Source organism: Pseudarthrobacter enclensis, assembly GCF_030811655.1.
In the GTDB taxonomy this organism is placed as follows: domain Bacteria; phylum Actinomycetota; class Actinomycetes; order Actinomycetales; family Micrococcaceae; genus Arthrobacter; species Arthrobacter enclensis_A.
In genome coordinates this window covers 1-108159 of sequence record NZ_JAUSRE010000019.1, presented here as the reverse complement: position 1 = coordinate 108159, position 108159 = coordinate 1, and the positions used below count along the sequence as shown (strand labels likewise).

The following is a 108159-nucleotide window of genomic DNA, read 5'->3' as shown; positions in this document are numbered from 1 at the left end:
GCCGGTTCCACCCCGCCAACGCCTGGGCAGCGGGCAGGTACGCGGACAGCCAGGCCATCCCGTCCCGATCCGCCCGGAACTCCACCCGCCGGTCCACAACGGACTTGGCATGGCGTTCTTCGATGCTTTCGGCGTGGTGGCGTTCGCGCCAGGTGCGGGCCTTGGCCCTGAACCGGTGGGCGGGCATCTGCCCGGCCGGGCAGCCCCGCGCCGGGTCAGGTGCGTCCGGGTCCAGGAAATGCGCTTCCAACGCCGACGCCCCCGCAGCATCAAGACACGCGCCCTCGTCCGCCATGGCCACCGCGTGGCCCCAGGACAGGGTCCCGGCCTGCAGCGCCGACAGGGTCAGCGGCAACTCCTTGACCACAGCGTGCGAGGTGGCCAGGAACGACGACGCCGCCCGCGGCCCAAGCGCCAGCACACACCCGATCTCCGCCGCGACCGCCATCTCCTGCGCCTGCACCGGCACCTCCGGCCCCGCAACAGCACACGCAGCATCCGCGTACACCACCGCCGACCTGGCCTTCAACGCGGCAATCCCTGCCTCCACCTCACGGGCACCAGCCAGAATCTCCAGGCAGCCGTCAGCCAAACCAGCCAATGGATCAGCCACCGAAAACGGCTCCGAACCAGAGCCCTCCACCTCCGCAACCAGCACGGCAAGGGCAGCACGCATCTCCGCCAACGCCCTCACCACCGCCGCTTTCCCCATAAACCCATCATGACAAGGGGGTACGACATTCTGGCCTACAGGGCGTATCTCCATCATCGCCCTGAAGGTCTGTACAACGAATGCCGGCCCACGGGAGACTGGCGCCATGCGCAAACTGACCTTCGGCATGAACCTGAGCGTGGACGGCTATATCGCCGCGCCCGGTGACGACCTCGGCTGGAGCGTACCAAGCGACGAGCTGTTCCAATGGTGGTCCGACCGTGTGGGGACGACGGAGCTGGCGCTGTACGGGCGCAAGCTGTGGGAGACGATGAGCTCGCACTGGCCCGCCGCCGACCAGCAGCCGGGCGTCACACCGGCGCAGAGTGAGTTCGCCCGCCGCTGGCGGGACATGCCCAAGGTGGTGTTCTCCTCGACGACCAGCACGGTCGACTGGAACACCCGCCTGGTCGCCGGCGACGCGGTCACCGAGATCACCCGGCTCAAGGCGGACGACGGCGGCCCCATGGACATCGGGGGCGCCGCCCTCGCCGCAGCGGCCATGCGGGCCGGGCTCATCGACGACTACGTGATGGTCACTCATCCGGTCCTGGTGGGCGGCGGCACGCCGTTCTTCACAGCCCTGGACAGCTGGGTGAACCTGCGCCTGGTGGAAACGCGGACGTTTCCCGACGGCGTACTCCTTACCAGATACGAGACCAGGAGCTGAGTGCCAGTCGTCGAATCAGCGCGGTATCGGGCTGCCCAAGTCCTGCCCGTCAGCCTAGGCTCCGCGCGGTTCGGCGGGACCGCCCGGCTCGCCGGGGCCACCGGAACCGTGCCAAAGGCAGACATCCACCTCGAACGGCAGCAACTGGTCCTGCTGTGCCATCAGGGAGGCGCCGTGCGCCGTCACCCGCCGCATGAAGTGGCGCCGGCACAGCGTCTCGTACCCCACGACCGGAGCGTGCTCCGCTTCGGTCGGGGCCGCGGCCTCAACCACCATGTCAACGTCGCCCACCACAACCTGGGCGCCCTCGGTGACCATGACGCCATCGACCGTCCTGGCATTGTGCGTGGCCCGGCGGCCACACCAGCACAGCGCTTCCACCTGCAGGACCTGCACCCGGTCCGCAAGCTCAATCAGGCGTTGGGAACCGGGGAAGAGCCGGGTGCGGAAATCGGCGGTGATGCCGAAGGCAAAGACGTCGACGTCGATTTCGTCCACCACTTTGGCCAGCTGCTCCACCTGCCCGGGAGTGTAGAACTGGGCTTCGTCGCAGATGAGGTAATCGATGCGCTGGCCCCGGGTACGGCGGATCATGACTTCCTCCCAGAAGTCGGTGGTGTCCTGCACCTCCACTGCGTCCGTCTCCAGGCCAAGGCGGCTCGAGATGCGGGACTCGCCCGCCCGGTCGTTCCGGCTGAAGCGAACTCCCCCGCGGCCACGCGCCCGATGGTTGTAGTCCATCTGCAGGGCAAGGGTGGACTTGCCGCAGTCCATGGTGCCTGAGAAAAAGATGAGCTCAGCCACGGCGGCGGGTCCTTCCTTCAGCGGTAAAGCACAGCAGCGGGACCTCCCGCTCGGCCTTGGTCAGGGAGCCGTGCTGGCCCACCACCTCCATGGCGGTGGGCCGCATCCGCCGTCCGTCGTAAAGCGCGACGGCGTCCCGCGCCGCGATCATCACGTCACCGATCCTGCCCGCGACAGCGGGCCGCACGTCACCGAAGAGTCCACCGGCCACGGCTTCATCCCGGGTGAAGGCCCACACCCGGTCACCGAACCGGCCTTTCCAGGCGGCGAGCAGACGCTCCGCGGCCCCGTCCGCTGCGGCTGCTTCCTCCAGGTACAGGTGGACCATCCGCGGCTCGCCGGCCGTGTGCCGGACGCCGTCCACCAGCCCGGGGTCCTGCGAAAAGTCGATGCGCTGGGATTCCGGGACGTCCAGCATGCCGTGGTCGGCAGTGAGCAGGATCGTGGTGCCGGCGGGGAGGGAGGAGTTGAGCCGCTTGACGGTGGAATCGAGTTCTTCCAGCTGGTGTTCCCACTGCTCGGAACGGCAGCCGTAACGGTGGCCGGCCTTGTCGAGTTCATTGACATAGAAATACATCAGGGAGGGGCCGGCGGCGGCCATGGCCTCGGCGGCAGCGGCGGTGCGCGCGTGTGCGGTCATCCCGGAGATAAACCGGCCCCCGCGCAGCGCAGCGCGGGTCATGGGCGACCCGTCAAACTGGGAAAGGCTGACGGTACTCACGTCCACGTGCGCGTCGATCCGTTCAAACACGGTGGGGAACGGCTGCCAGTCAGAGGGGTCCACACCGGGGTCCCAGTTCCCCAGCAGGTTGACCACTTTGTCCTGGTCAGGGTCCAGGACGTCGTAGCCCACCATGCCGTGCTGTCCGGCGGGGAGCCCGGTCCCGAAGCTGGATAACGCCGCTGCAGTGGTGGAGGGAAAGGCGGAGTCCAGCCACACCGGCACGTCGCCCTGCCCGGACTGCATCACCGCACGCAGGAAGGGCGTATGGGCGGCCTTTTGCTTCAGGAGGTTCCTGCCCAGGCCGTCCGCGAGCACAACGCAGACCCTGGACGCGTCGGGCAGCCCCAACGTGTTGGTGAAACCCTCCACGCCAAGGCTGGCTGCCGCACTGGTGAGGACCTCGGCGATCGAGCGGTGGCCATAGGCAGGAGCCGGCGGAAGGTCGGAAGTACGTGCGGAGGCTTGTACGGCGTGGTGGTCGTCCGGCATCTCAGCGCTGCTGGTGTCCGCGGCTGAGCCTGTTGCCGAACACTCCGGAACGCGGCCTGGGCGCCATGGACTGTGCGTGGGATACGGGGGCAGCGGAACCGGTGTTGACCGCGCGGAGCGCCCTGGCGAAGAGCTTGGCGTCCTGCACGGCCTGGAGTCCGTCTGCCTCCGCACTGATCCGCAGCACGATGTCTTCCTGGGCGATGGTCCCCGTGTAGCCGTGGTCGGCCTCGCACTGCGGGTCCCCGCAGCTGGCCGGCCCCATGTCCAGCCGCTGGCCCCCGGACCAGGCGATGGACAGGGTGAGTTCGCGGACGGGGTCGGAGGGCTTGTAGTCCTGCGGCTGGGCGTACATGTAGCTCAGGACCACCGAGCGGATCTGCGCCACGGGGACGGACTCTGTGGAGATCTGGGCGACGATCTGCTCCCCGGCTTCGTCCAGTTGCTGGTCATCCACGTGCGTGATGACCAGCATGTCAGCGGTCAGGACCAGCACCGTGATATGGCGGCGGACCTCGGCCCGGTCGAAGTGGGTTTCCAGGTGCACCAGGTGTGCCACGCAGTCCCGGCCGTCCAGTGCGTCGTCGACGACGTCCGACACGAGGCGCGGGTAGAATCCTGCCCTCTGCAGCGCGTCTTCCAGGCTCTGGCCCTGGATGCCGTGGTTGTGTGAGCTGTGCTGGCGGACTGCCTGGTTTTCATTTCCGGGCGTTTCGGGCGCCGAAGCGGGAGGCTGGAAGCTCATGCCCCCATTTTCACAGATCGTCCGGTCACTTGCTAACCGCGTCAGCCCAGCATGGCCCTCCGGGCGCTGTCCGTTCGCTGTGCGGCGTTGCCGATCCGGACATCGGCGGCGAGGATGGTCGCCCCTGAAGTACCGCACAGGACAGGGTTGAATTCCACAAGCGCGATCTCCGGATGGTTGTCCTTCATCCACGCCAGCCGCGCGGCCAGGTCCTCCAGCGCCTGGACGTCAACGGCCGGCAGCCCCTGGTAGCCGAAAAGCTTCCGTGAGGCCCGGGGTGCACGGATGAAGTCGTGGACGTCTGCGGCGGACAGCGGCGGAACCCGGTGGGCCCAGTCGTCGAGGAGGTTGACGGCGTCACCGGCGAGGCCGAACGAAATCACCGGGCCAAGCAACGGGTCTTCGATGGCCCGGAAGGTGCAGGCCTGGCCCACCGCTGCCATGGACTGGACCTCAAGGGCCGGGTCTCCGTAGGCGGCGAGCGCCCGCCGCATCTGCACCACGTTCTGGCGCAGCGATTCGGCGTCCTCGATCCCCAGGCGCACCCCGCCAAGGTCCAGCCGGTGCCGGAGGGCGGGGTCCGTGGTCTTCAGCACCACGGGCCAGCCGAGAGCTTCCGCCGCCTGCACGGCCTCGTCGGGCGTGGTGAAGGCCGCCGACGGCAGAACGGTGATGCCGTAATGCCCCAAAAGGGAAGCCGCTGCCGCCGGTTCCAGTTGCTTGAGCTGTTCACCCGTGACGTCCCGGAGCAGCTCATCGAGTTCGGCCTCGGCCTTGCGTGGATCGCAGCCTGCCGGTTCCACGAACTGTCCCTGGTCGCGGGCAGCCCATTCCGCGTACCGCACCACGGCGGCGAGCGCTGCGACGGCGGCACCGGGGTTGGAGAAGCAAGGGACGGTGCACGCGTCGGCACCCACCAGGCCCTCAACGTTGATGGCCGGATCCAGGATGCCGCTGAACGCCGCCACCACGGGTTTCCCCGCCGCGGCCGCACACTCCGCCAGGACCCGGGCCACGGCGTCAACGGTCAGGCCCCGGGCAGGCAGGAGGGCTGCGACGGCGGCGTGCACGGTATCCGGGGCCAGGGCGTCACTGAGGGCCTTCCGCAGCGCGGGGAGCGCCACCGACTGACCGGCGTCCAGGTCGAGGCCGGAGACCACCTGGGCCACGCCCAGCCCGTGCGCCACGGCGCTGTCCGCCACCACGTTGCCCAAGGCCTGGGAGTTGCTGAAGATGGCGACGTCGGGGCCGGCCGGAAGCGCCTGGCCGGACACCACCTGGGCGACGTCCACCAGCTCTTCCACGGTCTCCACGCGGATTACGCCCGACTGGCGCAGCATGGCGTCCAGGGCGCCGGCCGGCGCCTGGGTGGTCCGGACGGCGTGCCCGGGCGGCAGCCGCAATCCCATGGTGTCCGACTTGGCAACGATCACCGGCTTGGTGCGGGCCAGGCGCCTGGCGATCCTGGAGAACTTGCGCGGGTTGCCAATCGACTCCAGGTACAGGCCCACGGCGGTAGTGTCGGCGTCGTCCTCCCAGTACTGCATCATGTCGTTGCCGGACACGTCGGCCCTGTTGCCGGCCGAGAGCAGGCTTGAGAGCCCGAGGCGGCGCCGGCTGGACGCTGCGTACAGCGAGACACCGATCGCCGCCGACTGGCTGAACAGGCCCAGGCCCCCACGCAGTGGCATAGTGGGCGCCATCGACGCATTCAGCGACACGTCCGGGTGTGTGTTGGCGATGCCCAGCGACGCCGGCCCGATCACCCGCATCCCGTTGGCCCTGGCCTGGCGCACCAGGGCGCGCTGCCGCAACAGGCCACGTTCGCCGTCGTCCGCGAAGCCTGCCGTGGCAATCACCACGCCCTTGACGCCGGCAGCCGCGCAGTCTTCCACGACGCCGGCCACCTGCTCATAGGGCACGGCGATGATGGCCAGCTGGACGGGTTCGGGAACCTCGGACAGCTTGCCGTAGGGGATCATCCCGGCCAGTTCCAGCGCCTCCGGGTTGATGGCGTAGACGGATCCATGGAAGCCGCCTTCGATGATGTGCTCCAGCAGCTGGTACCCCACGGTGCCCCATTTGCGGCTGGCTCCGATGACGGCAACCGACGACGGCGTCAACAGGTCCCGGACGCTCTTCGCCTCCGCGCGGTGCTCGCGGGATTCCATGACGGCGCGCGATTTCTCGGTGGGCTCCACGTTGAACTCAAGGCTGACGACGCCGTCGTCGAAGTGCCGCTTGACGTCGTAGCCGGCGTCGGAGAACACCATCAGCATCTTGCGGTTCTCCGGCAACACTTCGGCGGTGAACTTGCGGATCCCGTTCTCGTGCGCGGCGGCTGCCAGGTGCTCCAGCAGGATGGAGCCGATGCCCCTGCCCTGGTGGGCGTCGGCGATGTTGAACGCCACCTCAGCTTCGGTGGGGTCGGTGAGGCGGTCGTAGCGGCCGATGCCGACGATCTCGCCGTGGATGGTGATGACGAACGCCACCCGGTCCTTGTAGTCCACTTCGGTGAAGCGTTTGAGTTCCTTGGCCGACAGCCTGGCCTTGAACGCGAAGAAGCGCATGTAGATTGAATTTTGCGACTGCCCGGTGTGGAAGGCCTGGACGGCGTCGGCATCCGACGGGTGGATGGGCCGCAGGTGCGCGGTTCCGCCGTCACGCAGGACGACATCGGCCTCCCAATGTTCCGGATATTCGCCGTCCCCGGGCTGATCCACCATAGGCTTAGCCTAGCCAAGAACTCCCGCAGCATGCCCGAAAAGCTGCCAGCACCCCCAGAAGGATCCACCAAACCCCATGGCCCGCCGCCAAAGTCCAGCCCCCATCGCAGACGACAACTACACGGAGAACATCGTCGATATCGATGTCACGTCCGAGATGCAGGGCTCCTTCCTGGAGTACGCGTACTCGGTGATCTACTCCAGGGCGCTTCCGGACGCCCGCGACGGGCTCAAGCCGGTGCAGCGCCGCATCCTGTACATGATGAGCGACATGGGCCTTCGCCCGGACCGCGGCCACGTCAAGAGCGCCCGCGTGGTGGGCGAGGTCATGGGCAAGCTGCACCCGCACGGTGACGCCGCCATCTACGACGCCATGGTGCGCATGGCCCAGGACTTCTCCCTGCGCCTGCCGCTGATCGACGGGCACGGCAACTTCGGCTCGCTCGACGACGGCCCGGCGGCACCGCGGTACACCGAGGCCCGGCTGGCGGCGGCCGCCCTCACCCTCACCAACCACCTCGACGAAGACGTGGTGGACTTCGTCCCCAACTACGACAACCAGCTCACCCAGCCGGACGTGCTTCCGGCCGCGTTCCCCAACCTGCTGGTCAACGGCGCCACAGGCATCGCCGTCGGCATGGCCACCAACATGGCCCCGCACAACCTGGTGGAAGTGATCTCGGCTGCCCGGCACCTGATCGCCCACCCGGACGCCACGCTGGAAGACCTCATGCGGTTCGTGCCCGGCCCTGACCTGCCCAGCGGCGGCAGGATCGTGGGCCTGGACGGCATCCGGGACGCCTACGCCACCGGCCGCGGCTCCTTCAAGACCCGGGCCAAGGTGGAAATCGAGCAGCTCTCGGCACGCCGCACCGGCCTGGTGGTCACCGAACTGCCGTACATGGTGGGCCCGGAAAAGGTCATCGAGAAGATCAAGGACGCGGTCAACGCCAAGAAGCTGACGGGCATCAGCGACATCGTGGACCTGACCGACCGCAAGCACGGGCTGCGGCTGGTCATCGAGCTCAAGAACGGTTTCAACCCGAACGCCGTCCTGCAGCAGCTCTACCGGTACACGCCGATGGAGGACTCCTTCGGCATCAACAACGTCACCCTGGTGGATGGCCAGCCGCAGACGCTGGGCCTGGTGGACCTGCTGTCCGTCTACGTCAACCACCGGATCAACGTGGTCCGCCGCCGGACCGTCTTCCGCCTGGGCAAGAAGAAGGACCGCCTCCACCTGGTGGAAGGCCTCCTCATCGCCATCGTGGACATCGACGAAGTCATCCAGATCATCAGGTCCTCGGACGAGGCCGCGGCGGCCCGCGAGCGGCTGATGTCCATCTACGACCTCACCGAGGTCCAGGCCAACTACATCCTGGAACTGCGTCTCCGCCAGCTCACCAAGTACTCCCGGATCGAACTGGAAAAGGAACAGGACGAGCTCCGCCGCGAGATCGCGGAACTGCAGGCCATCCTGGACTCGGAGGAACTGCTCCGCACCGTGGTGTCCGACGAACTCGGCGCCATTGCCGAGGAACACGGCACCCCCCGCCGGACCGTCCTGCTGGAGTCGGAAGCTGTCTCCCCCACCGTGGCCGCCGAGATCGCAGGGGCCAACGGAAAAAAGGGCAAGGCGGCGCCGCTGTCCCTGGAGATCGCCGACGACCCCTGCTGGGCCATCCTCACAGCCTCCGGACAAGTCGCGCGCACCGCCAACCAGGATCCCCTGGCCGAGGCCGGTCCCCGCAGCAAGCATGACGTGTACACCTCAGTGGTCAAGACGTCGGCCCGCGGCGAAATCGCGGCCGTCACCTCGCTGGGCCGCATGCTCCGGCTGCAGGTCATGGACATGCCCGTGCTTGCACCAGTGGGCGGGCTGCCCAACCTCGCCGGCGGCGTCCCGGCCAAGGAGTTCCTCACCCTGGTGAAGGGCGAATCCCTGGTGGCGTTCGTGCGCCTTGACGAGGTCCTGGCCATCGGCACCGCCCAGGGCGTGGTGAAGCGCGTCCAGCCTGACTACCCCCTGAACCGCGAAGACTGGGAAGTCATCACCCTCAAAGACAAAGACGCGGTGGTGGGAGTGGCTCCCGCGGGCGCGGATGACGCAGAACTGGTCTTCATCACCAGGGAGGCGCAGCTCCTGAAGTTCCCCGCCTCCGCGGTGCGGCCGCAGGGGCGCACCGCCGGCGGCATGGCGGGAATCAAACTTGCCGCGGGCGACCATGTGGTCTTCTTTGGGGCGGTGCAGCCCAAGGATGAGGCCGCCGTCGTGGTCACCATCGCCGGCACCAACGGCGCCCTCCCCGGCACCGCCCCGGGCACTGCCAAGGTGACCGCCTTCTCCGAGTACCCGGCCAAGGGACGCGCCACCGCCGGCGTCCGGGCACACCGGTTCCTCAAGGGCGAGGACATGCTCCTGCTGGGCTGGGCAGGACACGGACCGGCGAAGGCCTCGTCCGCCGTCGGCGTTGCCAGGTCGCTGCCGCAGGAACATGGCCGCCGCGACGGCTCAGGTGTCCCGCTCTCGCAGGCCGTGGATGCAGTGGGCCCCGCCATGGCATGGGCGGACGGCGCGTCGGCGGAGGCCTAGCAGCGGCCGGGGCTTCTCCTCGGAGGACAGGCCCGGGATACGGACAAGCTGGAGCTCAGCCGGCCACGTCCCGCCGCCGGAAGCCGGGGACGGCGAGCGCCACCAGCACGGCGATGGTGAGGGCGGACACCAGCACGCTGTCCCACGCAACCCCCTTCCGCAGCGGGTCCTGGCCGATGTACTGGAAGAACGGGGAGGCTTCCTGGATCCTGTCAAAGGCGTCCACGAGCGGCGCAAGCGCGTTGATGATGTACGCCAGTACCGCCAGGACGGCCGGGATGCCGCGGCTCAGTCCCGTCCGTCCCGTGGCCGCCGACAGCGCCAGTGCCAGGGAGCCGAAAACAACGCCCAACAACGCCAGGTGCAGCATGGCGGCCGCCACCTTGTCCGGGGGAAGGACCATGTCTGCCAGGTTGCCCTCCAGCACCAGTGACAACCCCATGACCGCGGCCAGCAGGAACGTGCCCAGCACCATGGCCAGGAACTTGTCCACCACCACCCGGCCCCGTCCCACCGGGTTGGACAGCAGCAGGTCCATCGTGTGCCGGTCTTCTTCCCCGCCGATGGCCCCCGCGCCCGCGTTGATGGCGTAGATCAGCACGGCAATGGGTCCCATGAAGGACAGGAGTTCCACCTGGATGTACCCCGTGGGAGTGGACATGTCGGCGCTGGAGGTGGCGAACAACGACCGGAACGCCTCCGGCATTTGGTCGATGAAATCGCTCATCGACGGCTGCGACTTCACCGACGGCCAGATTGCTGCATACGTGGCCACAATGAGCGCCAGGGAGAGGGCCCAGGCAAGCAGCAGCCGGCCCTGGTCCCGGAGTGTCTTCGTGAGGACGCTAGTGAGCATGGCCTGCCGCCGTTCGGGCAACGGTTCCGGCGGCCGCCGGTGGCGTCTGTCCTGGTTGACCGTCCATTCCGTAGTAGCTCAGGAATGTCTCCTCCAAGGGGGCTTCGGAACATTCGAAGTCCTCCACCTCCCGTGCACTGACCAACTTCAACAGAGCGTCGAGGGCGGACTGCGGGGCGTTGCAGCTTAGTGTGTGGCCGTCCACCAGCAGGTCCCGCACGCCGGGCACACCGCCGAACTCCGCGGCGGACACCTCCACGGCAAAGCGGGCCCGCACCCGGTGGAGGGAGCGGGCGGCAAGGTCCTGCAGCCGCTCCACCGCCACCAGTTGCCCCGCGCGCACCACCCCGATCCGGTCCGCCACGCGCTCCACCTCACCCAGGACATGGGAGGAGAAGAGCGCCGAACCGCCGCCGGCAGTGTGCTCGCGGAGGATGGAGTGGAAAGTCTGCTGTACCAGCGGGTCGATGCCGCTGGTGGGCTCGTCCAGGACCAGCAGCCGCGGCTGCGACATCACGGCCAGGACGACGGCGAGCTTCTGCCGGTTCCCGCGCGACAACGTCCGGGCCGGACGGTCCAGGTCCAGTTCAAGCCGGTCTGCCACCCCGGCTGCCCGGCGGCGGTCGTCCCGGTGGCGCAGATGGGAACAGTAGGCCACGTGCTGGTTCCCGGTGAGCCGGTCGTAGAGGGCCGGCTCGCCGGGCACGTAGCCCACCAGGCGGTGGACTTCCCTGGACTGCCGCCACGCATCGAACCCCAGCACGGACGCCGTGCCCGACGTGGGCCGCAGCATCCCCATGAGGAGCCGGATGGTGGTGGTCTTGCCCGCCCCATTCGGGCCGAGGTAGCCGAACACCTCGCCGGGTCCGATGGTGAGGCTCACGCCGTCGAGCGCCGTGTTGCGGCCGAACCTCTTGGTCAGGCCGGCCAGCTGCACCATGCTTTCGTTGTCTTCCCTGCCCCTGCGCGTTTCCGGGCTCATGCCGCAACGGTAGGCGCGCGGAAGGCGGCATCCCAGAGTCTTTCGGCCCGCAGCGCCTAGACTGCTCCCATGCCTATCGTTCCTGATGAGAAGGACTGGACCTGGGTCCTGTCCCGTCCCTGCCCGGAGTGCTCCTTCAATGCCTCGAGCGCCACGCCGGCAACGGTTCCGGGAAGCATCGAAAGCATGATTCCCCGCTGGCTGGCCGTCCTCCGCCGCCCGGACGCCTCCCAGCGTCCGGACGACGACACCTGGTCCCCCGCGGAGTACGCCTGCCACGTGCGGGACGTGTTCACTCTCTTCGCCCAACGCCTGAACCTCATGCTGGCCGAGGACGGTGCCCGCTTCGCGGACTGGGACCAGGACCGGACGGCCATCGAGAAGGACTACGCCAACGCCGACCCGTCCGAGGTGGGGCCCGAACTGGCAGCGGAAGGGCACGAAGCCGCCGAATCCTTCGCCCAGGTTCCCGAAGAGGACTGGGGACGGAAAGGCCTGCGCAGCAACGGCTCGGAATTCACCGTCCTAACGCTCTCGCAATACTTCCTGCACGACGTCGTCCACCACCTGCACGACGTCAACGGCTAGGACAGCGGGCCGCGCAGCCCCTTCCGGACCTCAGCGCGAACGGGCCAGCGACTCCCACGGCCGCTCCGCGCATACGGAGAGGTCCAACCGGGCGTCGCCGGCATGGATGTCCGCGGGGTTGTGGGTCACCAGCACCACGGTGCGGTGGCGCAAGCCGGCGCGGAGGTCTGCCAGCATGGCGGCGGCGGACTCTGCGTCGAGGTGGGCGGTGGGCTCATCCAGCAGGATCACTTCCGCGCCCGTCAGCAGGGTCCGTGCCACCGCCAGGCGCTGGCGCTCTCCGCCGCTCAGGAAGGCACCCCCGGGTCCGATCCGGGTGTCCAGTCCCGCCGGCAGCCGGCCTACCAGCCCGTCAAGTCCGACGGCGGCCAGGACGGCTTCCAGCTCATGATCCCCTGCGCGGGATCCAGCGTTGCCCGCGTCAGCGCTGCCCGGCGCCCTGCCCAGCAGCAGGTTCCCGCGGATGGTGGAGTCGAACAGGTGGGCCTCCTGCGGGCACCACGCGGCGCGGCCGGTGACCTTCACATATCCGGCCGCCGGCGGCAGGAAACCCAGCAGGACAGAGAGCAGGGTGGATTTTCCCGAGCCGGAGGGGCCGGTGACCGCCAGCCAGTGCCCCGGCGCGGCCACTGCGTCCACGCCCGAGAAGACCGGTGCGCCTCCCGGCCACGCCGCGGCCAGGTCCACCAGCTCAACACCTGGCTCGGCGCTGGTCCTGCCGGGAACAGACTGCAGACCATCGGGGGTGTCAGTGCCGTCCTCGAGTGCGCCGGACTCCCCCACCCTGCGCAGGACGGCACGGAGCGCCGGGAACTGGCGCACCGCCGTCGTCATCGCCGCGTAGGGCTCCACGAGTGCCAGGAGCAGGAGGACAATGACGGCTGCCGTGGCCGGGGCAACCTGCGCCGCGAGGACATTCGGGGCGGCCGGCCAGGCAGCAGCCAGTGCCGCCGTGCCGCATGCGGCGGTGGCAACGGCGTGTCCCAGCCCGTCAGCCCAGGCAGAGCGCTGTGAGGCGCGGGTTGCTTCCCGGTCCTCGGCCAGCAGCGCCTCAAGCACGCGGGGAGCTACGCCGTTGGCGTGCAGTTCGGCGCGAGCGTCCAGGGCTGCCGTCACGCGGCGCAGGACGCCCGATCGCAGGGACTGCTCGCCGGCCGCCGACCTGCGGTCGCCCCACAGCGCAGCGGCGGGCGCCAGGAGCAGGCCGCAGGCAGCTGCGGCAACCACGGCGGGAAGGGCTGCCGGCACCAGCATTCCGGTGGCTGCCACCGCCAGGGCGGATACCGCGAGCGCCGTGACGGGCGGCAACACCACGCGGGGCAGGAGGTCGCGGACGGTGTCGACGTCGTCGATCACCGTGCCCAGCACGTTGCCGCCCTGCAGCAACCGGCGCAGCGACAGGGCCCTGCGGCTCAGGGCTTCCCAAAGCCGGCCGCGCAGGCGGGTCAGGGCGGCGAACACGGCGTCGTGCAGCAGCAGCCGCTCCCAGTATCGGAAAACGGCCCGGCCGATGCCGAAGAACCGCACCCCCACGATGGCGGTCAGGAGGTAAAGAATGGGCGGCTGCTCGCTGGCGCGGATGATCAGCCAGCCGGACAGGCCGGACAGCGCGACGGCGAAAATGGCCGCGAGGGTGCCGACGAGGGCCGCGGCGGCGAATTTGCCCCGGACGGGGGCAAGCAGCGCTGCCAGGAGGCGCGCAGTGCCGGTTGCGGACGGTCCAGTTGCGGACTGGGCGGGGGCCCGGGTGTCCGCCGGTGGCGTGCTGCCGGTGTCCCCGCCGCCCGGGGAGTTGCTTTCCGGAAAGTCGGGGGGCGCGGCGGCTGCGGACAGGAGGACGCCGTCCGCGTGCTGCCCTGCCGCAACCTTGCCCGCAGGCTTTACCGGCACCAGCACGTCCGCAAGCTGCCGGGTGCGCTGGTTGTGGGCCACCAGGACCACGGTGACCTTGCCGCGCAGCCGCCGGATGGCTTCTTCCACGATGGCTGCGGACGCGTCATCCAGGTGTGCGGTGGGCTCGTCAAGCAGCAGGAGCGTCGCTCCGGCCTCGATCCGGGCCAGCCCGCGGGCCAGTGCCACGCGCCGCAGCTCTCCCGGGCTGAGCTCCGCCTGGTGTTTTGCTGCAAGGTGTCCGGCTCCCGCACGTTCCAGGCATTGCCGTGCCGCGTCCTCGGCGGTGAACCGGTCCGGGCCGTAGGCAGTATCCGGCGACAGGTAAAGCAGCACCTCGTCCAGGACCGTTCCGGCCACCATCACAGGATGCTGCGGCACCCAGGCCACCAGCCGGCGGTCCAGGCCGCTGATGGATCCGGTGATGCGGGTACCCGTGCTGCCGGTCCCGCCATCGGTGCCGACGGTGCCTGCCAGCACGCCCAGGACGGTGCTCTTGCCCGCGCCGCTGGGCCCGTCCAGCGCCGTAATCCTGTCCTGGGGCGCGGTGAAGGTAAGGGGCCCGACGGCGGCCGCGGACCGTCCGCCATACGTCACGGTGAGTGCGGTGACCTCGAGCGGGGCGCCGGGCCTGCCGGCCCTGGCAGCGGGCAGGGGGGCTGGTTCGGGCGCACCGGTCACCGCGGCGGTTTCCGCGAGGGCCACCCGGCCGTCGTCGCTGGCATGGTGTGCGGTGCCCAGTTCCCGCAGGGGGAGGTAGCAGTCCGGCGCCAGGAGGAGGGCCAGCAGGCCGGCTTCCAGGGGCATGTCACCGTGGACCAGCCGGACGCCGATGAACACAGCAACCACGGCCACCGAGATGGTGGCGATGAGTTCCAGTGCCAACGCGGACAGGAACGCGGTCCGCAGCGTCCCCATGGTGCGGGACCGGTACTCCTCCGAGATCTCCTCCAGGGCCTTGCGCTGCGCTGTGGCCCTGCCCAGGCCCACCAGGACCGGCAGGCCCTTGGCGAGTTCAAGCATGTGGGCGGACAGCCGGGCCAGCGACGCCTGGGCCCGGCGCACGCTGTCCTGCGTGTACCGGCCGATCAGCACCATGAACAAAGGGATCAGCGGCACGGTGAGCACGATGACCAGCGCGCTGACCCAGTCCGCGAAGAGGATCCGGGCGCCCAGCAGCAGCGGAATGGCGGCACAGTTGACCAGCGCGGGAAGGAACTGGGTGTAGTAGCTGTCCAGGGCGTCCAGGCCGCGCGTTGCGAGCACCGCCAGGCCGCCGTCGCCGGGCCCTGAAGCGCGAACGCCGGTACGCAGGGCGCGCTCCAGAAGCTCCCCGCGAAGCTCTTCCTTGACCCCGAGTGCCGCCCGTCGGGCGGCGACGGCCTGTCCCCATACCGTCAGGGAGCGGAGCACGACGCCGGCAAGTCCGGCGGTCAGCTGGCTCCCCCAGGCAGGGTTCCCGGCGGCGAGCCCCGCCAGGACGGAGGCCACGGCCTGGCCGATGAGGACCAGGGACAGGGCTTTGAGCGCCGCCAGGAGTCCCAGCCAGTAGATGGCTGATCGGGTTGCCGGGCCTGCCGGGAAGGTGGGCCGCACGTCAGCCCTTGGTGGTGAAGGCCTTGGCCGCAATGGCCGGGAGGAAGCTGTGGGCCTCCGGGATGTGCGCGGCGCTGACGCGGCGGCGGAACACCCAGTAGGTCCAGGCTTGGTAGGCAATGACCAGGGGAAGCCCGAAGGCCGCCACAATGCTCATCAGTCCCAGGGTGTAGTTCGAGGACGAGGCGTTGGAAATGGTGAGGTCAAAGGCGCTGTCCAGTGTGGAAGGGAGCACCACCGGGAACACGGCACCGAAGATGGAGGCGGTGCCCAGCACCAGGAAGGCGCCCAGGAACAGGAACGCCCTGCCTTCGGAGCCTCTGCGGGCCAGCAGCCACGCGGTGGCGGCCGCGCCAACGGCCAGGACGACGGCGGCCCATGTCCAGGGCTTCCCGTCCAGGAACTGGATGGCAAGGGCCCACGCCGCAATGGGCAGGAGCAGGACCGGCAGGAGCCGCACGAACCACTGGCGCGCCCGGTGCCGGACGTCGCCGTCGGTCTTGAGTGCCAGGAAGGCCAGGGCGTGGAGCAGTGAGAAACCCACCACTGCGAGCCCGCCCAGCAGGGCGTAACCGCTGAACCAGGCCATGGGACCGCCTTCGCGGTCACCGTTGGCGTTCAGCGGCAGGCCCGTGGTGGTGAGGGCCAGCGCGGCGCCGACGCCGAAAGCCGCAAGGAAGGACCCCAGCGCGATGGCCCAGTCCCAGCGGTTGCGCCAGCTGTCGGTGTCCACCTTCCCGCGGTATTCGAACGCCACCGCGCGGAAGATCAGGGCGAGCAGGACCACCAGCAGCGGGAGGTAGAGCGCGGAGAACAACGAGGCGTACCAGAGCGGGAAGGCGGCGAAGGTGGCACCGCCTGCGGTGAGCAGCCACACCTCGTTGCCGTCCCAGACGGGTCCGATGGTGTTTAGGAGCACGCGGCGTTCGGTGTTGTTGCGGGCGAAGAGCTTCATCAGCATCCCTACGCCCAGGTCGAAGCCTTCGAGGAAAAGGTAGCCGGTCCACAGCACCGCAATGGCGATGAACCAGATGGTGGGCAGCAGTTCCATTGTGTGTTTCCTCTGCTAGTAGGCGAAGGCCAGGACGTCGTCAGCGGGTTTGGAGCCGCCGTCGGGGCCCGGGGTTTCATCCTCGTTCTCGTCCGTCGGGGCGTGGCCGAGTTCCGGCATCGCGGAGACCACGCCGCCGCGGATGTATGTGACCAGCAGCTTCACTTCCACCACCAGCAGGACGGCGTACACCGCGGTCAGGGCAACCAGCGAGGCGATCAGCTCGCCCGCGGACACCCCGGGTGACACGGCGGCGGCGGTGAACATGAACACCTGGTCGATGCCGCTCGGGTCGGGGTTGGGCGCCACGACGAAGGGCTGGCGGCCCATCTCGGTGAAGATCCAGCCGGCGGCGTTGGCACCGAAGGGTGCAAGGATGCCGAACACTGCCAATCGCATCAGCCAGCGGGATTCCGGCACCGTCCCCTTGCGGGTGATCCAGAGTGCCACCAGCGCAGCCAGCGCGGCGAGGCCGCCAAAGCCAATCATCATCCGGAAGCCCCAGTAGGTGACTTCCATGACGGGCACGTACTGGATCTCCTGGCCGGCGCGGTCACCGTAGATCGGGTTGTCCGGGACGGTGCTTCCGTATTTTTCCTTGTACTCGGGAAGCAGGCTGTTGACGCCCTTCACCTCGGTGGTGAAGTCGCCCTTGGCCAGGAAGGAGAGGATGCCGGGGACCTCGATCACTGCCACGACGTCATCGCAGTTCTTCGAGCCCACGTTGCCCACGCTCAGTACGGAGAAGCCTGTGCCGTCATGGCAGGCGGCCTCGGCGGCGGCCATCTTCATGGGCTGCTGCTGGAACATGAGCTTGCCCTGGAGGTCACCGGTGACGGCCGTGCCCGCGAACGAGATCATGGCCACCACGGCACCAATGCGCAGGGACCGGATCCACACGCTGTAGTCGGCGCGGTCCCGGCCGGGAATGCGCGTGTCCTCACCGGGGATGACCCGCCCGTCGGCACCCACGGTGTCGACGCCGTCGTGCCGCCTGCGCCACAGGTGGTACCAGGCGATGCCAAGGAGGAAGCCGCCGGCTACGGCAAGGGCGCCGAACAGGGTGTGCGGGACGGCCACCAGGGCGGTGTTGTTGGTAAAGACCGCCCAGGCGTCGGTCATGACGGGCCGGCCGTTCACCATTTGCACGCCCACCGGGTGCTGCATCCAGCTGTTGGCCACGATGATGAAGTAGGCGGAGAGGGCTGAACCGATGACGGCCACCCAGAGGCATGCGAGGTGGATGGCCGGCTTGAGCTGCTTCCAGCCGAAAATCCACAGTCCCAGGAAGGTGGATTCGACGAAGAAGGCCAAGAGCGCCTCGAGGGCCAGCGGGGCACCGAAGACGTCGCCCACGAAGCGGCTGTATTCGCTCCATGCCATGCCGAACTGGAACTCCTGCACAATGCCGGTGGCGACGCCCATGATGAAGTTGATGAGGAACAGCTTTCCCCAGAACTTGGTCATGCGCAGGTACTCGGGTTTGCCCGTGCGGAACCAGGCGGTCTGGATGACGGCCACCACCAGGCCGAGGCCGATGGTCAGCGGCACCATCATGAAGTGGTAAACGGTGGTGATGCCGAATTGCCAGCGTGCGATTTCCAAGGCGTCCATGGCGGTCCCTACTGTTAGCCGATGCAGTTTTCTACGCTACGTAGAACTCCAACTTCTACAAAGTGTAGAACATCCTCGATGGCGGTACGAAAACGAATCGCCCTCCCCCTAGGATCCCCCGCCGGGGTGCGGCGCGCCAGATGTTCTACCCGATGTAGAAGGTTCCCGGGTTTCGGGGTAAATTTAAGTCTGTAGTTGAACAACCGCGTGACGTCACCGTGCTCCCCAAAGCGCCCGGTGCGGGGAAATAAAGGAAAAGTGAAATGGCTAGTCTTGGTGAACTGGAACGGGCGGTCATGGACCTGCTCTGGGCGGGCCAGGAAGCGGCTACGGCCAACACCCTGAGGGATCAACTGGCGCGCACGTCCGCCGCGCAGGGCGGACCGGGCCATGAAGGCAAGGAACTGGCCGTCACAACGGTGCTCACCGTCCTCTCCCGCCTGGAGAAGAAAGGCCTGGTGGAGCGCGAACGCGGAACCCGGCCCCACCGCTACCAGGCGGTGTCCAGCCGTGCGGACCACACCGCGGAACTGATGCACGAGGTCCTCGGATCGGCGCCGGACCGCGAAGCCGTCCTGGCCCGGTTCATCGGGTCCGTGTCCGAAGGTGAAGCCGAGACGCTGCGCAAACTGCTGGGCCACGTCTAGCACACCATGTTCTGGGCCTCATACCTGCTGGCGGTCCTTGCGATAATCCTGGCGTGGCCGGTGCCGATCCTCCTGTGGCGGGCACAGTGGCCGGCCAGGTCTCCGTTCACGGCAATGCTGCTGTGGCAGGCAATCGCGCTCGCAGGTGGGCTTTCGATGATCGGTGCCATGCTGGTCTACGGGCTGGAGCCCATCGGGGACAACCTCATTGCGGGGCTCCGGGCGCTTGCCGGAATGGTTTTGTTCAACGCTCCCACCACCGCACTGGGCTTCTGGCATATCTTTGCGCTGTCCGCCGCCGCGCTGCTCACTGCCCACCTGGTCTTCACACTGTTGCTGACCTACTACAAGATCCAGCGGCAGCGGCGCCGGCACCGTGAACTGCTCGCCCTTTTGGCCTCGCCATCCGGCCAGGACGCCGGAACCCTGGTCATCAGCCACGATTCCCCCGTGGCCTATTGCCTTCCGGGTGGCGCACGCTCCGTGACGGTCCTGTCGGATGGCCTGATGGCTGCCCTCGAACCGGCGGAACTGCGTGCCGTCCTGATCCACGAGAATGCCCACCTGAGCCAGCGGCACCACCTCCTGCTGTGGGCATTCGCGGCGTGGCGGCAGGCACTCCCGTGGCTGCCCACCACCCGGCTCGCCCAGGAGTCGGTGAACTCGCTCATTGAAATGCTGGCCGACGACGTTGCCCTCCGCACCGAAAGCAAGGCAACGCTCATCAAGGCCATCGCCATTGTGGCCAGCGGCTCGGCAGGTAATGGAGGCACCGGTGATATCCGCCCGGCGTCGCCCACCGTTGCACTGTCCGGCCTCGAGGCGGCCTCCGGCGGTCCCGGCTCGGATTCAGTCCGTACGGCAGCGTCGCGGGTCAGCCGCCTGCTGACGCCCCAGCCCCAGCTTCCCGCCGCCGTCCGCACCGCCGTCATGGCCGGCAGCGTCCTCCTGCTGGCGCTGCCCACGGCACTGCTGGTGGTTCCGGGACTGCTCGGCTGAAGCGTCGCCGTCGTTGTTCACGCCGGTGGTTGTGGCTGCCTGGTGCCAGCGGTTGAGCCTGTAGAAAGCGGTGCGCCCGTCAGGCGTCGATGCGCTCCCGGTCCAGGCTGGATGCGCCGGCGATGATGAAGTCCTTGCGCGGCGACACGTCCGAGCCCATCAGCAGGTCGAAGATCTCCTCCGCCTGCTGGGCGTTTTCAATCCCCACCTTGCGCAAGGTGCGGTGCCGGGGGTCCATGGTGGTTTCGGCCAACTGCTCCGCATCCATCTCCCCCAGGCCCTTGTAGCGCTGGATCGGTTCCTTGTACCGCTTCCCCTCCTTCGCCAGGCGGGCCAGCAGCACGTGCAGTTCGGCCTCGGAGTAGGTGTAGATCATCTCGTTGGCCTTCTGGCCGGCGTTGATGACTTCCACCCGGTGCAGCGGCGGAACGGCGGCGAAGACCCGGCCCTCGAGGATCATGGGCCGCATGTACCGGAAGAAAAGGGTCAGCAGCAGGGTACGGATGTGGGCACCGTCCACGTCGGCGTCCGTCATGAGGATGACCTTGCCGTAGCGGGCGGCGCTGATGTCGAAGCTGCGGCCGGATCCTGCCCCCACCACCTGGATGAGGGCTGCGCACTCCGCGTTGGAGAGCATGTCCCCCACCGAGGCCTTCTGGACGTTCAGGATCTTGCCGCGGATGGGCAGCAGGGCCTGGAAGTCGGAGGAGCGGGCCAGTTTGGCAGTGCCCAGCGCCGAGTCGCCTTCCACGATGAACAGTTCCGAACGTTCAACGTCGTCCGTCCGGCAGTCAGCGAGCTTGGTGGGCATCGAGGACGTTTCCAGCGCGTTCTTCCGCCGTTGCGTCTCCTTGTGCACGCGGGCCGAGATGCGGGACTTCATCTCGTTGACGATCTTTTCGAGCAGCAGCGAGGACTGGGCCTTGTCGTTCTTGTTGCTGGAGGCCAGCTTGGCGGAAATCTCCCGCTCCACCACCCGGGCCACGATGGCGCGGACGGCACTGGTGCCGAGGATTTCCTTGGTCTGTCCCTCGAACTGGGGTTCGGCCAGCCGCACCGTCAGCACCGCGGTGAGGCCGGCGAAGATGTCGTCCTTTTCGATCTTGTCATTGCCGGCCTTAAGCTTGCGGGCATTGGTCTCCACCGCTTTGCGGAAGGTTTTGACCAACGCCTGCTCAAAGCCTGACTGGTGGGTGCCGCCCTTGGGGGTGGCGATGATGTTCACGAAGCTGCGCACGGTGCTGTCGTAGCCGATGCCCCAGCGCAGCGCCACATCCACCTCGCAATCGCGCTCCACCTCGGCCAGCTGGCTGTGGCCCCGCTCGTCCAGGACCGGGACGGTCTCCTTGAACTTCCCTGCTCCGTGCAGCCGCCAGACATCAGTGACTGCCGGATCAACGGCCAGGAACTCAGCGAATTCCGAAATGCCGCCGTCGTGGTGGAAGACCTCCTCGTGCGGGCCTGCTTCGCCGGGCGTCCCGGCAAGCCTGCGTTCGTCCCGGACGGTGAGCTTGAGGCCGGGCACCAGGAAGGAGGTCTGGCGGGCACGCGCAACCAGGTCCTCGTAGGAGAACTTGGCGTCGGGGGTGAATATCTGCCGGTCGGCCCAGTAGCGGATCCGCGTTCCGGTGACCCCGCGTTTGGCCTTGCCCACGATGTCCAGCACGGAGTCGTCGACGAACGGCGTGAAGGGTGCCGCCGGGTCGAGGCGGGATCCGGTGTCCTTGAACCGGCCCGGTTCACCGCGGCGGAAGGACATCCGGTAGGTCTTGCCGCCCCTGTCCACCTCGACGTCGAGTCGCGAGGACAGGGCGTTGACCACCGAGGCGCCCACGCCGTGGAGGCCGCCGGAGGCGGTGTAGGAGCCGCCGCCGAATTTGCCGCCCGCGTGCAGCTTGGTGAAGACCACTTCGACGCCGGTGAGTCCCGTCTTGGGCTCCTTGTCGATGGGGATGCCGCGGCCGTCGTCGTGGATCTCCACGGAATTGTCCGCGTGGAGGATGATGCGGATGTCGTGGCCGAAGCCGGCCAAGGCCTCATCCACGGAGTTGTCGATGATTTCCCAGAGGCAGTGCATGAGGCCGCGTGAGTCGGTTGAGCCGATGTACATGCCCGGGCGTTTGCGGACGGCCTCGAGGCCTTCCAGTACGGAGAGGTGCCGGGCGGTGTACTCAGAGCTTGGTGCCACTGGTGATGAACTCCTTCAGGGACGTGGAAGCGGCGCTGGGACCGCACCTTCTAGGGTAGTCGCCGGCGGCGCCGACAGGCGCCTGCCACACCCTCCGGCCGCTGTGCGGCACGCCACGGGCCTGCGTGACCGGTGGAACTCGGCATTTCTTGACTGAACCTTGCGGATACGCGCACAGCGAACTTGCCCCATCCTTGCGATGGATTGGATACGAATGCTGGTTATATAGATGTACTGATCTACTAAGGAGGCCGACATGACAACAGCAGTGGCAGACCGCACACTAAATGCACTGGACCGGTGCGACCGTTGCGGAGCTCAGGCATATGTCCGGGTTGTACTCGAGTCCTCCGGCGGTGAGCTGTTGTTCTGCGGCCACCACGCCCGTGCAGTCGAGGCGACGCTCAAGCCGTTGAGCTCCGACTGGCACGACGAGACGGGAAAGCTTCACGAGAAAGCTCCCGTGGAAATCGACTAGATGAGGCATCGGTAACAACTAACCCTGCGGGACCCTTCCACCACGGAAGGGTCCCGCAGGCGTTTAAGGACCTCCGCCGTCTCTCCTGAAAGAAAGGGCCGTTCCGGAACCACCCGATGGTGGTTCCGGAACGGCCCCTTCTATACCGTCCGGCTGTTCCTGCGGACAGGCTTAGTCCAGGTAGTCCCGAAGCACCTGCGACCGGGAGGGGTGGCGGAGCTTGGACATGGTCTTGGACTCGATCTGGCGGATGCGTTCGCGGGTGACGCCGTAGACCTTTCCGATTTCGTCTAAAGTCTTCGGCTGTCCGTCGGTCAGGCCGAACCTCATGGCAACCACGCCGGCCTCGCGTTCGGAGAGGGTATCCAGTACCGAGTGCAGCTGCTCCTGCAGGAGGGTGAAGCTCACGGCGTCAGCCGGAACAACGGCTTCCGAGTCCTCGATCAGGTCACCGAACTCGGAGTCGCCGTCCTCGCCCAGGGGCGTGTGCAGCGAAATCGGTTCACGGCCGTACTTCTGGACTTCGACAACCTTTTCGGGGGTCATGTCCAGTTCAAGCGCCAGCTCTTCAGGCGTGGGTTCGCGGCCCAGGTCCTGCAGCATCTGGCGCTGGACGCGTGCCAGCTTGTTGATGACCTCAACCATGTGCACGGGGATACGGATGGTGCGGGCCTGGTCGGCCATGGCGCGGGTGATGGCCTGGCGGATCCACCACGTGGCGTAGGTGGAGAACTTGAAGCCCTTGGTGTAGTCGAACTTCTCCACGGCGCGGATCAGGCCCAGGTTACCTTCCTGGATCAGGTCCAGGAACAGCATGCCACGGCCGGTGTAGCGCTTGGCCAGCGAGACCACCAGGCGGAGGTTTGCCTCCAGCAGGTGGTTCTTGGCGCGCTTGCCGTCGTGGATGATGAACTCGAGTTCGCGCTTGTACTTCGGGTCCATGGATCCGTCGTCGGCGGCGATCTTCTCTTCAGCGAACAGCCCGGCTTCGATCCGGAGCGCAAGGTCCACTTCCTGCTCGGCATTGAGCAGCGCGACCTTGCCAATTTGCTTCAGGTAGTCCTTGACCGGGTCCGCTGTGGCACCGGCAGACATGACCTGCTGCACCGGGGCGTCGTCGTCGTCCGCGTCGGAGTAGACAAAGCCCTTGCCGCTGCCCGCGGCAGCCTTGGCAGGATCGGCGTCTGCCTCGGCATCGGCGTCCTCTGCTGGGTCCGGTCCTTCAAGGACGATGTCGTCAAGGTCTTCCTCGACTTCCTCGACCTCATCCGGGTCAACGTCTCCGGCGGCTTTTCCTGCAGCCTCTGCTGCAGCCTTGGCGCCGGGCTTGGGCCCACGCTTTTTGGGCTCGCGCTTGCCGTCCGCTGCAGCCGTACCGGCCGAAGCCTTGTTGGCTGCCCGCGTAGCTGCCCGCTTGGCATTGGTCGCGGCCTGCTTCTCCTCAGGGGACAAGACATCCTGGGCGGCGGAATCCTTCTTCGTGGAAGACGGGGTCACAGAAAACCTTTCTAGCGGTGGTCTGTGGAATCACCATACGGGCAACACCACTATGACCCTGTCAAGTCCGTGGTGGAAACCAAGCGCCACCACGGCCGGCAGAGTCACTTAAGACAACTCCCGGAGCGGCTGTAATGTTCCCTTGCGGGGACTGTCACAAGCACTCGATACACGGACCCAACCGGGTCTCGGCATCCATTGTCTCATGATTTGCCCGTTTCCGGCCTCCCGGCCTGCCATCGGATCCAACAGCCCTGCAGCGCCGCCGGTTCCGGCCCGAGCGGCACCCGGAACTGCCGCCGCCGTTAGGGCGTCTCCTGTCCCCCGGCGGAACCGTCATGAAACTTTTGCCACGCCGCTTCCTTCCGGGCCGCCCAGCCGCAGAGCGTCCCCGTTCCCACCAGATTCAGCAACAGCTCCGCGAGCCGGTATCCGGGCTCGAGCTCAAGGGCCTGGCCCAGGTAGGCAGCGGAGTAGGAGCCGCGCCCACGGGACCACGCCACCCAGCCCCGGACCGTCAGTGCCGCGGCCGCCGCCGGCCCTCCGGGCACTGCGAGTTCCCGGAGAACACCATCCAGCGCGTCCAGGCCCGCCCAGTCAGGCACGCTTGGGGCAACACCCATCAGGACGTCACCGTAACCGGCGGGAGCGGAGGCAGACACGGGGGCGGCCGGGTCCAGCCCTGCCCGCGGGACCTGGCCCGCCTTGCGGCCGGTTCCGCCCACCGCTTTCAGTCGCGTCCGCGACTGCCGGGAAGCAACCGCCGGCGGCAGCAGCGGCAGCATGGAGACGTCTGTGCCGCCGCTCTCTTCCCCGTCGGTAAAGAGACCGAACTGTTCTGCGCCCGCAGCCGCTGCGCTCCTGCCCGCCGCGGCCATCACCATCACCGCGTCGCGCCAGGCGGGGACGAGCAGCGTCGCGCGGAGGAACCCATCCCGTTCAACGTCCGGTATCCAGGTGGCCCCATCAACCCGGCCCAGGAGCATCTCCCAGAAGCCGAGAACGGCGTGGAACTGCGCCCGGCTTCGGGCCCTCCCGCCCAGCTCCTCCTCCCAGCCGGCCTGTGCCTCAAGGACGGCGGCAGCGTGCAGTGCGGAACCTGCTGATGCCTCCACGGCACCGGCCCCCGGAGCCGGCCCCACGCTGCTCCCCCGGTACACCATCTCGGCGTTCAGCATGCTGTCCTGGATCTCCTGCACAGGACGCCCCGGCAGCGGACAGCACGAACCATCGTTGCACCAGGCGTCCCGCCAATACTCCCGGCCCACCAGCCAGGCATCGCGGACGGGCATGCCGGCGCGTTCCAGATGCGACTGCACCACGGAAATAAGGCGGTGGCAGTCGGACGGCGGAACGATTCCGGCGTCGCTGGTAAAAACGGCGAGCAGAGCCCCGTCGGCACCCCGGTCAGATTCGAGGTACCGGCGGACGGTGCGGGCGAACGCGGCGGAGCCGGCCTGCGTTTGCAGCCCTGGCAGGTCCAGCCGCAGCGTGGCCCCCAGCCTTGTGCCGTGCAGCGTCATGGCCACAAGGCTGGAGGCGGGCCAGTACCCGAGGGAATGCGGAATAAATCCAAGGATGTCTTCCGGCCCACGGACTATCAGTCGTTGTGAAGCTGTCATGGCTTCAGCATCCGCTGCATGATGCTCCCCGGACAGGCGCGGGCTCAGCTATGTGCGCAAACGGCCTGTGTGGAGGAACAGTGCGGGACGAAGGGCGCCACGTCAGTCGTCGCTTGGTGCCGGCTGCCGGCGGCGGGCCAGGCTTTCGCGCCGCTGCCGGGCCAGGGCGCTGCGCAACGGGGGCACCACGATCCCCTGCTCGGCCATTTGCCGGCGCACCTTCCGGCGGGAGGCCAGGATGGCTGCCGCGCCGAACGCCAGGAGCACGAACTGAACGCTCAGGGCAAGCCTGAAGGGATCAAGGCCGTACAGGATGCCTTGCGAAAATCCCGTCGCGTAAAGGAGGTCCAGGACCAGGCCAATCAGGAAGATGGACACCAGGGCAGCAATGAAGCCGCCGACGTTGACGATCCCGGTGGCCGTGCCTATCCGGTGCGCGGGGTTGAAGGTGCGGGCGAAGTCGAAGCCGATCATGGAGCCGGGGCCGCCGATGGCGAGCACCACCACCAGTCCGGCCAGGAGCCACAGCGGGGCCCGCCCGGGCAGCAGGAGCACCGCGGCCCAGGCGGCGGCAGTGGCAGCGGCGATCAGCAGCACCATAGTGGACCGGCGCAGTGGATGCCGCGAGACGAACCGGCCGATGAACGGCCCCACGGCCATCGCGGCGGCGACGTACAGCGCCATCAGCCCGGCAACAGTGCCGGCGTCCAGGCCCTGCCCGGAGATCAGGAACGGGTAGCCCCAGGTCATTGCGAACACCGTGCCGCTGAACTGGATGGTGAAGTGGCTCCACATGCCCAGCCGTGTGCCGGGCTGGCGCCACGCGCGGGCAAGGGAGGCGCCGGTGGCCTTGAGCCCCTGGCGCGCGTGCGGGCGCTCCGTGCCCGGCGGGGCATCCTGCAGGAGTACCAGTACCAGCACGACGGCGAGCGCGGACATCCCCGCGAGCATCAGGAAAGCGGGCGTCCAGCCGGACATGTGCAGGACCAGCGCGAAGGGCAGGACACTGAACAATTGCCCCAGTTGCCCGGACATGCCGGTCAGCTGGGTGACAAGGGGGACGCGGGCGGGAGCGAACCACAGCGGGATGAGGCGGATGACCGAGATGAAGGTCATCGCATCGCCGGCCCCCACCAGGACGCGGCCGAGGACTCCTGCGGGAATGCTTTCGGCAAAGGCCAGCTGGAGCTGCCCCAGTCCCATCAGGACTGCGCCGCCCGCGATCATGGCACGTGAACCGAACCTGTCCACCAGCAGGCCAACGGGAATCTGGAGTCCGGCGTAGACCAGCAGCTGCAGGACCGTGAAGAAGGAAATGGCGGATGCAGTGGCGTGGAAGCGCTCCGTGGCCTCGAGTCCCACCACGCCGAACGACGTCCGCTGCGCCACGGCCACCAGGTATCCGAAAATTCCAATGGTCCAGATAAGCCAGGCGCGGGGTGCAGTCACTTCTTCATTATGCCCGGCGGGTGGCCGCTTTCCCGGAAGCTGTGACGCAGGACTACTGCCCCGGGTTCTCCCTTGCCAGGTAGGCCTCCACTGCTGCGCCGAGGTCATCGGCGTCGGGAAGCTCATCATTTTCGTTGGCCAGAAGCGATCGGCGCACCATGCCGTCCGCCTTCTCGTCATACCGGGTTTCCAGCCGGGAAACCACCTGCTGGACTTCCTCGGATGCCTCGATCTGCTCGGCGATCTGGCGGCTGACCTCGCGCCCTGATTCCCGGAGCCGGTCGGTGGGCAGCATCAGGGACGTCGCAGCCCCCAGGTATTCCAGCCCCGCGACGGCGGCAGTGGGATACTCGGCTTCGGCCAGGTAGTGCGGGACGTGGATGACGTAGCCGGCAACGTTGCGTCCGGCCTCAACGAGGCGCAACTCCAGGATGTGGCCGACGGCGGCGGGAACCTCGACGGTGGGCTTCCACACGGAGATGCCCTCGATCAGTTCAGGCCGGTTGCCGTGCACGGTCACCCCCACGGGCCGGGTGTGCGGCACGGGCATGGGAATGGAGTGGATCCAGGTGACCAGGTTGACGTCCAGCTTCTCCACGATGTTCACCACGGCACGGGCGAACCGTTCCCACTGCAGATCGGGTTCGAAGCCGGCCAGGAGGAGGAACGGCTTGCCGAGCCCATCCACCAGCCGGTACAGCGCCAGCCGGGGCTCCTGGTAGTCCTGAATGTGGTCTTCCACGAAACTAAGGTGCGGGCGCCGGGAGCGGTAGTCGATCAGCTGGTCCGCGTCGAAGACCGCTACCGGCTGCGCATCGAGGGAGTCCAGCAGCTCAGTGTTGATCTGCTTGACCACGTGGCCGGCGTCGGCGAACCCGGTGAAACCCATGACCATGTTCAGCCCCTGGAGTTCGGGGCTGTGGAACAGCTCGATGTTGCTGGCGTAGAGCGCGTCGGGGTCCAGCAGCGAGCCGGAAATCCGTTCAAGCACGGCATGTTCCTTTCAGGGTTGGGGTGGACATCATTCATAACGCCGCAGGAGCAGCCGGCATTCCGCCGGCCTGTGTGGCGCACCTCTCAGGAAATTCTTTCGCCGCCCGAGGTAAGGGCTACGATCGGAACTGGCCTGCCAGGCTGGCTTGCACGCACCCTGGGACCGTCCGGAACGGCCGGATCCGGGCCACCATGGCAGAGCGCCCAACATGCATCCCTGCCCGAACGTTTTCGAGAATTGAGGACTCATCCCTGTGGTCAAGAATACTGAAGTAAACCTTAGTACCGTCTCGCGGGACCTTAAGAGGAACCCCAGCGACGCAGTTGTCATCGGGGTGGGGCAGGGCACCGACGGACCCGTACTGCTGGACAACCCGTTGAGCGCGAAGTCCGCGGAAGCTGTGGCAGACTCACTCAAGGCCCTTGGCGTCACCGGCGCCGCTGACCAGCTGGTCCGCCTGCCGGGGCTGCCCGAAACCGGTGCCGGCACCCTTGTCCTCGCCGGCGTGGGCAAGGTTTCGGCCACCGCCCCCCTGACGGGTGAGGCACTGCGCCGCGCCGCCGGATCAGCCATCCGGCAGCTGGCCGGCCTGCCCACGGTCACCCTGGCGTTTCCGACGGCGACAGTGGAGGACGTCGCGGCCGTCGCCGAGGGCGCCGCACTTGGCGCCTACTCCTTCACCGAGTTCCGGTCCTCCACGGACGGCCTCAAGGACCCCGTCCGCAACGCTGTGATCTTCACCGAACTGGCCGGCAACGGCGGGGTGGACTCCGCGCTGAAGCGGGCCGGCCTGCTGGCCAAGGCCGTGAATGCGACCCGGTCCCTGGTCAACACCCCGCCCAGCCATCTCTACCCCGAATCCTTCGCGGAGGCTGCCAGGGATCTCGCCAAAGGGCTGCCCGTCAAGGTCACCGTTTGGGACGAGAAGCGCCTTGAGAAGGAAGGCTTTGGCGGCATCATGGGCGTGGGCAAGGGCTCCACAAGGCAGCCGCGCCTGGTCAAGGTGGAATACTCTCCCGCCAAGGCCACCGCAAAGATCGCACTCGTCGGCAAGGGGATCACCTTCGACACCGGCGGAATCTCCCTCAAGCCGGCCCTGAACATGGGCGACATGAAGAGCGACATGGCGGGCGCCGCCGTCGTCCTTAACACTGTCCTGGCCCTGGCCGGACTGGGCCTGCCGGTCAAGGCGACCGCCTGGCTCTGCATCGCCGAAAACATGCCCGGCGGCGGCGCCTCCCGCCCCGCCGACGTCCTGACCATGTTCGGCGGCAAGACCGTGGAAGTGCTCAACACCGACGCCGAAGGCCGGCTGGTGATGGCGGACGGCATCGTCGCTGCGAGCCGTGAATACCCTGACGCGATCATCGACGTCGCCACCCTTACCGGCGCCCAGCTGATCGCACTCGGCAACCGCACCGCCGGCGTCATGGGATCGGACAGCGTCACCGGCGCCCTCAAGGCAGCGGCGGACCGTGCCGGCGAACTGGTCTGGCCCATGCCCCTGCCGGAGGAGCTCCGCCCCACCCTCGACTCCCAGGTCGCAGACATCGCCAACATCGGCGAACGCCACGGCGGAATGATGACCGCCGCGGTGTTCCTGCGCGAGTTCGTGGGCAAGGACAAGGCAGGCGAACAGATTCCCTGGGCGCACATCGACATCGCAGGACCGTCCTTTAACAACGGCAGCCCCTACGGCTACACGCACAAGCAGGGCACAGGCTGCACGGTGCGTACCCTCGTCGCCTACGTGGAGGACATCCTGGCGGACGCCGCCCCGGCGGCCTAGCCACACCGCGGCAACCGGTGCCACGCGGCTCTTGGGCGCAGGTGATTCCTGTGCCACAGAGCCGCGTGACACTGGACACAAGCGCTCCACAAACGCAGCGCCAAGGTGGAGCATGGATAGGTGGTTCGCTAAGGTGAACCACGGTAGTCACAAATGCAAGAGAGTTGCCCTGCTGACATAATCACGGCAGTGCAAGTTCCAAGACCAGATGATGCGCGCTGATCGCGTCATCGTTCACGCGAGGGAGCGTTTTAGTGGCCGATCAGGCAACTGCGCAAGAATTCGACATCCTGGTACTCGGTGGCGGCAGCGGCGGATACGCTGCGGCCCTGCGTGCGGTACAGCTCGGCCTCACCGTCGGCCTCGTGGAGAAGGGCAAGCTGGGCGGCACCTGCCTCCACAACGGCTGCATCCCCACCAAGGCCCTGCTGCACTCAGCAGAGCTGGCCGACCACGCCCGTGACTCCGCCAAGTACGGCGTGAACGTCACCCTCGACGGCATCGACATCAACGCCGTCAACGCGTACAAGGACGGCATTATCGCCGGCAAGTACAAGGGCCTGCAGGGCCTCATCAAGTCCAAGGGCATCACTGTCATCGAGGGTGAAGGCAAGCTGCAGGGCACCGACACCGTCGTGGTGAACGGGACCGCGTACAAGGGCAAGAACATCGTCCTGGCCACCGGCTCCTACTCGCGCACCCTCCCGGGCCTGGAAATCGGCGGCAAGGTCATCACCTCCGACCAGGCCCTGACCATGGACTTCATCCCCAAGAGCGCCATCATCCTCGGCGGCGGCGTCATCGGTGTCGAATTCGCCTCGGTCTGGAAGTCGTTCGGCGTGGACGTCACCATCGTCGAAGGCCTGCCCTCCCTCGTTCCCAACGAGGACGCCACGATCGTGAAGAACTTCGAGCGTGCCTTCAAGAAGCGGGGCATCAAGTTCTCCACCGGCGTGTTCTTCCAGGGCGTGGAGCAGAATGACGACGGCGTCAAGGTCACCCTGGTGGACGGCAAGACCTTCGAAGCCGACCTGCTGCTGGTCGCCGTGGGCCGTGGCCCCGTCACCGCAAACCTCGGCTACGAGGAAGCGGGCATCACTATCGACCGCGGCTTCGTCATCACCAACGAGCGCCTGCACACCGGCGTGGGCAACATCTACGCTGTGGGCGACATTGTCCCCGGCGTTCAGCTGGCGCACCGCGGCTACCAGCAGGGCATCTTCGTGGCCGAGGAAATCGCCGGCCTGAAGCCGGTGGTCGTCGAGGACATCAACATCCCCAAGGTCACCTACTCCGAGCCTGAAATCGCCACCGTTGGCTACACCGAGAAGGCCGCCAAGGAAAAGTTCGGCGAAGACCAGGTGCAGACCCAGGAGTACAACCTGGCCGGCAACGGCAAGAGCTCCATCCTGGGCACGTCCGGCCTGGTCAAGCTGGTCCGCCAGAAGGACGGCCCCGTGGTGGGCGTCCACATGATCGGCGCCCGCATGGGCGAGCAGGTGGGCGAGGCCCAGCTGATCGTGAACTGGGAAGCCTACCCGGAGGACGTGGCGCAGCTGCTGCACGCCCACCCCACCCAGAACGAAGCCCTCGGCGAAGCCCACCTGGCGCTGGCCGGCAAGCCGCTGCACGGCTAGTTCCCCCCAGCATTACCAGGCCCGGTGCACCCGGTCGCGCAGACCGGGTGCACTAGGCTTCCAACAAGGCAGCAATCATTCGCACTAAAGATCAATAAGGAGAACGGGGACGACATGTCTGAATCCGTTAACTTGCCCGCCCTCGGTGAGAGTGTCACCGAAGGAACCGTCACCCGCTGGCTCAAGCAGGTAGGTGACCGGGTAGAGGTGGACGAGCCGCTGCTCGAAGTCTCCACCGACAAAGTAGACACTGAAATCCCCTCTCCTGTAGCTGGCGTGATTGAAGAAATCCTGGTGGCTGAAGACGAGACCGCCGAGGTAGGCGCACCGCTGGTGCGCATCGGCGACGGCTCCGGCGGCGGTTCCGCGCCGGCCGAAGAAGCACCCGCGGCCGCACCGGCCCAGGAAGCGCCGGCCCAGGAAGCGCCGGCTGAAGCAGCTCCCGCCCAGCAGGCACCCGCAGCAACTCCGGCTGCAGAGGCTCCGGCCGCAGGCGGCGGCGAAGGCCACGAGGTCACCCTCCCCGCACTGGGCGAGAGCGTCACCGAAGGCACCGTCACCCGTTGGCTGAAGGCCGTTGGCGACTCCGTCGAGGTGGATGAGCCGCTGCTGGAAGTTTCCACCGACAAGGTGGACACCGAGATTCCCTCCCCCGTTGCCGGCACCCTGCAGGAAATCCGGGTCAACGAGGACGAGACCGCAGAAGTCGGTTCCGTGCTCGCCGTCATCGGTTCCGGCGCCCCGGCTGCCGCAGCACCCCAGGCCGCGCCGGCCGCTCCGCAGCAGGAGGCTCCCAAGCAGGAAGCCCCCAGGCCGGCACCGGCAGAGTCAGCCCCTGCGCAGACCGCTCCCGCCCAGGCAGTTCCGGCCCAGCAGGCTCCGGAGCAGGCTGCCCCGGCTCCCCAGGCCGCGCCCGCCCAGCAGGCTGCCCCCGCAGCCCAGGAAGCCGCCCCGGCCGGTGGTTCCGAGTCCGGCTACGTCACCCCCCTGGTCCGCAAGCTGGCCAACCAGCACGGCGTGGACATCTCTTCGCTCTCCGGCACCGGTGTTGGCGGCCGCATCCGCAAGCAGGATGTCATTGCCGCCGCTGAAGCCAAGGCCGCTCCCGCTGCGGCGCCGGCAGCAGCCCCGGCCGCGTCGGCTCCTGCTGCATCCGGTGCAGCTGCCTCCTCGCTGCGCGGCACCACGCAGAAGGCTCCCCGCATCCGCCAGGTCATCGCCCGGCGCATGCGCGAGTCGCTGGAAATATCCACCCAGCTCACGCAGGTCCACGAGGTGGACATGACCAAGGTCGCCAAGCTGCGCGCCCGTGCCAAGAACTCCTTCCAGGCCCAGAACGGCACCAAGCTGACCTTCCTGCCCTTCATCGCCAAGGCCGTGGCCGAGGCCCTCAAGCAGCACCCCAAGCTCAACGCTGCATACGACGAGGAAAAGCAGGAGATCACCTACCACAACGCCGAACACCTGGCGATCGCCGTCGACACCGACAAGGGCCTGCTGGTCCCGGTCATCGCCGACGCCGGCAACCTGAACCTGGCCGGGCTGGCCGGCAAGATCGCCGACGTAGCGTCCCGCACCCGCGACGGCAAGATCGGCCCGGACGAGCTGTCCGGCGGCACGTTCAGCATCACCAACATCGGTTCGGTGGGCGCCCTGTTCGACACCCCGATCATCAACCAGCCGCAGGTGGGCATCCTGGGCACCGGTGCCATCGTCAAGCGCCCCGTGGTGGTGTCTGACGAGAACGGTGACGACTCGATCGCCATCCGCTCCATGATGTACCTGTCCCTGACGTACGACCACCGCCTGGTGGACGGCGCCGACGCAGGCCGGTTCCTCCAGACCCTGAAGGCACGCCTCGAAGAGGGCGCGTTCGAAGCGGACCTGGGACTCTAACCTCCGCAGGACCAACGACGGCGGGCCCCGGCACGGGTGGGAAACCACACCAGGCCGGGGGCCGCCGTTGTCGTTTAGCCACGTCGGCCCCGTGCGCTCACCGCGTGGCTTTGCTACGCGCTGTAGAACAGACTGGCTAAGCTGGAGCCATGACTATTCTCCTCAACATCCTGGTGTTCCTCCATGTCGTCGGCGCCGCCATGATCGTGGGCTACTGGATCGCCACAATGCGGACGCCCACCGTGCACCCCCGCCAGCGGGACGGCGCTTTCCTGCAGCTCCTCACGGGCATTGCCATGATGGGGATCCTGCCGGTCCTGCACAATCAGGATCCCGCGCACTTCGAAGAACTCAACTACGTCAAGCTGGGCATCAAGTTCGTCATCGCCGTGGTGGTCGCCGCCCTGGCCATTATTGGCACCCGCAAGGTCAAGAACGGGCAGCCCGTCTCCACCGGGCTCGCGCACAGCGTCGGCGGCCTGGCGCTGGTGAACATCGCCATCGCCACCATCTGGCAGTAACCACCCCGTCAGTGGGCGGTCATAATCCTCTGAGAGCGGACAACCGGTGCGCCGGGAGAAGCTGGTCCCTAGGATGGACAACGGTGGGCCCGGCAGCGGATGCCGGGCCCGGATCGAATCGACGTTGAGGAGAGACATGGCTACAACACGCAACGCCCACACCGTATGGACCGGCAGCCTGACCGAGGGCTCGGGCAACACCACTCTGGACAGCTCCGGCCTTGGTACCTTCGATGTGACCTGGAAGGCCCGCACGGAAGCCGCCGGCGGAAAAACCAGCCCCGAAGAACTGATCGCCGCGGCCCACTCCGCCTGCTTCTCCATGGCCTTCAGCCATGAACTCAGCCAGGCCGGCTTCACGCCTGAAGAGATCAACACCAAGTCCGAGGTCGGCTTCCAACCCGGCACCGGCATCACCGGCAGCCACCTGACCCTCAACGCCCGGATCCCCGGCATCTCGCAGGAGGATTTCCAGAGCATCGCCGAGGCCGCCAAGAAGGGCTGCCCCGTGTCGCAGGCCCTTGCCGGCATTGAGATCACCCTCGACGCAACCCTGCAGTCCTAGGCCGCAGCGCCGCATCCAACAACAAAGGCCCTGCCATCCCGGATCATTCCGGAAAGGCAGGGCCTTTGTTGTTGCCTAGCTTCCCTGCGGCCGCGCCGGCAGGGGTTCGGGCAACAGCTTCCGGTAGCCGGAGCGGGCCGGCGGACGGTCGGTGGGCAGTTCCTGGATCATTTCCTTCAGCGCGCCGATGCCATACTCCAGCTGCGGATCGCGGCCCGCGGCGTAGGCGTGCGGCGGGTAGGTGACCTCGATGTCAGGATCGACGCCGTAGTTCTCCACGCTCCAGCCCACACCGCCGCCGAACCAGTTCGCATAGCGCGGTTGGGTGACGCCGGTGCCATCGGCCAGCGAGAACCGGTTGTCGATGCCCACCACGCCGCCCCAGGTGCGCGTTCCGATCACCGGGCCGATGCCCCGCAGCTTTGACACCTGCGTGATGATGTCGCCGTCCGAGCCGGCGAACTCGTCCGCGAGGATGATCACCGGTCCCCTCGGCGCGTGGTGCGGGTAGGTGCGCGGCTTTTCCCCGCGCGGCATGCTCCAGCCGGTGACCTTGCGGCCAATCAGTTCGGCGACCAGCTGGGACGTGTGTCCCCCGCGGTTCCGGCGCACGTCCACGATGAGGCCGTCCAGCGCCGTCTCCGTATCGAGGTCGCGGTGCAGCTGCGCCCAGCCGTTGGCCATCATGTCCGGGATGTGCAGGTAGCCGAAGGTTCCGTTGGAGGCCTCGCGGACCGTCCGGCGGTTGCCGGCAACCCATTCCTGGTACCGCAGGCGCTCTTCATCCTTGACAGGCACGACGGCGACGCGCCGCTGGGTGCCTTCGGCAGCAGCGTGCCCGGGACCATTGAGGAGGGTGAGTTCCACTGCCCGGCCCGCCGCGCCCACCAGCTGCATGGCCGGGGTGACGGTTTCCGACAGCGGGACGCCGTCGATGGCCAGCAGGACGTCCCCGGCTTTAGCACCGACGCCGGGCCTGGTGAGGGGTGAGGTGGCCAGCGGATCGGAGGACTCACCGGCCAGGATCCGGGTGATTTCCCAGCCGCGGGCGGTGTGTGCAAGGTCGGCGCCCAGCCTGCCCTGTCCCCGGCTGCCACGTTCGGTAACCGCGGCGGGCCGTACGTACGCGTGTGACGTCCCCAGTTCGCCGTGCAGTTCCCACAGCAGGTCCACCAGATCATCATGCGACCCGAGCCGTTCCACAATGGGGCGGTAGCGGGCGTGGATGGAGTCCCAGTCCTGCCCGGCCATGTCCTCGGTCCAGAAGAAGTCGCGCTGCAGCCGCCAGGCTTCGTCGAACGCCTGGCCCCAGACGCTGAGCGGGTCCAGCAGGACGCGGACCCGGCCCAGGTCCACCTTGACCACTTTGCCGGATTCCTCGTCTGCCTTGGCGTCCGTGGGGATAACCGTCACCTGCTTGTCGGACACCAGCACGGCGTTGCTGCGGTCGCCGGAGAGCCGGTAGCTGTCCACGGCGTCTGCCAGCGTGGCCTGTTTGCGCCGTGCGATGTCGTAGCGGACCAGGGCGGGCCGGGCGTCCTTGTCCTCCTGGCTGGCTTTGCCGTCGCCGGTCACGCCGGCCAGGACCGAGTCCAGCCAGAGAAGGGCGCCGTCAACGGCCTTCAGCGAACTGTAGTTGCCTTGCGGGACAGGAACACCGATCACGCGGTGCGCCAGGCCCTCCGCGTCAACGTGAACGGCGGGCACCCCGTTTTCGGATTGCTCGGCCGACTCCGGCCGTTCGCCGTCGGTATCAGCGACCGGCTCCCCTCCTGCAGGATCCACCGAGGGACCAAAGGGCGACGGCGTATCGGCCGCGAGTGCCACCAGGTACGGCTTGATGGGGCTGGGAAAGGAAAGGTCGAACGAGTGCCCGTCGTACACGGGGTCGAAACTGCGGTTGGACAGGAAGGCGAGGAACTTGCCGTCCGGAGTGAAGGCCGGGGAGGCATCGCGGAAGCGGCCATCGGTGACATCGACGGGCGCGGCGTCCAGCTGCTCCACCGTGGCGAGGCGAAGCCGGCTGCGCGAGCCAAAGGACGTGACCGGCTCCGACCACGCCAGCCACCGGGAGTCGGCCGACCAGGCCAGCTCGGAGATGCTGCCTTCACCGATGCTGGCCACCTGGCTGAGGTCACCTGTGCGGGTGTCCACCACGTACACGTCGCCAAAGGAAGTGCCCAGGGCAAGCCATTTGCCGTCCGGGCTTGCTTCCAGTGAGCTCGGCCGCGACGGTGTCGCCACACTGACCGCCGTCCGGTCCCCCGCGCCAGGTGACAGGTCCAGCGGTGCCTGTCCTGTCAGTGCCTGGGCTTCGGCCGCCGGAGCGGTGGCCTGCGGAGCAACATCTGCCTGCTGGTCGTCGTCTGCCGGAACGTGGGTGGTGGTCCCTGCGAGGACCGCGGCCCCGGATGCGGGAACCGGCTGCGGCAGGCTGACCGTTTCGGTTCCTTCGGCCTGCTCCGCGTCCCCGGAAGAAGGAGCTGCCGAAACGGCGGTCCCGGAAGGGGAGCCGGCGTTGCCGGCTTCTGTCTCGACCCGTGCGGCGGCGTGCTGGACGGGAGCAGCAATGTCCTTGATGTGCAGGGCCTCGACACCGTCGTGGTCCGCGATGTAGGCAATCCGCCCATCGCCCAACGGCCGGGGCAGCCGCCCACGAACGCCGGGGGTTGCCTCGATGATCCGGGACGGTCCGTCCTTGTGCCGCAGCCAGTGGATGGTCCCGTGCGATTCCACGGCGCTGGCCGCGCCAGCGGCATCCGGTGCTACTGCGCCGAGGTGTTTGGCAGCGTCGAGGGGGGCGGGACGCCTGGTCTGTGAGGCGGAGCCCAGGGTGATGTCCGGCTTCACGGCGTCTGAGGCGAGATCCCGGAGCACCCAGAGTTCGCCGGCGGATTCGAAGATGACCCGTTTGCCGTCTGTGGCGGCATGGCGGACGTAGAAGTCCTGGTGGTCGGTGTGCCGGCGAAGGTCATTTCCGTCGGGGAGCACTGAGTACAGGTTGCCGTAGCCCTCGTGGTCGGACAGGAAGGCAATTCGGCCGTCCACCCACAGGGGGTCGGTGAGGTTGCCGTCAAGGTCCGGCAGCAGGCGCTCGAACTCACCGTTGCCGTCGCGGTCGATCCACAGCTTCCCGGCCGTTCCGCCGCGGTACCGCTTCCACCATGCCGGTTCCCGGGACAACACGCTCGCCAGGACCACCGGGCGTTCGTCGCCCACCTCGGGCCCATAGGCCACGGATTCGACCGGGCCATACGGGAGTTCCTGGGCCCAGCCGCCCTCGAGGGGCACGCTGTAGGCATGCGTGTGCCGGCTTTCGGCCTGGCGGAACGCACTGGTGACCACCACGGAACCACCGGCGGTGAAACCCTTGACCTTCGTTGTGCTGTGGCCGAAGTAAGTGAGCTGCCGGTAACCGCCGCCGTCCACCTGTGCCGACACCACCTCCGGCGCCGTTCCCTGGACAACTGTCCATACCAGCCGCTTGCCGTCCGGGGAAAAACGGGGGTTGCGGGCAGGAAGCTGGAGCGACGAGACACGCCAGGCCCGGCCGCCGTCCAGGGGTGCGATCCACACATCGTCCTCGGCCACGAAAGTGACCAGGTCACCGTGCAAATGCGGGAAACGGAAGTAGCTCGAAGAGGTCATCGTTCGATCATAGTCAACCCCTCCCCTGCCCCGCGGGACGTACAGAACGGGCGCCGCCGTGGTGTGATGGACCATGCACATCGTCATGGCCGGCGCCTCCGGGCTCATCGGCACCTCCATGTCCGCAGCCTTCCGCGACGCCGGCAACTCCGTGGTGACCCTGGTCCGGAGGCCCCCTGCCGGTTCAAACGAAGTCCGTTGGGACCCGGCGGCCGGCGTTCTGGACCCCTCTGTGCTTGCCGGCGCTGATGCCGTGGTGAACCTTTCCGGTGCCGGTATCGGTGACAGGCCCTGGACCCGGAAGCGCGTGGAGGAGCTGTTCAGCTCCCGGCTGGAACCCACCAGGACGCTGGTGCAGGCCATGTCGAAGCTGGACAGCCCCCCCGCGACCTTCATCAGCCAATCGGCGTCCGGCTATTACGGGGACGCCGGCAGCACCGTCCTGCGGGAGGACGCTCCTCCGGGCACGGGAACGCTGGCGCAGATTTGTGTTGAATGGGAGCAGGCGGCCTTGGGGGCGCCGGCCGGGGTGCGGGTGGTCATGCCCCGGACAGGGGTGGTGTTCAGCCGTTCCGGCGGCGCGCTGGGAAAGCTGCTTCCCTTGATGCGCCTGGGAGTTGGCGGTCCTTTCGGCAATGGCCGCCAGTTCTGGCCCTGGGTCACACTGCCGGATGTTTCCGCCGCCTTCCTGTTCCTCCTCGGCTCGGCGGTTTCCGGCCCGGTCAACGTGAGCGCCCCGGAACAGGCGGACGTCAATACCATCGTCGGGGCACTCGCGCACGCCCTGCACCGGCCAGCGGTGCTGCGTGTTCCTGCACCGGTGCTGCGCACGGTAATGCCCGGACTTGGCGACGAGCTTCTGCTGCACAGCCAGCGCATGGAGCCCGCGGTCCTGTGCTCGGCCGGATTCCGCTGGCAGCACGGCAGCCTGGACGAGGCTGCACGCTGGGTGACCGCCAAGGAAAGCACGATGTAGAAGGAAGGCACCCTGTAGCAGGACGCCGTCGGCTGCCAAGTACTGCTTGACGGCCAAGGACCAGGACCGCACGGGCCATCCGACGGGCGGCGGCAATATGGCGCCGGCTCAACCGTTGCCTTCAACGTCACAGCCCTGCACACGTCACAGGCCCGGCAGGATGTCGCTGACCCGCCACTCGCCGTCCAGGCGGACCAGCACCAGGCGCAGCGGCTGCGGCCCGGTAGCCGCACCCGTGGCCACGACGTTGCCCCCGCCGCCGGTCGTGCTGTAGCCGGAGGTGGCGGCCACCACCCTGACCACCGCCCGGCTGCCGGTTTCCCCCTCATCCGCGGCCACGCCGGAGAGGGTGCTGGTGAATCCGGCGAGGCGGTGCCCGGAAGGGCGCAAAGCCGCGGCGATCCGTTCATCTGCCGCAGCCGCCGCGGACCCGGGCACGTTCACGTCTGCCAGCAGCTCCAGCCTGCCGCTGCTGAAGGCGTAGTCCCGCAGTGCCGCAAGCCCGCGGACGGCCAGGGCAGGGTCGTCAGCATGGGCCTGGCGCCTTGCATCGCCAAGCGGAGAACCGGGCCCGGTTTCCCCGCCCGGAACAGCACCGCTGGGCGTGGCGGGTACCGGCGGCGGACCGGCATCCCCGCTGCCCGTCCACATCCGCTCCCCGGTGGCTCCGGACAGCAGCAGGAGCCCCGCCACAGCTGCGGCAACGGAGGGCAGGACTGACCGCAGCAACATCCGCCTTCTTCGCCCGGCAACCTGTTCGCCGGCATGTTTGCCCCGGCCTGCCGCCGCTTTTGCCGCCGCAGGCCCGGCGATCCCGGGGACTGCGGCCGCCGGTTTGGGGTGCTTGTTCCATCTGGCCGTCGCCGCCCGGCGGCGCAGGGCCCGGAGTTTCACCGGGAATTCCCTGCGCTTTGATTCATCGTGAATATGCCGCCGGGTCAGCAGTTCAGGCAGGACGGTTGGATGGACGGAGCCGGAGAGGTCCACCGGCTGCGCCTCGGCGCTGCGGTAGACGGCCGTCGCAAGCGCCAGCGCGCCCGGGCGAACCCGCCGGTCCTCGCTTAGCCCTGCTTCCAGGGCCGCGGCGAACTCCTTCGGCACGCCGGGAACCAGAAGGGACAGCGGGGGACGGTCGGCAGTGCGGCCGGGTGCTGCACCGGTCAGGCAGAACCACCCCAGCGCTGCAGCCGAGTAGATGTCGCGTTCCGGCTGGAGTCCGGCCCGGACAGCGTCAACGGGTGAAGGATCCAGGAAGCCGGCCGTACCCCCGCGTCCGCTGCCGCCCGGGTCGCCGAGCATCCGGGCAATTCCGACGTCGGACAGCAGGGGTTTGCCTTGCCCTGTAAACAGAACATTTCCCGGCGACACGTCAGAGTGCGTGAAGCCTTTGCCGTGAAGGTAGTCCAGGGCCTGGGCAATGGGCGTGAGGACCGTGACCGTCTCCCCCACGCTGAGCTTGCCGCGGGCGCAGACCAACTGCGCCAGCGACCCGCCGGCCGCGTAGTCCATAACAAGCGCGGTGCCCTTGGCACCCTCTCCCGTGCGCACCGCATCGTGCACCTTGACCAGGTGCGGATGGTCCAGGGCCGAAAGGATCCGGATCTCCCGCCGGATGCCCTCCTCCGCCATGCCGGTACTGCCCCATGTACCTGGCCCTTCCACCCGGAAGCATTTCAGCGCGTAATCCCTTCCGTTGCCTTGTTCCCTGGCCAGCCACACGTCCGAACTGCCGCCCCTGCCCAACAGCCGGCCGACGTCGTAACCGGGGACTTCCGGCGCCTGTGCATCGTCCATGGTCCATGTCTAGCCGAGTTTCGAGGATGCTGCAGAAGTTATCCACAGGCCCGGCTGCCGCAGTCATAAAGGGGGCAGGCGGTGAGCTTGGACACTAAACCGGGCTGGCGCGCCTGCGGGGTCTAAGCTGGATGCCATGACTCTTGAGTTTTCACAGCTGGGTCTTGCCCCTGACTTCGTTGATTACATGGAAGGCTGGGACGCCCAGCGCGGGCTCCATGACAAAGTTGTTGCCGGAACTGCCCCCAGCACCGTCCTGATTTTGGAGCACGCGGCCGTCTACACGGCAGGCAAGCTCACCGAGGACCATGAGCGCCCGTTCGACGGAACGCCGGTCGTGCCCGTGGACCGCGGCGGCAAGCTCACCTGGCACGGCCCCGGCCAGCTGGTGGCCTACCCCATCCTGAAGCTGAAGAACCGTTCCGGCATCCGGGATTACGTGGAGCGCCTTGAAGAGATCATGATCACCGTCATGGCGGACTACGGCATCAAGGCTGAGCGCATCAAGGGGCGAGCCGGCGTATGGATCAAGGCCGACGCCAAGGGCCCGGACCGCAAGATCGCAGCGATCGGCATCCGGGTCCTGAATGGCGTCACCATGCACGGCGTCGCCATCAACTGCAGCAACGACCTCGCGCCCTACGGACAGATCATTGCCTGCGGCATCACCGACGCCGGGGTTACCACGATGTCACTGGAAACGGGCCACGACATCCGGCCTGCGGACATCGTGGACAGGTTTGTGGCGGAATTCCGCAAACATGAAGAAGCATTGGTTTCGAGCCCTGAAGGAGCTCTACTGTGACATTGGCACCTGAAGGCCGGAAGATGCTGCGGATCGAGCAGCGCAACGCTGCGGTTCCGGTGGAGCGCAAGCCGGAGTGGATCAAGGCCAAGGTCCAGATGGGCCCGGAGTTCGTCGGCCTGAAGAACCTGGTCAAGAAAGAGGGCCTGCACACCGTCTGCGAAGAGGCCGGCTGCCCCAACATCTTCGAATGCTGGGAAGACAAGGAAGCCACCTTCCTGATCGGCGGCTCCGAATGCACCCGCCGCTGCGACTTCTGCCAGATCGACACCGGCAAACCCTCACCCCTGGACCGGTTCGAACCCACCAAAGTGGCCCGCTCCGTCCAATCCATGGCCCTGCGCTACGCCACCGTCACCGGCGTCGCCCGCGACGACCTCGAAGACGAAGGCGTCTGGCTCTACGCCGAAACCGTCCGCAAGATCCACGAACTGAACCCCGGCACCGGCGTCGAACTGCTCATCCCCGACTTCTCCGGCAACCCCGACCACATCAAAGCGATCTGCGACTCCAAGCCGGAGGTCTTCGCGCACAACGTCGAAACCGTGCCCCGCATCTTCAAACGGATCCGCCCCGCGTTCCGCTACGAACGCTCCCTGGACGTCATCACCCAGGGCCGGAACCTGGGCATGGTCACCAAATCCAACCTCATCCTGGGCATGGGCGAAACCCGCGAAGAAATCAGCGAAGCACTCCGCGACCTCCACGCCGCCGGCTGCGACCTGATCACCATCACCCAATACCTGCGCCCCTCCGAACGGCACCTGCCCGTGGACCGCTGGGTCAAACCCCAGGAATTCGTCGACCTCCAGCACGAAGCCGAAGAAATCGGCTTCCTCGGCGTCATGTCCGGCCCCCTGGTCCGCTCCTCCTACCGCGCCGGCCGCCTCTGGGCCACCGCCATGCGCAAAAAAGGACGCGACATCCCCGCCGAACTCGCCCACATCGCCGACGGCATCCAAGACTCCGGCACCACCCGCCAGGAAGCCGCCACCCTCCTGGCAGCACACTCCTGACCCGCAATCCGTGAAGTGCCCAAGGGCCGGACACCGGAAGATTCCGGCGTCCGGCCGTTTGGTTTAAGTCACGTAGAATTGAGGCACTATGGCGAAATCCCCTGACTCCAGCAACTCCTCCTCCGCGGGCTCAAGCGCGGTGAAGCGCAGCATGTTCACGCGCAAACCCAAGGAAGCAAAGGCCAAGAAGCCCAGCAGGCTCAAGCAGATCGGCGAGGTCTTCACCATGACCCGCCGCCACGATCCCATGGTTCCGTGGCTGATGCTGCTGGTGTTCCTGGGTGTGGTGGCTGTGAGCTTCCTGGTGGGCTTCCTGCTGGACAACTGGATCACGGGCCTCATCATCGGCATTCCGCTGGGCCTGCTGGCGGCCACCTTCATCCTCTCGCGTCGTGCCGAGCGCGCCGCATTCGCCCAGATCGAAGACCAGCCGGGAGCTTCGGGCGCTGCCCTGGGCACGCTGCGCCGGGGATGGATCACCGAGGAGCAGCCCGTCGCTGTGAACCCGCGCACGCAGGATGCCGTGTTCCGCGCCGTCGGCCGTCCCGGCGTCGTCCTGGTCAGTGAAGGCCCTACCCACCGGGTGAAGCCGCTGCTGGATGCCGAGCGCAAGCGCCTGGCGCGAATCCTGCCCAACGTTCCCGTCCACACCATCCAGACCGGGCGCGGCGAAGGCCAGGTACCCCTGAGCCAGGTTGCCAAGCAGATGGGCAAGATGAAGAACGAACTGACCAAGCTCGAGGTAAGCACGGTTTCCAAGCGCATCGCATCCATGGGCACCAGGCTTCCCATCCCCAAGGGCATCGACCCGTACAAGGCCCGTCCCAACCGCGGGCGTTAGCCACCAGGACGCCCCGGTACCGGCACAGCCGGCCACCGGGGCGTTTTTCTTGCCCCGGACAGCTCCCGGACGCACTTCCGCACCCAAGCCGCTCACCGACAACGACGGGACGTGACCATGCCCTCGAAGACACCGACCATCCGCGCCTTCCGCATCCTCGCGGTGGCGGAGGCATGCAGCTGGGCCGCGCTCCTGGCAGGGATGTACCTGAAGTGGATTGCGGGCACCACGGAACTTGGCGTCCAGATTGCCGGGCCCGTCCACGGTGCGCTGTTCATCGCCTACGGGGTGACTGCACTGCTGCTTTGGCGCCTCCAGCGCTGGCCGTTCCTGGTGGCCGTGCTGGCTGGAGTCTCCGCCGTTTTTCCCTTCGCCACCATCCTGTTCGAGCGCTGGGCCGGGCGGCGGGGGTACCTGGCTGCCTCCGGGGCAGAGAGTGTGGAAGCCGACCTCGAGCCCAGCCGGGCATAGGCCTGCCGGGCTAAGAACCTTCTACGACATCTTGCCCTGGCGTCGCTGCGAACTGCCGGAAGACCGCGCGGCACCTAAGAGGCGGTCCTGCTGCTAGCGGCGGATGAGGAGGGTGTTCATCGCTTTGTCGTGGAGACCACGCTGGTCGGGATCGAAAATCACGGCGGGAATGACCAGGCACAGCAGAACTGCCCTGACCAGTGCCGCGAGCGGACCCGGAGTGCCGCCGCCCGGCCTGATCACGGCGATGCCCATGACGCGGTGGCCGATGCTGTAGCCCAGGGTTCCCACCAGCAGGATCTGCTCGATGGCAAAGACAGCAAGGGTGGCCCAGGAGTCCCCGCCGAAAGCGAAGTTACTGATCAGCAGTGCGATGCCCCAGTCGATCATGATCGCCGCGATCCTGCGTCCTGCGCGGGCGATGGAGCCGGGGCCGGACTCGGGAAGGCCCAGCCGCTCACCGGGATATTTCGAAATGCCGGAAGTGTCCGGTCCGGTGAGCCAGGACCCGATATCTTTGCGATCTACCACTGTCCAAGCTTACCGAGCCGCCGGACGCAGCGCGCCCACAGTGTGGATGGGACTCGACCGCACTGTGGACGGAAGATAGCGTGGTCATAGCAGGGTGATCTGTAACCTGCCCGAAACAATGCGGACACGGACGGGAAATGCCGCATCCATAGTCTGTTAGCAGTTTCAAGCAATCCCCCGGCAGGTACACACAGCAGGGAAAACAAGCGTTCTCCCTGCTTTTGGATTGCGCTGGATCATGTGGCTTGCATGCCAGATATTTACATATGCGTTAGGAGCATAGATGTTCAAGACTGCGGACGAAGTCCTCAAGTTCATCAAGGACGAAGATGTAAAGTTCGTCGATATCCGCTTCACCGATCTTCCGGGCGTCCAGCAGCACTTCAACGTCCCCGCCAAGAGTGTTGACGCCGACTTCTTCGTCAACGGCCAGCTCTTCGACGGTTCGTCCATCCGCGGCTTCCAGGGCATCGCCGAATCCGACATGCAGCTGATCCCGGACGTCACCACCGCGTTCCTGGACACCTTCCGCATGGAAAAGACCCTCGCGCTGAACTTCTCCATCGTCAACCCGCGCACCGGTGACCCCTACCACCGCGACCCGCGCGGCGTGGCCGAGAAGGCCGAGGCCTACCTGGCTTCCACCGGCATCGCCGACACCGCATTCTTTGCCCCCGAGGCCGAGTTCTTCGTCTTCGACAACGTCCAGTACCAGTCCTCCCCGCAGGGCAGCTTCTACAAGATCGACTCCGAGGAAGCCCACTGGAACACCGGCCGCGAGGAAGAGGGCGGCAACCTGGGCTACAAGACCCCGGTCAAGGGCGGTTACTTCCCGGTCTCCCCCACGGACAAGCAGGCTGACCTGCGCGACGCCATGTGTGTGGCACTGGACGAAGCCGGCCTTGAGGTTGAGCGCAGCCACCACGAAGTTGGATCCGCCGGCCAGGCCGAGATCAACTACAAGTTCACTACCCTGACCCACGCTGCCGATGATCTGCAGAAGTTCAAGTACGTCATCAAGAACACCGCTGACGCCTGGGGCAAGTCCGTCACCTTCATGCCGAAGCCGGTCTTCGGTGACAACGGCTCCGGCATGCACTGCCACCAGTCGCTGTGGAACGGCGGCGAGCCGCTGTTCTACGACGAGAAGGGCTACGCCGGCCTGTCCGACACCGCCCGCTGGTACATCGGCGGCCTGCTGAAGCACGCTTCCGCCGTCCTGGCGTTCACCAACCCGACGGTGAACTCCTACCGCCGCCTGGTCAAGGGCTTCGAGGCTCCGGTCAACATGGTGTACTCGCAGGGCAACCGCTCCGCCGGTATCCGTATCCCCATCACGGGCTCCAACCCGAAGGCCAAGCGCATCGAGTTCCGCGCACCGGACCCCTCCTCCAACCCGTACCTGGCGTTCGCTGCCCAGCTGATGGCCGGCATCGACGGCATCCGCAACCGCATCGAGCCCCCGGCTCCGATCGACAAGGACCTCTACGAGCTCCCCGCCGAGGAAGCAAAGGACATCCCCAAGGCTCCGGGCACGCTCGAGGAGGCCCTGGAGGCCCTGCGCGAGGACAACGAGTTCCTGCAGGCCGGCGGCGTCTTCACCCAGGACCTCATTGACACCTGGATCGGGTACAAGTACGAGAACGAGATCCGCCCGCTGTCCCTGCGCCCGAACCCCTACGAGTTCGAGCTCTACTACGGCGTCTAGTCTCCAGCCTGCCCCGCAGGACTGCTGAACCAGCAAAAGGCGGCCACCGGATACATCCGGTGGCCGCCTTTTGCGTTGTCCGCAGGGCCGTCAGGCCGCGGACGAAGACCGTAGGTGGGGGCCCGCCTCCAGACGTGCTGAGACCGGGAGCCGGACCCCCTGACGAATGCCCCCCGAGACGAAGACTGTCCAGCCTTCCCCCCAACAAGGTTGGAGAACACCGCCATCCACATAATCGGGCAAACGATTGCTAAGCGCAATGCCGGCGCGGCGCGTTACGGCGGCGGCAGGGTGGCGAAGCTGCGGAACAGGGTCCGCTGCGGCCCCGCGGATCCACCCAGGTACCGCCCCGCGTCGAGAAAGCCGGCGCGGCGGTAAGCGGCCAGGCCCGCATGGTTTTCTTCGTTGACGGAAAGTACGACGCCGGACTCGCCGCCTTGGTGCCGGACGGTGAGCCTGTGTGCGGCCTCCACGGCGGCGGCGGCCGCGAGGGTACCCAGCCCTCTCCCCTGGTGCCGGCGATCGATGAGGAAGCCTCGGAGCAACCACGCAGACCGGTCGTCAGGCCACCCGGCGACGCTGGCGGCTCCGAGCTGGAGAGTCAAGAGACCGACGGCGTCACCGCCGGATTCCACCACGTAGGGCCGGCGCGATTCTTCTGCCAGTCCTGCCAGGGCCATTCGCAGGGGGTCGCCCACGAAACGTTCCTGGCCGGGGAGCAGCGACAGGTCCGCCACTGCCCCCAGTTGGATGGCCCGGGCATCTTGGTCCAGGTCCCGGAGGGCAATGAGCCAGACCCAGTCAGTGCCCATAGAAGACGCGTTCAAAGACTGCCCGGGCCCGGCGGCTGACCCGCAGGTAATCCTCCTCCAGCACGGCGGCCTGTCCCGGCTCGTAGCCGCACCAGCGCGCCACGGCCTCAAGGTCGCGGCGCGAAGACGGCAGGAGATCCGAGGCCTTGCCGTTCCAGATGACGTTGGCGGACCGGATGCGGCTGGCCAGGCGCCAGGCCTCGACCAGGAGCGCGGCGTCGGCGGCGTCCAGCAGGCCAAGTTCCGCCGCCGCTGCCAGAGCCTCCAGTGTCGATGTGGTGCGGAGCTCCGGATGTTTCCCGGCATGCTGGAGCTGCAGCAGTTGGACCAGCCATTCGACGTCACTCAAGCCGCCGCGCCCCAGTTTCAGGTGTCGGGCGGGGTCCGCGCCGCGGGGAAGCCGCTCGGATTCAACGCGGGCCTTGATGCGCCTGATTTCGCGAACGTCCTGTTCGGCAACTGACTCCGGGTAGCGGATGGGGTCGATGAGCTCCAGGAAGTCAGCCGCCAGCGCGTCGTCGCCGGCCATGGGGCGTGCCCTCAAGAGGGCCTGGGCTTCCCAGATCAGGGACCACCGCCGGTAATACTCGGCGTAGGAGTCCAGGGAGCGCACCATCGCCCCGTTCTTGCCTTCGGGCCGGAGGTCGGCATCCATCTGCAGCACGCGTTCGGCCATGATGGCCGGCTTCAGCGGCTGGGTGAGCAGGCTGGACACCTTGGCCACGATGCGGGCGGCCTGCTCCTGCGCCTCCGCTTCGGCGAAACCGGGAAGGGCCCGGTGGACATACATGACATCCGCGTCGGAGCCGTAGCCGATCTCGCGGCCGCCCTGCCGGCCCATGGCCACCACCAGCACCGAGGTCTTGAGTGGTCCACCGGCCGAGACGATGCCTTCCGCCACGCGCAGGGCGCCCAGGACGGCGGCGCGGTCCGTGTCCGCCAACGCCCTGCCCACGGCTTCCTGGTCGAGAAGGCCGGCGGAATCGGCGATGGCGATGCGCAGGATTTCCCGCCGCCGGATCAGCCGGATGAGGCGCATGGCACTCTCGGGATCCTCGTGCCGGGACATCTTGGCGGTGATCTCCTGCCATTGGGCTTCAAAGCCCACCGGCACCAGGTCCTTGTCCTGTCCCAGCCATGCCACAGACTCCGGCGAAACTTCCAGGAGGTCTGCGATCAGTCGGGAATTGGAGAGCATGTGGCAGAGGCGTTCGGCGGCGGCGTTGGAGTCGCGGAGCAGGCCCAGGTACCAGTGCGTTGTGCCCAGCGCTTCACTGATCCGGCGGAACGCGAGGAGGCCGGCGTCCGGGTCAACGCCTTCGGCGAGCCAGTCAAGCAGGATGGGCAGGAGCTGGCGCTGCAGGGCGGCACGGCGGCTCACACCGGCGGTCAGCGCCTCGATGTGGCGCATGGCTCCCTGCGGGTCCCGGTAGCCGAGGGCGGCCAGCCGTCCCTGTGCTGCTTCCGGCGTCAGCTTGGCGTCCTCGCTGCTGAGCTTGGCCGCGGAATTCAGCAGCGGGCGGTAGAAGATGCGCTCGTGCAGTTCACGGACCGAGCGCTTGGTACGCTGCCACGTGGAAAGCAGGGAGTCGGGAGTGGGGCGCTCGTTGGAGAAGGGCCCCAGGACGGCCTTGGCCAGGGAGCGCAGGGCCGGTTCCGCCACCGGCATGAGGTGGGTGCGGCGCAACTGGAACAGCTGGATCCTGTGTTCCAGGAGCCGCAGGTAACGGTAGGCGTTGTCAAAGGCAGCGGCGTCTGAACGGCCGATGTAACCTCCGGCTGACAGGGCGGCGATCGCCGAAGTGGTGTCCCGGCGTCGTAGTGATTCATCCGCCTTGCCGTGCACCAGCTGGAGCAGTTGCACGGTGAACTCAACGTCACGCAGTCCGCCGCGCCCCAGCTTGATCTGGCGTTGCTCCTCAGCCGCCGGAATGTGCTCGGTCACCCTCCGGCGCATGGCCTGGACAGACTCCACGAAGCCCTCGCGGCCCGCGGAGTTCCAAATCAGGGGCGCCACGGCGTCCTCGTAGGCCCGGCCCAGCGCGGCATCACCGGCGATGGTGCGTGCCTTGAGCAACGCCTGGAATTCCCAGCTCTCGGCCCATCTGGCGTAGTACGTCTGGTGGGAGGCAAGCGTCCGCACCAGAGGACCCGATTTGCCCTCGGGCCGCAGGTTGGCGTCCACCTCCCACAGGCCCGGTTCCCTGGCGACTGACGAAATGGCCCGCGAAATGCCGCTTGCCAGCGCCGTGCCGATGGTGTTGGCGTGCGCGTCCTCCAGGCTGCCGGGGTCCACCACGTAGATGACGTCGACGTCGGAAATGTAGTTCAGTTCCCGGGCTCCGCACTTGCCCATCCCGATGACCGCCAGGCCAACGTCGGCGACGTCGGCGGCGCTGTGTTGCTCTGTGGCCTCCGCCCGCGAAACGGCGAGGGCAGCTTCGATGGCCGCGGCAGCGAGGTCCGCCAGTTCACCGCCCACCGACGGGAGGAAATCCAGCGGATCCGCCGCGCACAGGTCCTTGACGGCGAGGTCCACCAGTCCGCGGCGGTAGGCGGTGCGCAGGGCGGCGTAGGCGTCAACGCCTGTGGCGGAGGCAACGGGGCGGGCGGCCCGGGGATCTGCGCCCACCGCCTGCAGGAGCGTGGCGCGCAGCCGTTGCGGGTCGGCGGGCAGGGGTTCGGGGCTTGCACGGACCCGGAATGCGTCGAGGTGCTCGGGGTGCCGGATGAGGAACTCCCCCAAGGCCTCCGAGGCGCCCAGGACGCGGTACATCGGTTCGCTGGCCTCCGGCTCGGCGGCCGCCAGGTCCCGCAGCTGCGGGTGTTTCTCGATCAGCCTGACCAGCGATTGGAGGGCAGTGTCCGGACTTGCTGCGAGCTGCAGCCCGGCAAAGAGCCTGTCCTGGTCCAGTCCTTCGAGTTCGCGCGCGGCCAGGAACCTTTCGCCCTTTTCCAGGTCGCTGAATCCGGCCGCGATGAGGCGGCGTGCCAGGCTCACGCCGGGCACCTAGAGGATGCCGAGGTTGCGCTGCAGCTCGTAGGGCGTCACCTGCAGGCGGTAGTCCTGCCACTCGGCGCGCTTGTTGCGCAGGAAGTGCTCGTAGACCTGTTCGCCCAGGATCTGCGGCATCAGCTCGGAGTCTTCCATCGAACGGATGGCATCGTGCAGGCTGGCCGGGAGCGGATCGTGGCCCATGGCACGGCGTTCGGCCGAGCTCAGCGACCAGACGTCGTCCTCGGCGGCAGCCGGAAGGTCGTAACCTTCCTCGATGCCCTTCAGGCCGGCACCGAGCAGGACGGCGTAGGCCAGGTACGGGTTGGCCGCGGAGTCGATGCCGCGGTATTCGATCCGGGCGGACTGGCCCTTGCCCGGCTTGTACAGCGGCACACGGACCAGCGCGGAGCGGTTGTTGTGCCCCCAGCTCAGGTAGCTGGGCGCCTCGCCGCCGCCCCACAGGCGCTTGTAGGAGTTGACGAACTGGTTGGTGACAGCTGTGAACTCGGGAGCGTGCTTGAGGATGCCGGCGATGAACTGGCGGGCCGTCTTGGATAGCTGGAACTCGGCGCCGGCCTCGAAGAACGCGTTGCTGTCGCCCTCGAAGAGCGAGAAGTGCGTGTGCATCCCGGACCCGGGGTGGTCGGTGAACGGCTTGGGCATGAACGTGGCGTAGGTGCCCTGCTGCAGCGCCACCTCCTTGATGACGGTGCGGAACGTCATGATGTTGTCGGCCGTCTGCAGTGCGTCCGCGTAGCGGAGGTCGATTTCGTTCTGGCCCGGGCCGGCCTCGTGGTGGCTGAACTCCACGGAGATGCCGACGGATTCGAGCATGGTCACCGCTGTGCGGCGGAAGTCCTGGGCCACACCGCCAGGAACGTGGTCGAAGTAGCCGCCCTCATCAACCGGCACCGGCGCGCCATTCGGCCCCGGCTCGTGGGACTTGAGCAGGTAGAACTCGATCTCCGGGTGGGTGTAGCAGGTGAAGCCCATGTCCGCGGCCTTGGCCAGGGTTCGCTTGAGCACATTGCGGGGATCCGCCGCCGAGGGCTCGCCATCGGGAGTGAGGATGTCGCAGAACATGCGCGAGGTCTGCTCGGTCTCGCCGCGCCACGGCAGGATCTGGAAGGTGGCGGGATCGGGCTGGGCCAGCATGTCCGATTCGAAGACGCGGGCCAGGCCCTCGATGGAGGAGCCGTCGAAGCCCAGGCCTTCTTCGAACGCTCCCTCCACTTCTGCCGGTGCAAGCGCCACGGACTTCAGCGAACCCACGACGTCGGTGAACCACAGGCGCACGAAACGTACGTCGCGCTCTTCGATCGTGCGCAGGACAAACTCTTGCTGGCGGTCCATGATGGCCTCTTCTCCGGTCAACGTCCATGCTCCGGGTCCGCACAAGGGGAAAGCCGGCAGCAGTTCATCAACACTGTACTAATCATTCGCCGCTCATGCTGAAGCCTGGGGCCTGCGTAACACAGCATTAACCTGCCGCACCGCCGTCAGATGCCGCCGGCCCCGTTTCCGACGGCATGTGACGCCCTTCCGCCGGCTCCCGTTATGACGCTAATCACCGGTCCCGATGCGGAGCGCGGTAGCTAGTACGGCGGGTACCGCATTACGCTCATCCCATGGCCTCCAGCAACAGCTCCGACTCCAGCGCGTCCGCAGAAGTACCCGCACCGTACGGCAGCGGGCCCGGCACACCGGCTGCGGCCGAACGGAAGCCGGCGAAGGTCCGTATCCACCACTTGCAGCAGGCCAAGCGCGAAGGCACCAAATTCGCCATGCTCACCGCCTACGAGCAGTACACGGCCGAAATTTTCGACGCCGCAGGCATCGAGGTGCTCCTGGTGGGAGATTCCGCCTCAAACAACGTCTTTGGCAATGAGACCAGCCTCCCGGTCACCGTGGACGAACTGCTCCCTTTGTGCCGCGCAGTAGCCAGGTCAGCCAAGCGTGCCCTGGTGGTGGCGGACCTGCCCTTCGGCAGCTACGAGGTCAGTGCCGAACAGGCCGTGGGCGCCGGCGTCAGGTTCCTCAAGGAAGGGCTTGCCCACGCGGTAAAGATCGAGGGCGGAAAGTATTACGCACCAACGGTCCGGGCCATGGTGCAGGCGGGCATTCCGGTCATGGCGCACATCGGCTTCACCCCGCAGAGCGAACACGCGCTGGGCGGATACCGCGTCCAGGGCCGCGGCGACGACGCCCAGCGGCTGATCGACGACGCCCGCGCCCTTGCCGACGCCGGCGCATTCTGCGTGCTGATGGAGATGGTGCCGGCGGAAACGGCAGCCGCGGTGGACGCCGCCGTACAGGTTCCCACCGTGGGCATCGGCGCGGGCAAGGCCACCACCGGGCAGGTGCTGGTCTGGCAGGACATGGCCGGTTTGCGGGGCGGCCGGATGGCCAAGTTCGTCAAGCAGTACGCGGACCTCCGCAGCACACTGCTCGACGCCGCCACCGCCTATGGTGACGACGTCCGTTCAGGCCAGTTCCCCGGCCCGGAACACTCCTTCTAACTTTTAACTTTGGCCCGACGGCGCGTCGGAACAGTCGGGACAGAAATGCCGGCGCGAGCTGCGGCGTCCGGGCGGTACTCCGGAAGCGGACGTCAAGGTGAGGCCGCCCGCGGCCGAGGCAGTCCGCGGAGGAGTGCCGCCCGACGCCCTGACGCCTGCCCCCAACCGGTCAGTCGTCGTCGCCCTTTTCCCAGGCCTCGTTGCGCGCCTTGACCTTCTCGATGGCGTGTTCCGCTTCTTGGCGGGTCTTGTAGGGCCCAATGAGCTGGCTCCAGTCCGAGAGCCGGTCTTCTTCCACTTCGTGGGTGTTGACGTTGAACCAGTACTCAGTCATCGTTGCTCCTCGTTCCGGCGACAGGCGCATGGGGTGACCCACGTAACACAAACACTTACGTGCGCCCTCCCCGCTTGTCGGTTGTTAGGCGTTCTGTGGTGCCTTATATGATCAATCTATGCCTTCCCTTGCCTCGACTGCACCCATTGGCACCCTCACCCCGGGTACCCTGAGTCCGCAGCGTCCCGTTCCGGCGTCCATCCCCCGTCCGGAGTACGTCGGCAAGACAGCTCCAGCCAAATTCACCGGTTCCGAGGTCAAGTCCCCGGAAACCATAGAAAAGATCCGGGTCGCCGGAAAGATCGCCGCACAGGCCATCGTGGAAGTCGGCAAGCACATCCAGCCAGGTGTCACCACTGATGAGCTGGACAAGGTGGGCCACGAGTTCCTGCTGGACCACCACGCTTACCCGTCCACGCTCGGCTACCGGGGGTTCCCCAAATCCCTGTGCTCCTCGCTGAACGAGGTCATCTGCCACGGCATCCCCGACAGCACGGTGGTCCAGGACGGCGACATCCTCAACATCGACATCACGGCCTACATCAACGGCGTTCACGGCGACACCAACTACACCTTCCTGGTGGGTGACGTGGACGAGGAATCCCGGCTGCTGGTGGAGCGCACCCAGGAGTCCCTGAACCGGGCCATCAAGGCCGTGGCTCCGGGCCGCGAAATCAATGTCATTGGCCGGGCCATCCAGTCCTACGCCAAACGGTTCGGCTACGGCGTGGTCCGCGATTTCACCGGTCACGGCGTCGGGGAGGCCTTCCACACCGGACTCATCATCCCGCACTACGATGCCGCCCCTGCCTACAACACAGTGATCGAAACCGGCATGGTGTTCACCATCGAACCGATGCTCACGCTGGGCACCGTGGAGTGGGACATGTGGAGCGATGACTGGACTGTCGTCACGCGGGACCGCAAGCGTACCGCCCAGTTCGAGCACACCCTGCTGGTCACCGAGGCCGGCGCCGAGATCCTCACCCTCCCGTAGTTCATCCCATGCCCCCAGGCATGGCTGCCGGTGCAGACCGGACACCTGTTATGGGCCACCCATGTTGGCCCGTTTTCCTGCCCGCCCCTGTTAAGAACGGAATCCCATTGGCCAAGAAGGACGAGAAGTCGCACAAGAACGCACCGCTGATCGGCATCGACATCGGTGGTACGGGCATCAAGGGCGGCATTGTCGACCTGAAGAAGGGCAAGCTCCTGGGCGAACGCTTCCGCGTACCCACCCCGCAGCCCGCCACCCCCGAGGCCGTCGCGGAGGCCGTGGCTCTGGTGGTGGCCGAGCTTTCGGCACGCCCTGAGGCCCCCGAGGCCGGCTCGCCCGTGGGAGTGACCTTCCCCGGCATCATCCAGCACGGCGTGGTCCACTCCGCCGCCAACGTGGACAAGAGCTGGCTTGACACGGACATCGACGCCCTCCTCACCGCCCGTCTTGGCCGGCCCGTGGAGGTCATCAACGACGCTGATGCCGCCGGCCTGGCCGAAGCCCGCTACGGTGCCGGCGCGGGCGTGTCCGGCACGGTCCTGGTGATCACCCTGGGCACCGGCATCGGCTCAGCGTTCATCTTCGACGGCAAACTCGTTCCCAACGCTGAGCTTGGCCACCTTGAAATTGACGGCTTCGACGCCGAATCGAAGGCATCGGCCGTAGCCCGCGAACGCGACGGCCTGACCTGGGACGAGTACAGCGTGCTCCTGCAGCGGTACTTCTCGCACGTGGAGTTCCTGTTCTCACCGGAACTGTTCATCGTGGGCGGCGGCATTTCGAAGCGCGCCGACGAATATCTTCCCAACCTCAAGCTGCGCACCCCGATTGTCCCGGCAGTCCTGCGCAACGAGGCAGGCATTGTGGGGGCCGCGCTGGAAATTGCCATCAAGCACCAGCTGTCCAAATAGGAGTGGTGCCGGTGGCGGCTGCGGCTTCCCCTCCGCTGCCGCCACCGGAGTTTAGAGGGGGCTTTTCTCGGAGTTCCTGGCCCCACCGGCTGCGCCCTTGGCGTCTTCCTCGGCCTCGTGGCGCAGCAGTGCGATGGCGGTCTCAAAGTCCTCGAGGGACTCGAACGCCTGGTACACGCTGGCGAAGCGAAGGTACGCCACCTTGTCCAGCTTCTGCAGCGGCCCCAGGATCACCAGCCCCACCTCGTGGGCGTCTATTTCGGCGGCACCGGAGGAGCGTATCTGCTCTTCCACTTCCTGGGCCAGCATAGCGAGGTCATCCTCGCTCACCGGGCGGCCCTGGCAGGCCTTGCGCACGCCGTTGATGACCTTGCTGCGGCTGAAGGGCTCGCCCACGCCGGACCGTTTGATCACCGACAGGCTGGTGGTCTCAACGGTGGTGAACCGGCGGCCGCATTCAGGACACTGCCGGCGGCGGCGGATGGCCGAACCGTCATCCGCCATCCTGCTGTCCACTACGCGGGAGTCGGGGTTGCGGCAGAACGGACAGTACATGGCGTTCCCCCCTTTCGCTTGTAGCGTGCAGCATCATTGGAAGCCACCAGCACCGCCGGGGGGCGATGCCGTGGCATCCTTCAGTTTACGGGCATATTTGGGGTAATAACAATCCTGTAATTACTACATGTAGTAGTGTCACCCGTTGCTGCCCGGGAAACGCGCCGTGACGGCGTCCCCGTGGGCAGGCAGGTCCTCCGCGCGGGACAAGCTCACGATGTGCCCACTGACCTCGGCCAGTGCATCCCGGCTGTAGTTGATGACCTGGATGGCGCGCAAAAAGGTGGTCACGTTCAGCCCGGACGAGAACGCGGCCGTGCCGCTGGTCGGCAGGACGTGGTTGGAGCCCGCGCAGTAGTCCCCCAGGCTGACGGGGCTGTAGTCGCCCACGAAGATGGCGCCGGCGTTGCGGATGCGCGCTGCCACGGCCGCGGCGTTCCGGGTCATGATCTCCAGGTGCTCGGCGGCGTAGGCATCGCAGGCGGCAATCCCTTGCTCCAGGCCGTCCACCAGCACCACGCCGGACTGCGGGCCGGACAACGCCTCCTGTACCCTGGCCGCGTGCTTGGTGGCTGCAGCCTGCAGCGCCAGTTCGGCCCGTACAGCCGTGGCAAGGTCCTCGGAGTCGGTGATGAGGACTGACGCCGCCTTGGGATCATGCTCGGCCTGGCTGAGGAGGTCCGCGGCAACCAACGCGGGCTGCGCGGAATCGTCGGCCAGGATGGCGATTTCCGTGGTCCCGGCCTCGGAATCGATTCCCACCACGCCCTTAACCAGGCGCTTTGCGGTGGCAACGAAGATGTTGCCCGGTCCGGTCACCACGTCCACCGGTTCCAGGGCCGGTCCGGCGGCGCTGGCTTCGATGCCGTAAGCGAAGGCTGCGATGGCCTGGGCGCCCCCAATGGCGTAGACCTCCGTGATACCCAGCAGTGCAGCCGCGGCCAGGATCGTGGGGTGCGGCAGCCCGCCATACTCCTTCTGCGGGGGCGAGGCCAGGGCAATTGATTCCACCCCTGCCGCCAGTGCCGGCACCACGTTCATGATCACCGACGAGGGGTACACCGCAAGTCCGCCGGGAACGTACAGTCCCACGCGCGCCACGGGCACCCAGTTCTGGCTAACCACGGCGCCGTCACCCAGTTCCACGTCGACATTGCGCGGACGCTGCCCGTCGGCGAATTTCCGTGCCCGGCTGATGGACTCCTCCAGCGCGGCCCGCACGGCAGGATCCAGCTGGTCAAGGGCGTTGGCGAGCGCTTCTGTGGGGACCAGCGGGTGCTCCTGCGCAACGCCGTCGAACCTCTCTGCCAGCTCGGACAGGGCAGCGAAGCCCCGCCCGCGCACGGCCGAAATGATCTGGAGGACTTTGTCCTCGGCATCGGCCACGGTCTGGCCCTTGGCGCGGGGAACGGCGGCACGGAGGGCGGCGAGGGTCAGGTCGCGGCCGCGAAGATCGACGGTGCGGAAGTCGACGGCGGCTGTCACGGGGGCGGGAACGTCGGGGGAAGTGGTCACCGGACTATTTTACGGCGCCTAGGCCGGCCGGAGGTCCGGCATCGCCGGCCGCGGGCTTCGTGCTGCCCGTACCCACGAGTTCCAGGACGAAGACCGACACGGCTGTGGCGGCGGGGCCGAGCAGCAGCACCGGCCACGCCCGCAAGGAGAAGGCAAGGCTGGCATTGGCGGACGTATCAACGGCCGGACCGAAGAGCCGGGCCACGAGGATACCTGTTCCCCATGCCACCACGCTGCCGGCCAACGCTCCCGCCAGGCCCGTCAAGAGCGCCGCCTGCGGTGACGGACGCCTGCCGTCCGCCAGGAACACGGCAAGCAGGCAGCCGCCGAGCAGCAGGATGCCTGCCAGGGTGAGGTCGCGGGGCAGCCACACCACGGGAGCGGTACCGGAAGCCAGCGCCGGATCCCGGGTGATCAGGTTCAATCCGCCCGGGGCAAGGAGCCACCACAGCACGCCGGCCGGGATGCCCGCAACCACCGGAACCAGCAGCAGGGACCAAGGCAGCAGGCGCCGGGCAGGGCGGGCCAAGTTTGTCATGCAACACACCTTAACAAAGGTTCCTGCAAGGACAGGGGCGGAACTGCTGCCGCCGGCTGTTTTCCCGCCACCGCCGGGGACCAATACGCTTGGAGAGAGAATTACGCCACCTACTGCAGGAGTTCCGGTGACCGACAACAGCGAGCCCTATGAGCAGACGTTCAGGGAGATGTTCCGCCGTCACGCCGCGGGCGTCGCCATCATCACCGTGAACTACCAGGATGAGCCCTACGGCTTTACCGCGACCTCCGTGGCCTCCCTGTCCGCCAAGCCGCCGCGTTTTACCTTCAACATGGCGCGCAGTTCCAGGTCGTGGCCGGCCGTGGCCAACACCCAGTACCTGGGCGTACACATGCTGGGGCTGGAAAACCAGGAGCTTGCCGCGCGCTTCGCCCGGCCAGGCAACCGTTTCGAAGGCAAGCACTGGGACATCGGACCGCACGGCGTGCCCATCCTGAAGGATGTTGCCGGCTGGCTGATCGGCGAGGTGCAAATGAGGCTCTCGTTCGAGAACAACGCGGTGGTGGTGGTCCAGGTGGTGGACGGCCAGGTAGGCGGCGAGGGCTCGCCCCTGCTGTACCACGGCGGCGCCTACGGGCAGCCGGTGCCGCTCGACTACGAAATCTGACCCCGGCAACACCAACCGGGCATGAAAGACGCGGTCGACGGCGGGAGGTGCTTCCCGCCGTCGACCGCGTCTTTGTCAGGCGTCCCGGTTTATGCGTCCAGGCAGGCCGGGCCCAGCAGGACCTTCAGGTCGCCGAACAGTGACGGGCTGGGGTTCACCCGGAGGTGGACGGGCAGGCCCATGATTTCGGTCCGGGTGTCGCCCTGCAGGTGCAGCCGGACTTCGGAGTTGCCCCGGTGGGTGCGCAGCACATCACCCAGCTCGGTGACCACGGCTTCGGTGGCCTTGAAGGTGGGCATGGTGATCACCAGGGGCCCGTGCAGCCCCTCGCTGAGGTCCGGGACGGACAGCTCCATGCAGTTCAGGGTGATGGCGCCGTCGTCGCGCTTCTGCAGGCGGCCCTTCACCACCACGATCAGGTCTTCGGCAAGGACCGAAGCGATGGGCCCGTAGACCTGGCCGAAGAACATGACTTCGATGGAACCGCCCAGGTCCTCCACCTCCGCCCGGGCGTAGGCGTTGCCGCTGGCTTTGGCGATGCGCCTGCTCAGCGACGTGATCATTCCGGCGATGGTGATGATGGCGCCGTCCTGCGGACCGTCCTCGCCGAGGATGGTGGTGATGCTCATCTCGGCGTGCTGGGCCAGGAGGCCTTCCAGCCCCTGCAGCGGGTGGTCGGAGACGTACAGGCCCAGCATGTCCCGCTCGAAGGAGAGCTTGTCCTTCTTTTCCCACTCCGGCAGGTCCGGAATCTCTATGCTCAGGGAGGACGATTCCTCCCCGGCGTCCTCGAACCCGGCGAAGAGGTCGAACTGGCCGATGGCCTCATTCCGCTTGAGGGTGATGACGGAGTCGATGGCCTCTTCGTGGACCATGGCCAGGGCACGGCGGTGGTGGCCCAGCGAGTCGAAGGCGCCTGATTTGATCAGGGACTCGATGGTCCGCTTGTTGCAGACCACGGCCGGGACCTTCATCAGGTAGTCCTTGAACGAGGTGAACGCGCCCTCGCTTTCGCGGGCGGCCACCATGGCCTCCACGGCGTTGACGCCCACGTTGCGGATGGCGCCCATGCCAAAGCGGATGTCGTTGCCTACCGGGGTGAAGTTGAGCGCGGACTCGTTGACGTCCGGTGGAAGCACGGTGATGCCCATGCGCCGGCACTCGTTGAGGTAGATCGCGGACTTGTCCTTGTCATCGCCCACCGACGTCAGCAGCGCCGCCATGTACTCCGGCGCATAGTGTGCTTTCAGGTACGCGGTCCAGTAGGAGATCACGCCGTAGGCAGCGGAGTGGGCCTTGTTGAAGGCGTAGTCGGAGAAGGGCAGCAGGATGTCCCACAGGGTTTTCACGGCCTCCATGGAGTAGCCGTTGTCCTGCATGCCCTGGGAGAAGCCGGCGAACTGCTTGTCCAGCTCGGATTTCTTCTTCTTGCCCATCGCCCGGCGGAGGATGTCTGCCTGGCCCAGCGAGTAGCCGGCCAGCTTCTGCGCCACGGCCATGACCTGCTCCTGGTACACGATCAGGCCATAGGTCCCGCCGAGGATTTCCTTGAGGGGCTCCTCCAGCTCCGGGTGGATGGGGATGACCTCCTGGATGCCGTTCTTGCGCAGCGCATAGTCGGTGTGGGCGTTGGCGCCCATGGGGCCCGGGCGGTACAGCGCCAGAACGGCGGAAATGTCTTCGAAGTTGTCAGGCTTCATCAGCTTGAGCAGCGACCGCATGGGACCGCCGTCGAGCTGGAACACGCCCAGGGTGTCGCCGCGGGCCAGGAGCTCGTAGGACGCGGCGTCGTCAAGTTCGAGGTTTTCCAGGTCCAGGTCGATGCCGCGGTTCATCTTGATGTTCTCGAGGGCGTCGGAAATGATCGTAAGGTTCCGCAGGCCCAGGAAGTCCATCTTGATCAGGCCAAGTCCCTCGGACGTCGGGTAATCGAACTGCGTGATCACCTGGCCGTCCTGGAAGCGGCGCATGATGGGGATGACGTCGATGATGGGGTCCGAGGACATGATCACGCCTGCCGCGTGCACGCCCCACTGCCGCTTCAGGCCCTCAATGCCCAGCGCCGTCTCGAAGACCTTGGCAGCCTCCGGGTCCGTGGCGATCAGCTGCCGGAAGTCTCCTGCCTCGCTGTAGCGCTTGGCTTCCGGGTTCTGGATGTCAGCCAGCGGGATATCCTTGGCCATCACCGCCGGCGGCAGGGCCTTGGTCAGCGTCTCCCCCATGCTGAAGGGATAGCCCAGGACGCGGGAGGAGTCCTTCAGCGCCTGCTTGGTCTTGATGGTGCCGTACGTGACGATCATCGCCACACGCTCGTCGCCGTACTTGCGGGTCACATAGTCGATGACCTCGGAACGGCGCCGGTCATCGAAGTCGACGTCGAAGTCGGGCATGGAGACGCGGTCCGGGTTCAGGAACCGTTCGAAGATCAGCCCGTGCCGCAGGGGGTCCAGGTCGGTGATACGCATGGCGTACGCCACCATGGAGCCTGCACCCGAGCCACGGCCCGGCCCCACCCGGATGCCGTTGTTCTTCGCCCAGTTGATGAAGTCCGCAACCACCAGGAAGTATCCCGGGAAGCCCATGGACGTGATGACGCCGAGCTCATAGTCGGCCTGTTTGCGCACCTCATCGGGGACGCCGCCGGGGTACCGGTACTTCAGGCCCTTGTCCACTTCCTTGACCAGCCAGGAAGTCTCATCCTCGCCGGGCGGGCAGGGGAACCGCGGCATGTAGTTCGCGTCCGTGTTGAAGGACACCTCGCAGCGCTCGGCGATGAGCAGTGTGTTGTCGCAGGCGTCGGGATGGTCGCGGAACAGCTCCCTCATCTCCCGCGGGGACTTGAGGTAGTAGCCGCTGCCGGAGAACGCGAACCGGGAACCACCGTTGTCATAAGTGGGTTCCAGCAGGGTCGAGCCGGACTGGATGGCCAGCAGGGCCTCGTGCGCCTTGGCGTCGTGTTCATGGGTGTAGTGGAGGTCGTTCGTGGCCACCAGCGGAAGGTTCAGGTCCTTGGCCAGCCGCAGCAGGTCACCGGTGACCCGCCGCTCAATGTCCAGCCCGTGGTCCATCAGTTCACAGAAGTAGTTGTCCGCCCCGAAGATATCGCGGAACTCCGCCGCGGCCTCAAGCGCCTCGCGGTACTGGCCCAGACGCAGGCGTGTCTGCACTTCGCCGGACGGGCAGCCCGTGGTGGCGATCAGGCCCTCGGAATAGGTATTGAGCAGTTCCCGGTCCAGCCGCGGCCACTTGCCGAACACCGAGTCGAGGGAGGCTATGGACGAGGCGCGGAAGAGGTTCCGCATGCCCACGTTGTTATAGCTCAGGAGCGTCATATGGGTGTAGGAGCCACCGCCGGAGACGTCGTCCTTGCGCTGGGATTCATCGCCCCAGCGAACGCGCTCCTTGTCGGTGCGTGCCGTACCCGGCGTTACATACGCTTCGACGCCGATGATCGGCTTGATGCCCTTGGCCTGGGCTTTTTGCCAGAAGTCGAACGCACCGAACAGGTAACCATGGTCGGTTGTGGCGAGGGCCGGCATGCCCAGTCGTTCGGTCTCGTCGAACAGCTCACCCAGGCGGGCGGCTCCATCCAGCATGGAATATTCGGTGTGGGTGTGCAGGTGGACAAACGAATCATTGCTGGAACTCACCGCACCATTCTAAGCGCTGCCCCCTCGCAGCCAGGCCAGCCCTACCGTGTCAGGCCTGGCCCGACTCCAGCACTTCCAGTGCGTAGGCCAGGTCCTGCGGATAGTCACTGGTGACCGTGACGCGCTCCCCCGTGACCGGGTGGTCAAACGAGAGCTCCCGGGCGTGCAGCCACTGACGGGTAAGCCCGAGGTTGGCGGCAAGCCGGGGGTCCGCGCCATAGGTGAGGTCACCCGCGCAGGGGTGCCGAAGAGCGGAAAAATGGACCCGGATCTGATGCGTACGGCCGGTTTCCAGGTGGACTTCCACCAGGCTGGCCTTGCCGAATGCTTCCAGGACTTCGTAATGCGTTACCGAGGGGCGTCCGTCCTCAATGACGGCAAAGCGCCAGTCATGACCCGGGTGGCGGCCAATGGGGGCGTCGATGGTTCCGGCCAGGGGATCGGGGAGGCCCTGCACCACAGCGTGGTACACCTTGTCCACGGTGCGCTCCTTGAAGGCCCGCTTGAGGGCTGTGTAGGCCCGTTCTGACTTGGCCACCACCATCACGCCGGAGGTTCCGACGTCGAGCCGGTGGACTATGCCTGCCCGCTCCGGGGCGCCCGATGTGGAGATGCGGTACCCGGCGGCGGCCAGGCCGCCCACCACGGTGGGCCCCACCCAGCCGGGCGAGGGGTGGGCTGCCACGCCCACCGGTTTGTCGACGACGACGAAATCGTCGTCGTCAAGCAGGATATTCAGGCCTTCCACAACTTCCTCCACGACTTCCAGCGGGTCCCGCCGTTCTGGAACAGTGACGTCCAGGACGTCGCCGGCGGCGAGCTTTGCCGACTTTCCCAACGCCTTGCCACGGTTCAGCACGTGGCCTTCGGCCAGCAGCGACGCGGCCACTGAACGGGATACCCCCAGTATGCCCGCCAGGCCGGCGTCGGCCCGCGTTCCGCCAAACTCTTCGGCGATGACGATGCGTTCAGTCATGGCCAGGGTTGTCCTTGTGTCCGCTTCCGAGCCGGGTTCCGTCCAGGGCGATCCCCCGGACGGTCAGGATGCAGATGATGGCGACGGCTGACACCACGGCGGAGTCGGCAATGTTGAAGATGGCGAAGTTGGGGAGCTGGATGAAGTCCACCACGTGCCCCAGGCCGAAGGACGGCTCCCGGAAGAGCCTGTCCGTCAGGTTCCCCAGGGCGCCGCCAAGCAGCAGTCCCAGGGCCAGTGACCACCAGGCCGAGCCCAGCCTGCGGACCTGGAAGAGGATCGCGATGGCCACGCCGGCCATGATGATGGAAAACACCCAGGTGACATTCTCGCCAATGGAAAACGCGGCACCCGAATTGCGGATGAAGTACCAGTGCAGAAGGGGCGGCAGCACGGGAATGCGCTCCCCTTCGACCATCGTGGAAGTGACCCAGAGTTTTGTCAGCTGGTCCAGGACGTAGGCGAAGAGCGCGAACCCGGCAAACAGAGACAGCAGGACTGCCCGGCGGGGGCGGTGCGGGGGTGGGACAGGGCGTGCCGCGTCGGCAGCAAGTTCGTCAGTCATGGTGCTTTCAATTCGTGGAACTGGGCGTCAATGCCAAAAGCCGGCGGCCGAGGAATCCTCAGCCACCGGCTTTCAGAATACGTGCTGCCAGACTTAGTTGGCTTCGCTGACTTCCGGCGTCGCAACGGAGCCACGGGCTTCCAGGTCGCGGAGCTGGCCCTCGATGTAGGCCTTGAGGCGCGAGCGGTAGTCGCGCTCGAAGCCGCGGAGCTGCTCCACCTTACGCTCCAGAACGGACCGCTGCTGCTCGAGGGCACCGAGGATCTTGCGGGACTTCTCCTGGGCGTCGTTGACGAGGCTGCTGGCTTCGATCTGCGCCTCGGCGATGATCTTGTCCTTCTGGGCCTGGCCGTCAGCAACGTGGCGGTCGTGCATCTGCTGGGCCATGGCCAGCAGTCCGGCAGCGGACTCGGCCGAGGGGGTAGCGACAGCTGCGGGAGCAGCCGGTGCGGCGGCAGCAGGGGCGGCCGGCTGGACGTCCTTCTTCTTGCTCGCTTCGGCAGCCTTGGCTTCGGCCTCTGCCTTCTCGCGGGCTTCCTCCTTGTCGGCCTTGACCGGCGCGGGAACCTTCTCCACGACAGGCGCGGCAGCAGAGCTTGCCGGCACGCTGGACCCGGCTTCGGCGAGCTTCTTGCGGAGCTCGTCGTTTTCCTGGTTCAGGCGGCGGAGTTCAACGACGATTTCGTCCAGGAAGTCGTCAACCTCGTCCTGGTCATAGCCCTCGCGGAACTTGGTGGGCTGAAAGCGCTTGTTGACAACGTCTTCTGGCGTCAAAGCCATCTGGTCACCTCACTGGTCTGGTTAGTCAGTAGGCCTTCCGGCCGTCAAAACTACGGTACCTAAATTTGGTCTGCTTACTCTAATTCAACACTGCGGTGTCAAACGGGAGGTTTCTTCGCTTTACAGTAGCCGTTCACGGGGGCAACGGCCTGCATCGCTGGGTCTAAATCGGTGAATCAGGCCAGGCTCCTGGTGACGTTCATGGCGATGCTGACGCCGATGAACAGAATCAGGAAGCCCAGGTCCAGGGAGACTCCGCCGAGCCGGAGGGGCGGAATCAGCCGCCGCAGCCCCTTGAGCGGCGGGTCGGTGATGGAGTACACGGCGTGTGCCACCACCAGGGCGGCACCGCGGGGGCGCCAGTCCCTCGCAAACATCTGCACCCAGTCGAATACGAGCCGGATGATGAGGGCGACGAAAAACAACAGCAGGGCGAGATAGAGAAGTCCGAAAACAATTCCCATGACTTATTTCATATCTCCAGGGTTCGTGCGGCGGACCACCCGGGCCTGCCACTGTTGCGCAGCTGTCGTCTTGTCTATTTCAGCACAGATGCCAGACAGGTGTCCCTGCCTGGCATCCGCAAAGCCCTGATGCTCAGCTTTGGTTGAAGAAACTGGCCTGCGTGTCGCTGGCCTTTTTGTCGTCACCAATCACTTCAACGTAGGACGGTGAGAGCAGGAACACTTTGTTGGTCACACGCTCGATGCTTCCCCGGAGGCCGAAAACGAGTCCCGCGGAGAAATCCACCAACCGCTTGGCGTCAGCCTCGCCCATGTCGGTAACGTTCATGATCACCGGAATGCCGTCCCGAAAACTCTCACCGATGAGCTTGGCGTCATTGTAGGAACGGGGATGGATGGTAGTGATCTGGCGGAGACCGGTATTCTCCTCGCGGCTCGAGGCCGCACGCTTAATAGGGGTCACAGGGGCGCGGTATTCCTCTTCGGGGGCGTAGGACGCCTCGCGGCTGACTTCGCGGACCGGCGCCGGAGCACGGCGTTCCTCGCGGTCAACTTCCATCGGTTCGTCCTCATCCTTACGTGTGGTCTGTTGCTCGGGCTCGTGATACTCATCGCCGTCGGCGAGCCCAAGATAGATCATTGTCTTGCGCAGAGCGCCGGCCATGGTCGACTCCTAATCGTGTCCCGTAAGCGGGCCGCCCAATGATTTGACAGCACTGGAGTCCCCCGCCCATCACTTCCAATAGTTCCGACGCTACCCCACGGCGGGGCGGGAACCGAGAATATCGGAGCCTATTCTCAGGTGTGTCGCCCCGAACCCGATGGCGGCTTCCAGGTCCTGGCTCATGCCCGCCGAAATCGCCGTGGCAGCGGGGTACGTCTCGGTCAGCCGGGCGGAAACTCCGGACAGCTTCTCGAATGCGGGCTCCGGTGGTGCCCCCAGCGGCGCGACCGCCATCACGCCCATCAGGTCCAGGCCCTCAGACCCGGCGATCCGCTCTGCAAGGAGGGCAACGTCGGCAGGGGCTGCCCCGCCGCGGTGCGCATCGCCGTCGTCTTCAAGGTTGACTTGGATGAAGCAGCCCAACGGCCCACGTCCGCTTGAGTCCATCTCGTGTCGCACGGCTTTCGCCAGCGCATCGACAAGCTGCGGCCGGTCCACCGAGTGCACCGTGGCCGCGTAACGTGCCACCGATTTGGCCTTCTTGGTCTGCAGCTGGCCTACAAAATGCCAGGTGAGGGCAAGGTCGGCAAGTTCCAGGGCCTTGGCCGCCGCCTCCTGGTCCCGGTTTTCGCCCACATCCCGAATCCCGAGGGCGGCCAGCCGGCGGATGTCGTCGGCTGGATGGAACTTGGTCACCACGATCAGTGCCGGCGGCCGGTCTGCGCGCCCGGCGCTTTCGGCCGCTGCACTGATCCGCTTCCGCACTGCCGCCAGCCGCTCGGCGAGTTCGACGCTCCGTGCATCGCCGCCCTGCCCGCGGCCGGCATCCGACACGTCAGTCATTGCGCCAGACCAGCCCTGCGAAGCGGCCGGTGTTCCGGTCGCGGCGGTACGAATAGAGCGTTTCCGTCTCCAGGGTGCAGGCTCCGGAGTACTCCACGTCCACCCCGGCAGCCTCAAGCTGGCTCCGGGCACCGGCAGGAAGGTCCAGTGCGGGCGTTCCCCAGGACGTGGTACTCCGGGTTGCCGGGACCAGCGCGGATACCTCGTCGCGCAACGCTGCCGGCACCTCGTAGCAGGATCCGCAGATCGACGGCCCCATCCAGGCCCGGATCCGGGAGGCACCCAGCGCCTTCATGCTGTCCACGGCAGCGGGCAGGACACCGTTAGCGACACCTGGCCGGCCAGCGTGGACTGCGGCCAGCACTGGCCCACTTCCGGACTCACCCGCAAGAAGCACCGGAATGCAGTCGGCCACCATGACCGCCAGGGGCAGGCCACGGGACACCATGGCATCAGCCACGGGCACCGGCGACTGCGCGTCCATCAGGGCAACTGTGGTGCCGTGAACCTGGTTCATGAAGCGGAGGGCCTGCGGCTCCAGGCCTATGGACTGCTCCAGGCGGATACGGCGTTCCTGGACTGCAGCAGGATCATCCCCCACGTGCAGCGCCAGGTTTCCCGCACCTTCATCCGTGAATGCGGCCGACACCCCGGGCAGGATGTCGGCGCGCCAATGGAACAAGCCGCTGCCTACTTCAGGAAGTCGGGAACATCCAGGTCGTCCGGGTGGGTACCGGTCAGGTCCGGCTCCACCACGGAGGGCAGGTCGACGTCGAAGCCCGAGTCAGCAGGGACGCCCGAGGGGCGCTGCTGGCCCCAGTTGCTCAGTCCAGCGGCACCGACGCCGGCGTGGATCGGCTGGACGTTCTGCTGGTGGTTGCCGTTGCCCTGGTGGTTGCCACCCTGCGGGTGGGCCGAGGCAGGAGCGGCAGCAGGGGCAGCGGGACGCTGCGGGGCGGCCTGCGGCTGGGACTGGTCCATGGAGGGCGAGGTGGCCTTGACGTCGTCGAACCCGGCAGCGATAACCGTCACACGGGCTTCATCGCCAAGGGCGTCATCAATGACGGCACCAAAGATGATATTGGCTTCGGGGTGTGCCACTTCCTGGACCAGCCGCGCGGCCTCGTTAATTTCGAACAGGCCCAGGTCGGAGCCACCCTGGATGGAGAGCAGGACGCCGTGGGCGCCGTCAATGGATGCTTCCAGCAGCGGCGAGGCGATGGCAAGTTCCGCCGCCTTGACGGCGCGGTCTTCGCCGCGGGCGGATCCAATGCCCATGAGGGCCGAGCCCGCGCCCTGCATCACGGATTTAACGTCTGCGAAGTCCAGGTTGATCAGGCCGGGAGTGGTGATGAGGTCGGTGATGCCCTGGACGCCGGACAGCAGGACCTGGTCCGCGGAGCGGAACGCGTCAAGGACGGAGACGTTGCGGTCACTGATGGACAGCAGTCGGTCATTGGGGATCACGATCAGGGTGTCTACCTCGTCGCGGAGGGCGTCGATGCCTGCCTCGGCAGAGCCGGCGCGGCGGCGGCCCTCGAAGGTGAAAGGCCGGGTGACAACGCCAATGGTCAGGGCGCCGAGCGAGCGGGCGATCCGGGCCACGACTGGGGCGCCGCCGGTGCCCGTGCCGCCGCCTTCACCGGCAGTGACGAAGACCATGTCGGCGCCACGCAGGACTTCCTCGATTTCGTCAGCGTGGTCTTCGGCAGCCTGCTTGCCTACCTCGGGGTTGGCACCGGCGCCGAGGCCACGGGTCAGCTCGCGTCCGACGTCGAGCTTAACGTCGGCGTCGCTCATGAGCAGGGCCTGGGCGTCGGTGTTGATGGCGATGAATTCAACACCCCTGAGGCCGACCTCGATCATGCGGTTGACTGCGTTCACGCCACCGCCGCCGATGCCGACGACTTTGATGACGGCCAAGTAATTCTGCGGAGCTGCCACGTTACGTGTCCCTTGTTCGTGTCTTATTGCGAAAACTGATGAAGAGCTTGAAGGCTGAAACCTTAACCTTCGAGTTGAAGGTTATAGTTATGTCAAGTAACTCTTGTCTGTGACGGTATTTCCTCTGGTTCCCACATTCAATAACCGGGTCCGCGTGTCGGATTAATACCGGGAAAGAAAGGGTGTCAGCGCGTCACGGGGTGCCGGGGCACACTGACATCGTAGACCTTGACCGGGTTCTTCGGATCCGCCGGAGCCTTGAGGAGGGCGGCCAGAACCTTGGCCTTGAGCTCCTTCTCCGAGGCGTTGCCCCACACGATGGTCTGGCCGTCCACAAGCTTCAGCTCCACGGCATCCACCGATTGCGCGGATGCGTTGGACAACTTCGCCAGCACATCCGGCGGCAGGGCCCCCAGGACCGCCGCGGTAGCGCGGAACAGGTCCTGGCCGATCGCCCCGGCGCCGCCGTCAATCACCGGCAGCGACGCGGACGTCGGGTCGTCGGTGGTTGCCAGCTGGACGCCGTCGACGTCGACCAACTGGTACTTCTCCCCCTGCTTCACCAAGGCAACCGGCACGCGTTCATGCACGGCCACGTCGAGCGTTGATGGCGGCCGGGCCTCCACGGATACGGATTTGACCTGGACCAGGGAGCCGAGCAGGCCGCGAACATCGTCCTCACCGATCTGCGGCAGCGGCTTGCCGCGCAGCGGTTCGAGTGCAGCCTGCACCTGGGCTGGGGTGAGCAGCCGGGTGCCCGTGACCGAAATAGTCTGCAGGGCCAGGACAGGAGAATAAACCGCGGCGGCCAGGAGCCCGGCCACCACCACAAACACCGTTACGACGGCGAGGATGACCTTCTTCCTGCGGCGCCGTCCCTTGGGTTCGGGAAATGCCAGGACCGTCGCACCTGAAGTTTTTTCCTCCCGCACGGGTTTCGGGGCCGGCGGTTCCGGGACGCTGCGCGAGGCTGTGATGACGTCGCCGCGGGCGGCATCGCCGACGACTTCCGCAGCACCGTTCGGGGATCGGGTGCCGTTCTCCGCCGTGGGAGCTGGCCGGGCGTCCCGCTTGGGCGGTGAGTACGTGGGGCGGCGGGAGCTAGGCACGCAGCGCCTCCACAATCCGGGGGCCGTAGGCTGTCACGTCACCGGCGCCCACTGTGAGGACAACGTCTCCGTCCACCGCAGCTTCAGCCAGGGACCTGACGGCGTCCTCGGACCCAACCAGCCGGCCGCCGCCCGTGAGGTGGTCGGCGATCAACTGGCTGGTAACGCCGGGAATAGGGTCTTCCCTGGCAGGGTAGATGTCCAGGACAAGTGCGGTATCGGCGAGATTGAGGGCTTCGGCGAACTCTGCGGCGAACTCCCGGGTCCGCGAAAACAGGTGCGGCTGGAAAAGGACGTGCACGTTGTGGTCCCCTGCTACAGAGCGGGCTGCGGTAAGGGCTGCCCGGACCTCGGTGGGGTGGTGCGCGTAGTCATCGAAAACCCGCACGCCCCGTACCGTACCCTTGAGTTCAAAGCGGCGGGACGCACCGGAGAAATGCGCCAGGCCGTCGGCCGCCGTCGCTGGATCCACGCCGAGTTCGAGGGCAACGGCAAAGGCAGCCGCCGCGTTCAGGGCGTTGTGGCGTCCGGGAACCTGCAGCGACAACCCATAGCGCGCACCATCCCTGGTTGACACAGCCACTTGTCCGGGGCCGCCGTCGTCAAGCCTGATATCTGACGCTTCGCTGGTGCCATACAGGAGCACCCGGGTGTTGCCCCGCGCCTTGGTGCGCTCGGCGAGTGCCAGCGCGCCGGCGTCGTCAGCGCAGGCCACCAGCAGGCCGTCCGCGGGGAGCAAAGCGGTAAACCGGTCGAAGGACTGGTAAACCGCTTCCGCCGTGCCGTAGTAGTCGAGATGGTCGGGCTCCACGTTGGTGACGACCTCGATGCGCGGCCGGTAGTTCAGGAAGGAACCATCGGATTCATCTGCCTCGGCCACGAAGATCCCGGTGGAACCGTGGGCGGCGTTTACCCCGATCGCCGGGATGTTGGCGCCCACGGCAAAGGAAGGATCAAGTCCTGCCGCACGCAGCAGCACGGTGATCATCGACGTCGTAGTGGACTTGCCGTGTGTTCCGGCCACCGTCACCACCGTGTCATCGCCCATGGTTGCTGCCAGCGCCTGGGACCGGTGCAGCACAGGCAGGCCGGCCTCCCGCGCTGCCGCCAACTCTGGGTTGTCCTCCCTAATAGCCGATCCGGCAACGATGGTCTGCGCGTCCGCCAGGTTGACGGCCGCGTAGCCAACAGCGATGCGGGCGCCGGCCGCGGCGAGGTCGGCCATGACCGGCAGGTCCTTCGCGTCCGACCCGCTGACCGGAACACCGCGGGCCACCATGATGCGGGCTACGGCGGACATGCCTACTCCGCCGATGCCGATGAAGTGCACCTTTCCCAGCGACTCAAGGCGGGGGGCGTTATGGGGACTCATGCAGATACCGCTTCCAGGACAAGACCAGCCATGCGCTGGTCGGCATTTCGGATACCGAGCCGGTAGGACTTGGCTTCCATTTCGGCGAGCCTCGCTTTATCGGCGATCAGCGGAATCAGCTCACGCTCAACCCATTCCGGGGTGAAATCCCGGTCCGCCACCAGCAGTGCTCCCCCAGCGGCCACCAGGCCCGCAGCATTGAGCGCCTGTTCACCGTTCCCAATGGGCAGGGGCACCAGGACCGCGGGGACGCCCACCGCTGCGATCTCAGATACGGTCGCAGCCCCCGACCTGGCCAGGAGCAGGTCCGCCGCGGCGTAGGCGAGTTCCATCCCGTCGATGTACTCCACCTGCCGGTAGCCCTTTGCGGCGAGGGGCCGTCCGGCCTGGTCCAGGACGGTTTTGCCGCGTCCGGTGATGTGGAGGGTCTGGATGCCGGCATCAGCCAGCTGCGCGAGCGCTCCCGCGATCGTCCGGTTGATGCTCTTCGCCCCGGATGAACCGCCCGTGACGATCAGGGTGGGTTGCTGGGGATCGAGGCCAAGCGCTTCGCGGGCGGAAGAGCGGGCGGACTTCCGGTCCAGCCCGGAAATCTCCTTCCGCATGGGCATCCCCACGTGCACCGCGTCGCGGAGCGGGGTGCCCTCGAAGGCCACGGCCACCCGGCCGCGCAGGAAGGCTCCCACCCGGTTGGCGAGTCCGGGGCGGGCATTCGCCTCATGGATCACGATTGGCACCCGCCGCTTCCGTGCAGCCAGGTACATGGGCGTGCAGACGTATCCGCCGACCCCCACCAGCACGTCGGCCCCGGCCTGGTCCAGGATGGCGCCGGCCTGCCGCACGGCCCCCGCCAGCCTTCCGGGCAGGCGGAACAGGTCGGCGGAGGGCCTGCGTGGAAAGGGCACACGGTCGATCGTGGCGAGCTCAACGCCTGCGGCCGGAACCAGCCTGGTTTCCATTCCGGAGGGCGTGCCAACGGCCAGGATGGCAGCGTTGGGGGCTTGGCAGCGGATGGCGGCGGCAATGGCAAGCAACGGGCTGATATGGCCGGCTGTTCCGCCGCCCGCCAGGACGATGGAGGGGTTAGTGGTAGTCATCTGGGGTCAGGCACGCTTTCTGGAAATCTTTGGTTGGCTTGTATTCCGTCCTGCCAGGAACGGGAACGTCAGCGTCCTCTTGGGACGCATGGCCGGCGCCATCTGTTCCCGCGCCAGGGAGAGGACCACCCCGACGGCACACAGCGACATCAACAGGGCCGAGCCGCCGTAGGAAATAAAGGGCAACGGCACGCCGATGACAGGCATCAGCCCCGCGACCACGGACATGTTCACGGTCGCCTGGCCCAGCAGCCACACCATGATGGTGCCGGCAAGGACCCGGTGGAACAGGTCCTCCTGGGCTACCACCACGCGGTAGATGGCAGCACCGAGGATGGCGAAAAGAACCAGGACGACGACGGTCCCCACGAGGCCGAGTTCCTCACCAATGATGGCGAAAATGAAGTCGTTGTGGGCTTCGGGGATCCAGCTGTACTTCTGCCGGCTCTGCCCCAGGCCCACCCCCAGCCAGCCTCCCGAAGCAAGGCCGTACATGCCGTTGGTGGACTGGTAGTTCGCGTCGATGCCGTCCGCGCAGGATTGCCCGGTCCACCAGGAGGTGATGCGGCACATGCGGTTGGAGCTGGTGACTGCCATGACTGCCGTGCCTGCAGCTGCAACGAAGCCGGCGATGCCGAAGAGGTACAGCGGAACGCCTGCGAAGAACAGGGCCGCTGCGACGATCATCATGATGATCATCGCGGTGCCAAGGTCGTTGCCCACCAGGATGAGGATAATGACGACGGCCGCCATGGGCACGGCAGGGACCAACACGTGCTGCCACCTGCCAAGCAGCTTCCCTTTCCGTGCAAGCACCGTCGCAAGCCACAGGGCGAGTGCCAGTTTGGCCGCCTCTGATGGCTGGAAGGTAATGCCGCCCACGTCGATCCAGTTCCGGTTGCCGTTGATCTCGGCGCCTACCACCTGCACCAGGGCGAGGAGCACCACGGCGCCCGCGACGGCGGGCCACGCGAGCCGCTTCAGCCATACCACGTTGATGCGCGAGAGCACGAACATGGTGGAAATCCCGATAGCTGCGAATACTCCCTGTTTCAGGGCATCCCCATATGGGGACTTGCCGGCGGCGATTGATTCAACACTTGATGCGGAGAGGACCATCATGATTCCGATGGCCGTCAGGGCCAGCGTGGCGCCAAGGATGAGGTAGTAGGTCGAGCCGCTCCGGGACTTTCCCGTGCCCTCAAGCGCCGACCAGAAGCGGCGGTACAGCGTGCGTAGCCAGGCGCCGGCAGCAGGCCGGCGGCCGGCAGTGGCCGTGGAGCCCGGGGGCATCCTGCCGCTCATGGGCCACGTGGGCGTGCTGGCCATTGTTACTCCTCGCCGGTCTGGGCCTGCCCTTCCACCAGCTCTCGGACAGCGTCGATAAAAGCACCACCACGGTGAGCATAGGAAGAGAACTGATCCATGGAAGCAGCTGCCGGAGCCATCAGGACGGTGTCGCCGGATTCGGCAACCCGTGCTGCTGACGCCACGGCCCAGGACATCACCTGTTCTCCATTGCCGGAGGGACCGGCAGTGGTCCCACCGGACGCCGGAGCAGTCTGCACCTTTTCAGTGTCACCTGCCTCCGGTTCGATCACGGGGACATCGGGCGCGTGTCGCTTGAGGGCTTCACGCAGTAGCGCGGTGTCCGTTCCTATCAGCACCACGGCCTTGAACCGTGCCGCGTGCTCCCTCACCAGGTCGTCGTAGCTCACGCCTTTGGACAGGCCGCCGGCAATCCAGACCACGTTGTTAAAGGCCGACAGGGAGGCAGAAGCTGCGTGGGGGTTGGTGGCCTTGGAGTCGTTCACCCAGAGGACACCGTTCAGGCGGGCCACCGGCTGGATCCGGTGGTCTCCGGGTATGTAGTCCAGGATGCCCTGGCGCACAGCCTTCGCGTCCACGCCGTAAGCGCGCACCAGGCCTGCGGCGGCCAGGGCGTTGGCCACCATATGGCGCGGTGCAAGCGGCCCGAGGTCTGCCATCGAGGCCAGTTCGGCAGCGCTGTTCCTGCGCTCCTCGATGAAAGCGCGGTCCACCAGCAGCCCTTCCACCACTCCAAGCATGCTGATGGCCGGCGTGACGGTAGTGAAGCCGACCGCCCGGCAGCCCTCCACGACGTCGGCCTCTTCCACCATGCGTTCGGTTTCCACCTGCTCGGCGTTGTAGATGCAGGCCTTCTGCGTCCGTTCGTAGACTTTGGCCTTGTCAGCCAGGTACGAATCGTAGGAGCCGTGCCAGTCCACGTGGTCCTCCGCCACATTGAGGCACACACTGGCGACGGGCGAGACGGATTCAGCCCAGTGCAGCTGAAAGCTGGAGAGTTCGACCGCGAAGACGTCGTACTCCACCGGGTCGCGAAGGGCGTCCAGGATGGGAGTCCCCACGTTGCCCACGGCGATGGCTTTAAGTCCGGCGGCACGCAGCATCGATTCGGTCAGTCCCACCGTGGTGGTCTTGCCGTTCGTGCCCGTGATGGCCAGCCAGTCTGCCGTCTTCCGGCCTTCCCGGATCCGCACGCGCCAAGCCAGTTCGACGTCGCCCCAGACCGGGATATGCGCACGTGCGGCTGCTGCCAGCAGGGCCTGGTCCGGGCGCCATCCCGGCGAGGTAACGATCAGTTCAGGGAGTTCGCCGTCGATGCGCGGGATATGGGTGACCGCGTCCGGGCCCAGCACCACGTCCGCGGCGCCAACGATCTTCAAGGTGTCAGCGTGTGCCCGCGCTTTTTCACTGGTGGCCGCATCAACCACCACGACGCGTGCGCCGAGTTCGATCAGGGTGTCTGCCGCGGCGAAGCCCGAAACACCGATTCCGGTGACGACGACGCGCAGGCCGGCCCAGTCGGAGTCCCAGGAGACGAGGTTTTCCAGGCGGTGGGAAACGGTCACAGCAGTACAACCCATTCAGCATAGAAGATGCCCAGTCCCACGGCGACGAAAAGTCCACCGAGGATCCAGAACCGGACCACGACGGTGACTTCCGCCCATCCCTTCAGTTCGAAGTGGTGCTGCAGGGGCGCCATCTTGAACACGCGTTTTCCGCCGGTTGCCTTGAAGTAGCCAACCTGGATGATGACGGACAGGGTGACCAGCACAAAAAGGCCGCCAACGATGCCCAGCAACAGTTCGGTGCGGGACAGGATGGCGAAACCAGCCACCGCCCCGCCAATGGCGAGCGAGCCGGTGTCGCCCATGAAGATCTTGGCCGGCGAGGTGTTCCACCACAGGAACCCCACCAGCGCCGCGCTCAGGATGGCAGCAAGGAGGGCGAGGTCCAGCGGGTCCCTGACGAGGTAGCAGCCGCTGCCGGCCTCACGAGGGGAACCGCACGCTTGGTTGCTCTGCCATATGCCCATCAGGGTATACGCGCCGAAGACCATGATTGAGGCGCCGGCGGCGAGGCCGTCAAGGCCGTCGGTGAGGTTGACGCCGTTAGTGGCCGCGGTGACGATCAGGTTGGACCAGATGACGAACAGGATGGCGCCAAGGACGGTGCCGCCGAAGGCCAGGTCAAGCCACGGCAGGTCCCGCACCAGGGAGATTTTCGTTGACGCCGGGGTCAGTCCAGCATCATTGGGGAAGTTCAAGGCAAGGATGGCGAAGATGATGCCAACGGCGGCCTGCAGGATGAGCTTGGCCTTCGCGTTGAGGCCCAGGCTCCGCTGGCGTGAGATTTTGATGAAGTCATCGAGGAAGCCCACCAGGCCCATGCCCACCATGAGGAACAGCAGGATGAGCGCCGATGCGGAAGGTCCGGGCGAGTCCGGGTTCATCATCAGCATGATGAGGTGGGTGAGCCCGTAGCTCAGCAGCACGGCCGCAACAACAACGGTCCCGCCCATAGTAGGCGTCCCCCGCTTGGTGTGGTGCGATGTTGGGCCGTCATCACGGATGAACTGCCCGTAGCCGCGATGTACCAGGAGGCGGATGAAAAGCGGGGTGCCCACCAATGCACAGAGCAGGGCCAGGCCTGCGCCGATCAACAGAGCAATCACAGCAGAGTGCTCCTTTCGTCGGCAGGGGTCGGGACTGGGGGTAATGCTATCCGATCGCCCAAATGGCGAAGTCCAACGCTGTTGGAAGACTTGAACAGCACCAGGTCCCCGGGTTCGAGTTCTGCATCCAGGATGCCGTAGGCCTCATCCACCGTTTCCGCGAAGAGGCATTCGTCGCCCCAGGAGCCTTCCTGGACGGCGGAGACATAGAGGGCACGGGCCTCGCGGCCCACTACCAGCAACCGGGAGATGTTCAGCCGGACTACCTGGGTTCCCACGGCAGTGTGCTCGCGGATGGAATCGTCGCCGAGTTCCAGCATGGCTCCCAGGACTGCCCAGGTACGGCGGCCGCGCCCAAGGTCGGCCAGGGTCCGAAGGGCGGCGCGCATGGATTCAGGGTTGGCGTTGTAGGCATCGTTGATGATGGTGACGCCGTCCGGACGTTCAGTGCGTTCCATCCGCCAGCGGCTTGCCGCAGCCTGGTTGCTCAGTGATGCGGCGATGTCGTCGCCCGGCACTCCTGCGGCCCACGCGGCTGCTGCAGCTGCCAGGAGGTTACCCGCATGGTGCGCTCCGATGAGCCGGCTGCTCACATGGCGCGGAGCTGAGCCGTCGGGGAGGATGAGGTCGAATTCGGGGCAGCCAGCGGCGTTGGTGTCGGCGTTCAGTGCCTGCACCTGGGCGTCGGGGCGTCCTTCCGCGGAGAAGCCGAGGACTGCAGCCGTGGTCCGGCTGCGCATGGCGGCAACGCGTTCGTCGTCGAGATTGATGATCGCGGTTCCCTGGGCGGTCAGGCCTTCCACCATCTCGCCCTTGGCCAGCGCGATGTTCTCCACTCCCCCGAACTCGCCGGCATGGGCGGTGCCTACGGCCAGGACCACTCCGATGTCCGGCTTGACCATCTCGGCGAGGTAGCGGATGTGCCCGATGCCGGTGGCCCCCATTTCAATGACCAGGTAGCGGGTGTCGGTGCCTGCACGGAAGACCGTGAGCGGTACGCCCACCTCACCGTTGTAGGAGCCCTGGGGCGCCACGGTGTTGCCCTGCGTGGAAAGGATTCCGGCGAGCAGGTCCTTGGTGGTGGTTTTGCCGGCGGAACCGGTGATGCCGACGACAGTCAGCTGGCTTCCGGTTTCTGCCCGGGCAGCGCGGATGCGGCGCACGGCTTCGGCCGCGAGGTCCCCCATGGCCAGGACTGCGTCGGCAACCACGATCGAAGGGTAGGCGGTGCCGTCCGGTGCTGCAACGGGACGCTCCACGAGGGCCAGGACGGCACCCGCCGCAAATGCGGCACCAACAAAGTCATGGCCATCGGCAAGCTCGCCGGGCTTTGCGACGTAAAGCGAACCCTGGGTGGCTTCGCGTGAATCCGTCACCACCGAGAGGGGCGTCAGTCCGGGATCGGCGTCCAGGCGCCCGCTGGTGATTTCGGCGATTTCCGCCGCAGTAAATGCAATCATCTCGGTCTAGGACTCTATCCGGTCGGCTGGGAGAACGTTGAATCCCCTGGCTGTCAAGGCGGTGCGCAGTTCCACCCGGTCGTCCAGGGCAAGGTTGACGCCCTTCACTTCCTGCCACACCTCATGGCCGCGGCCGGCCACCAGGATCGTGTCCTGCGGCCGGGCCAAGGCAACTGCGCGGCGGATCGCTTCGTCGCGCGGGAAAACCTCCAGCAGCTCCGCCGCCAGGGATTCCTCCTCGATGGCACGCCGGGCGCCCGCCAGGACGTCCGCGCGGATTGCTGCCGCGTCTTCGTCGTGCGGGTCGTCGTCGGTGATGATCACGGTGTCGGCAAGCCGGGCAGCGATGGCTCCCATCGCCGGCCGCTTGCCCTGGTCCCGCTGCCCGGTGGCCCCGAAGACCACGATCAGCCGGGACCCCGGTTCAGCCGATCGGACGGCTTCCAAGGCCCGGGCCAGGGCGTCGGTGTTGTGGGCGAAGTCCACCACGGCGGCAGGTTGCCGCGCAATCAGTTGCATGCGTCCGGGTACGGCCACCGTGAAGGGGTCTGCGCTGTCCAGCGCCGCCTGGAGGTCACCCGGTTCAACTCCTGCAGCGAGCACCATGAGCGCCGCCAGGGCGGCGTTGGCCACATTGAAGCTGCCGGGCAGCCCGGTGTGGATGTTCAGGACTTCGCCGCCGGGTCCGGCCAGCGTAAAGCGGGTGCCGAGGCCCTGCGGTAACGACCCGGTGACCGTCCAGTCGGCCGGGGTGTGCCCGCTGGTGCTGAGCGTGGTGATGGGCACCGCGCTGCCGCCGGCCAGGCGTTGGCCCCACTCGTCGTCGACCGTGACTACGGCCCTCCGGGCGCGCCCGGGCGTGAAGAGCTCCGCCTTTGTGGCGAAGTACTCCTCCATGGTGTTGTGCAGGTCCAGGTGGTCCTGGGTGAGGTTGGTGAAACCGGCGACGTCGAACAGCAGCCCGTCAACCCGCTGGTAGGAAATGGCGTGGGAGGAAACCTCCATGGCTGCGGCGTCCAGCCCGCGCTCCTTCATCAGGGCGAGCAGCCCATGGACCTCGGGGGACTCGGGCGTGGTGAGGAGGCTGGGGATGGGGTCCGCACCGGCGAGGATCTCAATGGTCCCGATCAGGCCGGTCTGCTGACCCAGCGCGCGCAGCAGCGAGGTGATGAAGTAGGTGGTGGTGGTCTTCCCGTTGGTCCCGGTGACACCGAAAAGCCGCAACGGGCGGTCGTCCGCCGCCTGGCTCCGGTAGATCATGGCCGACAGTGGTCCCACCTCGTTGCGTGGCCTGTCCACGACGAGCACTGGCACGGGGGTGTCCGCGGACAGGGCAAGCAGGCGCGCCCCGGCGTCGTCAGTGAGAACGGCAGCCGCGCCCGCGGCGACCGCATCAGTCACGAAGTCCGCCCCGTGCCTGCTGGCGCCGGGAAGGGCGACATACAGATCCCCGGGCTCAACCGTCCGGGAGTTTATGGAGATGCCGGTTATTTCCACGCCGGCCCCCGGAGCGGGGACGGCTACGCCCAGGGCCTGCCCGACGGCGGACAGCGGCACGGGCGCCACGTCGGCGGGCCTGAAGCGGCCGGGGTTTTGGTTCCGGGCAGCGTCGCTTCCGGGCGTGGGTAATTCTGGCAAGGGGCTCTCCGATGGTGCTAGTGCATGCCCGGCCTGGTTGGCGCCGGGCACTGTGGTGCGCTGGATGCTGCTGGTACTTCCGGCGTGGCGCGCGGCTACTTGGCGTACTGCGGCAACCTGACCGGCTCGCCGGTCGAAGGCTGAACGTTGTAGGTCCGCAGCGTCTGGCTCATGACCGACCGGAATACCGGCCCGTTGGTGATGCCGTAAATGCTGCCCTTCGGCCGCTGGAGCACCACCTCCACAATAAACCGCGGATCATCCATCGGCGCCATTCCCACGATGGAGGCCGTGTAGCCGCAGTAGCCCGGCTTGCCGTCGTCGCAGGGTGATTCCGACGTACCGGTCTTGGCTCCCACCCGGTAGCCATCGATGCCCGCGTCCTTGATTTCACCCTCGGTGACGGCGCTTTCCAGGATGTCCTTGACCTGGTGGGCCGTGTTGTCGGAGACAACCCGCCGCGATGGCTGGGCCGGCACTTTCTCCTCCGTCCCGTCGGGGGAAATGTAGGAGTCAATCAAGCGTGGCTGCAGCATGACCCCGTCATTGGCGATGGTTTGGTAGGCCCGGACGGTCTGGAGGGTGGACTGGGACACCCCTTGGCCGAAGAGCACGGTGTACTGCTGCCGCCCGTCCCACTGGTCAGGGGGCGACAGGATGCCTGAAGCCGTCGCGGGAAGTCCAATGTCCGGCGCCTCGCCGATTCCGAACTTCTTCAGCCAGTCGTAACGCTGTTCCTTGCTCAGACGCTGTCCGGCCATCACCGTTCCGGTGTTCATGGAGTATCCGATGATGCCCGCCAGCGTCCGTTCCTCGGTCCCGTGGGTGAACGCGTCGCTGAAAGTCTGGCCGTCCACCGTGTAAGTCGGCGGAATGGTGAATTTGTCCAGGGGGCTGGCAAGGCCTTCATCGATGACCGACGCCGCCGTTATCATTTTTTCCACGGATCCTGGTTCGTAGGCTGCGGTGACCGAGCGGGTGCCGCGGTCCTTCGCTGCGACCAGTCCGGGGTTGTTGGGGTCCGGTGCGTTGGTGTCCGCCAAAGCCAGGAGGTTTCCCGTTTTGGCGTCCATCACAATGATGACGCCCCATTCGGCGCTGAGTTTGTCCGTCTGGCTCTGGATGGCCTGCTGCGCGAAATACTGAAGATCGGAATTAAGGGTGAGCTTGACGTCCTTGCCGTTCTGCGGCGGGGTCAACTCGTCGAGGCCCACGGGAATGCGTAGCCCATCGGCGCCTATCTCAAAGACGCGCTTACCGTCCTTGCCCTTCAGCTGGTCGTCCTGGGTCTGCTCGATGCCGGCCAGCCCAGTGGTCCCGTCCTGCAGGAAGCCCACCACTCCCCCGGCGACAGCACCGTTCGGGTATACCCGCTTGCTGACGCCTTCGGCGACGATGCCGGGCACCTGCAGCTTGGAGATGCGGTCCTCGACGTCCGGTTTCACGTCCTTGGCCACGATGAAGTAAGGCTGCTCGCCGGTTACGGCGTTCCGGACAGCATTGGTGTCCATGCCGAGCGCGGCGGCAAGTTCCGTGATGGCCTGGTCGCGGCTCACGTCCACCAGCTTGTCGTGGCCGTCAGCCTGCGGTTCATACCGCTTGTAGGAGTCGGTCTTGGTATTGACCCGCTGGTCGACGACGATGTCGTAGCGGATCACGCTGTTGGCGAGGACGGTCCCGCGTGAGTCAAGGATGCTGCCGCGCTCCGCCGGCAGGACTGCAGACGTCATCCGGCTGTTCAGGGCGGCTTCCGCCATGCCTCCGACATCCAGCCCCTGGACCAGGAAGAGCTTTCCGCCCACTACCAGCAGGAGCGTGAGCATGACGCCCAGTCCCAGGCGCAAGCGCTTCGTGGCGTTAGGTGCCTTGCTGTTTCCTGACTTGCCGCTCGTCTCCGCCACCGTGATATTCCTTGCTGCTCGACGCTGGTGCGTGTCCTGCCTGTGGTCTACTGACCCGGGGCCTTCTGCTGGGGTGCCGGTACGGAACCGCCGTGAAGCTCGGGGGCCGGAGCCGCCGCTGCGGCAGCTGCCTTGTCAGCGGCCGCCTTCTGTGCAGCAGCGGCCTTATCGGCTGCCGCCTGCGCAGCGTTGGCAGGGCCGGCCGCGGGAGAAGCATTGCCTGCGGCCGAAGTGGCGGCCTTGTCCGCAGCGGCACTCGTGGACGCCGGCGGCACGTTGAGCTGGCCTGCAACCGCAGGTGACGGGATGACGGCTCCCGGTGCTGCGCCCTTGACTGCAGGGACGGCCTTTCCGGTCACCGACAGCGTGGACAGGTCGATCTGGCCCTTAACCGCGGACGGCACCATGCCCAGCTCGGTGGCCTTGGCCGCCAGGTTCTGCGGAGCCTGGAAGTTCTGCACCTGCTGGGTGAGGTCCTGGTTGGTCTTGGTCAGGCTGCTCTGTTTGGCGCGCAGCTCGACCAGCTGGTACTGCGACGTGGACACCGAGATATTGAGGACCAGCACCGCAACCAATGCCACCGCAAGCATGCCAAAGCACAGCACCACAAAAGGGGCGCGGCGCTTCCGCGGTGCCGTGCGGACTACGGAGAGCGGTGTACGGCCCTTCCGCGTGCCACCCGGCTCGCCTGCCGGCCTGGGATCGGCCGCCGAACTGCCGGAAACGATGGGAAAGGTCTTGACGGCGGCGGTGCTCATGCAGCTCTCCTGGCTCTGATTCGTTCTGCCGCGCGCAGCCTGGCGGAGGCAGCGCGCGGGTTTTCGGCGATTTCGACGGCGGTGGGCACCTCGGTGCCCTTAGTCAGGGTCTTGAGTTCGGGCTTGTGTTCTTCCAGTTCGACGGGGAACCCGAGCGGAGCGGAAGATTTGGAGCGTGCCTGGAAAACGCTTTTGACGATCTTGTCCTCCAGCGAGTGGTAGGACATGACTACGATCCGGCCGCCGAGGGCCAGGGAATCGACGGCGGCAGGCACTGCCCGTTCCAGGACGTCGAGTTCTTCATTGACTTGGATGCGAAGGGCCTGGAAAGTCCGTTTGGCCGGGTGTCCGCCGGACTTTGCAGCAGAAGCGGGGACGACGGCGCGGATTTGCTCCACCAACTCGCCGGTGGTGGTGAATTTTTTGGCGGCACGCGCCGTGACAATCCTGTTGGCGATGCGTCCGGCGAACTTTTCCTCGCCCCACTTGCGGATGATCCGGACGAGGTCCTCTTCGCTGTAGGTGTTCACTACGTCTGCCGCAGTCTGGCCACGGCTGGTATCCATGCGCATGTCCAGCGGGGCATCGAACGAGTAGGCGAAGCCACGCTCGCGCTCGTCAAGCTGCAGGGAGGAGACGCCGAGATCCATCAGGATCCCGTGCACTTCGGACACCCCAAGATCTGCCAACACGTCCTGGATTTCGTCGTATACCGCGTGGACGAGATCGGTCCGGACGGCGAAAGGAGCCAGGCGCTCCCCTGCGAGGGCAAGCGCTTCCTCGTCACGGTCGATACCGATGAGGTGGAGGTCTGGAAACCTCTGGAGCATAGCTTCGGAGTGCCCTCCCATGCCAAGGGTCGTGTCCACGGCAACAGGCGTCTCGCCACGCAGCCTTGCGGCTTCAAATCCCGGCGCCAACAAATTGATGCACCGGTCGCGGAGGACCGGCACATGGCGTTCGGACGTGGGCTTGGGTCGATCGGTCATGCCTGGTCCTTTCCCGCCGTCGTTGTCACCTGCTGCGCTTCTGGGACCAGATCCCCATCCGCACCTACCGTCCCGCCTGCCTGGCTCCGGGGAAGGTGAGCCAGGTTGGCAGCCGATTGGCCGGCTGGAGATCTCGTCCAAGAAACCCCTGCCGCCCTACTCCGGGATTCAGAGAATGCCCGGAATGGGATCGTCAGTTTCGGAAAAGGCCGTTTCCTTCTCCGCGAGGTATTCATTCCAGGCCTGGGCGTCCCAGATCTCGGCGCGGGTACCGGCGCCGATCACGGCGAGTTCCCTTCCGAGTCCTGCATACTCCCGGAGCGCCGGTGGAATGGTCACACGCCCCTGCTTGTCAGGTACCTCGTCAGAGGCTCCAGAGAGAAATACGCGGATATAGTCTCGCGCCTGCTTGGAGGAGATTGGTGCCTCCCGCATCTGCTCGTGGACCCGTGCAAATTCCTTCTCACTGAAGACGTAGATGCAACGTTCCTGGCCCCTTGTGAGCACCAGCCCGCTGGCAAGCTCCTCCCGGAACTTAGCGGGGAGAATGATCCGTCCCTTTTCATCCAGACGCGGCGAGTGAGTGCCCAGAAACACTGGCCCACCGCCTGTCCGCCGTCAGGAACTGCACATCCCCTATGTTGCAACCACCCTCTTATGTCCTCCACATTACTCCACTTTCCACCACAGTCAACGCAAACAGACCCCTGCGCGCCCCTAAATGTGGGAAAAGATGCTGCAAAAAGCGCGAATTTGCCGCGGTGGTGGAAAGTGGAGGACTTTTTGCCATTACGGGCCAACTGGGGAGGGCCACCGAACCCTGCGGGCGGGGCAACTCATTCTTCCGACGGGCTTAAACACGAAAAGACCCGCCGAAGCGGGTCTTTTCGTGCACTTTCCGATTACACGGGGAGCGAAATGGAGGAGCCGGGAACCTGGAGGCGGCGGACGCTTAGGGCTCGCCCCTGCGGCGCTCGTCCCAACGCTCTTCAAGGCTGCTCATGAATGAGCTGCGTTGCTTGCCCGACTTTCCGCCGACGGCCTTGGCTCCCCTTCTTCCGCGGGAACTTCGCAGGGTGGCGAAGTAGACTCCACCGCCCATCACCACGAAGCCCAATACGCCCACAAAGATGTTCTGGAGGGTGACACCGACCAGCAGCAGGAACACGCCGGCAAGTGCACACAGGACTCCAATGACCACATGCCTCGTGGACCATGAACGCCCCGGGTCCGAACCCATTGAGTTCGCAAATTTCGGGTCGTCCTCGTGAAGCTGCTTTTCAAGCTGCTCAAGCAGCTTCTGTTCGTGCTCCGACAGCGGCATCACGACCTCCTTTTGTAGGCCAACGTCCGGGCTGATCCCAGCCACGACTTCTACTCCGTAGAACGCCTGCTGTTGCTGGAAAGTTCCCGCTTTGCCGACGGTGGCCAAAGCAGGTTCCAGCATGCGCCGCGGGAGCGGGAGCATGTCCAAGAGGGTCCGGCAGTAAGTCCATTCACTCGAAAACTATGTATCTCCAAGGATAGATTGTTGAGGGCTGAACTGAAAGACGGCAATGACTTGGGCAAAGGCCTCAGGCGGGCTGGCCCGCACCGTCCCCGGCCCGGTTTTCCGGCTCCATCAGCCGTGCGGGCAGGACGGACTGGTTGCCGAACTTCCGCGTGACCTGGTCCAGCGCCTGTTCCGCAGCCCTCCAGTTCTCATCCCTGCGGTCGATGCTGAGCTGAAGCGATGTCCGGGCCGCTTCCTCAAGCTGCTCCGCCCTTACCCCCACCAGCCGGACGGCCATGGCCCTCGGCCCCAGGGACTCGAGCAGCTGAAGTGCCACTCCGTAGATCAGCTGGGCGCTGTCCACCGGGGTCTGCACCGTCCTGCTGCGTGTGATTGTGGAAAAGTCGGCGAAGCGCAGTTTCAGAGCCACGGTCCGGGCCACCATTCCGGAACTGCGCAGCCGGCTCGCCGTACGGTGCGAAAGCCGCAGCAGTTCGCGGCGAAGAAGCCCGTCGTCGTTGGTGTCCGTCGCAAAGGTCTCTTCTGCCCCAATGCTTTTTTCCAGCCGCACGGGCGTCACCGGACGGGGATCAATGCCCGAGGCAAGACGGTGCACATGTTCCCCCGCAGCTCCCAACACTCTCTTTAAAGAGGACACGGGGGTGGCTGCCACATCCGCAACTGTCCTGATTCCCATCTTTGCCAAAACCTCCCCGGTCTTGGCGCCCACGCCCCACAGAGCACCCACGGGAAGACTGTGAAGATAGGGCACTGTTTCGTCCGGACCGATCAGCAGGAGTCCGTCGGGCTTGCAGCGGGTGGAGGCAATCTTCGCGACGAACTTGGTTTCCGCGATTCCCACGGACGCCGTGATGCCCAGTTCTGCAGCCACCCGCCGCCGGACCAGCTCCCCAATTCCCCTGGGCGGCCCCAACCGGCGAATGGCACCGGTGACGTCCAGGAAAGCCTCGTCCACACTGAGCGGCTCGACCAGGCCCGTAATAGATTCGAAAATGCCCATCAGCTGCCCGGACACCTCGTAGTACAGCTTGTGTCGGGGCTCAATCACCACTGCCTGCGGGCACATGCGCATCGCAACGGCCATGGGCATGGCGGACTTAACGCCGAAGGCGCGGGCCTCGTATGATCCGGAGAGGACTACCGAACGCTCACCCGGAAAGCCGACGATGACAGGCTTGCCGCGAAGCTCCGGCCGCGTCCGCAGCTCCACGGAAACAAAGAAGGCATCCATGTCCACATGCATGATGCACGTGCGCCGGCCGCCCGTAAGGCGCGCGGCGGATGATTGGTCTATACCTGCGGGCCCCACGACTGCAATCCTATCGGTTTGGCAAGACCCCGCAGGAGGCTGGCTAAACTGGAGGCTGGTTCCGCCAACAACACCAGGAGGAAAGTCTCTGTGACGGCTATTGGAAACTACAAGCCAGCTGGCCTGGCCGCGCTTGCCGCCGTCGTGGCGATGGCTCTGGCCGCATGCAGCCAGACCCCGTCCGGACAGGCAGAGCCATCCCAGCCGGCGTCCGTCGCCGCCACCCAATCCACGCTCACGGCATCCGCAAGCCCCTCGGCATCACCCAACACGTCAGCAACCGTGGGCGCCGTGGTGGAAGGCTTTCCGCAGCAGCTCCTCCCCCTGATGACCGGAGCAACTGTGGTTTCCAGCAGCTTTGACAAAGCCTCAGCGCCGGCTACGGCCGCACTCGTGGGGACGGTCAAGGCCCCCACAGCCTCGGTCATCGATTTCTACACCAAAACCTTGGAAGGGGAAGGCTTCAAAGCCGTTCCCGGTGACAAGGTAGGGACAGTGGCCTCCAAGGATTTCGTCCGCGGAAACACCGAGACCGTTAACCTTTCCGTGGTTGAAACGGACGGCGTGGCCACCTTCACCATTGGCGCCAATGTGGCAGCTGAGTCAGCCAAGTGACGGCCGCCGAGCAACTGCGCAATGAACAAGCAGACTTCGTAGCGGGGGTGGCCGGCGAGCTGACCGCCTTCCTGACTACGCGGCAGTCCCTGATGGCCGGCATTTCCCCGGACATCGAACCCATCATGGGCTCTATCTCCAACCTGGTCACCGGCGGAAAGCGCCTCCGTGCCCTGATGTGCTACTGGGGCTGGCGCGGTGCCGGCGGCGGGGCGGGGGCAAGCGAAGTGGTCACTGCCGGTGCCGCGCTCGAGCTGTTCCAGGCTGCAGCACTCATCCATGACGACATCATCGACCGTTCAGACACCAGGCGGGGCGGTCCAAGCGTGCACCGCAGGTTCACCCAGCTGCACACCTCCCAAGGATGGGCGCTGGACAGCGAACGGTTCGGGCAGGCCGCCGCCATCCTCGCCGGCGATCTGTGCCTGTCCTTCAGCGAGGAAGCCTTTACCGACATCGGTGAACGGGCTGCGTCGGGAAGCAGGGCGCGGCTGATATTCAACCTCATGCGTGCCGAGGTCATGGCCGGCCAGTATCTGGACATCCTCGAAGAAGTGGCCGGGCCGGTCCGGGACCGGGCCGGTGCCGTCAGCAGGGCACAATCCATCATCCGCTTCAAGAGCGCAAAGTACTCCACCGAGCACCCCCTGGCTTTGGGCGGCGCCCTCGCCGGCGCTTCGAATGATCTGCTCCGCGGCTACTCGGCATTCGCCCTTCCGCTCGGCGAAGCCTTCCAGCTCCGCGATGACGTCCTCGGCGTCTTTGGTGATCCCCTGACAACCGGCAAGCCGGCCGGCGATGACCTGAGGGAAGGAAAGCGCACCGTACTGGTGGCCCTTGCCCTGGACCAGGCCTCACCGGAAGAATCTGCATTCATTGATGCCCGCCTGGGCAGCCCCGCCCTGTCCCAGGCTGACATCCTTGAGATCCGGCGCATTATCGAGGATTCGGGAGCCCTGCAGGCCACCGAGGTGCTTATCGGTGAATTCGGCGCTGCCGCGTTCGATGCGCTTGAAGGACTTCCTTTGGACGAGCTGCCAAAGACAGCTCTTAAGCGGCTGGCCGAAGCGACGGTCAGCCGCACCTCCTGAGAGCCGGCGGTTCACCAGGCCAGTGTTTGGGCCCTTCGCCGGATTTCGGTCTTGCGGCCTTCCCGCAGGGCGTCGATGGGGCGCCCGCGCAGGGACTCGTCTGGCGTGAACAGCCACACAATCAGGTCCTCATCCGAATAGCCCGCATCCGCGAGCACCACGATTGTCCCCTTGAGACTGTCCACAATCTGGCCGTCCTGGATGAATTCCGCAGGAACCGACCGGATTTTCCGTTCCCCCACCCTTAGGGCCGCCAAGGCACGTTCGTCGATAAGGCTATGCACTTTGGTGACTGAAACATCCAATAAACGGGCGACGTCGGGCAGCGGCAACCACTCACCCACCAGGTTTTCTACATTATTCACGGATCAAGGGTGCCACGCTCGCCGTCCCGGCGCCTAGCCGGGGTAATTCAACCGGGCCCCGACCTGCAGACACTCCCGGAAAGAGGTCATTACAGGGAATCCCAAAATTCTTGTGCTAATCGCAAATTCGTGAGAGATTCTCATTGATCACATTTGTAACACGAATAACTTAAGTCACAGTAGTATCAAGAACGACAGCGGCATCCCCGTCCGCTCCGCACCCGCAGTTGAGAAGAGGATCTTTTCCGATGACGATGTCCCGCTCGCCCAAGCAGCCCCCCAAGCCGAGTCTGCCGATGATCGCCGCCACCACCGCGGCGCTGCCAGCGGTCGTTATGTCCTCCCTCGCCCTGGCCCAGCCCGCCCTGGCGGCCCAGCCGGCGCGGAGCATTCCCAGCAGCCTGGCAGCGGCAATGAAAGCCCAGGCCGCTGCTGAGGCGGCGGGCGCAGTGATACCTGCCGCCTTCGTCTCAACGACTATTCCCGCAGCCTTCCAGCCGGCGCAGCCGGCTGCGCCGGCTGAATACACAATTGTCCGTGGTGATACCGTGAGCGCGATTGCGGGCCGTTTCGGCCTGGACACCGGGGAGATCCTCAAGCTGAACAACCTGCAGTCGAACACCATCATCTACCCGGGACAGAAGCTCAAGCTCTCCGGCTCGCCCGCGCCCGCGGCCCCTGCTCCGGCGCCCGCCCCGGCAGCGCCGGCTCCGGCGCCCTCAGGCGGTGCAAGCTATACCGTGAAGCCCGGCGACACCCTGGGCGCCATCGCGGCAAGGCACAACGTGGCACTTTCGGACGTCTTTGCGTGGAACAACCTCTCGATGCGTTCCATCATCTACCCGGGACAGAAGATCAAGGTAAGCGCCGGCGATTCTGCTCCCGCAGCCCCTGCCCCTGCCCCTGCTGCACCTGCTCCGGCACCCGCCCTGGCAAACACCTCAGCACCGGCGCCCGGCTCCTACACCATCAAAGCCGGTGACACCCTTTCCGCCATTGCATCCCGCAATGGCGTCAAGCTCGCAGACCTGCTGGCGGCCAACAAGCTGAGCATGACGACGATCATCTACCCCGGCAGCAAGCTGGTGATTCCCGGCGGCTCCGCACAGCCTGCTCCGCAGCCGGCAGCAGCGCCGCAGCCGGCAGCAGCTCCCCTGGTGCCCAGTTCCTTCCTCGGTTTCAGCTACCCCGCCGCCGTTGTCAGCTCCGCCAATGCGAACAAGGCACTGCTGAACGCTTCGCCTGTTCCCTCACGGGATGAAATGAAGAACATCGTCGCCGACACAGCGCGGCGCATGGGCGTGGACCCCTCGCTGGCCCTGGCGTTCGCGTACCAGGAATCCGGCTTCAACCAGCGGGCCGTCTCACCCGCCAATGCAATCGGCACCATGCAGATCATCCCGAGTTCCGGCCAGTGGGCATCGGACCTGGTGGGACGGAAGCTGAACCTCCTGGATCCTTATGACAACGCCACCGCCGGCGTGGCCATCATCCGCCAGCTTCTGGCAACCAGCAAGGACCAGGACACCGCCCTTGCCGGTTACTACCAGGGCCAGTACTCGGTCAGCAAGTACGGCATGTACGACGACACCAAGGCATACGTCGCCGCCATCAAGGCCCACCAGAAGAACTTCAGATAGGCCTCTTCCACTGGCCACGCCAGTGCGGCGGGTCCGAACCGTTACCGGTTCGGACCCGTTTTCGTTTCGGACGCGTTTTGCTGCGGGATTAGGATCGTAAGGTGCAGGAAGACGTGTCAGACCCAGTTGCAGGGACGCTGGTGGACAGCCGCTATGCAGTCACTTCCAGGCTCGCCCGAGGCGGCATGTCCACCGTCTACCTCGCCGTGGACCAGAGACTGGACCGGGAGGTGGCGCTCAAAGTGCTCCACCCGCACCTTGCTTCCGATGAAAGCTTTCTCGACAGGCTGGGCCGGGAAGCAAAGGCGGCCGCGCGCCTTTCACATCCGCACGTGGTGGGCGTCCTGGACCAGGGCCACGACGGAAACACCGCGTACCTGGTTATGGAGTACATCAAGGGCCATACGCTTCGGGACCTGCTCAGGGACAGGGGTGCGCTGACTCCCCGACTGGCCCTGGCATTGATCGACCCCGTGGTGGAGGGCCTGGGCGCTGCCCACGCAGCCGGCTTCATCCACCGTGACGTGAAGCCCGAAAACGTCCTGATCGCCGATGACGGCAGGATCAAGATTGGCGACTTTGGACTGGCCAGGGCGGTCACCAGCTCAACCAGCACCGGGGCCCTGCTTGGAACTGTGGCCTATATCTCGCCGGAGCTCGTCCTGGGCAAGCCGGCGGACGCCCGCAGCGACGTCTACTCCGTGGGCATCATGCTGTACGAGATGCTCACAGGCCGGCAACCGTTCGAGGGCGAGGTGCCCATCCAGGTGGCTTACCAGCATGTCAACGGCACCGTGGGACCGCCGTCGCTGCTGGTGCCCGGGCTGGCCGGGGAGGTGGACGAACTGGTGCAGTGGTGTACCGCCAATGACCCGGAGAACCGGCCTGTTGACGGGAATGCGCTGCTCCAGGAACTCCGGCACATCCGGACGAACCTCACCGATGCGGAACTGGACCTGCAACCACCTGCAGCAGCGGCCGCCGCACGCCAGCACCAGACGGAGGTCCTGGCCCGGGCCAGCCATCCAACCACCGTACTGCCACCGGGGCGACCGGCGGCGCCCGCGCATCCGCCCGGACAATCCGGGCAGTTACCGGACCGGACCACAGAGGGACATGGGGCGGCCCACGTCCGGTACCAACAGCGTGGCGCTCTGACAGTGCCCGACGACGACGAGGCCGACGGCGGCTGGTCTCCCCCGCCGCCGCGGCTGGGCAAGAGGGCCCAGCGCCGGGCTGACAGGGAAAGCGAAAAGCTCCGCGCCGCGGCCGCGTCCACTCCTGTGCGTACGCTGCGTGAAGGGAACCCGCGGCGCCGAGGCGTCTTCTGGGTCGTGGTCCTCATCGTTGCCGCGCTCCTGGCAACCGGCGCCGGATGGTTCTTCGGCATGGGGCCGGGTGCTGCCGCTGCCGTCCCTGCCGTGGCCAACAAGACCGTGGCACAGGCGCAGCAGTTACTCAGTGGCGCCGGCTTCCACTCCAGCACCAGCGATGTCTTCGACGACGAGGTTCCCACCGGGCTGGTGGTGGGCAGCGATCCCGCCGCGGGGACCGAGATCCGGAAGTTCCAGCCGGTCTCCCTGCTGGTGTCGAAGGGGCCCCAGCTCTTCCCGTTGCCGAAGCTCACCGGCGGCACCCTGGACGCGGCGAAGAATGCGCTCAACGCGGCGGAGATGGCGCTGGGGACCGTCTCCGAAAGGTTTGACGAGAACGCACCGGCGGGCACCGTCCTGTCCCAGGATCCCGCTCCCGGCACCGCCGCGCGCCATGGCACGCCCGTGGCCCTCGGGGTCTCCAAGGGTCCGCAGCCCATCCCTGTTCCCGAAGTCACCGGAAAGCCCAGGAACGACGCAGTGGCTGCGGTCCAGGCAGCAGGGCTGACAGCTGAGGTAGCTCCGGATGAAGTGTTCGACCGGAACGTCCCTGAAGGCGCCGTCGTCAGCCAGTCCCCTGCCAACGGGACGCTGAACCGGGGTGGTACGGTCACGCTGACCATTTCCAAGGGACCAAGGATGGTCAAGGTCCCCAGCTATATCGGGAAACAAGCGTCAGACGCACGTAAGGCGCTGGAGGCTTTGGGCTTCCAGGTCCGGGTCAACAACATCCTGGGCGGCTTTTTCGGGACGGTCCGGGACCAGTCGCCCGTGGACCGCGAGGTACCGGAGGGGTCGGTCGTCACCATCACGGTGGTATAGCGAAGGGGGTCGGCAGCGCCGGCCCCCTTCGCTCCCGGACCGCTGGCCGGGTGTTTGGATGAAGTCCTAGTGCTTGGTGAGGGCGCCGGCCACCAGGAAGGCCATTTCGAGTGACTGCATATGGTTCAGACGGGGATCGCAGACGGACTCGTAGCGGTCCAGGAAGGCGTCCTGGTCAATCGGGTCCGCGCCGCCCAGGCACTCGGCCACATCGTCGCCGGTCATCTCGACATGCAACCCGCCCGGTACCGTCCCAAGGCCATGGTGCACCTCGAAGAAGCCGCGCACTTCGTCGATGACGTCGTCGAAGTTGCGCGTCTTGTAGCCGTTGGGCGACGTGACTGTGTTGCCGTGCATGGGATCAGTGACCCAGAGTACCTGGGCTCCTGAGGCAGTGACCTTTTCGACGACGGCCGGCAGCTTCTCCCGGATGTTGCCGGCGCCCATGCGCGTGATGAAGGTAAGGCGCCCCGGCTCGCGCTCCGGGTCCAGCTTGTCGATCAGGCGCAGGGCATCATCCCCGGTGGTGGAAGGGCCAAGCTTGACGCCGATGGGGTTTCGAACCCGTGAAAGGAAATCGACGTGGGCGTGGTCCAGTTCCCGGGTGCGCTCCCCGATCCACAGGAAGTGCGCGGAGGTGTCGTACGGGAAGCCAGTACGGGAGTCGATGCGCGTCAGGGCACGTTCGTAGTCCAGCAGCAGTGCCTCATGGCTGGCGAAGAACTCGACGCGCTTCAGGGCTTCAAAATCTGCGCCGCAGGAATCCATGAACTTGATGGCCCGGTCGATGTCACGGGCAAGTGACTCGTAACGCGCGTGGGCCGGGTTCTCCGTGAAGCCCTTGTTCCACTGGTGCACGGACCGCAGGTCGGCGAAACCGCCCTGGGTGAAGGCTCGGATGAGGTTCAGCGTGGAAGCGGAGGTGTGGTAGGCGCGCAGCATCCGGGAAGCGTCGTGGCCCCTCGACTCAGGCGTGAAGTCGTACCCGTTGACAATGTCGCCGCGGTACGCGGGCAAGGTTACGCCGTCCCGGGTTTCTTCGTTGGAGGAACGGGGCTTGGCGAACTGGCCGGCCATGCGGCCCATCTTGATGACGGGCATCGCAGCACCGTAGGTCAGGACTACGGCCATCTGGAGGATCGTCTTGACGCGGGCGCTGATCTTGTCAGCTGTGGCGGCGTCGAAGGTTTCGGCGCAGTCGCCGCCCTGGAGCAGGAATGCCTTGCCCTGGGCGGCGGCGGCCAGCCGCTCGCGCAGCACATCCACTTCACCTGCGAACACCAGGGGCGGAAGGACTGACAGTTCCTTCACGGAAGCCTCAAAAACGTCCTGGTCCTGCCAGCTGGGCTGCTGGGAGATGGGAAGGTCCCGCCAGTTGTCCAGTCCCGGATAGTTGGCGGCTCCGCTCTGTGCGGTGCTGGACAGCGAAAAGGCAGGTTTTGCAGATAGCTCAGTCACCCTCTAAGACTAGCGGCAGGGCGGCAGCGGCGGGCACCGGCCCGTCACGCTCCACGCTCCCGCCGTCACAACCATGGCGGCGGGCAGGAAGTGCCGCTATCCGGCGGCTGTTGTCCCGGCGTCGTCGTCTCCAACCGTGCGCGCGGACGCCGGGCTGCCGTTGGCCGCAGCCTCGTCCTGCACGAACTCGCCCTGGGAGGACACCGGGGCCGCGAGGGGTTCCGCCGCAGCCTGCGGTTCCCCGGGTTTGCCGGCGAGCCGAAGCTTCACCACGGCCGCGTATTCATCCACGTATTCCTGCCCCGAAAGGCGCATCAGCCGGGCCATGATCTCGTCAGTGACCTTGCGCTGGACCGCCCCGTCCCCGGCCTGGTCCCGGTACTGGCTGAAGTCGAGGGGCTCGCCGAAGATCATCCCGATCCTGCGGATGTTGGGCAGCCGCTTGCCAATGGGCTGGACCTTGTCGGTCCCGATCATGGCAACGGGAATAACGGGCACACCGGCCTGCAGCGCCAGCCTGGCCACGCCCACTTTTCCGCGGTACAGCCGCCCGTCCGGGCTTCGGGTGCCTTCCGGGTAGATGCCGAGCAGGCCCCCGGCGTTGAGCACTTCCATGCCCGCGTTCAGCGACGCGGCTGAGGCGGCGCCACCGGAGCGGTCCATGGGGAGCTGGTTGGTAAGGCGGAAGAAGGCCGCCGTCAGCCTGCCCTTGATACCCGTGCCGGTGAAGTACTCCGCCTTCGCCAGGAAGACCACGGGCCGGCGGACCATAAGCGGCATGAAGATCGAATCGGAAAACGACAGGTGGTTGGAGGCGATGATGGCCGCCCCTTGCGCCGGAATATTGTCCAGGCCTTTGACCCACGGCCGAAAAAGCAACTTGATCACCGGACCGAGGAAGATCCTCTTCATGACCCAATAGAACACGTGGTGAACCTCTCCGGAAGGCAGCCCCCAGGCCCGGCATCGGGCGTGGCCAGCGAATCAATGCAACCCTACTCTAGTGAGAATTGACTGGAACAGTGACACGATGGACTCATGACCGAAAGCAGCACTGCGCCCCGTCCTGCCGCTTTCAACCATCCGGGCCACGGAGCCAATGCCCGCATAGGGGTGGCTATCTGCCACGGGTTCACGGGCAGCCCGCTGAGCATCATGCCGTGGGCGCAGCACCTGGCGGACCTGGGGTATGCCGTCTCGGTCCCCCTGTTGCCCGGGCACGGGACCGACTGGCGGCAACTCGCCGCCACGGGCTGGAAAGACTGGTACGGGGCCTACGAGAAGGCATTCCTTGATCTGGCCGGGCGGACGGAGTCCTGCTTCACCGCCGGCCTCTCCATGGGCGGGGCCATCGCGCTGCTGGCGGCAGCACGCCACCCGGCGGCAGGGGTGAGCGTGGTCAATCCGGGCCTGAGCTTCTACGACCGGAGGGTCCGGATCATTGCATTGCTCAAATACCTCCAGCGCACCACCGTCCCGGTCCAGGAGGACCAGACCAACGCGCCGGCAACCAACGATGGCGATTACTCGCTGACTCCACTGGCCGCGGTTCACGAATTGAAGAAGCTGTTCGCCGCCACGGTGCGGAGCCTGCCCCGGGTGGACGCTCCCGTCCAGGTCTTCAAGTCCCGCACCGATGCCGTGGTTCCACCCACGTCCCTTGCGCTCCTTCGAAAGGGGCTGGGCACAAGGATCACCGAAGTGGTGGACCTTGCCGGCAGCGGGCATGTGGCTACTCTGGACGTTGACGCGCCCGCCATCTTTGCCAGGTCGGGGGAATTCGTCGACGCCCACGCCCACCGCACCACCATATTGGAGACGCCATGACGTCCGGCCCTGACCACAGCCCGTTCAGCAGCGCCTTCAGCGGCGAAGGCCACCGCGCCGGCGTGGTCCTTTCCCATGGGTTCACGGGAAGCCCGCACAGCCTTCGTGCCTGGGCGACTGCATTCGCGGGGGCCGGTTTCGCCGTCCGGATGCCGTTGCTGCCCGGCCATGGAACCACATGGCAGGATCTTGCCCGCACGCGGTGGCAGCAGTGGCACGGCGCCCTGGATGCTGCGTTCCTGGAACTTGATGGCGAGTGCGACCACGTCTTCGCGGCCGGACTCAGCATGGGCGGGGCCCTGGCCCTCCGCATCGCCGCTACCCGCCCCGTCGCCGGAGTGGTCCTGGTGAATCCCGGACTGGTGATCGACGATCCCCGGGCGCCGCTGGCAGGAATCCTCAAGCTGGTCCTGAGAAGCACGCCTTCGATCGGCAACGACATCCTGAAAGCCGGCATGGATGAAGGCGCCTACGCGCGCACTCCCGTAGCGGCCGCCCACGAGCTGAACAAAATGTTCAAGGACACAGTCCGGCTCCTTCCCAGGGTCACGGCGCCCGTCCAGGTGTACCGTTCTGCCGTGGACCATGTGGTGTCCGATTCCAGCATGGCCGCCCTGCGGCGCGGGCTGGCAAACGCCCCCCTTGAGGTTGTCCGGCTCGAAAACAGCTACCACGTGGCTACCCTGGACAACGATGCAGACCAGATCTTTGAGGGATCGGTGGAGTTTGTCCGGAGGGTGCTGCGGGACATGCCCGGCGCCCCGACGGGAAGCGGACAGGAGGTCCGCAGTGAACAGGCCTGACTCCGAACAGCCGGACCCGGGTGCCAACCAGGACGACGCCGTGTGGCTGGACCTGGTGGCGCGGCTGGAATCCGACACGGTGGCGATCCGCCCGGATCCACCGGCGGCCGGTCAACAGCGGTCCCCCGCCAACGCCGCGGAGGCCCCCGAAACAACCGGGCCGCCATCCTTCCGGGATTTCGATCCCCTGGGCCTCGCGGGGATGCCGCCGACGGAAATGTCCGCGGCTGACCGCCAGGCGGAGACACACCGCGGGCGGGAAACCGGAGACGGGGGCCAGTCCACTGACCGTCCAAGGGACTATGAACTGGACGACGACGGCGAAGAGTTCGTGCCGGAGGAGCCGCCCAGCCTCGCCGGCACCGCCCCCCTGACCATGCTCGCCTGGCTCGGGGCCGTGGGGGGACCGGTGGCGCTGTTGCTGTCCGCCATGTTTTGGCGTTCGGCACCCGTGCTGGCCATTATCGGCATCGTTGCCGTGTTCGTCCTCGGCGCGGTGTACCTGATCATGAAACTGCCCCAGGAAAAGAACGGGGATGACGACGGCGCACGGGTCTAGCAGGCCAGCCCCCTGTCCGCCGCCGTCACCTGCGGACGCGGCTGCTGACGCGTGAAAGGTCGGCAGCGCCGATAAGGCCGGCGTTGGGACCCAGTGCCGCGAGCTCAATCCCTGCAGCCGGGCGGAAGCCACGGCCGGTCAGGTTCCTGGCAAACGCCTTGCGGGCCGGCTCCACCAGCAGGTCCCCGGCTGAGCAGAGACCGCCGCCGATAACGAACAGACCCGGATCAAGGGCCGCAGCCAGGTTGGCCAGGCCAAGCCCAAGCCATTCGCCGACCTCTTCGATCAGTTCCCGGGAGGCACGGTCGCCGGCCAGGGCGAGTTCGGTCACGATCGCCCCCGTGATGGCTTCCGGGTGTCCATCCACCGCAGCCAGGAGGTCCTGCGCCACGGGCGAGTTGGACCGGGCCAGGAGCCTGGCTTCCCGGCCCAGGGCGTTGCCGGAGGCATACTGCTCCCAGCATCCGCGGTTGCCGCATTCGCACCGGTGGCCGCCCGGCATGATGATCTGGTGGCCGAACTCCCCCGCCACTCCGAACCGGCCGCGCTCCACCCTGCCGTCCATCACCATGGCGCCGCCGATTCCGGTGCCCAGCGTTATGCAGACGAGCCGGTCCTCTCCCTGCCCCGCGCCGAAGCGCCATTCGGCCCAGGCTGCGGCATCGGCGTCGTTTGTCAGGAGCACGGGACGGCGGAGCAGCCGCTGGAGGTTTTCACGCAGCGGTTCGTTGCGCCATGCCAGGTGCGGGCTGAACAGAACGGTTCCCCCGGCAAGGTCCATCCAGCCGGCAGCGCCGATGCCGACGGACCAGATGCGGTGCCCTTGACCCAGTTCCTCCACCAGCTCGACAATGACCTGCTCCACCGCACGGGGGTCCGTTCCCGGGGTGGACCGGCGTGCCTCGCTGAGGATGCGGCCCTCGGCGTCCACCACGCCCGCTGCCACCTTGGTTCCCCCGATGTCTATCCCGATCGCGAGGCCCTTGCGGCCCAGGCGGAGGTGGCCGCCGCCGCCCCCATGAAGCTGGCCGGCGCGGTAGGTGGCCGGACGGAGGCGCCAGGGGGCGGGTCTTTTCAGGGGGCCGGCCTGATCGCCGGACAAGGCTCCGTACATAGTGCACCATTCTAGGCGCGGAGCTGAATTGTCTTGACATATGCGGCCTGCCGGCGCGGGCATTGACGGCTAAGTTACTCGTCAGTAGGTTTATGTACTGCACTGTTCCATCAGGGGTATTAGTCTTTAGGCAACCCCCTGCGCGGGACTTCAGATATCAAAGGAGCTATAGTGCGCGAATTCAGTGTTCCGCCCTTGGTCGTTGTCCCGCCTGAGACGAACATCACCGACCTGGTGCTGCGGCAGGCGGCCAAGCCCAGCGATCCGGCACTGTTTTCACGCCTGGATTCTGCGGGCTCCTGGCGCAACGTGCCGGCCACCGAGTTCCTGGCAGACGTCAAAGCCCTGGCCAAGGGTCTGATCGCCAGCGGAGTAGGGGCCGGGGACCGCGTCGGCATCATGTCCCGGACCCGGTATGAGTGGTCCCTGGTGGACTTCTCCATCTGGTTCGCAGGTGCCGTTTCCGTTCCCATCTACGAGACGTCCTCCCCCTCCCAGGTCGCATGGAACCTGGGCGATTCCGGCGCGGTCGCCGCCTTCGCCGAGTCTGCCCACCACGAGAACGTGATCCGCCAGGCCGTCACTGCCGAGGGGCTCGCTGCTGTGCAGCATGTGTGGCAACTCGAAGGCCAGGGTCTGGACAGCCTAAGGGAGGCCGGCCGCCACGTCAGCGACGCAGAACTTGAGTCCCGCCGCAGCGCAGCAGGCCTGCATGACGTGGCCACCATCATCTACACCTCCGGAACCACGGGGCGTCCCAAGGGCTGCGAACTGACCCACGGCAACTTCGTTGAACTCTCGGACAACGCCTTGGCCATCATCGGCGAAATCGTCCACGAGAAGGCCAAGACCATCATGTTCCTGCCGCTGGCCCACGTGTTTGCCCGCTTCATTTCGGTGCTTGCCATGGCCGCCGGCACCACCGTGGCCCACACCCCCGACATCAAGAACCTCCTGGGCGATCTGCAGAGCTACGAGCCGACATTCATCCTCGCCGTGCCAAGGGTTTTCGAAAAGGTCTACAACTCCGCCCTGACCAAAGCCGAGGACGGCGGCAAGGGCGCCATCTTCCATCGGGCAGCCGAAACGGCCATCGCCTTCTCCAGGGCCCGGCAGGAAGGTCGCGTGGGCCTGGGCCTGAAACTCCGGCACGCGCTGTTCGACAGGCTGGTTTACGGGAAACTGCGGGCCGCCATGGGCGGACAGGTCGCCCACGCGGTTTCCGGCGGCGGCCCCCTGGGCGAGCGCTTGGGGCACTTCTTCCAGGGTATTGGAATCCAGGTGCTGGAAGGCTACGGCCTGACGGAGACCACGGCGCCCATTACGGTCAACACCCCGCAGCGGATCAAGATCGGTTCCGTAGGCAAGCCGCTTCCCGGCAATGCCGTAAAGATCGCCGACGACGGTGAGATCCTGGCCAAGGGGGTCTGCGTCATGCGGGGCTACTACGGGCGGGACGACCTCACTGCTGAGGCATTCACCGACGGCTGGTTCCATACGGGGGACATCGGACAACTGGATGAGGAGGGTTTCCTTCGGATTACGGGCCGGAAGAAGGAAATCATTGTCACCGCCGGCGGCAAGAACGTCATTCCGGCTTTGCTTGAAGACCAGATCCGCGCCGACGCCCTGGTATCCCAGGTCCTCGTAGTGGGCGACAACCGGCCCTTTATCGGAGCCCTCGTGACCCTGGACCAGGAGGCATTGCCGGGCTGGCTCCAGCGCCACGGCCTTCCGACAGACACCACACTGGAACAGGCCGCGCAGAACCCTGTGGTCAAGGCAGCAGTGCAGGACCTCATCACGGCGGCCAACACCTCGGTCTCCCAGGCCGAAGCCATCAAGTCCTTCCGCATCGTCCCTGCCGACTTCACGGAAGCATCCGGCCACCTGACCCCCTCCATGAAGGTGAAGCGGGCCCAGGTGATGAAGGACTTCGAAACCGTCATCGAAGAGATGTACTCCGCCCCGCGTCCCTGATACGGCACAACAACGAAAGAGTCCCCCCGTCACGGGAGGACCCTTTCGTTGCGTCTGAACTTCTTACTGCTCGATGACCAGTAGCAGGTCTCCGCCCTGGACCTGCTCGACGGCGGAGATGGCGAGGCGGGAGACCTTGCCGCCAACCGGCGTCGTAATTGATGCTTCCATCTTCATGGCCTCGATGGTTGCCACAGTGTCTCCGGCCTTGACGGTGTCACCCGGCTTGACGGTGACCGTGACGGCACCGGCGAACGGTGCGGCCACCTGGCCGGGCTGGGCCGGGTCGGCCTTCTCGGCGGCCTTTACGTTGCTGACCACGGAGCGGTCGCGGACCACCACGGGCCGGGACTGGCCGTTCAGGGTGCACATGACCGTCCGCATGCCCTTTTCGTCCGGTTCCGAGACAGCTTCCAGGGAGGCGATGAGGCGGACGCCGCGCTCGAGCTGGATCTCGTGCTCGGTGCCACGTTGGAGGCCGTAAAGGTAGTCACGCGTGTCAAGCACGGAAATGTTGCCGTACGTCTCCACGCTCTTCAGGTAGTCCCTGGTGGGTCCCTCAAAGAGGAGGCGGTTCAGCGTGTGCTGGCGGGTCTTCGAGTCGGACTTCAACGCCGCGCTGTCCTCGGCGCTGAGTTCGACGTCGCGCACCTTCACGCTCCTGCCCTGCAGGGCCTTGGTGCGGAAGGGCTCGGGCCAGCCTCCGGGAGGATCACCGAGTTCGCCGGACAGGAAACCAATCACGGAGTCGGGGATGTCGTAGTTCTGGGGGTTGGCTTCGAAATCCGCGGGATCGGCGTTGAGGCCCACCAGGTGCAGGGCGAGGTCGCCCACCACCTTGGAGGACGGGGTCACCTTCACCAGGTGGCCCAGGATGCGGTCGGCCGCCGTGTACATGTCCTCGATCGCCTCGAACCGCTCGCCCAGGCCGAGGGCCATGGCCTGCTGGCGCAGGTTGGACAGCTGGCCGCCCGGGATCTCGTGCTTGTACACACGCCCGGTGGGGCCGGGCAGCCCGGACTCGAACGGCGCGTAGACGCGGCGGACGGCTTCCCAGTACGGCTCAAGCGAACTGACGGCGTCCAGGCTGAGGCCGGTATCCCGGGGTGTGTGGGCCAGGGCCGCAACAAGGGCCGACGCCGAGACCTGGCTGGTGGTGCCGGCCAGTGATGCCGCTGCGACGTCCACGGCGTCCACGCCGGCGTCTACAGCTGCCAGCAGGGTGGCCAGCTGGCCGCCGGCGGTGTCGTGGGTGTGCAGGTGGACGGGAAGGTCGAAGCGTTCGCGCAGGGCCGCAACCAGCTTCGCGGCGGCAGCGGGCCGCAGCAGCCCCGCCATGTCCTTGATGGCCAGGATGTGGGCTCCGGCGTCGACAATCTTCTGGGCCAGGCCGAGGTAGTAGTCCAGGGTGTAGAGCTTCTCCTCGGGGTCCAGCATGTCGCCCGTGTAGCAGAGGGCAACCTCGGCAACGGCGGTGCCCGTGGCCCGGACCGCGCGGATGGCCGGCGCCATCTGGCTGACGTCGTTCAGCGCGTCGAAGATCCGGAAGATGTCGATGCCGGTGGCCGCTGCCTCGTTGACGAACGCTTCGGTCACCTCTTCGGGGTACGGCGTGTAGCCGACCGTGTTGCGGCCGCGCAGCAGCATCTGGATGCAGACGTTCGGCATGGCCTTGCGAAGGGCAGCCAGCCTGTCCCAGGGGTCTTCGCCCAGGAAGCGCAGTGCGACATCGTAAGTGGCACCGCCCCATGCTTCTACGGACAGGAGTTCGGGCAGCAGGGCCGTAACGGCGGGGCCGGCGGCAACCAGGTCCCGGGTGCGGACGCGGGTGGCCAGGAGGGACTGGTGTGCGTCGCGGAAGGTGGTGTCGGTGACGGCGACGGGGGTCTGTTCACGCAGTGCCTTCGCGAACCCTTCCGGGCCCAGCTCAAGGAGCTTCTGGCGTGACCCCGGGGCCGCTTGCTTGTCCTTGACGTCGGGAAGCTTGTGGGCAGGGTCCGAGTGGACGGTCAGTTCGCCATTGGGCTTGTTGACGGTGACGTCGGCCAGCCAGGTCAGGAGCTTGGTGCCGCGGTCCGCCGAGACCCGGGCCTTGAGCAGTTCCGGGCGCTGGTCGATGAAGTTAGTGGCAACATCCCCGGCGATGAAGTCCGGGTCATCCAACACGGCCTGCAGGAAGGGGATGTTGGTGGAGACGCCGCGGATGCGGAACTCAGCCAACGCACGGCGGGCGCGGGCAACCGCCGCGGGGTAGTCCCTGCCGCGGCAGGTGAGCTTGACCAGCATCGAATCGAAGTGCGGGCTGATCTCGGCTCCGGAGTAGACGGTGCCGCCGTCCAGCCGGACGCCGGCGCCGCCGGCGGAGCGGTATCCAGTGATCTTTCCAACGTCGGGCCGGAAGCCGTTGGCGGGATCCTCAGTGGTGATCCGGCTCTGCAAGGCGGCCCCGCGAAGCCTGACGGTGTCCTGGGAGAGGCCGAGGTCCGCAAGGGTCTCGCCCGAGGCGATCCGCATCTGGGCCTGGACCAGGTCCACGTCGGTGACTTCCTCGGTCACTGTGTGCTCCACCTGGATACGGGGGTTCATTTCGATGAAGACGTGCTGGCCTGCCCGCTCCCCCTCGGTGTCCACCAGGAACTCGACAGTACCGGCGTTCACGTACTTCAAGGCCTGGGCAAACTTCACCGCGTCACGGTAGAGCGCCTGGCGGATGCTGTCGTCCAGGTTGGGGGCAGGGGCGATCTCAATGACCTTTTGGTGCCGCCGCTGGATGGAACAGTCACGTTCGAAGAGGTGCACGACGTTGCCCTCTGCATCCGCGAGGATCTGTACTTCGATGTGCCGCGGACGGAGAACTGCCTGTTCCAGGAACATGGTGGGGTCCCCGAACGCAGCATCTGCCTCGCGCATGGCTGATTTCAGGGCTTCGGGGAGGGCCTCGCGGGTATCTACGCGGCGCATGCCCCGGCCGCCGCCGCCGGCCACGGCCTTGGCGAAGATGGGGAAGCCGATCTCATCGGCCGCAGCCAGGAGCTCATCCAGGTCCTTGGACGGTTCACTTGACTTCAGGACGGGAACGCCGGCTTCCCGGGCGGCTTTCAGCGCAGCCACCTTGTTGCCGGCCAGCTCCAGCACCTCGGCGGGCGGACCCACGAAAGTGATGCCCGCTTCCTTTGCGGCACGGGCCAGTTCAGGATTCTCGGAGAGGAACCCGTATCCCGGGTAGATGGCGTCCGCGCCGGATTCCTTCGCGACGCGTACCACCTCTGCCACGTCCAGGTAAGCCCGGACCGGATGGCCTTCCTCGCCAATCAGGTAGGCCTCGTCCGCTTTCTGGCGATGGATGGAGTTTCGGTCCTCTTGGGGAAAAACGGCAACGGTCTTGGCGCCCAGCTCGTAGCCGGCGCGGAAGGCCCTGATCGCGATTTCGCCGCGGTTGGCCACCAGAATTTTGGAAAACATGCTTCTCCTGCATCATTGCGGGGTGGATCGAATGAGTGGTCACAGTGTCTAGGACCTGCAAGGACAAAAACAAATCTTTGTGGCAACGGTCACAGATTTCCCCGTCATGTCCCGAACGCTTTCAGCCTGGCTGGCGGAAACCGCCCCGGCACCATAGTCGGTGCCATGCCGACGCCCGATAAAGCAGGATTCGCCGACGCATCAACATATGATGTGTAGGGCGGCAGGACCGTCCGGCTTCGGCTCTGCCGAGGCAAACATTACCCCCAACACGGCATCCGGCGTTAGGTTTTGGTCTCTCAAGTGCAAGTAGTCAGCATCAGCAGCCTCAAGGGTGGAGTCGGCAAGACTTCCGTCACCACAGGACTGGCGTCTGCGGCGCTGGCCGCGGGAGTCCGGACACTGGTGGTGGACCTTGACCCGCACGCCGACGCCACCACCGCCCTCGGCGTACAGCCGGGCGACCAGCTGGATATTGGCAGGATGCTCAAGAGCCCGCGCCGGGCGAAACTGGCCGAAAACGTGGTCCGCAGCAGCTGGGCCGACCGCACCCCGCCAAACGGATCCGGGCCCGCGGTCCTTGATGTGGCCGTTGGCTCGGCATACACCGGCATCTATGACCGGCCCGATCTCGGCCGCCGGGACCTCCGCCGGCTTTCCTCCGTGCTGGCCGGCGCGGACGATTACCAGCTTGTCCTCATCGACTGCCCGCCCTCCCTCAACGGCCTCACGCGCATGGCATGGGCCGCCAGCGACAAGGTTGCCCTGGTTGCCGAGCCGGGCCTGTTCTCGGTTGCCGGCACTGAACGCACCATGCGGGCCATCCAGCTGTTCAAACAGGAGTTCGCACCGAACCTGTCGCCGGCAGGAATCGTGGCCAACCGGGTGCGGAGCGGCTCCTCCGAGCACACGTACCGGCTCGCCGAGATGGAGTCCATGTTTGGCGAACTCCTGTTGAGCCCCCGTATTCCCGAACAGGCCAACTGGCAGCAGATCCAGGGCGCCGCGCACCCGGTCCACCACTGGCCGGGGGACTCGGCAAAATCCACGGCCGGCCTGTTCGATGACCTTCTGTCCAACCTTATGGCCGCCGGCAGCGGACTGCGCAGCCGCGTCCGCTGACCTCCCCTCCTGTCCGCCTGCGCGGCCAGGCACAGAACCAAGACAAAGAGCCAAAACAGTCAGGGCCGCCCTCCAAGTGGAGGGCGGCCCTGATCGGCTAATTACTGAAGCGCGGTCAGCTGATCTTCCGCGCTGCCCGGCGCTTGCTCAGTTCGTCGTCGGGAAAGGACTGTTCGGCGGCGTGTTCGCTGGGCAGGGACGCAAGGCTGCCTTCCACCTCGCGCCATACCCGTCCCACAGCGATTCCGAAGACGCCCTGGCCGCCCTGCACCAGGTCGATAACCTCGTCGGCGGAAGTGCACTCATAGACGCTGGCGCCGTCGCTCATCAGCGTGATCTGCGCCAGGTCCTCAACGCCGCGCTCCCGCAGGTGCTCCACGGCGGTGCGGATCTGCTGGAGGGACACGCCGGTGTCCAGGAGCCGCTTGACCACCTTGAGCACCAGGATGTCGCGGAAACCGTAGAGCCGCTGGGACCCGGATCCGGCCGCACCGCGGACCGCCGGTTCAACGAGGCCGGTGCGGGCCCAGTAATCGAGCTGGCGGTAGGTGATTCCGGCAGCCTTGCAGGCGGTGGGCCCACGGTAGCCGGCATCTTCGTCCAGTACGGGAAGGTCCTCGGTAAACAGGAGGCCCTGGGCACCACTTACGGGCACAGCAACACCAGCCGTGGGCTGCTTTAGCCCTCCTGCTTCGCCTTTGGGACTCACCTGGATCCTCCTTGTCGTACGCTCCCTTGGCACTGATACGGCGGCCTTGGCATGAAGACCATGCGTGTAATTTTTCCGCGGGGCGCACTTTCCAGTGTGACTTGCGGGGCTGCCGTAAGCAAGGGAACTTGATACTTCGACGTTAGGCCCGGCGGGTCCCGAGGTCAAAGACCTTCGGGGCTTGGAAGAGGCGTGTCGAAACTTTCAGCCTTAACTTTAACCTTAACGTGACCTTAGCCGTCGAAATCCTCGGGTTCGACGTCGTCGAGGAACTCGCGGAAGCGGCGCAGTTCGCGTTCCTCATCCACGGTGGGGCCCGGCTCGGCGTCCTCCCCCTCGTCATGTTCGGTGATCCGGACGCCCGCCTCATCCATGACGGAGTCTGCGCACCAGATCCGGCATTTGGCGCGCAGCGCAACCGCAAGGGCGTCCGAGGCCCGTGAGCTCACCGTGGTTCCGTTTTCAAATTGCAGCTGCCCGTAGAAGATGTTGTCCTCCACGGCGACAATGTTGACGCTGACCACGGAGTGGCCCAGGGACTCTACGACGTCCACCAGGAGGTCGTGGGTCATGGGCCGGGGCGGGACCACGCCCTGCTGGGCCAGGGCGATGGCGCTGGCTTCCGGGGTGCCGATCCAGATGGGGACGTGGCGTTCGCCGTGCATTTCCTTGAGCAGGACCAGCGGTTGGTTGGAAGGCAATTCGATGCGAACGCCTACTATCTCGACTTCGATCATCAGATGTCCATGCGTGAGATGTGGTCCTGCACCAGGGCCCGGTGCAGGGTGAGGCAGAGGTCGCTGATCTCTCGGGCGGCCTCGGCGGCCCGCGCCTGTGATGCCGAATCCTTGCGGGATGCAAGCGGTGCGACTGCACGTTCCACCAAGCCGAATTCCCGTTCGGCAGCTGCCTGGAACGGCCGCAGGTGGCGGGGTTCCAGGCCGTGGCTTTCCAGCTGGACGCAGGCGCGGGCAACCTGGAGGGCATGCTCGTCGAACTGGCCGTTGCTGTGGCTGATGAGGCCGAAGCTCAGGAGTGACTGCAGCAGGGGCACGCTGGCGCCCGACTCGGTGCGCAGCTGTTCCTCTGTCAGTTTGCGCCCACGGTTCTGCAGCTCGGCAGCCAGTTCGTCGGAGACGATGCGCGGGGAAACCACGACGCCGGGCGGCAGGTTCTCCGGCCGCTCTCCCCTGTCGATGGCGTCGAGGTAGTCCTTGATGACTTTCAGGGGAAGATACTGATCCCGCTGCAGGGCCAGCACGAAGCGCAGCCGCTCGACGTCGCCGTCGGAATACTGGCGGTAGCCGGCAGGGGTGCGCCTGGGGTTGATGAGCCCCTTTTCCTCAAGGAACCGGATCTTCGACGCAGTCATGCCCGGGAAGTCGGCACTCAGCTGGGCGAGGACTTCGCCAATGTTCAGGACCTGGGGGCCCCGGCGTTCCGGTTGTGCCATTGCCACAGGCAGCGGTCCCCGGGTCAGCTGCGGCCTGCAGCCGTGGCAGGGCTCAGGTAGAAGGTGAGGCGGAACTTGCCGATCTGGACTTCGCTGCCGGACTTCAGCTCAACACGGTCCACCCGGTCATGGTTGACATAAGTGCCGTTGAGGCTGTTCTTGTCCACCACTTCGAAGCTGCGCGCGGTACGCCGGAACTCCACGTGGCGGCGGGACACCGTGACGTCGTCCAGGAAGATGTCCGCGTCCGGGTGGCGGCCTGCGGTGGTCACGTCCGAGTCCAGAAGGAACCGGGCGCCGGCGTTCGGGCCGCTGTGCGCCACGAGCAGCGCCGAGCCTGCCGGCAGCGCCTCAACCGAGTTGCGCTCTTCCGAGGACAGCCTGGGGGCGATGGTGGGTTCGTCGGTGACGGGGGTGAGATGGATCGAGGTGGTCTCCGACGCCCTAGCCGCACCCGTGCCGTAATCCCCATCGGCAGGGTTGTGTCTGTGGCCAGCCATGGACTCCTCCTCCTAGACGTTGCGGAAATCCAACCCGCAACCAACGTTTGCTCTCCGGCCCTGACCGGCAGGTCCGGCGCCGGCACCCGATCCGGGCCTGACGTGCGGAGACGCCTTGCCTGCGGCGCGGGGCCGGACCGGAATTACCGGTTAGCTTTAGCCTACCTGTTGTTCGTACTCCGATGCACTGAGCAGGGACTCAACAGCATCGGGTTCGGCGAGTTTGACCTCGATGAGCCAGCCGTCTCCGTAGGGATCCGTGTTGATCAGGGCCGAATCGGTGTCCAGGGAGTCGTTGCGGGCCACGACTTCGCCGGAAACGGGGGCATAGATGTCGCTCACGCTCTTGGTGGACTCCACCTCGCCCACCACTTCGTTTGCCGTAATCTTCGTGCCGACTTCGGGCATCTGGGCGTAAACGACATCTCCAAGGGCATCCTGGGCAAAGTCGGTGATTCCCACGCGGACCACGCCGTCGGCATTCGGGGCGGTGACCCACTCATGTTCGGCGGTGTAGGACAGGTCTTCGGGAATGTTGCTCATGGGGGGCCTTTCATCGGGGTACACGCCAAATGTCAAAAGGGGCCCGCAAACGGGCCGCCGCTGAAAGTATAGGCACAACTGCGGGGGCGGGGACGGGCCCTTCTGACAAGATGGGAGCCATGAGTGCAAGCACCGGTGCGGCATCCTTGGGACCGTTGGCGAAGCAGGGCGGCTAGGCCATGCCCGAACTCCCTGAAGTAGCCGGCCTGGCCTCGTTCCTTGACGAGCAGCTGCGGGGCTGTGTGGTCACGAAACTGCAGATCGTCTCCTTCGCAGTGCTCAAGACGGCAGACCCTCCCTTCAACGCGATCGAGGGCCGCACCGTGTCCGGCGTCCGCCGGTTCGGAAAGTTCATCAGCATCGATACGGACGGCATTTCCCTGGTGTTCCATCTTGCGCGCGCCGGCTGGGTGCGGTTCACGGACTCCCCCTCCGAGAGCCAGCTCCGGATGGGCAAGGGACTCATCGCGGTCCGCTGCGCTTTCTCCGGGCCGGAGGGGCTGCGCGGCCTGGACCTGACGGAGGCTGGCACCAAGAAGAGCCTGGCCGTCTATGTGGTGCGGGACCCGCAGGAGGTGCCGGGCATCGCCACGCTGGGCCCGGATCCCTTTACCGAAGCCTTCGACGCCGACATGCTGGCGGAGATCCTCGCCGGCAGTCCCCAGCAGATCAAGGGACTCCTGCGCAGCCAGAGCGTCATCGCCGGCATCGGGAACGCCTACAGCGACGAAATCCTGCACGCCGCAAAGATCTCGCCCTTCGCCATCGCGAAATCGCTGGACCGGGAGACAGTGCAGGTGCTGTACGACGCGATCCACAGCGTGCTGGGTGAAGCGCTGGCAGAGGCGGCGGGCAAGCCACCCAAGGACCTTAAAGACGTCAAACGCAGCCACATGCGGGTCCATGCCCGGACGGGAGAGGCCTGCCCCGTATGCGGCGATACCGTGCGGGAAGTTTCGTTCGCGGACACGGCACTGCAGTACTGCCCCACCTGCCAGACAAAAGGCAAAATCCTGGCGGACAGGAGGACGTCGAAGTTCCTGAAGTAAGGAAGATGCAGCGGCAACTGCGACAGCGCCGCGGATGATTGGATCACGATTCGGGACTTCTGGACCTGCCCGCGCAGGCCCCCGGAGCGTAGCGTCTTGACCAAGTTCCGCAAGTCTCAATCAGCACCAAGGGGTCACAATGCGCCGGACTCGACCCGCCGTCCTCGTAATGGCCTTAGCCCTCACCCTCGGCAATGGTCTTGGGGGCGCTGCCCTGGGACCGACCATGGGGGCCGCATCAGCGGCGGCTGCCCAGTGGAACGTTCGCGCGTCGATGGTTGTCGAACAGGCTGGCGACGACGAGATTGCCGAGCATTATCTGCAGCTCGGCGGCAGCGCATCATTCCTTGGAACAGCAGTCGGCAGCGCGTACGACATCGCCGGCGGTCGCGCCCAGGAATTCGAACGCGGCACCATCTACTGGAGCCCCGGCACCGGCGCCCACGAACTGCACGGCGAAATCCGGAGGAACTACCTCGCACTCGGCGGCCCCGCCGGCTTCCTGGGCTTCCCCCTCACCGACGAAACCGCCACCCCCGGCGCCCCCGGCCGCTACAACGACTTCGCACGCGGCACCATCTACTGGAGCCCCGGCACCGGCGCCCACGAACTGCACGGCGAAATCCGCAGGAACTACCTCGCACTCGGCGGCCCCGCCGGCTTCCTGGGCTTCCCCCTCACCGACGAAACCGCCACCCCCGGCGCCCCCGGCCGCTACAACGA

Annotated in this window: 89 protein-coding genes and 1 pseudogene; 32 read left to right on the top strand and 58 right to left on the bottom strand. The window is 66.4% G+C overall.

Annotation, left to right across the window (positions count from 1 at the left end; translation table 11 throughout):
- Positions 1–712, bottom strand: a pseudogene (locus tag J2X98_RS16880) (HNH endonuclease signature motif containing protein); the annotation flags it as partial.
- Between the two features lie 106 nt (positions 713–818).
- Between J2X98_RS16880 and J2X98_RS16875 the strand changes: the two are divergent.
- A complete protein-coding gene (locus tag J2X98_RS16875) occupies positions 819–1382 on the top strand; it encodes a dihydrofolate reductase family protein (protein ID WP_307310454.1) in 564 nt (187 codons plus the stop codon).
- Between the two features lie 54 nt (positions 1383–1436).
- Here the strand turns inward: J2X98_RS16875 and J2X98_RS16870 are convergent, their stop codons facing one another.
- Genes J2X98_RS16870 through J2X98_RS16855 form a run of 4 tightly spaced genes read right to left on the bottom strand, consistent with a single transcriptional unit; the run spans position 1437 to position 6870 of the window.
- Positions 1437–2186 carry a thymidine kinase gene (locus J2X98_RS16870; RefSeq protein WP_307310451.1) on the bottom strand — a complete coding sequence of 250 codons (750 nt, stop codon included), beginning with the start codon at positions 2184–2186 and terminating at the stop codon, positions 1437–1439.
- Positions 2179–3399, bottom strand: coding sequence for an alkaline phosphatase family protein (locus J2X98_RS16865; RefSeq protein ID WP_141940920.1), 1221 nt, complete (start codon positions 3397–3399; stop codon positions 2179–2181). Before J2X98_RS16865 ends, J2X98_RS16870 begins: the two co-directional genes overlap by 8 nt.
- A 1-nt stretch (position 3400) precedes the next feature.
- Positions 3401–4144, bottom strand: a complete 744-nt coding sequence (locus J2X98_RS16860) for a DUF5998 family protein (protein WP_141940919.1) — start codon at positions 4142–4144, stop codon at positions 3401–3403.
- A 41-nt stretch (positions 4145–4185) separates the two neighbouring features.
- Complete coding sequence (locus J2X98_RS16855; protein ID WP_307310447.1) at positions 4186–6870, bottom strand: bifunctional acetate--CoA ligase family protein/GNAT family N-acetyltransferase; 2685 nt, start codon at positions 6868–6870, stop codon at positions 4186–4188.
- Between the two features lie 76 nt (positions 6871–6946).
- Here J2X98_RS16855 and J2X98_RS16850 point away from each other — a divergent pair, with 76 nt between their 5' ends.
- The gene (locus tag J2X98_RS16850; RefSeq protein WP_307310444.1) at positions 6947–9463 is read left to right on the top strand and encodes a DNA gyrase/topoisomerase IV subunit A; all 2517 of its coding nucleotides are present in this window, start codon (positions 6947–6949) and stop codon (positions 9461–9463) included.
- A 55-nt stretch (positions 9464–9518) separates the two neighbouring features.
- Here J2X98_RS16850 and J2X98_RS16845 read toward each other — a convergent pair whose 3' ends face one another.
- On the bottom strand, positions 9519–10319 hold the full coding sequence (locus tag J2X98_RS16845; RefSeq protein ID WP_307310441.1) for an ABC transporter permease subunit: 801 nt from the start codon (positions 10317–10319) through the stop codon (positions 9519–9521).
- Entirely contained in the window at positions 10309–11301 is a 993-nt protein-coding gene (locus J2X98_RS16840; RefSeq protein WP_307310438.1) for an ABC transporter ATP-binding protein, read from the bottom strand. Before J2X98_RS16840 ends, J2X98_RS16845 begins: the two co-directional genes overlap by 11 nt.
- Positions 11302–11370: 69 nt before the next feature.
- On the opposite strand from J2X98_RS16840, the gene J2X98_RS16835 reads away from it, so the two are divergent.
- Positions 11371–11889 carry a DinB family protein gene (locus tag J2X98_RS16835; protein ID WP_307310435.1) on the top strand — a complete coding sequence of 173 codons (519 nt, stop codon included), beginning with the start codon at positions 11371–11373 and terminating at the stop codon, positions 11887–11889.
- Between the two features lie 30 nt (positions 11890–11919).
- Here J2X98_RS16835 and cydD read toward each other — a convergent pair whose 3' ends face one another.
- The 3 genes from cydD to J2X98_RS16820 are packed head-to-tail and all read right to left on the bottom strand — an operon-like array spanning position 11920 to position 18040.
- The gene (gene cydD, locus J2X98_RS16830) at positions 11920–15375 is read right to left on the bottom strand and encodes a thiol reductant ABC exporter subunit CydD (RefSeq protein WP_307310432.1); all 3456 of its coding nucleotides are present in this window, start codon (positions 15373–15375) and stop codon (positions 11920–11922) included.
- A gap of 1 nt (position 15376) precedes the next feature.
- On the bottom strand, positions 15377–16426 hold the full coding sequence (gene cydB, locus J2X98_RS16825) for a cytochrome d ubiquinol oxidase subunit II (RefSeq protein WP_307310428.1): 1050 nt from the start codon (positions 16424–16426) through the stop codon (positions 15377–15379).
- 15 nt (positions 16427–16441) lie between these two features.
- Positions 16442–18040 (bottom strand): cytochrome ubiquinol oxidase subunit I, encoded by a 1599-nt coding sequence (locus J2X98_RS16820; protein WP_307310425.1) that lies wholly within the window; start codon positions 18038–18040, stop codon positions 16442–16444.
- A gap of 263 nt (positions 18041–18303) precedes the next feature.
- On the opposite strand from J2X98_RS16820, the gene J2X98_RS16815 reads away from it, so the two are divergent.
- The gene (locus J2X98_RS16815; protein WP_015936823.1) at positions 18304–18687 is read left to right on the top strand and encodes a BlaI/MecI/CopY family transcriptional regulator; all 384 of its coding nucleotides are present in this window, start codon (positions 18304–18306) and stop codon (positions 18685–18687) included.
- 6 nt (positions 18688–18693) lie between these two features.
- Positions 18694–19686 (top strand): M56 family metallopeptidase, encoded by a 993-nt coding sequence (locus J2X98_RS16810; RefSeq protein ID WP_307310420.1) that lies wholly within the window; start codon positions 18694–18696, stop codon positions 19684–19686.
- A gap of 79 nt (positions 19687–19765) precedes the next feature.
- On the opposite strand, the gene J2X98_RS16805 is transcribed toward J2X98_RS16810, so the two are convergent.
- Positions 19766–21874 (bottom strand): DNA gyrase/topoisomerase IV subunit B, encoded by a 2109-nt coding sequence (locus J2X98_RS16805; protein WP_307310418.1) that lies wholly within the window; start codon positions 21872–21874, stop codon positions 19766–19768.
- A gap of 256 nt (positions 21875–22130) precedes the next feature.
- On the opposite strand from J2X98_RS16805, the gene J2X98_RS16800 reads away from it, so the two are divergent.
- Positions 22131–22352: a DUF7455 domain-containing protein gene (locus J2X98_RS16800; RefSeq protein ID WP_018761086.1), complete on the top strand. Its 222-nt coding sequence runs from the start codon at positions 22131–22133 to the stop codon at positions 22350–22352.
- A gap of 171 nt (positions 22353–22523) precedes the next feature.
- Here J2X98_RS16800 and J2X98_RS16795 read toward each other — a convergent pair whose 3' ends face one another.
- From J2X98_RS16795 to J2X98_RS16780, 4 genes are all read right to left on the bottom strand, one after another.
- Positions 22524–23849 (bottom strand): RNA polymerase sigma factor, encoded by a 1326-nt coding sequence (locus tag J2X98_RS16795; protein ID WP_307310416.1) that lies wholly within the window; start codon positions 23847–23849, stop codon positions 22524–22526.
- 305 nt (positions 23850–24154) lie between these two features.
- Entirely contained in the window at positions 24155–25471 is a 1317-nt protein-coding gene (locus tag J2X98_RS16790) for a DUF4192 family protein (protein ID WP_307310415.1), read from the bottom strand.
- Between the two features lie 102 nt (positions 25472–25573).
- Positions 25574–26920: an MFS transporter gene (locus tag J2X98_RS16785; protein ID WP_141940907.1), complete on the bottom strand. Its 1347-nt coding sequence runs from the start codon at positions 26918–26920 to the stop codon at positions 25574–25576.
- 52 nt (positions 26921–26972) lie between these two features.
- Positions 26973–27911, bottom strand: coding sequence for a proteasome assembly chaperone family protein (locus tag J2X98_RS16780; RefSeq protein WP_141940906.1), 939 nt, complete (start codon positions 27909–27911; stop codon positions 26973–26975).
- Positions 27912–28167: 256 nt separating this feature from the next.
- Between J2X98_RS16780 and J2X98_RS16775 the strand changes: the two genes are divergently transcribed.
- From J2X98_RS16775 to J2X98_RS16755, 5 genes are all read left to right on the top strand, one after another.
- Positions 28168–29703 (top strand): leucyl aminopeptidase, encoded by a 1536-nt coding sequence (locus tag J2X98_RS16775; RefSeq protein WP_307310413.1) that lies wholly within the window; start codon positions 28168–28170, stop codon positions 29701–29703.
- 254 nt (positions 29704–29957) lie between these two features.
- Entirely contained in the window at positions 29958–31340 is a 1383-nt protein-coding gene (lpdA, locus tag J2X98_RS16770) for a dihydrolipoyl dehydrogenase (RefSeq protein WP_141940904.1), read from the top strand.
- Positions 31341–31454: 114 nt separating this feature from the next.
- Positions 31455–33236, top strand: a complete 1782-nt coding sequence (gene sucB / locus J2X98_RS16765; protein WP_307310410.1) for a 2-oxoglutarate dehydrogenase, E2 component, dihydrolipoamide succinyltransferase — start codon at positions 31455–31457, stop codon at positions 33234–33236.
- Positions 33237–33385: 149 nt separating this feature from the next.
- Entirely contained in the window at positions 33386–33757 is a 372-nt protein-coding gene (locus J2X98_RS16760; protein WP_307310407.1) for a hypothetical protein, read from the top strand.
- Between the two features lie 136 nt (positions 33758–33893).
- Positions 33894–34322 (top strand): OsmC family protein, encoded by a 429-nt coding sequence (locus J2X98_RS16755; RefSeq protein ID WP_307310405.1) that lies wholly within the window; start codon positions 33894–33896, stop codon positions 34320–34322.
- 75 nt (positions 34323–34397) lie between these two features.
- On the opposite strand, the gene J2X98_RS16750 is transcribed toward J2X98_RS16755, so the two are convergent.
- Entirely contained in the window at positions 34398–37970 is a 3573-nt protein-coding gene (locus J2X98_RS16750) for a S41 family peptidase (protein WP_307310403.1), read from the bottom strand.
- A 73-nt stretch (positions 37971–38043) separates the two neighbouring features.
- Here J2X98_RS16750 and J2X98_RS16745 point away from each other — a divergent pair, with 73 nt between their 5' ends.
- Positions 38044–38946: a TIGR01777 family oxidoreductase gene (locus J2X98_RS16745; RefSeq protein ID WP_307310400.1), complete on the top strand. Its 903-nt coding sequence runs from the start codon at positions 38044–38046 to the stop codon at positions 38944–38946.
- 144 nt (positions 38947–39090) lie between these two features.
- Here the strand turns inward: J2X98_RS16745 and J2X98_RS16740 are convergent, their stop codons facing one another.
- On the bottom strand, positions 39091–40740 hold the full coding sequence (locus tag J2X98_RS16740; RefSeq protein WP_307310397.1) for a serine/threonine-protein kinase: 1650 nt from the start codon (positions 40738–40740) through the stop codon (positions 39091–39093).
- 136 nt (positions 40741–40876) lie between these two features.
- Here J2X98_RS16740 and lipB point away from each other — a divergent pair, with 136 nt between their 5' ends.
- From lipB to J2X98_RS16720, 4 genes are all read left to right on the top strand, one after another.
- Positions 40877–41545 (top strand): lipoyl(octanoyl) transferase LipB, encoded by a 669-nt coding sequence (lipB, locus tag J2X98_RS16735; protein WP_307310395.1) that lies wholly within the window; start codon positions 40877–40879, stop codon positions 41543–41545.
- On the top strand, positions 41542–42561 hold the full coding sequence (gene lipA, locus J2X98_RS16730; protein WP_141940896.1) for a lipoyl synthase: 1020 nt from the start codon (positions 41542–41544) through the stop codon (positions 42559–42561). Before lipB ends, lipA begins: the two co-directional genes overlap by 4 nt.
- Before the next feature lie 88 nt (positions 42562–42649).
- Positions 42650–43402 (top strand): DUF4191 domain-containing protein, encoded by a 753-nt coding sequence (locus tag J2X98_RS16725; RefSeq protein ID WP_141940895.1) that lies wholly within the window; start codon positions 42650–42652, stop codon positions 43400–43402.
- Positions 43403–43519: 117 nt separating this feature from the next.
- Entirely contained in the window at positions 43520–43873 is a 354-nt protein-coding gene (locus J2X98_RS16720) for a DUF3817 domain-containing protein (protein WP_307310390.1), read from the top strand.
- A gap of 93 nt (positions 43874–43966) precedes the next feature.
- Here J2X98_RS16720 and J2X98_RS16715 read toward each other — a convergent pair whose 3' ends face one another.
- Positions 43967–44404, bottom strand: coding sequence for an RDD family protein (locus tag J2X98_RS16715; RefSeq protein WP_141940893.1), 438 nt, complete (start codon positions 44402–44404; stop codon positions 43967–43969).
- 283 nt (positions 44405–44687) lie between these two features.
- Here J2X98_RS16715 and glnA (J2X98_RS16710) point away from each other — a divergent pair, with 283 nt between their 5' ends.
- Positions 44688–46112 (top strand): type I glutamate--ammonia ligase, encoded by a 1425-nt coding sequence (gene glnA, locus J2X98_RS16710; protein WP_307310386.1) that lies wholly within the window; start codon positions 44688–44690, stop codon positions 46110–46112.
- A 275-nt stretch (positions 46113–46387) separates the two neighbouring features.
- On the opposite strand, the gene J2X98_RS16705 is transcribed toward glnA (J2X98_RS16710), so the two are convergent.
- Genes J2X98_RS16705 through glnA (J2X98_RS16695) form a run of 3 tightly spaced genes read right to left on the bottom strand, consistent with a single transcriptional unit; the run spans position 46388 to position 51275 of the window.
- Positions 46388–46924, bottom strand: a complete 537-nt coding sequence (locus J2X98_RS16705; RefSeq protein ID WP_307310383.1) for a GNAT family N-acetyltransferase — start codon at positions 46922–46924, stop codon at positions 46388–46390.
- On the bottom strand, positions 46914–49925 hold the full coding sequence (locus J2X98_RS16700) for a bifunctional [glutamine synthetase] adenylyltransferase/[glutamine synthetase]-adenylyl-L-tyrosine phosphorylase (protein ID WP_307310380.1): 3012 nt from the start codon (positions 49923–49925) through the stop codon (positions 46914–46916). Before J2X98_RS16700 ends, J2X98_RS16705 begins: the two co-directional genes overlap by 11 nt.
- 9 nt (positions 49926–49934) lie before the next feature.
- Positions 49935–51275 carry a type I glutamate--ammonia ligase gene (gene glnA / locus J2X98_RS16695; protein WP_141160830.1) on the bottom strand — a complete coding sequence of 447 codons (1341 nt, stop codon included), beginning with the start codon at positions 51273–51275 and terminating at the stop codon, positions 49935–49937.
- A gap of 275 nt (positions 51276–51550) precedes the next feature.
- Here glnA (J2X98_RS16695) and panB point away from each other — a divergent pair, with 275 nt between their 5' ends.
- A complete protein-coding gene (panB, locus tag J2X98_RS16690; protein WP_307310376.1) occupies positions 51551–52441 on the top strand; it encodes a 3-methyl-2-oxobutanoate hydroxymethyltransferase in 891 nt (296 codons plus the stop codon).
- Positions 52442–52610: 169 nt separating this feature from the next.
- On the opposite strand, the gene J2X98_RS16685 is transcribed toward panB, so the two are convergent.
- Positions 52611–52775: an SPOR domain-containing protein gene (locus tag J2X98_RS16685; protein WP_307310373.1), complete on the bottom strand. Its 165-nt coding sequence runs from the start codon at positions 52773–52775 to the stop codon at positions 52611–52613.
- Between the two features lie 118 nt (positions 52776–52893).
- Between J2X98_RS16685 and map the strand changes: the two genes are divergently transcribed.
- Together map and ppgK are read left to right on the top strand one after the other, a co-directional pair.
- Complete coding sequence (gene map / locus J2X98_RS16680) at positions 52894–53772, top strand: type I methionyl aminopeptidase (RefSeq protein ID WP_141940889.1); 879 nt, start codon at positions 52894–52896, stop codon at positions 53770–53772.
- Positions 53773–53879: 107 nt separating this feature from the next.
- On the top strand, positions 53880–54683 hold the full coding sequence (gene ppgK, locus J2X98_RS16675) for a polyphosphate--glucose phosphotransferase (RefSeq protein ID WP_141940888.1): 804 nt from the start codon (positions 53880–53882) through the stop codon (positions 54681–54683).
- 51 nt (positions 54684–54734) lie between these two features.
- Here ppgK and nrdR read toward each other — a convergent pair whose 3' ends face one another.
- The 3 genes from nrdR to J2X98_RS16660 all read right to left on the bottom strand — a co-directional run bounded on the left by nrdR (position 54735) and on the right by J2X98_RS16660 (position 57291).
- A complete protein-coding gene (nrdR, locus tag J2X98_RS16670) occupies positions 54735–55238 on the bottom strand; it encodes a transcriptional regulator NrdR (RefSeq protein ID WP_141940887.1) in 504 nt (167 codons plus the stop codon).
- A 138-nt stretch (positions 55239–55376) separates the two neighbouring features.
- Positions 55377–56753: a histidinol dehydrogenase gene (gene hisD, locus J2X98_RS16665; protein ID WP_141940886.1), complete on the bottom strand. Its 1377-nt coding sequence runs from the start codon at positions 56751–56753 to the stop codon at positions 55377–55379.
- Between the two features lie 4 nt (positions 56754–56757).
- Positions 56758–57291, bottom strand: coding sequence for a hypothetical protein (locus tag J2X98_RS16660; protein WP_307310365.1), 534 nt, complete (start codon positions 57289–57291; stop codon positions 56758–56760).
- 127 nt (positions 57292–57418) lie between these two features.
- On the opposite strand from J2X98_RS16660, the gene J2X98_RS16655 reads away from it, so the two are divergent.
- Positions 57419–57919 carry a flavin reductase family protein gene (locus tag J2X98_RS16655; protein ID WP_141940885.1) on the top strand — a complete coding sequence of 167 codons (501 nt, stop codon included), beginning with the start codon at positions 57419–57421 and terminating at the stop codon, positions 57917–57919.
- Between the two features lie 89 nt (positions 57920–58008).
- Here J2X98_RS16655 and dnaE read toward each other — a convergent pair whose 3' ends face one another.
- From dnaE to dinB, 23 genes are all read right to left on the bottom strand, one after another.
- Complete coding sequence (gene dnaE / locus J2X98_RS16650; protein ID WP_141940884.1) at positions 58009–61569, bottom strand: DNA polymerase III subunit alpha; 3561 nt, start codon at positions 61567–61569, stop codon at positions 58009–58011.
- 49 nt (positions 61570–61618) lie between these two features.
- Positions 61619–62545: an RluA family pseudouridine synthase gene (locus tag J2X98_RS16645; protein WP_141940883.1), complete on the bottom strand. Its 927-nt coding sequence runs from the start codon at positions 62543–62545 to the stop codon at positions 61619–61621.
- Positions 62538–63110, bottom strand: a complete 573-nt coding sequence (lspA, locus tag J2X98_RS16640) for a signal peptidase II (RefSeq protein WP_307310362.1) — start codon at positions 63108–63110, stop codon at positions 62538–62540. Before lspA ends, J2X98_RS16645 begins: the two co-directional genes overlap by 8 nt.
- Before the next feature lie 93 nt (positions 63111–63203).
- Positions 63204–63890 carry a DivIVA domain-containing protein gene (locus J2X98_RS16635; RefSeq protein WP_307310359.1) on the bottom strand — a complete coding sequence of 229 codons (687 nt, stop codon included), beginning with the start codon at positions 63888–63890 and terminating at the stop codon, positions 63204–63206.
- A 176-nt stretch (positions 63891–64066) separates the two neighbouring features.
- Positions 64067–64354, bottom strand: a complete 288-nt coding sequence (locus J2X98_RS16630) for a YggT family protein (RefSeq protein WP_141940880.1) — start codon at positions 64352–64354, stop codon at positions 64067–64069.
- A 133-nt stretch (positions 64355–64487) separates the two neighbouring features.
- Entirely contained in the window at positions 64488–65018 is a 531-nt protein-coding gene (locus tag J2X98_RS16625; protein WP_141940879.1) for a cell division protein SepF, read from the bottom strand.
- Positions 65019–65108: 90 nt separating this feature from the next.
- Positions 65109–65861: a YggS family pyridoxal phosphate-dependent enzyme gene (locus J2X98_RS16620; protein ID WP_307310354.1), complete on the bottom strand. Its 753-nt coding sequence runs from the start codon at positions 65859–65861 to the stop codon at positions 65109–65111.
- A complete protein-coding gene (locus tag J2X98_RS16615; protein WP_307310352.1) occupies positions 65854–66543 on the bottom strand; it encodes a polyphenol oxidase family protein in 690 nt (229 codons plus the stop codon). The genes J2X98_RS16620 and J2X98_RS16615 overlap by 8 nt, the downstream gene beginning before the upstream one ends.
- Positions 66544–66551: 8 nt before the next feature.
- The gene (gene ftsZ / locus J2X98_RS16610; RefSeq protein WP_307310348.1) at positions 66552–67805 is read right to left on the bottom strand and encodes a cell division protein FtsZ; all 1254 of its coding nucleotides are present in this window, start codon (positions 67803–67805) and stop codon (positions 66552–66554) included.
- Between the two features lie 185 nt (positions 67806–67990).
- Positions 67991–68914 (bottom strand): cell division protein FtsQ/DivIB, encoded by a 924-nt coding sequence (locus tag J2X98_RS16605; protein WP_307310344.1) that lies wholly within the window; start codon positions 68912–68914, stop codon positions 67991–67993.
- On the bottom strand, positions 68907–70286 hold the full coding sequence (murC, locus tag J2X98_RS16600; RefSeq protein WP_307310341.1) for a UDP-N-acetylmuramate--L-alanine ligase: 1380 nt from the start codon (positions 70284–70286) through the stop codon (positions 68907–68909). The genes J2X98_RS16605 and murC overlap by 8 nt, the downstream gene beginning before the upstream one ends.
- Positions 70283–71383 carry an undecaprenyldiphospho-muramoylpentapeptide beta-N-acetylglucosaminyltransferase gene (gene murG / locus J2X98_RS16595; protein WP_307310337.1) on the bottom strand — a complete coding sequence of 367 codons (1101 nt, stop codon included), beginning with the start codon at positions 71381–71383 and terminating at the stop codon, positions 70283–70285. Before murG ends, murC begins: the two co-directional genes overlap by 4 nt.
- A gap of 6 nt (positions 71384–71389) precedes the next feature.
- The gene (gene ftsW, locus J2X98_RS16590; protein ID WP_307310333.1) at positions 71390–72712 is read right to left on the bottom strand and encodes a putative lipid II flippase FtsW; all 1323 of its coding nucleotides are present in this window, start codon (positions 72710–72712) and stop codon (positions 71390–71392) included.
- A gap of 2 nt (positions 72713–72714) precedes the next feature.
- Positions 72715–74292 (bottom strand): UDP-N-acetylmuramoyl-L-alanine--D-glutamate ligase, encoded by a 1578-nt coding sequence (gene murD, locus J2X98_RS16585; protein WP_307310330.1) that lies wholly within the window; start codon positions 74290–74292, stop codon positions 72715–72717.
- Positions 74274–75383, bottom strand: a complete 1110-nt coding sequence (mraY, locus tag J2X98_RS16580) for a phospho-N-acetylmuramoyl-pentapeptide-transferase (protein ID WP_307310327.1) — start codon at positions 75381–75383, stop codon at positions 74274–74276. The genes murD and mraY overlap by 19 nt, the downstream gene beginning before the upstream one ends.
- Positions 75380–76843 (bottom strand): UDP-N-acetylmuramoyl-tripeptide--D-alanyl-D-alanine ligase, encoded by a 1464-nt coding sequence (locus J2X98_RS16575; RefSeq protein WP_307310323.1) that lies wholly within the window; start codon positions 76841–76843, stop codon positions 75380–75382. Before J2X98_RS16575 ends, mraY begins: the two co-directional genes overlap by 4 nt.
- 6 nt (positions 76844–76849) lie before the next feature.
- Entirely contained in the window at positions 76850–78481 is a 1632-nt protein-coding gene (locus J2X98_RS16570; protein WP_141940868.1) for a UDP-N-acetylmuramoyl-L-alanyl-D-glutamate--2,6-diaminopimelate ligase, read from the bottom strand.
- A 95-nt stretch (positions 78482–78576) separates the two neighbouring features.
- The gene (locus J2X98_RS16565) at positions 78577–80382 is read right to left on the bottom strand and encodes a peptidoglycan D,D-transpeptidase FtsI family protein (RefSeq protein WP_307310319.1); all 1806 of its coding nucleotides are present in this window, start codon (positions 80380–80382) and stop codon (positions 78577–78579) included.
- Positions 80383–80429: 47 nt separating this feature from the next.
- The gene (locus J2X98_RS16560; RefSeq protein ID WP_307310318.1) at positions 80430–81140 is read right to left on the bottom strand and encodes a hypothetical protein; all 711 of its coding nucleotides are present in this window, start codon (positions 81138–81140) and stop codon (positions 80430–80432) included.
- Positions 81137–82129: a 16S rRNA (cytosine(1402)-N(4))-methyltransferase RsmH gene (gene rsmH, locus J2X98_RS16555; protein ID WP_307310315.1), complete on the bottom strand. Its 993-nt coding sequence runs from the start codon at positions 82127–82129 to the stop codon at positions 81137–81139. Before rsmH ends, J2X98_RS16560 begins: the two co-directional genes overlap by 4 nt.
- Before the next feature lie 168 nt (positions 82130–82297).
- On the bottom strand, positions 82298–82726 hold the full coding sequence (mraZ, locus tag J2X98_RS16550; protein ID WP_018763545.1) for a division/cell wall cluster transcriptional repressor MraZ: 429 nt from the start codon (positions 82724–82726) through the stop codon (positions 82298–82300).
- A 355-nt stretch (positions 82727–83081) separates the two neighbouring features.
- Positions 83082–83453 (bottom strand): DUF3040 domain-containing protein, encoded by a 372-nt coding sequence (locus J2X98_RS16545; RefSeq protein ID WP_141946250.1) that lies wholly within the window; start codon positions 83451–83453, stop codon positions 83082–83084.
- 250 nt (positions 83454–83703) lie between these two features.
- Positions 83704–84885, bottom strand: coding sequence for a DNA polymerase IV (gene dinB, locus J2X98_RS16540; RefSeq protein WP_141946249.1), 1182 nt, complete (start codon positions 84883–84885; stop codon positions 83704–83706).
- 156 nt (positions 84886–85041) lie between these two features.
- On the opposite strand from dinB, the gene J2X98_RS16535 reads away from it, so the two are divergent.
- Positions 85042–85566, top strand: coding sequence for a hypothetical protein (locus J2X98_RS16535; protein ID WP_307310311.1), 525 nt, complete (start codon positions 85042–85044; stop codon positions 85564–85566).
- Entirely contained in the window at positions 85563–86657 is a 1095-nt protein-coding gene (locus J2X98_RS16530) for a polyprenyl synthetase family protein (protein WP_307310308.1), read from the top strand. Before J2X98_RS16535 ends, J2X98_RS16530 begins: the two co-directional genes overlap by 4 nt.
- Before the next feature lie 11 nt (positions 86658–86668).
- On the opposite strand, the gene J2X98_RS16525 is transcribed toward J2X98_RS16530, so the two are convergent.
- Positions 86669–87022, bottom strand: coding sequence for an Rv2175c family DNA-binding protein (locus J2X98_RS16525; RefSeq protein WP_174237489.1), 354 nt, complete (start codon positions 87020–87022; stop codon positions 86669–86671).
- A gap of 248 nt (positions 87023–87270) precedes the next feature.
- Between J2X98_RS16525 and J2X98_RS16520 the strand changes: the two genes are divergently transcribed.
- Both J2X98_RS16520 and pknB read left to right on the top strand, forming a co-directional pair.
- Positions 87271–88662 (top strand): lytic transglycosylase domain-containing protein, encoded by a 1392-nt coding sequence (locus J2X98_RS16520; RefSeq protein ID WP_307310307.1) that lies wholly within the window; start codon positions 87271–87273, stop codon positions 88660–88662.
- Between the two features lie 101 nt (positions 88663–88763).
- A complete protein-coding gene (pknB, locus tag J2X98_RS16515; protein WP_307310305.1) occupies positions 88764–90857 on the top strand; it encodes a Stk1 family PASTA domain-containing Ser/Thr kinase in 2094 nt (697 codons plus the stop codon).
- 66 nt (positions 90858–90923) lie between these two features.
- On the opposite strand, the gene J2X98_RS16510 is transcribed toward pknB, so the two are convergent.
- Both J2X98_RS16510 and J2X98_RS16505 read right to left on the bottom strand, forming a co-directional pair.
- The gene (locus J2X98_RS16510) at positions 90924–92315 is read right to left on the bottom strand and encodes a class II 3-deoxy-7-phosphoheptulonate synthase (protein WP_141940860.1); all 1392 of its coding nucleotides are present in this window, start codon (positions 92313–92315) and stop codon (positions 90924–90926) included.
- A 96-nt stretch (positions 92316–92411) separates the two neighbouring features.
- Positions 92412–93242: a lysophospholipid acyltransferase family protein gene (locus J2X98_RS16505; protein ID WP_307310300.1), complete on the bottom strand. Its 831-nt coding sequence runs from the start codon at positions 93240–93242 to the stop codon at positions 92412–92414.
- Positions 93243–93353: 111 nt separating this feature from the next.
- On the opposite strand from J2X98_RS16505, the gene J2X98_RS16500 reads away from it, so the two are divergent.
- From J2X98_RS16500 to J2X98_RS16490, 3 genes are read left to right on the top strand one after another with little or no spacing between them, the layout of a single operon-like run.
- Positions 93354–94142 (top strand): alpha/beta hydrolase, encoded by a 789-nt coding sequence (locus tag J2X98_RS16500; RefSeq protein ID WP_307310297.1) that lies wholly within the window; start codon positions 93354–93356, stop codon positions 94140–94142.
- A complete protein-coding gene (locus J2X98_RS16495; protein WP_141940857.1) occupies positions 94139–94945 on the top strand; it encodes an alpha/beta hydrolase in 807 nt (268 codons plus the stop codon). The genes J2X98_RS16500 and J2X98_RS16495 overlap by 4 nt, the downstream gene beginning before the upstream one ends.
- Positions 94932–95504 (top strand): hypothetical protein, encoded by a 573-nt coding sequence (locus J2X98_RS16490; RefSeq protein ID WP_307310295.1) that lies wholly within the window; start codon positions 94932–94934, stop codon positions 95502–95504. The genes J2X98_RS16495 and J2X98_RS16490 overlap by 14 nt, the downstream gene beginning before the upstream one ends.
- A 25-nt stretch (positions 95505–95529) precedes the next feature.
- On the opposite strand, the gene J2X98_RS16485 is transcribed toward J2X98_RS16490, so the two are convergent.
- Positions 95530–96618, bottom strand: coding sequence for an ROK family glucokinase (locus tag J2X98_RS16485; RefSeq protein WP_307310293.1), 1089 nt, complete (start codon positions 96616–96618; stop codon positions 95530–95532).
- 171 nt (positions 96619–96789) lie between these two features.
- On the opposite strand from J2X98_RS16485, the gene J2X98_RS16480 reads away from it, so the two are divergent.
- Positions 96790–98598, top strand: a complete 1809-nt coding sequence (locus J2X98_RS16480) for an AMP-dependent synthetase/ligase (protein WP_307310291.1) — start codon at positions 96790–96792, stop codon at positions 98596–98598.
- A gap of 63 nt (positions 98599–98661) precedes the next feature.
- Here the strand turns inward: J2X98_RS16480 and J2X98_RS16475 are convergent, their stop codons facing one another.
- Positions 98662–102060: a pyruvate carboxylase gene (locus J2X98_RS16475; protein ID WP_307310287.1), complete on the bottom strand. Its 3399-nt coding sequence runs from the start codon at positions 102058–102060 to the stop codon at positions 98662–98664.
- A 303-nt stretch (positions 102061–102363) separates the two neighbouring features.
- Between J2X98_RS16475 and J2X98_RS16470 the strand changes: the two genes are divergently transcribed.
- Entirely contained in the window at positions 102364–103182 is an 819-nt protein-coding gene (locus J2X98_RS16470) for a ParA family protein (RefSeq protein WP_141940853.1), read from the top strand.
- 115 nt (positions 103183–103297) lie between these two features.
- Here the strand turns inward: J2X98_RS16470 and J2X98_RS16465 are convergent, their stop codons facing one another.
- From J2X98_RS16465 to gcvH, 5 genes are all read right to left on the bottom strand, one after another.
- The gene (locus tag J2X98_RS16465) at positions 103298–103891 is read right to left on the bottom strand and encodes a MerR family transcriptional regulator (protein ID WP_018763528.1); all 594 of its coding nucleotides are present in this window, start codon (positions 103889–103891) and stop codon (positions 103298–103300) included.
- 233 nt (positions 103892–104124) lie between these two features.
- On the bottom strand, positions 104125–104628 hold the full coding sequence (locus J2X98_RS16460) for a bifunctional nuclease family protein (RefSeq protein WP_056331728.1): 504 nt from the start codon (positions 104626–104628) through the stop codon (positions 104125–104127).
- On the bottom strand, positions 104628–105344 hold the full coding sequence (ftsR, locus tag J2X98_RS16455) for a transcriptional regulator FtsR (protein WP_141940852.1): 717 nt from the start codon (positions 105342–105344) through the stop codon (positions 104628–104630). The genes J2X98_RS16460 and ftsR overlap by 1 nt, the downstream gene beginning before the upstream one ends.
- 23 nt (positions 105345–105367) lie before the next feature.
- Positions 105368–105844: an FHA domain-containing protein gene (locus tag J2X98_RS16450; RefSeq protein WP_141940851.1), complete on the bottom strand. Its 477-nt coding sequence runs from the start codon at positions 105842–105844 to the stop codon at positions 105368–105370.
- Between the two features lie 156 nt (positions 105845–106000).
- Positions 106001–106387 carry a glycine cleavage system protein GcvH gene (gene gcvH / locus J2X98_RS16445; RefSeq protein ID WP_141940850.1) on the bottom strand — a complete coding sequence of 129 codons (387 nt, stop codon included), beginning with the start codon at positions 106385–106387 and terminating at the stop codon, positions 106001–106003.
- A 179-nt stretch (positions 106388–106566) separates the two neighbouring features.
- On the opposite strand from gcvH, the gene J2X98_RS16440 reads away from it, so the two are divergent.
- Positions 106567–107436, top strand: a complete 870-nt coding sequence (locus tag J2X98_RS16440) for an Fpg/Nei family DNA glycosylase (protein WP_307310279.1) — start codon at positions 106567–106569, stop codon at positions 107434–107436.
- 139 nt (positions 107437–107575) lie between these two features.
- Positions 107576–108159: LGFP repeat-containing protein (locus tag J2X98_RS16435; protein WP_307310276.1), on the top strand; the 584-nt coding region annotated here is incomplete at its 3' end.

Coding starts and splice junctions, on each gene's coding strand:
- ftsR (WP_141940852.1), bottom strand. CDS start 105,344: ATGGCACAACCGGAACGCCGGGGCCCCCAGGTCCTGAACATTGGCGAA.
- J2X98_RS16800 (WP_018761086.1), top strand. CDS start 22,131: ATGACAACAGCAGTGGCAGACCGCACACTAAATGCACTGGACCGGTGC.
- dinB (WP_141946249.1), bottom strand. CDS start 84,885: ATGCATGTGGACATGGATGCCTTCTTTGTTTCCGTGGAGCTGCGGACG.
- J2X98_RS16750 (WP_307310403.1), bottom strand. CDS start 37,970: ATGACCTCTTCGAGCTACTTCCGTTTCCCGCATTTGCACGGTGACCTG.
- J2X98_RS16740 (WP_307310397.1), bottom strand. CDS start 40,740: ATGGACGATGCACAGGCGCCGGAAGTCCCCGGTTACGACGTCGGCCGG.
- J2X98_RS16485 (WP_307310293.1), bottom strand. CDS start 96,618: ATGTACGGAGCCTTGTCCGGCGATCAGGCCGGCCCCCTGAAAAGACCC.
- lspA (WP_307310362.1), bottom strand. CDS start 63,110: ATGACTGACGAACTTGCTGCCGACGCGGCACGCCCTGTCCCACCCCCG.
- J2X98_RS16620 (WP_307310354.1), bottom strand. CDS start 65,861: ATGACTGACGTGTCGGATGCCGGCCGCGGGCAGGGCGGCGATGCACGG.
- J2X98_RS16500 (WP_307310297.1), top strand. CDS start 93,354: ATGACCGAAAGCAGCACTGCGCCCCGTCCTGCCGCTTTCAACCATCCG.
- J2X98_RS16625 (WP_141940879.1), bottom strand. CDS start 65,018: ATGGCCGGCGCTCTGCGCAAGACAATGATCTATCTTGGGCTCGCCGAC.
- lipB (WP_307310395.1), top strand. CDS start 40,877: ATGACTCTTGAGTTTTCACAGCTGGGTCTTGCCCCTGACTTCGTTGAT.
- glnA (WP_307310386.1), top strand. CDS start 44,688: ATGTTCAAGACTGCGGACGAAGTCCTCAAGTTCATCAAGGACGAAGAT.
- cydB (WP_307310428.1), bottom strand. CDS start 16,426: ATGGAACTGCTGCCCACCATCTGGTTCATCGCCATTGCGGTGCTGTGG.
- J2X98_RS16865 (WP_141940920.1), bottom strand. CDS start 3,399: ATGCCGGACGACCACCACGCCGTACAAGCCTCCGCACGTACTTCCGAC.
- J2X98_RS16875 (WP_307310454.1), top strand. CDS start 819: ATGCGCAAACTGACCTTCGGCATGAACCTGAGCGTGGACGGCTATATC.
- J2X98_RS16660 (WP_307310365.1), bottom strand. CDS start 57,291: ATGACAAACTTGGCCCGCCCTGCCCGGCGCCTGCTGCCTTGGTCCCTG.
- J2X98_RS16840 (WP_307310438.1), bottom strand. CDS start 11,301: ATGAGCCCGGAAACGCGCAGGGGCAGGGAAGACAACGAAAGCATGGTG.
- J2X98_RS16575 (WP_307310323.1), bottom strand. CDS start 76,843: ATGATTGCATTTACTGCGGCGGAAATCGCCGAAATCACCAGCGGGCGC.
- J2X98_RS16835 (WP_307310435.1), top strand. CDS start 11,371: ATGCCTATCGTTCCTGATGAGAAGGACTGGACCTGGGTCCTGTCCCGT.
- gcvH (WP_141940850.1), bottom strand. CDS start 106,387: ATGAGCAACATTCCCGAAGACCTGTCCTACACCGCCGAACATGAGTGG.
- J2X98_RS16745 (WP_307310400.1), top strand. CDS start 38,044: ATGCACATCGTCATGGCCGGCGCCTCCGGGCTCATCGGCACCTCCATG.
- J2X98_RS16475 (WP_307310287.1), bottom strand. CDS start 102,060: ATGTTTTCCAAAATTCTGGTGGCCAACCGCGGCGAAATCGCGATCAGG.
- J2X98_RS16810 (WP_307310420.1), top strand. CDS start 18,694: ATGTTCTGGGCCTCATACCTGCTGGCGGTCCTTGCGATAATCCTGGCG.
- J2X98_RS16545 (WP_141946250.1), bottom strand. CDS start 83,453: ATGCCGCTGTCGGAGCACGAACAGAAGCTGCTTGAGCAGCTTGAAAAG.
- J2X98_RS16645 (WP_141940883.1), bottom strand. CDS start 62,545: ATGACTGAACGCATCGTCATCGCCGAAGAGTTTGGCGGAACGCGGGCC.
- nrdR (WP_141940887.1), bottom strand. CDS start 55,238: ATGTACTGTCCGTTCTGCCGCAACCCCGACTCCCGCGTAGTGGACAGC.
- J2X98_RS16440 (WP_307310279.1), top strand. CDS start 106,567: ATGCCCGAACTCCCTGAAGTAGCCGGCCTGGCCTCGTTCCTTGACGAG.
- J2X98_RS16790 (WP_307310415.1), bottom strand. CDS start 25,471: ATGACAGCTTCACAACGACTGATAGTCCGTGGGCCGGAAGACATCCTT.
- J2X98_RS16860 (WP_141940919.1), bottom strand. CDS start 4,144: ATGAGCTTCCAGCCTCCCGCTTCGGCGCCCGAAACGCCCGGAAATGAA.
- J2X98_RS16460 (WP_056331728.1), bottom strand. CDS start 104,628: ATGATCGAAGTCGAGATAGTAGGCGTTCGCATCGAATTGCCTTCCAAC.
- ftsW (WP_307310333.1), bottom strand. CDS start 72,712: ATGGCCAGCACGCCCACGTGGCCCATGAGCGGCAGGATGCCCCCGGGC.
- J2X98_RS16560 (WP_307310318.1), bottom strand. CDS start 81,140: ATGAGCACCGCCGCCGTCAAGACCTTTCCCATCGTTTCCGGCAGTTCG.
- J2X98_RS16755 (WP_307310405.1), top strand. CDS start 33,894: ATGGCTACAACACGCAACGCCCACACCGTATGGACCGGCAGCCTGACC.
- J2X98_RS16635 (WP_307310359.1), bottom strand. CDS start 63,890: ATGGCTTTGACGCCAGAAGACGTTGTCAACAAGCGCTTTCAGCCCACC.
- rsmH (WP_307310315.1), bottom strand. CDS start 82,129: ATGACCGATCGACCCAAGCCCACGTCCGAACGCCATGTGCCGGTCCTC.
- J2X98_RS16520 (WP_307310307.1), top strand. CDS start 87,271: ATGACGATGTCCCGCTCGCCCAAGCAGCCCCCCAAGCCGAGTCTGCCG.
- J2X98_RS16630 (WP_141940880.1), bottom strand. CDS start 64,354: ATGGGAATTGTTTTCGGACTTCTCTATCTCGCCCTGCTGTTGTTTTTC.
- J2X98_RS16820 (WP_307310425.1), bottom strand. CDS start 18,040: ATGGACGCCTTGGAAATCGCACGCTGGCAATTCGGCATCACCACCGTT.
- murC (WP_307310341.1), bottom strand. CDS start 70,286: ATGAGTCCCCATAACGCCCCCCGCCTTGAGTCGCTGGGAAAGGTGCAC.
- J2X98_RS16450 (WP_141940851.1), bottom strand. CDS start 105,844: ATGGCTGGCCACAGACACAACCCTGCCGATGGGGATTACGGCACGGGT.
- map (WP_141940889.1), top strand. CDS start 52,894: ATGCCTTCCCTTGCCTCGACTGCACCCATTGGCACCCTCACCCCGGGT.
- sucB (WP_307310410.1), top strand. CDS start 31,455: ATGTCTGAATCCGTTAACTTGCCCGCCCTCGGTGAGAGTGTCACCGAA.
- glnA (WP_141160830.1), bottom strand. CDS start 51,275: ATGGACCGCCAGCAAGAGTTTGTCCTGCGCACGATCGAAGAGCGCGAC.
- J2X98_RS16815 (WP_015936823.1), top strand. CDS start 18,304: ATGGCTAGTCTTGGTGAACTGGAACGGGCGGTCATGGACCTGCTCTGG.
- panB (WP_307310376.1), top strand. CDS start 51,551: ATGGCCTCCAGCAACAGCTCCGACTCCAGCGCGTCCGCAGAAGTACCC.
- J2X98_RS16855 (WP_307310447.1), bottom strand. CDS start 6,870: ATGGTGGATCAGCCCGGGGACGGCGAATATCCGGAACATTGGGAGGCC.
- J2X98_RS16845 (WP_307310441.1), bottom strand. CDS start 10,319: ATGCTCACTAGCGTCCTCACGAAGACACTCCGGGACCAGGGCCGGCTG.
- J2X98_RS16850 (WP_307310444.1), top strand. CDS start 6,947: ATGGCCCGCCGCCAAAGTCCAGCCCCCATCGCAGACGACAACTACACG.
- J2X98_RS16725 (WP_141940895.1), top strand. CDS start 42,650: ATGGCGAAATCCCCTGACTCCAGCAACTCCTCCTCCGCGGGCTCAAGC.
- J2X98_RS16685 (WP_307310373.1), bottom strand. CDS start 52,775: ATGACTGAGTACTGGTTCAACGTCAACACCCACGAAGTGGAAGAAGAC.
- murD (WP_307310330.1), bottom strand. CDS start 74,292: ATGGGTTGTACTGCTGTGACCGTTTCCCACCGCCTGGAAAACCTCGTC.
- murG (WP_307310337.1), bottom strand. CDS start 71,383: ATGACTACCACTAACCCCTCCATCGTCCTGGCGGGCGGCGGAACAGCC.
- J2X98_RS16720 (WP_307310390.1), top strand. CDS start 43,520: ATGCCCTCGAAGACACCGACCATCCGCGCCTTCCGCATCCTCGCGGTG.
- J2X98_RS16495 (WP_141940857.1), top strand. CDS start 94,139: ATGACGTCCGGCCCTGACCACAGCCCGTTCAGCAGCGCCTTCAGCGGC.
- J2X98_RS16760 (WP_307310407.1), top strand. CDS start 33,386: ATGACTATTCTCCTCAACATCCTGGTGTTCCTCCATGTCGTCGGCGCC.
- J2X98_RS16705 (WP_307310383.1), bottom strand. CDS start 46,924: ATGGGCACTGACTGGGTCTGGCTCATTGCCCTCCGGGACCTGGACCAA.